Here is a 113,237-nt window from a genome sequence, read left to right on the forward strand (position 1 = left end):
AGCCTCACGCAAGGCTGACCGCCTAACAATACGGTCGAAAATCCACCTTTGCGGCAGGTATCGAAATGAACATCATCATCGGGCTCGTCTTGACGATTGGCTGTATCCTTGGCGGCTTCATTGCCATGGGCGGCCACATGGAGGTCCTGAACCAGCCTTTCGAGCTCGTCATCATCGGCGGGGCTGGTGTGGGTGGCTTCATCATGGCCAATTCGATGAAAGTCCTGAAGGACACTGCGAAGGCACTGGGCGAGGCGTTCAGCCACAAGGTGCCAAAGGAACGCAATTATCTGGACACGTTGGGTGTTCTCTACAGCCTGATGCGGGACCTGCGCACGAAATCGCGCAACGAGATCGAGGGCCACATCGACAACCCGGACGAATCCTCGATCTTCCAGTCGGCCCCGACGGTTCTGAAGAACAAGGAACTGACGGCCTTCATCTGCGACTATGTCCGCCTCATCATCATTGGCAATGCCCGCAGCCATGAGATCGAGGCGTTGATGGACGAGGAAATCAACACGATCACCCACGACAAGATGAAGTCGTATCACGCGCTGGTGACGATGGGCGACGCTTTCCCGGCCATCGGGATTGTCGCCGCTGTTCTCGGGGTTATCAAAGCGATGGGCGCCATCTCCGAAGCGCCCGAGGTTCTCGGCGCCAAGATCGCAGCCGCTCTCGTCGGCACTATGCTCGGCATCTTCCTGTCCTACTGCATTGTCAGCCCGGTGATCGCCAACATCAAGACCGTCCGCGACAAGCAGAACCGCCTCTACATCATCGTCAAGCAGACCCTGCTTGCCTACATGAACGGCTCCGTCCCGCAGGTGGCGCTCGAATACGGCCGCAAGACCATCTCCGCATACGAGCGTCCGTCGATCGACGCCGTCGAGCAGGAAATGATGAACCCCGGCGGCGGCGGCGAAAGCAAGGCGGCTTGATCCCATGACGGCAGCAACGAAAGACAACGTGTACACCTTCGACCGCAAGCTGCTCGCCCGCATGACCGGTGCGCTCGGCGATACCAAGACGATCGGCAAGTTGTGCGGCGAAATCGGCCATGTCTTTGCCGAGTTCCTGCCCGACATCTTCCGGAACGAGACCGATCTCGATATCGAGATTGGCTATGCCGGTTTCGACACGGGCTTGAAGTCGGAGCTGATCGCCGCGCTCGGCAACGGTGTCGCCCTGTGCGACACATCGCTGCGCAACTGGTGCCCGGAATTCGTCCTCAGCTGCGATAGCCCGGTGATCATCACCCTGATGGAATTCCTGCTCGGCGCGCCGCCGACCGCCATCGAGGAACCGAAGCCGCGTACGCTCTCCAACATCGAGCTCGATGTTGCGTCCATGGTGTTCGAAAAAATCGCCGATGTGCTGAAATCGGCCGTCAGTGCCGCCGGCGACTTCGAGCCTTCCGTCGGACGGCCCTACAATGCCACCGAGCGGCCGGCTGCGGACCCGGATGTCGAGGATGTCTTTGCCGCCTGCATCAACGTGACGATGGGGCTTGGTCCGGTTCTTTCAACTTTCTCGATCATCGTCCCGCAGCAGGTTTTGCTGAAGACCACCGTTGTCTTCCCCCAGGGCGTCGGACAGGCCCGCAAGGCCAAGGGCGCGTGGGGCGAACAGCTGGAGCAGCAGGTCCGCCGCTCCGCCGTCAACCTCGAAGCCCGCATCAAGCTGCAGAGCCTGACCCTCGATACGATCAGCCGCCTGCAGCCGGGCGATGTCATTCCCTTCCAGGACGCCAAGGACGTGCGTGTCGAAATCAATGCCAACGGCCGCGACCTCTATGTCTGCGAACTCGGCCGGTCCGGCGCAAAATATACGGTCCGGATCAAGGATACCCACGGTTCGGAGAGCGACATTCTCCACCATCTCATGAGTTAAAAACCCCCTGCCTTACCCGGCAACATGGTTGGGGCAAGTTTCAACTGGAATAGTTCGCACATGGCACCGAAGAAAGCACCAATTAAAGACAAGACGATCCTGAGCGCAGGCGATGCCGAGCTCGATCAGGCCATCGACGATCTGCGTGGCGTCCTGCAAAGCGATGCCACCGGCACTGCTCCGGCAACGGATTTCGGCATGGATTTCGCGACCACGTCGACGGTTGGCGAAACATCGGATTTCGGCAGCACGTTCGATGCGTCCGAGGCCGACCTCAGCAGCTTCGGCGGCGATTTCGGTGGCAGCAGCAGCTTCGGCGACCTCGACCAGGGCGCATCGGCGTTTGACGCCGGATCTTTTGGCGGCGGTTCCTTCGGTGGTTCGAACGCCTTCGAGGAGATGGCGTCCAGCGAGCCGGGCAGCGGCATGACGGCCAATCTCGACCTGATCATGGATATCCCGATCGATGTCCAGATCGTTCTCGGCACCAGCCGCATGCAGGTCTCCGGCCTGATGAACCTCACGGAAGGCGCAACCATCGCGCTCGACCGCAAGATCGGCGAGCCGGTCGAAATCGTCGTCAACGGCCGCGTGATCGGCCGCGGCGAAATCACTGTGCTCGACGAAGACGAAACACGTTTCGGTGTAAAACTCATCGAAATCAAGGGTACCAGTAAAGTTTGAACCCGGTCACGGGTTATGAGGATCAATCCATGATGGATTTCGACAATTTTGAAGCTTCGGCGCCGACGAGACCTCTCAGTCAGATGGACAAGGCCGCAGCGGTCCTGCTTGCAATGGGCAAGCCGATTGCCGGCAAGTTGTTGAAATTCTTTACGCAAAGCGAGCTGCAGGGCATCATCGCCTCGGCCCAGTCGCTTCGGTCGATCCCGCCCCACGAACTGGAAATCCTGGTCAACGAGTTCGAGGACCTGTTTACCGAAGGCGCCGGCCTGATGGACAATGCCAAGGCCATTGAGGGCATTCTCGAAGAAGGCCTGACGCCGGACGAAGTGGACGGCCTGCTTGGCCGCAGGACAGCTTTCGCGGCCTATGAAGCCAATATCTGGGACCGACTGCAGGATTCCGACCCGGTCTACGTCGCCGGGCATCTCGGCAAGGAACATCCGCAGACGATCGCCTATGTATTGTCGATGATGCCATCGACCTTCGGCGCCAAGGTTCTGCTGCAGCTGCCGGAAAGCAGCCGCGCCGATATCATCAACCGCGCCGTCAACATGAAGAATGTCAGCCCAAAGGCCGCCCAAATCATCGAGACGCGCGTCATGGAGCTGATGCGCGAGCTGGATGCAGACCGCAACTCGGCCGGATCCATCAAGATTGCAGAAGTGATGAACGAACTGGAAAAGACCCAGGTCGATACGCTTCTCGCCTCGCTCGAATCGATCAATACCGAAGCGGTCAAGAAGGTCCGTCCGAAGATCTTCCTCTTCGACGACGTGCTCGGCATGCCGCAGCGCAGCCGCGTCCAGCTTTTCAACGACGTGTCCAGCGACATCATCACCATGGCGTTGCGCGGATCGAGCATGGAACTGCGCGAATCGGTGCTAGCCGCCATCGGCGCCCGCCAGCGCCGCATGATCGAATCGGACCTGGCAGCCGGCGATGCCGGCATCAATCCGCGCGATATCGCGATTGCTCGGCGCTCGATCACCCAGGAAGCCATCCGTCTCGCCGCCGGCGGCCAGATCGAACTCAAGGAAAAGGAAGCGGCCGCCGCCTGAGTCGGCGCCGGACCACATTACCCTCACTGTCAAGCAGAAGCGCAAAGCCCTTGAACCGCGATTCAAGGGCTTTTTTGCTGCTGCATTGCTGCTGCGGCTCGGTTTCTGTGAAGCACGGCGATTCAGCGCATATCTTTCTTGCATCCCCTGCGGCCTCGGCTCACAACCCTTTAAGGGCAACGGCCGCCAAAAGGTGCAAGAGGTCTTCATCCGATGTCGGACGATCAGGACAAAGACAGCAAAACAGAATCGCCGTCTGAGAAGAAAATGACCGACGCCATCGAGAAGGGCAACACGCCCTTCTCGCGTGAAGTGACGATGTTCGCGTCAACCGTCGCCATCTACATATTCATCGTCTTCTTCCTGCCCCAGGGTTTCTCAACCGTCGCCGAATCCCTCAAGGACATCTTCGAACAGCCGGAGGCTTGGCGCATCGACACCGCGACGGACGTGGTGGCGCTCATCTCGCATCTTCTCTGGAAGGCGAGCGCGCTGATGATCCCGTTCTTCACGCTGTTGATCGTTTTCGGGATCGGCTCGTCCATCCTGCAGAACCTGCCGACACCGGTGCTGGACCGGATTGCGCCGAAGATGAACCGCATTTCCCCGATGGCCGGCTTGAAGCGGATTTACGGCATCCAGGGCCTGGTCGAGTTCGCCAAGGCGCTGTTCAAGATCCTGATCGTCTCGATCATCATCGTTCTGACGCTCTGGAACGATTACTACGCGTCGCTTGATTCGATGTTTTCCGATCCCCTGACGATCCTCACGACGATGTCCGGCGATCTCAACCAGATCATGATCGTCATCCTGATCTCGACCTGCATCATCGCGGTCGCGGATTTTTTCTGGACGCGGCATCACTGGTACACCGAACTCCGGATGACGAAGCAGGAAGTCAAGGAGGAACTGAAGCAGTCCCAGGGCGACCCGATCATCCGCGCCCGGCTTCGCTCGATTGCCCGCGACCGCGCCCGCCGGCGCATGATCACCTCGGTTCCGCGCGCCACGCTCGTCATCGCAAACCCGACGCACTATGCCGTTGCGCTGCGCTATGTGCGGGAAGAAGGCGATGCTCCGGTGGTGGTTGCCAAGGGGCAAGACCTTGTCGCGCTGAAGATTCGCGAAATTGCCGAGGAAAACGGCATACCTGTTTTTGAAGACCCGCCTCTCGCACGCTCAATGTTTGCGCAAGTCTCGGTGGATAGTGTGATTCCACCGGTGTTTTATAAGGCAGTCGCCGAACTCATACACCGGATCTATGCCACGCAGCCGAAACGGGTGACGTAAAAGACATGAAAAAATGCGAATATTCCGAACAACGCGAAAAAATTGTAGCCGATGCGATTCGTCCTGTTGCGACCGAATTGCGTCTGATCGATGCGGCCGACTATATTGCGCTGCTTCGCTTTGAATCGCATGGCAGCCTCGCCGACCTGGTATCGTCCGCGGCGGAGCTCTATTTTCTTCCCGGCACGGTGAATTTCGGTATTGGCGGCAACTACTCGCTGGACTGGGATACCGAGCCGGAAATCTCGCTCGATCTCGAATTGAAGCCGGACGGCGTCACGGTCTATGCCCGGCTGGCGCTCGGCAAGGATACAGCCGGCCTCGAGATCAACCACATCGCATTCAAGACCCCGTCCAGCGATCCGGACGAGAATACCGCGTTCCTGGCAAACAGCCTCAACGCTGCGAAATTCGTAAAATCCTATCCGACCGCCCTTGCGAGTTGAGTAGCGATACCGGCCATGACGGCCAAAAAAACAATCAGCTGATATAACCGAGACGAATGGCCTTGGCGATCGCCTGGATTCTGTTGACCGAATCCAGCTTGGTCGTTGCTGCGCCGAGGTAAGCATTGACCGTATGGACCGACAGCCCCATCTTCTCGGCGATCTCTTCGCTGATATAGCCATCACCGGCCATCTGCAGGCAGCCGATCTCGCGGTCACTCAGCGATTCGGCCGGCAGCATGCGCCGCTCGTCGGCGGCAAGCAGATCGGTCATGACGTGGCAGCTGCGGCCGTGCAGATCGATGATCAGCTCGCTCGTGAGGTCGATATAGCTGCCGGTGAACACGACATAGCCATTGCCCTGCGCGCCGAGCCTGACCGGCAGCGCAATGCCGGAATAGGGCAAGAGGCGCGCCTCCAGGCGACGGGTGAAGCGACCGAAATCCGGCGCCTCCGCAGCCTGGTGCTCGCCCATGCCGTTCCACAATACCGGCAGCAGCGAGGCGTCCAGATGCTGAAGCATCTCGTCGCCGTAGGCCGCCACCAGCTCGTGCGCCATCGCTTCGGCGGCGACGCCCCAGTTGTCGAGCACGCAGGTCAGCTTGCGCGACGCCGGCAGGCCGTTTCCGTTCAGCCGCAGAACCGCAAAGTTCTTGGCGTTGATCTGCTTCTGCATGCCCTGAAGCCGCGCGACGAGCGTTGCTGCCCGCGACGCCCTGGCCTGCAATCGTCCGGCCTTGCCGTCATCTGTAGCGCGGGTACTCGGAAGGAAAAAGGTCATGACCGGGGCCTAAACGAGGTTGTTGCGGACAGCGTAGGCGATGGCCTCGGAACGGGTCTTCGTCGCCGTCTTGCGCATCACGCTGGTGATATAGTTGTTGATGGTGTTGCGCGAGATACCGAGGATGACGGCAATTTCGTCGCTGGTCTTGCCCTCGGCAATCCAGAAGAGGCACTCAAGCTCGCGTTCCGTCAGCTCGAACTCGCGATCGGTGCGCGCGCCGCGTTCATTGGTGAAGCTCGCGAAATACCCGGTCAGCAGGCCGATATCCCTCAGGCTCTCTTGCGAGAGGATGACGTCCTGCGGGAAGAGCAGCATCAGCGACAGCCGGGTGCGGCCGACGTTAAAGGTGATGGCGCAGTATTCACGACTGATGCCGCGGCTGATGTCGATGTCATCCGGCAGGCTCATGAACACCGGCTGCATCACCGAAAGGCACTTCTCCATTTCGTTGGTCTTGGAATGGAGCTGCGACAGCACCTTGCCAAGCCGCTTGACCACGTCGAACGGCCAATCCGAACACACGACAAAATCCAGACCTTCATCCTGCGACAGATCATAGCGGGCGAGAAGATAGTGGCTCGCCCCCACATAATCCGTCAGGGCGGCAAGTCCTCGGCTCAGGTTGCCGCGTTCGGCAAACTCGCCGAGCCTGCGGATCAATTGTTCTTTTGAAAGCGCCCGTCCGGCACCACGTATCGAAACGACCGGCGCCGGCCGGATCGCAATCTCTGTTTGTAGAGCATCCATGACATTACCCCCGTGATGGATTCGTCCGTGCCCATTCAAGCGCTTGTTTGCCGCCGCCGGCCCTGGGTCGAGGCATTCCGCCTTCCTCAACCCGACGCAAATCAGTACGCGAATCACTACACAAAATGTACATCGCTCCCTGCGAAAAACTACTGCCCCCCTTCTCGTGATTTACTTTTGGCAGTTTCCGTGTACCCGATTCGAAACCATCTGATCGACAGGTGGATCGAAGGGAAGGCATAAACCAGAGATAGCTATAAATATTTGAAATTTAATGATTTTAATTTTGTCATACTTTTTAATGGGCAAATTCTGGCCAATAGGCTTGCGCGATGTTCGTTCAAGCGCCCAAAAACACGCCCCGCAAATCAGCCTCTTAAAGCCAAATCTAATTTGTCAAGTTTTCATTTTTCTATTTGTTTTTTTACATTGTTGCAGAATTGCACCAGCGGGTTTAACGTCTAGATCGATCGTTCTGTCGACGATTTCAAAGTATAATTGTAAATATTATTTCTATAATATTTCCGCTTTAGCGGGCATATCCGAATTTCCCGATTCAATACATGGGACACGGCTAGCAATGGCTCAGACCGGAATGCCCCTTCCTCGGGGATAAATTAACGATCTATTAAATATAATGAATCCCGGCGCGCTGCGTAGGCTGACTTGTCGACGCGCGATTCTTGCCGGCCGGCCAAAGATTCGCGGCAATACACTGAATGGGTGGGGGTCTATTTCCAGTGCGCAGGATAGCATCCGCGTTTCTGGCTAAGGCGCGGCCCTGAAACGAGAAACCCGCCGAGATGGCGGGTTGGGCAGTTCGTGGGGCCTGCGTCCAGACGAGCGATCACGCTGCTTTTTCGGCAACCCACTTGCGAAGGATCTTGGCAGCACGCTCTTCGCTGATTTCCACCATGCGGGCGAGCCTGCGTTCGGGGCCTTCCTTGACCCGGCGGTTGAAGCCGCCTTCGCTGTCGTCGCCGAGACTGAGCAGGTCGTCGGTGCTGTCGAAGCCGAAGTCGGAGCCGAAGCCTTCCATGAGCGCCCCGCCTGCTGCGCCCGTCGCGGCGGGAGAGAAGTCCGGCAGCTCCAGGCCGACGGCTTCGTTCTCGGCGAGCGCCGTGGCGCCTGTGCCGATACCCATCGAGCGGGCCAGCGGACGCATGCCCATCCAGACGACCACGAAGGCGACCGCGACGAAGGCAAGCGCATTGATGATGCCACCGAGATTGCGGGTCAGCGTCTCCATGATGCCCGGACCGGAGACCGGCTCATCGAGCAGCTGCGTGTTGACGAAGTCCATGGCGGTCAGCGTGATCACGTCGCCGCGGGCAGGATCGAGACCGACAGCCGATGCGACAATCTTCTGCATGTCCTGGATGTAGGCATCGATCTTCGCCTGGTCGGCGCCTTCGCCGACCATCGCGGCGACACGGCCGCGGTTGACCACCACAGCGACGGAGAGTTTCTCGACCGTATAGCTGCTCTTGACGGTCGCGACCGTCTTCGAGTTGATCTCGTAGTTGGTCTGCTCTTCCTTCTTCTCGGTCTGGTCGTTCGACTGAGGTCCGGTCGTGCCGCCCTGGGGCGCCGCCTGAGGAACGTTCTGCTGCACGGTCGCCGCGTTGTCCGGCTGCTGCTGGCTGGATTTCTGTTCTTCCTTGGTAACGCGGGTCGACCGCTCGACGCGGGATTCCGGATCGAAGACCGTTTCCTGAATCTGCTGGGTATCAGTGTTCAGCTGGGCGGTGACACTGGCGCGGAAGTTGTCCATGCCGAGGAAAGGTGCGAGCGCCTTGTCGATATTGCTTTCGATTTCGTTCTGAACATTCTGGACGATGCCCAGCGACTGGTTCATGGCGCTGTTGGCCGGATCGTCACCGGAAGCCAGAAGCTGGCCGGCGGAATCGAGAATGGTGACGTCATCGATGCTCAGTCCCGGAACGGACGAAGCCACCAGATGGCGGATGGATGCTGCAGCGTTGCGGCCGATATTGGCGCTCGCTCGGATCATCACCGAGGCCGTCGGTTTCTGCTCCGTCTTCCGGAAGCTGCCGCGATCGGCCATGACGATGTGGACCCGAGCGGCGGCAATTCCGGAAATCTGCTGGATGGTGCGGGCAATTTCGCCTTCGAGCGCACGGACGCGGGTGACTTCCTGCATGAAGGAGGTGAGGCCCAGCGAACCAACATTGTCGAAGAGCTCGTAACCGGCGTTGGCGCTGTTGGGCAGGCCGCGCTCGGCGAGATAGAGCCGGGCCTTGCCCGTCATGCCGACCGGCACCTGCAGGCTCGAACCATCGGCTCCCACTTCGAAATCCATATTCGCTTCGGCAAGCGCGACGCTGACCTGATTGAGGTCGCTGCTTTCCAGCCCGACATAAAGCGTTTCAAAGGATGGCTTGTTGACGTAAAGGCCGGCAGCGAGAACGATCCCGACGGCAACCACTCCGGCCGCTATCAACGCGATGAGCTTGCCCTGCCCGAGGCTCGCCAGGTTTTTCGTGACGGTCGAAAGTTGATCCAACAGATTCATTCTGTTTCCGCACCCAGTGGCGCATGTTCCGTTCAGGCAACATCGCCCGGGACATGCGCAGATCCAAACATTCGGGACTACTGGATCGATCCGGCCTGTGGCCTTCGTCAAATCACGCCAAATCTACCAGTCCCGATTGGCACACTAGGAAACGAAACTTGCGCGAACTTGTCTTGAAAGCCCACATTTGACGGCAGTGCACAAACAGCTGTTTGGGAAACGCGAAGCCAAAAAATGGGGCCGCCGCCCCGACATGGTGGTCGGGGCGGCGGCGAAAATACTGAGAGAGAATGCAGTTGCGCCTAGAAGGCCTCGAAATCGCCGGCAGCTTCTGTCAGCGGCTGTGAATGGCCATGCCGGAGCATGCCGTTGCCGAGCGATTTCTGCATGTCGGCAAGCTTGACGAGATTGAGGGCGGTCGTCACGTCCACCAGCCAGTGCTGCGGAATGGCCGCCGTCACCGTATCGATGAATTCGGCAAGACCGCGTGTCTTCTGAACGGCGAGATCGATCCCCTGCAGGACCTTGATACGGTCGGCCGAATCCAGAACGGCTTCGCCGTGGATATCGCTCAGCATCGGCTCGATCCGCTCGATCAGATAAGCCACGTCATAGAGCTCGGAGACGATGCGCATCATCACATCCGGGAGCGCCTCGTCGACGTGAGGCATATGGCTCTTCAATTCAGTCCGCATTACTCGCCCTCACGCTGGCAACAATTGCCGTCCAGGATTTCCCCGCCTAACGGCCGACACTAAACATTTTGCCAAAGCCGCGCGCCGGGTGGAAACCCCGGGGCCGCTGCCCAGGCGCTAGAAAAACTCGATCGTGTTGTCGACCGGCTTCGGTACAGGCCGGGGGCGCTGCTCCTGGGCCACGGCCTTCTGCGCTTCCACGCCCGTCAACGCATATTGGCGGGCGCGGCCACTGAGGGGCCAGTATTCGAGTTTGCGACCATGATCGCCGCCGGTGCTCTCACCGACCACCTGGATACCTTCGTCCATCAGGAACTGCCGGGCAAACAATGCATTCTGCTCGCCGACGTTGGAGAAGCGCGCGATCGTCTTCGCACCACCGAAAATCTTCGCTTCCAGCCGTTCTCGACGGGCGCCCTTTTTGAGGAGCCCGTTGATCAGCAGTTCCATCAGATGCACGCCATAACGCGTCGCATCGCCGCCTGAGGAGAGAGCGTCTGCCGAGCCCGGCAGCAGGAAGTGGTTCATGCCACCGACACCCGCGACCGGGTCACGCATGCACGCCGCCACGCAGGAGCCGAGGATGGTCGAGAGCACGACGTCCGGATCGCTGACCACCTTCCATTCGCCCTGAATGACATGCACACGTTTGGTCGCAGTATCCATGATCATTTCAATGCCCCGAATACAGCCTCGATCGCGGCCTTCATCTTTTCGATGGTGAAGGGCTTTGCGAGCACATTGTTGGCACCAAGCGCCGCTGCCTTGGTCACCAGAGCGCGGTCGCCCTGGGCCGTCAGCATGATGAAGGCAGCCTTTTTCGTCGCCGGATTGTTCCGCACTGCCGCCAGGAGGCCGAGGCCATCCATCTTCGGCATGTTGAAATCAGAGATCACCAGGTGATGCGGCTGCGCGGCCATGATCTTGGCACCCTGTTCGCCATCGCCGGCGACCGTGATCTGCTTGAAACCGAGCTGCTGCAGCGCGTCTCCGAGCAGCAGGCGGCTGGTGACCTGATCATCGACGATCAGAACTTTGATTTTTTCCGCAAGGGACATTTTATTCGCTTCCTTCTCTTCGGGCGGCGGTGCTTTTCAATACTTCTTCCCCGATTGAGCTGAGGGGTAGTTGGGTTTCGACGGCGCCCAGTTCATAGGCAACCCTCGGCATTCCATACACGACACAGGTTTTTTCATTCTGACCGAATGTGCGGGCACCTGCGTGGCGCATTTTCAAAAGACCGGATGCGCCATCGCGGCCCATTCCGGTCAGGATCACACCGACTGCGTTGCGGCCTGCGAGTTCCGCGACGGAATCGAACAGCACATCGACGGACGGGCGATGGCCATTCACCGGCTCGCGGTCCAGCAGACGGCAACTTGGCGAAGAAGGATTAACGACCTGCAGATGGCGTTCGCCACCCGGTGCCAGATAGATTTTTCCGATCTCGAGCCTCGCGCCATCCGTCGCTTCCTGCACGGTCGGGGCGCAGAGGCGGTTCAAGCGCTCGGAAAAGCTCTTGGTAAAGGTGTGCGGCATGTGCTGTGTGATCACCGTCGGCGGGCAATTGGCCGGAAACTTCTGCAGGACCGCGATCAGCGCCTCGACGCCACCGGTGGACGAACCGATCGCGACGATCTTCCGGCCTGCCCTGTATTCCGAGGCCGCATTGGCGTTGGCGGCACTTGGCGCGGCGACCTTGTTACCGGTGATGATATACTTGCGCTGGGAACGTGCCGCCGCCTTCACCTTGTCGGCAAGGTCGCTGAACGGGCGGGGATCGCCCGGAAGCGGCTTTCCGACGCAATCGAAGGCCCCGATTTCCAGTGCGGCGATCGTCGCCTCCGCACCCTTGTGCGTCAGCGTGGAGACCATGATCACCGGCATTGGACGCAGCCGCATGATTTTCTCGAGGAATTCCAGCCCGTTCATATTGGGCATCTCGATGTCGAGCGTGATGACGTCCGGGTCGAGATCCTTGATCGCCTGGCGCGCCTGCATGGCGTCGGCGGCCTGACCGATAACCTCGACCTCGGGGTCACTGCTCAGTATGGCAGTGATCAATCCGCGCATGGTGGCGGAGTCATCGACAACAAGAACGCGTGCTGCACTCATGAGCGTCCTCCATGCGTCTTGCCGGTGTAGCGATAGGTGGTGATGCCGATATTGTCGAAGACAGACTTCGCATCACCGGAAACACGCTCGGAGTGACCGATATAAAGATGCCCCTTGGGGGTGAGCATGCCGGCAAAGCGCGACCAGATTTTCATCTGGGTGGGCTCGTCGAAATAGATGACGACGTTGCGGCAGAAGATGACGTCGAACTGCCCCTTGAACGGCCACTGCGCCATCAGGTTCAGTTCGTTGAAGGTGATCAGCCGCTTGACCCGATCATCGACCTGCCACTTCTGGCGGCCGTTGACAGTGGCTTCCGAGAACCACTGCTTGCGCATCGCCGGACTGACTGTCTCAAGCGCGGTCGCGTCATAGGCACCGGCCCGGGCGAGTGCCAGGATCTTGGGGTCGATGTCGGTCGCGAGAATACGGAAATCGTAGTCCGCCGCGTTCGGCATCATCGACAGAACCGTCAGCGCGATCGAATAGGGCTCCTGCCCATCCGAGCAGGCCGCCGACCAGATACGCACCCGGCCGCCATTCTTGGCGCGGTTCAGAAGCTCCGGCAGAACGTCCGACTTCAAGTGTTCGAAATGATGGTTCTCACGGAAGAAGCGGGTGAAATTCGTCGTCAGATGCGAGAGCATGTCGCGCCGCTCGGCGGCACCGGCCGGCGAAGAGACGAGCTGGCAATATTCCCGGAAGCCCTTCAGGCCGAGATTGCGGATGTGCTTCGACAGGCGCGAATAGACGAGCGAGGCCTTGGATTCGTTCAGGTAGATGCCGGCGTCGGCATAGATCATCGCAGCAATCTCGGTAAGGTCGCGGCGCGTCAGCGGATATTCGCCGCTCGCCAGGCACTCGTCCGGGGATAGTCTGCTGTCAAAGGCGGCCGGCATGCTCATGCAGCTTCACTTTCGGTCTGAGGGAAGACGGCTTCCAGCTCGATCAGGCAGATCATCCGGCCTTCGATCGCCAGTACGCCGCGGGCAAAGGTCCGTACGAACTCGGACGACATGTCGGGGGTCGGCTGAATGTCCTCGTCCTTGATCGTCAGAATGTCGGAGACCGCCTCGACGAGGAGACCCACGACCTTGTTCTTGACCTGCGTCACGATGATGACATGGCGCACGGTCGGTTCGGCCGGCTTCATTCCAAGCCGTGCCGACAGATCGATGATCGGCAGAACCGCGCCGCGCAGGTTGATCACGCCGAGCACATATTGCGGCGCATGCGGCATCGGTGTCGCCGGTGTCCAGCCGCGGATTTCCCGCACGGACATGACATTGACGCAGAATTCCTGATCCCCAATGCGGAACGCGATGAGTTCGCGCCCTCCATTCGTCAGATTTTTTGCGAGATAGGTCATTGGTCTTACCCAGCAGCAGCAAGCGATGTTTCGAGGTGGAGGGGCTGGCCGCGCGATGCCGAGACAACGGCATCGACGTCCAGGATGAGAGCGACGCGTCCGTCACCGAGAATGGTGGCAGCAGCGATGCCCGGCACATGCGTGTAGTTGGCTTCCAGGCTCTTGATGACGACCTGGCGCTGGCCCTGGATGGCATCGACCATCAGCGCGCGCTGGCCGCCGCCTTCGGATTCCACCAGAAGGGCGACGCCTTCCACCGGATTGGCCTGCGTCGCACGGAAGTTCAGGATACGGCCGACATCGACCAGCGGGCAGAAGGAGTTGCGGATCGAGATCAGCCGCTGCGTCGCACCGAAGGAGTGGATCGCCGCAGCATCCGGTTGCAGGGTTTCGACAATTGCCGTCAGCGGCACGACCAGCGTCTGGCCGGCAACCGTGACGACCATGCCGTCGAGGACGGCGAGTGTCAGCGGCAGGCTCATGGTGAAGACGGAGCCCTGACCCGGTTTGGACGAGATGTTGATGCGGCCGCCGAGCGCCTGGATCGAACGCTTGACGACGTCCATGCCGACGCCGCGGCCGGAAAGGTCGGACACCTTGTCGGCGGTCGAGAAGCCGGCATGGAAGATCAGATTGTCGATTTCCTCGTCCGACAGATTGGCATCCGCCGCGATCAGGTCGTTGTCGATCGCCTTCTGGCGCACCTTCTCGCGGTTGATACCGGCACCGTCATCGGACAGTTCGATGACGATGCGGCCAGAGCGATGCTTGGCGGTGAGCTTCACCGTACCTTCGGCGCTCTTGCCGGCGGCAATACGTTTTTCCGGCATTTCGAGGCCGTGGTCGACGGCGTTGCGGATCATGTGCGTCAACGGTTCGGCCAGCTTGTCGATGACCGTCTTGTCGACTTCGGTGTTCTCGCCTTCGGTGATGAGACGAACCGACTTGCCGGTGATATCGGCAATTTCGCGGACGGTGCGGGCCATGCGCTGGAAAACCGGCTTCACCGGTTGCGCGCGGATCGCCATGACCGAGTCCTGGATTTCCCGCGTCAGCTGCTGGAGTTCTTCGAGGCCCATATTGATCGAGGAGACGCCATTGCTGTCGTTCTCGATGACGCTCTGCGACAGCATCGCCTGGTTGATGACGAGCTCGCCGACGAGGTTGATCAGGCGATCGACGCGGTCGAGATCGACGCGGATCGTCTGAGCAGCGGCGGATGACGCCTGCTGAGCATTGTTCTGGGCAGCGGCAGCGGCGGCGACCCCCTTGTCGGCGGCAGCGGCACGCGATGCATTGCCGGCCATCTGGACGACATTGGATGCGGTCTGGGCGGCGGCGACCGCTTCCTGAGCGGCGGCGATCTGTTCCTCTTCCTCGACGACGCCAAGCGGCGCGTCGTGTTCGTCGTCGAGCACTGAAAGATCGAACGGAACCGGCTGCATCGGCAGGTGGTCGCCGGCAGCTGCCGCGCCTTCGCCCGTTTCGACGGCCAAGACGTCGAGATCGCAATCCCACTCGGCGAATTCGAAGACGGAGCGAACCGCATCTTCGCCCTTGTCGGTCTTGACCGACACCTTCCAGGAGAAATAGGCGGCTTCCGGGTCCATCTGATCAAGCGGAGGAAGGCTGTCCATGTTGCAGTGGATGCTCATCTCGCCGAGGCGGGAGAGATCGCGCAGGAGCAGGGCCGCTTCGTTACCCTTGGTGTAGAGTTCCGACTTCGGCTTGAAGACCACCTCATAGGCCGGATGTTCGATCACGGCTTCTTCTTCGCCACCGAAATCGTCAAAGGAGAAAGCAACAGGGACAAAGCCCTGGTCATTGGGCGCAGCGGCCGCTGCGGCGGCTGCCGGCTTTGGGGCCGGTGCAGCCTTGGGCGCAGCGGCTGCCTTTGGCGCCGGAGCCGCGGCGGCGGCGGCGGCGGGCGGCGCCTCGCCCTTGGCAAGCGCCTCGAGCTCCCGGATCAGCTGCACTGAGCGGGCCTGATCGACGCTGCCGCCATCGCGGGCAACATTGGTCAAATCGGCCAGAACGTCGGCCGATTTCAGCATGACCTTCAGGACGTCCTGGGTCGGTTCCAGCTTGTTGGAACGAACGCAATCAAGCGTGGTCTCAAACACGTGCGCGAAAGAGACAAGATCATCCAGCCCGAAAGCTCCGGCGCCGCCCTTGATGGAGTGCACCGCGCGGAATACCGCGTTCACCGTCTCCGGATCACGGTCGCCGTCATTGAGCCGCAGGAGACCGGATTCCAGTTCAGCGAGCTGCTCCTCGCACTCCTGGAAGAAAATCTCTTTGATTTCGTTCATATCCATGGGGGAAATCCTGGCGTTAGGCTGTTACGCGCTCGATGGCATCGATCAGTTTGGTCGGATCGAACGGCTTGACGATCCAGCCGGTCGCGCCTGCCTGGCGGGCGCGGTTCTTCTTTTCAGCGTCGCTTTCCGTTGTCAGAACCAGGATCGGGATTGCCCGGTACTTCTCGTTCTTGCGCACGCCTTCGATGAAGCCGAAGCCATCGAGACGCGGCATGTTGATGTCGGTGACGATGACATCCGGATTGGCATCCTCGAGAACTTCGAGACCCTCGATGCCGTCCTCCGCCTGGATCGTTTCGAAGCCGGCATTGTTCAGCGTGACCAGAAGCATGTTCCGGATGGTTCTGGAATCGTCGACTGTGAGAACTTTCTTTTTCATGTCTCAAATCTCCTTTGCCATCAGGTGATCAATGTTCACCCCGATGAGCTGCGTCGTTTTCGTGAATGCGTCCGACACCTTGGAGAAGGCGAAGGAGTGTTTATCCTCTTCCCAGCTTTTCGCTCCGGCCATCAGCACCTGAACGCAGAGCGCCCCGACGCGCTCCACCGCGGAAGCATCGACGACGAGATTGCTGCCGCGCAAACCCATCAGCTTGCTGTGCAGCGCGTTGGCCTCGTTCAGATCGAGGACCGGCGCGAGACTTAAACTTTTCGGAGCGGCCTTCCTGGTTGCCATCTCTACTTTCCTTGTCTGACTGGGAGTAATTTACACGGATGGTTCAACTGATTTTCCGCGCGGCCGTTTGCGCGGACGCGCCGGAATTCGAAGATCGCTAAGGCCGGCTGGTTGTGTTTGCGGCGATACGGCATCAGCGCCCCCATCCGGCAAGGCGGCCCTGAAGGCCGTAACCGTCGTCGAAACTGTCGTTTGCCTCGTCGGCCTGGTCCTGCCGCGCGACCGCGAGCGGGGCTGCGGCACGTGACGAAACCGCCTTCGGCGCCTGCCGCTGGACATGGAACTGGCGGATCGTCTGGCCGAGTTCGAGGATCACCGTATGAAGGTCGTCGCACGTTTCCCTTGCGCCGGCGGCCTGCCCCGCGCTGACGCCGATCTCCATGCCAATACGGCCGAGCTCGGATGTCGCCGACTGCAAACCAGTGACCTGTTCTGCGGTTTCGTCTGCTATGCCTGCGATGGCGTCGTTAATGCCACGAACCTGCTCGACGATGCTGCTGATCGCGTCCTGTGTGCGGCCGACCCGCTCGACACCGGCCTCGACCTGCGATTTTGTATTCGAGACAAGCTGCTTGATTTCGCGAGCCGCGTCGCCGGAGCGCTGCGCTAATGCCCGGACTTCCTGCGCCACCACGGCAAAGCCACGGCCGCTTTCGCCGGCGCGCGCAGCCTCGATGCCGGCGTTGAGGGCCAAAAGGTTGGTCTGGAAGGCGATCTCGTCGATGACGCCGATGATCTGGCCGATCTTTTCGGCGGAAGCCTCTATATCAGCCATGGCAGAAATCGCCTGGCCGGCGATCTCGCCGCTGTGTTCGGCGGACTGCCGGGTAACGGCAACGCTCTTTTCAGCCGCGCGTGTCTGGGCGGCATTCAGCTTGACGCGATCGACGATGGCAGCAAGCGAGGCCACGGTCTCTCCGAGCGCCTCGGACTGCTCCTGTGCCTTTGCGGCGAACTGGCCGGTTTGGCCGGCAAGCGCCTGCGACGAAGATTCCATCATGGCCGCCTGATCCGACAGTCCGATGACCTGTCGCTCGAGGACGTCGAGCGCGCCGTTCAGTTCCTGTGCCAGCGGCTGGTAGGCAGCAGAAACGTCAGCCGGCGTGCGAACTGAAAGATCGCCCCGGCCAAGCGCCTGGGTCACATCGCCGAAGAGGGCAAGCGCTTCGGCTTCGCCCGCCTTGCGCTGCTCGGCAAGCTGGCGCTGGTGGCTGTGGCGCTGTTCGTTGAAGCGCAGGGAAACGCCGATTTCGGTATCGACGAAGACGGTCCGCACCAGGGCGGCGACCAGGTCGTTCAGTTCCTGCCTGCGCGACTTGCCGAGCGGCAGAACGGATTTCGGCCACAACTCCTCGATCATCGAGCAGATCAGGCGTTCAAGGACGATCGCATGGCCGGCGATCTGCCAGCGTGGATCGAGCCCCATCTTGCTCTCGGCATCCGAAAGCACCTTGACACGCTCGGCATAGAGGCTGTCGAAACGGGCGTCGGTCAGTACGCTCCAATGCGAGGACTGGAGATCATGCAGCCGGTCGATCTGGCGATCGCTGGTGAAATGGCGGGCGGCCTCGGAGAAGGTCTGCAGACGCTGGAAGAGATCGCGCAACGCCAGCTCGACCTGGGCGCCGAGGGATTGACGGTTCCTGCGCAGGACATCGGTCTGGCCATCGTCGAGCCCGGCAAACCGCAAGCGTTCGAGCAGACTGCCTGCCTGCGCCTTCCTGGTCTGATCTGGCGACGTATCCTGCCTCAACGCTGTTCCCCGGTCCGGTGCGCAACTCTGGAAAACCGGCGCGGCTTTCAGAGGGTATTTCCTAGAATTCGAACTATTGCAGTGCCTCCCGCGTGCCTCGACGGCGCGCGGTGCCTTTCATGCCAACGGATAGACTGAAGGGGCGATGCCCAAGCACGCCGACTTGCAAGATGCGCGTGGAGACGGCGGCGACGCCATCCGGCCACGGCATTCGGCCGCTTCGTTCCCAAGAGGTATCCGGTGAAGTGCATACCGGATCGGAACCGGTTCGTCGGTACGGCATCATGCCTTGTCGGGAAGTAGAGTTTCCCACTCCGACGTGTACGATCATGTTTATGGTTAATTCCTTGCTTGAAGGTTAACGGTTGATACTCCCCTTCGGCTTTCGCTAAAATTCGCGCCATATTGGCGCAACCGGCCGCAACCGCATGCCGCCCCGGGGTTTGCATGTGATCAAGAAACAACAGGTTCTGAATGGTAAAACTTGAGAGTTGATCTTGCGAGCGCCGCTCGTTAACTACAGCCTATTCTGACCGGCGCAAGCCATGCACAAGCATAGCCGGCCACGTTGAAGCGACATCATGAGGATGACGTAGAAGGAACGAGCAATGATTGTTCTTGGATTGAGCGCTACGCTGATTGCCACGCTGACGCTGGCAGCGATCTCCATGCTCCTCAATATCGAGGAAGACCGCAAGTCAATGAATTCGCGGGTCTTTTAAGAATTTCTTCGAAATCCTCCAAAGCGCTGTAGTTTTCACGCCTCACGTTGCTGCACGTTTGGCTATCTCTTCTCACGCTGTCTCAGAGTCGGTCCGGAAAGTTATTCATTTTGAACAGAGCCTTCGCAGCATGAGGCGGATAGACGCCAGCTTGAGGAAGGCGAGCGCGTTGCGCGACAGATTTTCGAAATCCTTGGCCAGCCTGCGGCATCGACCCAGCCATGCGAACGTCCGTTCGACCACCCAGCGCCTCGGCAGAACCTCAAAACCCTTGGCGGTGTCGGAGCGCTTGACGATCGCGGTCGCAAGTCCTGGCATTGCCTTCTTTTGTCCCTTGGCGAAGACAGGCCCCTGATAGCCACCATCGGCGAACAGTTTCTTCAAGAACGGATAGCGCCCGAACAGCGTCTTCAGAACCAGCACGCCACCGTCGCGGTCCTGGATGTCGGCCGGATGAACCAGCGCATGCAGCAGAAGGCCTACCGTATCGACAAGGATATGGCGTTTCTTGCCTTTGATCTTTTTCCCCGCATCATACCCGCCCGGGTCAATGCAGCGCCCCCTTTTTCAGCGCCTTTGACGCTCTGGCTGTCCATGATTGCCGCCGTCGGACTGGCCTCGCGGCCCATCGCCTCACGGCATTTCACGTAGAGTTCCTCATGAATGCGGCCGAGCGTGCCGTCCCAGTTCCACAGGTCGAAATAGCTGAACAGCGTGCTCTTCGGCGGCAGGTCCTTCGGCACTGCCCGCCATTGGCAACCCGTGCTGAGAACATAAAGCAGGCCGTTGAGAACCTCCCGGACATCGACCTCACGCCTGCGACCGCCGTGCTTGGCAGGCGGAATCAAGGGTTCAGCCAGCGCCCATTCCGCATCCGTCAAATCGCTCGGATAGCGCAGACAATCTCGATTGTATTTCCCTCGGTTAGCCTTCGTCCACATCGCGTCCATGCCCTCATCGAATCAATTCAACTGCATGGAATCACAAACGATTCATATCATTCAACTTCTTTATGGACCGACACTCAGACGGCTCGGCCTCAGCCCGCCATTTTTCGGCATAGACCTTGTAGCGTTCGGGTACACTTCCCCTAAATTGCTCCGTATGCAACCGCGCCCGGCTGCCATCCGCAAGACAGGCCGCTCCAAGGCTTGTGCCGGTGGCGCTTTGGCTGCCGATCAGCACGGGTCTTCCTGTCGCCGCGCTCAGCATCCGCAGATAGGTCTGGTTCGCCGCAAACGGTCCCTCAACGACGATCTCCCCTTCGGCGCCGATCAGGTCGAGGCACGTCGCACTCATCATCGCCAGGTAGAAGGACACGACGGCGAAACGCTCCGCGCCCGTCAACGCATCCTCTTCGCAGGTCCATCGCGCCTTAGCCTGCGGGAAAGGTCCCGAGCCTTTCGGCACGGCCGGCAGCAGCATGCATTGGCGGGCCGCCATTTCCGCTTCCATGTCCTCGGAAACGGTGATCGCCGGGTCAGGGATCAAGGTCGCAAAGGCACGGCCGCCCATGAACCGCGCCGAGGGCACGGGATCACCGAGCGCATTGACGTTGATCAGCGTATCGCGCGCCTCGTCCAGCGCCATCTTCCTCGCACCCATCGCCATGATCACCACCCAGGTTCCGGTGGAGACGACGGAAAAAGGCGCTGGCCGCGTCAGGACATGGGGTAGCAGCGAGGCGTTGGAATCGTGGATACCGCAGAAGACCGGCAAGCCTGCCGGCAGGCCGCTTTCCTTTGCGGCCTGCGCGGTCAGACCACCCAGAAGGTCGCTTGCCCGGCGCACCGGCGCAAACAGCGGCCGCCAGCCGCGGGCATCGACCATCGTCGAGAAATCGCCGGCATAGGGGTTCCACAGGTCGGTGTGGCAGCCAAGCGAGGTCAATTCCGTGGAGAGTACGCCGCTTAGCCGATAGGACCAGTATTGCGCATAGGTGAGGATCGTTGCGACATTGGCGAACTTTTCCGGGAACGTCTGTTCCTGCCAGTAGATCTGCGCGCCGATATTCAGCCCCACCGGCAGCCGCGCCGTGCCGGTCTCGGCAAAGGGCGGTCGCACTTTGTCGTAATCTGCTGCCAGCGCGTCCGGTCCGGTACATTCGTAGTCGAGCAACGGCAGAGCAAGATCACCGTTCTTGTCGAGCAGCACGGCCGTCGCTCCGTGGGTGGTCACGGAGATGGCGTCAACCGGCGTTTCAGCGTTGAGCGCGGCAAGGCTTTCAACGATGAAGCGCCACAAGCGCTCGACGTCGAAATGCGGATAGAGGCCATCGGCGGTCACGCCATTGGCAGTCTTGCGCACGGCCGTTTCCTCGAAACGATCGAGATCGACCAGGGCGACCTTGGCATTCGTCTTGCCGATGTCGATGACGGCGATGGTTTTCATGGCATTACTTTATATGAAAGACGGTGACGAGCGGAACGGCGACCGGCTCGTTGTCGGCGTTCGTCTCCATGATATCAGCCATATAGGCCCACCACTTCTGCATCACCGGATGCTCAGGCAGATCGGCCATGGTGTGATCGTCGCGCCGCCAGAGGACGCCGAACAGGAGGTCGGTCTCCTCATCGAGATGGATGGAATAGTCCGACACGCCGGCCGACTTAAGAAGCTCCGACAGTTCCGGCCAGATCGCGTCGTGGCGGGCCTTGTATTCGGCTGCCATGCCAGGATTGAGCCGCATGCGAAAGGCGTATTTTTCCATGGATGGTCCTCAATGCGCGACGCGGCGGCGGGCACGCGCCCACAGGATCGGCAGGGCGATGACCGAAATCAACAGCACGCCGATGAAGATCGACATGACAATACCAGGCACGTTCAAGAGCCCGAAGCCGAAGGTGACCATGCCCATGATGAAAGCGGCGAGCACGACGCCCGGAATGGTGCCGGAGCCGCCGAGAATGCTGACGCCGCCAAGCACAACCATTGTCACCACCTCAAGCTCCCAGCCGAGCGCAATGGACGGCCGCGTGGAGCCGAGCCGTGAGGTCAGGCAGATCGAGGCGATGCCGGCCATCAGGCCCGTGAGCAGGAACAGGATGAACTTGACCCGGCCGACGCGCACGCCGGAGAAAAGCGCTGCCGTCTGGTTGCTGCCGATCGCATAGACAACGCGGCCAAAATTCGTCTTGTGCAGCAGCACGCTGTAGATCGCCGCGAAAACGGCGAAGAGAACGAATTCGAAGGAGAACACCCACCAGACATAGCCCTGCCCGAAATAGGCGAAGCTCACAGGATAGCCGGTAAAGGCCTTGTCGCCGAGAATGATGAAAGACAGGCCGCGAAAGAGGCTCATCGTACCAATTGTGACGACGATCGACGGCAGGCCGAGACCGGTGATCAGCAGGCCATTGACCATGCCGCAGAGGAGGCCGGTACCAAGGCCGATAACAACCAGCGTGGGTGTGTCGAAGCCGAAGCTGACGGCAAGTCCCATGGCTGTCGAGGATAGGGCGATGATCGAAGCAACCGATAGATCGATCTCTCCTGCGATGATGACCAGCGCCATGGCAAAGGCGATCATCGCCTTCTCGGTGAAATTGAACGTCGCGTCGGACAGGTTCCACGGGTCGAGGAAATAGGGCGAGGCGAAGGAGTTGATCGTGAAGATCAGCACCGCCACGACCAGAAGCAGGCTCTCCCAGCTTTTCAGCAGCCGATTGCCGCGACTTTGCAGCCGGTCGGGAATGACCCGGGGTGAAAGATGCGCTTCCGCCATCAGACCGCCTCCGCTTTCTTCAGGATGACACGACCCTTGCGCTTTTCTGCCCGGGCGTTGACGGCAACCGCGATGATGATCACCGTTCCGGAAATTGCGAGCTGCGCGAAGGGCGAGATGTTGATGACTGGCAGCGCGTTCTTGATGACGCCGAGGAACAGGCTGCCGAGTACCGCACCCGGCACCGAACCGATGCCGCCGGCAATCGAGATGCCGCCGATAACGCAGGCCGCGATGATGTCGAGCTCGAAACCGGCGGCAATATCGACATAGGCGACGGCATAGCGCGAAACCCACAGATAGCCTGAGAGACCTGCCAGCGCGCCGGACAGGCAATAAGCAAGGAAGCGCGTGCGGCCGACATCGATGCCGGTATAAACAGCCGCATGCGGATTGCCGCCGACGGCAAAGAAGGCACGGCCGACCGGTGTGCGCGTCATCAGCAGATAGACGGCGGCGATTGCCAGAACCGAAAGCCACGAAAGGACCGGCAAGCCAGCGAGCGGTGCACGCGGCAGCGCCTTGAAGGCGTCGCTCATCTGATGGGCATTGATCCAGGCGCCGTTGCTCAAAAGGAAGATGGTGCCACGATAGATGGTCAGCGTGCCGAGCGTCACGACGATCGGCGGAATGTCCAGCTTCCAGACAAGCAGGCCGTTGATCGAGCCGAGCAGCGCTCCAAGGACAACGACAGCGAGAATGACCACCGGAATTGGCACCTCGGGAAAGGCGGCATTGATCATCGCTGCGACCATGCCGCAGAGCGCCAGGTTGGCAGCCATGGACAAATCGATGCAGCGCGTCAGGATGACGGCCATCTGGCCGAGCGCCAGGATGATGAGGATGGACGTGTCGTTATAGACCCGGGCCAGATTGGCTGGTGCGACGAAGCCGGGGAAGCGCAGGGTGATCGCCACCAGCAAGGCGGCAATGGCAACGACGAGAAGGATTTCGCGGTTCTTCAGAATTTTGGCCATCACGCCGCCTCCGATATGCCGGCAGCGGCCCGCACGAGCTTTTCAGCGGTCAGTTCGGAGCGCTCGAAACGACTGGCGATGCGGCCCTCGCGCATGACGATGACGCGGTCGGCCATGCCCATGATTTCGGGGATTTCCGACGAGACCATGATGACGCTCAAGCCCTGCCCCGCCAGTTCGCTCATGAAGGCGTGAACTGCAGCCTTCGAGCCGATGTCGATGCCCTTGGTCGGCTCGTCGAGAATGATGACCTTCGGCTGCGTCGCCAGCCATTTGGCGATCACCACCTTCTGCTGATTGCCGCCCGACAAAGTGGCGACGTCCTGATCGAGCGAGGCGGCGCGCAGATCGAGCCGCTGGGTATATTCGCGCGCCAGCGCGAATTCCTTGGCGAGTTTGAGGAAGCCGGAGCGTGAGGTCCGGTGCAGCGAGGGCAGCGTGACGTTCTGGAAGATCGGCAGACCGATGATCGCGCCCTGGCGGCCGCGTTCCTCCGGCACATAGACGATGCCGGCATCGATCGCCTCAGCGGGCGAGCGAATGACGAGGACTTCACCGTCCAATTTCACGGCACCGGCCGAAGGCCGGGTGATACCGATCAGCGACTGCATGAACTCGGAACGGCCAGCACCGATCAGGCCGTAGAAACCGAGGATCTCACCGCGGCGAAGCTCGAAATTGATATCCTCGAATTCGGTCGGATGGCGGTAGCCGGAGACGGTCAGGACAGGTTCACCGATCGCAACATCCACCTTCGGAAAAACCTGACCGACATCGCGGCCGACCATCATCTTGACCAGCTGATCCTGCGCCACATCGGCGATCAGCCCCTCGCCGACCATGCCGCCATCGCGGAACACGGTGTAGCGATCGGCGATCCGAAAAATCTCGTCGAACTTGTGGCTGATGAACAGGATCGCCTTGCCGTCGGCCTTCAGCCGGTCGATCAGTTCGTAGAGTTCCTGGATTTCCTTGTACGACAAAGCGGCTGTCGGCTCGTCCATGATGACGACGCTGGCGTCGATCGAAAGGGCTCGCGCGATTGCCACCATATGCTTGTTGGCGATGCCGAGATCGCGCAGGCGAATGGTCGGATCGATATCGGCTCCGACTCTCAAAAGCAGCTTGCGAGCATCGCCGTTCAGCTTCTTCCAGTCGATCAGGCCGAAACGATTGCGCGGTGCGTGGCCGAGAAAGATGTTTTCCGCGACCGAAAGCTCGTCGAACAGCACGGTTTCCTGATGGATCGCGGTAACGCCGGCATGCGCCGCTGACAGAGCAGTCGGGAAATGCGTTTCCTCTCCATCGACGCGGATCACGCCACCGTCCGGCTGGTAGATGCCGGTCAGGATTTTCACGAGCGTTGACTTTCCGGCGCCGTTCTCGCCGATCAGCGCCGTGACGGAGCCCGGATAGAGTGTTAGCGAGACGCTGGAGAGTGCGCGCACGCCCGGAAAGGACTTGGAGATGTCCTCAAGCGCGATTGCGGGCTTCATCCGCGATGTGGTCGTTTCCTGCAACAAGAGGCAATCCACCGGTATGATTGATTTCAATCGTCGGGAACCCGGCTGCAAATAGAGCTACGGCGTTCTCCGGGCTAACCCTCCCCCTTGTGGGGAGGGTCGGAGCGAAGCGACGGGAGGGGTTCTTGTCCTCGGAAGAAAAGAAAGTCCCCTCCCCAACCCTCCCCAAAAGGGGGAGGGAGTCACTCCCAGATCAGAAGATCTTGGCGAATTCCTCGACGTTCGACGCATCATAGACGAACGGGTCGGCCATGGCGCCTTCGTTGCTGTCGTCGAGCTTGACGGTGCCCATGCGGCCCATCTTCAGTTCGGCGCCCGGCTTGGCTTCCGCGCCGCCGATCAGGTCATAGGCGATCATAGTCGCGGAATAGCCGAGGTCGATCGGGTTCCAGATCGCAAAGGACTTGGACGAACCGGCCTTCACATGGCCTGCCATCTCCGAGGGAAGGCCGAGACCAGTGACGTTGATCTGGCCGACCTTGCCGGCGTCTTCGACGGCTTGGGCTGCAGCAACGATGCCGACGGAGGTCGGCGCGATGATCGCCTTCAGGTTCGGATAGGACTGAATAAGGCCCTGCGTTTCGCGGTAGGACTTGTCGGCAAGGTCGTCGCCGTAGACCGTCGTGACGACATTGATGCCCTTGTAGTTGCCCTGAACCTTCTTCATTTCCTCGATCCAGGTGTTCTGGTTCGTGGCGGTGGCCGAGGCGGAAAGCACGGCGACATCGCCGCCGTCGGGAAGGTTGTCAGCCGCGAGCTTGATGATCATGTTGCCAATCAGCGGATTGGACGACGGATTGAGGTGCATTGCACGGCCTTCCGGTGCAACGCCGGAATCCCAGGAGATGACCTTGATACCGCGATCCATGGCCTTCTTCAGCGCCGGAACCAGCGCGTCCTTGTCATTGGCCGAAATGGCAATGGCGTCCACCTTCTGCGCCACCAGCGAATTGATCACTTCGATCTGGCCTTCGGCGGTGGTCGACGTCGGACCGGTATAGATCACCTCGACATCGCCGAGTTCCTTGGCTGCTTCCTGGGCACCCTTGTTGGCGGCCTCGAAGAAGCCGATGCCGAGCGCCTTGACGACGAGCGCGATCTTCTTGTTTTCCGCATGCGCGGTGCCGGCCATCAGCGCCAGCGACACCGCCGTCGTGACCATCAGTGCTTTCAAAATCTTCATTGACGTTCTCCTCCCTGAAGCCGTGCGGTCACGATGACCGCTTTCATCCGGCTTTATGCTTTCAAGTCTGCCGGGTTGGCCTCGAAGCCTTGGAAACCGGCGGTTTTCCACTCCCCTCCTCCCGTCGGCGTCATGCCGACGAGGAAGCATTCTCCTCAAGATTGCCCGACCTCGTATTGGCAACGACCAAATTGACGCCGGCATCTTCGAGCATCCGGACGTGCCTGTCCTCGATGCCCGAATCCGTGATCACCGTGGTGATGCGCTTCAGCCCGCAGAGAATGAGGCTGGAGCGCTTGTGAAATTTCGACGAGTCGATCAGCACGATGAGTTCGTCGGCCTGGTCGATCAGCTTCTGTTCCGCCTGGATGAGCAGCGGATCGCCCTCCATCAGGCCGAGCGGGCCGAGGCCTTGCGCACCCATGAACATGCGGCGCGCATAGAAATTGCGCGTCACGTCATTATCAAACGGGCTGAGGATGATGTTCTGTTCACGATAGATCGTGCCACCCGACAGCATCACCGTATTCTTCGAATGCTTGAGCAGATGTTCCGCGATCGGAAAGGAATTGGTGAACACCTGCATGCGGCGGTTGGCCAGAAAATGCACCATCTGGAAGGTCGTCGTGCCGCCATTGATGATGATCGGCTCGCCGTCCTGGCAGAGCGCTACCGCTTCCTTGGCGATTGCCTGCTTCTGGCGGGCATGCAGACCTTCATTGACGCTGAAGGGGCGGCCGGCAAGCCCGACGAACTGCGGCGGATTGATTGCTTCCGCGCCGCCGCGCACCCGGCGAAGACGTTTCTGCACGTGCAGAGCGGCAATATCCCGGCGGATCGTCGCCTCGGAACTGTCCGTCAACTCGACCAATTCAGGCACGGTGACGACCGGCTTGTCCTGAACCGCCGACAGAATGATCCTGTGTCGCTCTTTTTCGTGCATTTCATCCTCCAACGATGCCTATGCTTCCATCACGACCGTGCATTGTCAATCACTTTCAATCATATTTTTTCATTGTGCACCGCAATATGACTGAATTTGATCGTTTATGATTGACATGACGCCGCTCTTTGTGTGATCTGATCACAACGAATGCGCTCTTCGCCCTTAAAAATGAAAGGGGCCGGCGCAGAATTGACCGGGAGGAATGATCGATGCTCGACAAGCAACAAGGCGCGCGCCTTGCCAATCTCTGGGATGACCGCAAGGCAGCCGCGATGAGCGAACCGGAGCGGCTGCTTTACCGCTCCAACCTGCTCGGCTCCGACAAGCGCATCACCAACTACGGCGGCGGCAACACCTCCGCCAAGGTCATCGAAAAGGACCCGCTCGGCGGCGGTGAAGTCGAGGTTCTGTGGGTCAAGGGTTCCGGCGGCGACGTCGGCACCATCAAGATGGATGGCTTTTCCACGCTCTACATGGAGAAGCTGGAGGCCCTGAAGGGGCTTTATCGCGGCATTGACTTCGAAGACGAGATGGTCGGCTACCTGCCGCACTGCACCTTCAACCTCAATCCGCGCGCAGCCTCCATCGATACGCCGCTGCACGCCTATGTGCCGAAAAAACATGTCGACCACATGCATCCGGACGCAATTATCGCGATTGCCGCGTCGAAAAACAGCCGCGAGTTGACGCAACAGATTTTCGGCGACGATATCGGCTGGCTGCCCTGGAAGCGTCCCGGCTTCGAACTCGGCCTGTGGCTGGAAAAATTCTGCAAGGAAAATCCGAGCGCCCGCGGCGCCGTGCTGGAAAGCCATGGCCTCTTCACCTGGGGCGACACCGCCAGGCAAGCCTATGAAACCACCGTCGAAATCATCAACAAGGCGATTGCCTGGTTCGAGACGGAAAACACCGCTCCGGCCTTCGGCGGCGCGGTGAAGCCGGTGTTACCGGCAGCTGAACGCCGCGCAGTCGCGCAAAAACTGATGCCGGTCGTTCGCGGCATGATCAGCGCTGACGAACGCAAGCTCGGTCATTTCGACGACAGCCAGGCCGTCCTTGACTTTGTAACCTCGAAAAACCTTGAGCCCCTGGCTGCTCTCGGCACATCTTGCCCGGACCATTTCCTGCGCACCAAGATTTGCCCGCTGGTCGTCGATTTCGATCCGGCCAATCCCGACGTCGACAAGACGCTGGCCGGCCTTGAAGCGGCAATCGCCGAATACCGCGCCGGTTACGCCGCCTATTACGAGCGCTGCAAGCGCGTCAACAGCCCGGCGATGCGCGATCCCAATGCGGTCGTCTACCTCGTGCCCGGCGTCGGCATGATCACCTTCGCCAAGGACAAGGCGACGGCCCGTATTTCCGGTGAGTTCTACGTCAACGCCATCAATGTCATGCGCGGCGCCTCCGGCGTCTCGACGTATGTCGGACTGCCGGAACAGGAGGCCTTCGACATCGAATATTGGCTGCTCGAGGAAGCCAAGCTCCAGCGCATGCCGAAGCCGAAGATGCTGGCCGGCAAGATAGCCCTCGTTACCGGCGGCGCCGGCGGCATCGGCAAGGCAACGGCGAACCGCCTGATGCAGGAAGGCGCCTGTGTCGTTCTCGCCGATATCGATGAGACGGCTTTGGCAGCAGCGCATGCCGAACTGGGCGGGCGCTACGGCAAGGATTTCGTCCGCGCCGTCAACATGAACGTCACCGACGAAGCCATCGTTGAGAAGAGCTTTGCCGATGCGCTGCTCGAGTTCGGCGGGCTCGATATCCTCGTTTCGAATGCCGGCCTCGCCTCCTCCGCCGCAATCGAGGACACGACGCTGGCGCTGTGGAACAAGAACATCGACATCCTGGCGACCGGCTATTTCCTCGTCTCGCGCGAAGCCTTCCGCATCTTCCGTCAACAGAAAGCCGGCGGCAACGTCGTCTTCGTCGCCTCCAAGAACGGCCTTGCCGCCTCCCCCGGCGCGTCGGCCTATTGCACGGCGAAGGCCGCCGAAATCCATCTTGCCCGCTGCCTGGCGCTCGAAGGCGCATCGGCGCAGATCCGCGTCAACGTCGTCAATCCGGATGCCGTGCTGCGCGGCTCCAAGATCTGGACCGGCGAGTGGAAGGAACAGCGCGCGGCGGCCTACAAGATGGATGTCGATGAACTCGAAGCACACTACCGCGACCGCTCCATGCTGAAGCTCAGTGTCTACCCGGAAGACATCGCTGAGGCGATCTACTTCCTCGCCTCCGACATGTCGGCCAAGTCGACCGGCAACATCATCAATGTGGATGCGGGCAACGCCCAGTCGTTCACGCGCTAGACCGGAGGGCGACATGACATTGATGATCAAAAAGGACGTCATCGACGCCGACAATGCGGCACGTCTTGCCGATCTGAAAGCCGACTACGATTATCTCGGCGCACAACTGTCGCGCCGGGGCATCGACATCGGCGCCATCAAAGCGAAGGTGTCCGCTTACGGTGTCGCCGTCCCGTCTTGGGGCGTCGGCACTGGTGGCACGCGTTTTGCCCGCTTTCCCGGCACCGGCGAACCGCGCAACATCTTCGACAAGATCGAAGATTGCTCGGTCATCCAGCAGTTGACCAAGGCGACGCCGACCGTCTCGCTGCACATTCCGTGGGACAAGGTCGACGACCTCAAGGAACTGAAGGAAAAGGGCAACGCTCTGGGCCTCGGTTTCGACGCGGTGAACTCCAACACCTTCTCCGACGCGCCGGATCAGGCCCATTCCTATAAGTTCGGCTCGCTGTCGCATGCCGATGCCGCCACCCGCCAGCAGGCTGTCGACCATAATCTCGAATGCATAGAGATCGGCAAGGCGCTCGGTTCCCAGGCACTGACCGTCTGGATCGGCGACGGCTCCAACTTTCCCGGCCAGAGCAACTTCACCAGAAGTTTCGAACGTTATCTCGAAGCGATGAAGGCCATCTACAAGGGCCTGCCGGATGATTGGCGCATCTTCACCGAGCACAAGATGTTCGAGCCGGCCTTCTACTCGACGGTGGTGCAGGACTGGGGCACCAACTATCTGATCGCCCAGGAACTCGGCGCCAAGGCCTTTTGCCTCGTCGATCTCGGCCACCATGCACCGAACGTCAATATCGAGATGATCGTCGCCCGCCTCATCCAGTTCAAGAAGCTCGGCGGCTTCCACTTCAACGATTCGAAATACGGCGACGACGATCTCGATACGGGATCGATCGATCCCTACCGCCTGTTCCTCATCTTCAACGAACTGGTGGATGCGGAAACGCGGGATGCGGAGGGCTTTTCACCTGCACATATGCTCGACCAAAGCCACAATGTTACCGACCCGATCGAAAGCCTGATGAACTCGGCGATGGAAGTCAGCCGCGCCTACGCACAAGCGCTGCTCGTCGATCGCAAGGCGCTTGAGGGTTATCAAGACGGCAATGACGCATTGATGGCAACGGAGACGCTGAAAGCCGCATTCCGGACCCATGTCGAGCCCATCCTTGCCATGGCCCGACTCGAAGCAGGTGGCGCGATCGCACCGGTTGCGGCCTATCGGGCGAGCGGTTACCGCGCCAAAATATCCGGCGAGCGCCCGGCTTCAAAGAGCGGCGGTGGCGGCATCGTCTGAACCACGACTGATTCTCACAATGGCCCGGGAGCAGTTGCCGGGCCATTTTGCTTGAGGCAGCAAGCGCCGATTCTGCCGCTTTCACGTCGAAAATCCCGCTGCCACACCCTCTTTCAACCTATTGAAAGCAAAAAAGCTTCGGAGATCGAATTTCCCCTCTGACGCAGGCTTCTTTTCGCTCTATCTTGCCTATTGCGGATACAACGGAAAGGAACCATCCATGGGTATCGAAAGTATCGTCGTTTTTCTGATCGTCGGCGCCATTGCCGGCTGGCTTGCAGGTTTGATCGTCTCGGGTTTCGGCTTCGGCCTGCTCGGCAACATCGTTGTCGGCGTCGTCGGCGCCTTCATTGCCGGAGCACTGTTTCCGCGGCTCGGCTTCGGTGTCGGTGGCGGCCTCCTCTGGGCGATCATTCACGCCACTCTTGGCGCTGTCATCCTGCTCGCGCTGATCAGGATCGTCAAACGTGCCTGACGCAGGCCCATGCGAAAGCCCGCGCAACCACGCGGGCTATTCCTGCATTTCTCGGGAGTTATCATGTCCGACCTCTACGATCTCCGGATCGAACAAGCGCTTCAATCCTTCATTTCCGATCACCCGGGTATGGATACGCGCAACCAGGCTATCGCCGCTATCCTGATCAACTGGTTTACCAACCACGGCTACCTGCCGCACGACCAGGAAGGCATCCGACCGGAAAATCTTGACGCATCGAACGACGACTGAAAAGATCCTCGGACAGTTCACGTGACGGTTGAGCGCCCGGAGCATTTACCGTCACTCTTCCTAATATCCGGAGGCCGCGCGTGCGGCTTCGATCCGAGTGGAGCCGTTGTAGCGCCATGAGCCTTTCCTCCGTCAAGTCGTTCTTCGCCGAAAAAGCCCCCGACATCGACGTCATCGAGCTTCCGCAGAGCACGGCTACCGTCGCTCTTGCGGCCGAGGGGCATGGTGTCGAGCCGGCGCAGATCGCCAAGACGCTGGCGCTCAGGGTCGCCGACGAGGTTATCCTGATCGTCACGCGCGGCGACGCCCGCCTCGACAACAAGAAGTACAAGGCCCTCTTTTCGACGAAAGCCCGCATGCTGGGTTTCCATGAGGTCGAGGAGGAGACGGGCCATCCTGTCGGTGGCGTCTGCCCCTTCGGCTTGGTGAAACCTCACAAGGTCTATTGCGACATCTCGCTCAAAGCCTTCGATGAGGTGGTACCTGCTGCCGGCGCGCCGCACGCGGCCGTCAGAATCAATCCTGACCGAATGGCGGCCCTCTCCTCGGCCGAGTGGATCGACGTTTCGGATATCTAACCTGCCTTTGAATGAACACAAAGGTTTCCTTGAAGTTAACGTCAGTATCCGCCCGGGCTTCGTCCTGAAGCTTGTTTGCGGTTTCCTTTTCCTGACATGACGAAGGAGTTGACGGCGCAATGAAAAGGCTTGTTTGCTTGACTTTGCTGGTCGCTGTCATTGCCGCGCCCGCCGCAGCCATGGACCGGTCGCTGGTCAAGCAGTTCGAGAAACTCGATCCGCAGACCCGCCTGGAACAGCGATGCGATACCGAAGCAATGTGGAAGATCAACGCCGGCAAGACATCGTTCAAGCCGGACAAGGTGATTGCCTATACCTTTGCGGATCCGATCGTCGAAGACGACAAGATACAGGCGCCGGGCGCGGTTTTTCGAAGCAAGGGGGGAATGGTACAAGCTGAAATACAAATGCAGCACCGGGCCTGACCATATCGAGGTGCTGTCGTTCAAATATACGATCGGCGACCTTATTCCCCATGACGAATGGGAGGCGCATTATCTCTATCCGTGAGCCGAGCGGGCTCGGGCTTGCCGTTAAAGGACGATGAACAGGACAATGAAGGCGCAGAGCGACAGCGCAACCATGATGTTCAAGAGCGTCTTCATGATATGGTCAGTCATGTCGAGCATCCTTTTTCCTCCGCAGGTTCAACGTGAGACCGTATGGCTCCCGGCCGCGGGGATATTCGCCCGCACCGGCAAGCTCCGTTGCCGGTGCGCCAAATCTCCTATCGTACAACGGATCAGCATCAGCTTTTGATCCCGTCGAAAGGCGGCTCTGCCTTATTTTTCGCCTAAACTGTTAAAATAACGTCACATTCGGCTGAGCGGCTGGTATTTGTTAACCATATGCTTCCGATTGAGCGGCGGAAAGCTCTCCAAGAGTCGAGGGGATCAGGCTTTCAGGTGCTTTGGGGATGACTCTCAGTCATCCAATTGTATCGCGCGGAATATCTTCAACACGCAAACGCGGCGCTCTACTGGACCGGCATATTCGGCAACGGCAGCAGCTGGCTCCCGCCCCGATCAGGACTTCGGCGTCTGTTCCTCGCGGAGCGCTTCTTCATGGTACCAGTTGCTGTAATCGACCGGCAGAACCTGCTTGGGCCGAAAATCGGTAACCGTACCCGCCTGTTCGAAGCGGCGGCGGCCCAATTTCCGGCCTCCGGCGGGGAATTCGTAGATTTTGGCAGTCTCGCCCGTAGAAATCATTGCCATCTATCGGCTTTCCTTCGTTTTCGAGCCTGTGCGGATCGAATGAGGCGAACATAACAGATTTGCGTGGGTTTTGCGCGGATTGATTAAAAAAAATACAGGCAGCCTAAAAAGTAGGCTATTTTTTAGGCATTGAAATTTTTGCAGGGCTTTCGCAACAAATTTTAAGCGTTTGCACGCCAGTCAAATTGTCGCAAGTTTTGCGTAAATTTTGCGCACAACCCATGATTTTCACCGAAAACACCCGGTGGACCACGGGAGAAACATCCTTATTTAGCCGAAAAAGGCCAATTTCGCCAGCGACTTCGCGTTTCTGGCCCGGTCAGACCTTCCGAAGCTTATTGAACGATGGATTTTTCCTTTTCATCCCGGCAAACCAGTTGTCGCCACCCCTGCCGCGCAAACTGGCACGCGCTGTGCATATAACTCGCCAGCCGTTGGCGGCGAAGCACGGTTCAGGTTTTCCTGGTGCTGCGCATCATCAACCCATGAGAGGTTCGAAATGACGAAATACAAGCTCGAGTACATCTGGCTCGATGGGTACACACCGGTACCGAATCTTCGCGGTAAGACACAGATCAAGGAATTCGAAACGTTCCCGACGCTCGAACAGCTGCCGCTGTGGGGCTTCGACGGTTCGTCGACCATGCAGGCCGAAGGCCGCAGCTCGGATTGCGTGCTGAAGCCGGTTGCCATCTATCCGGATCCGGCGCGTACCAACGGCGCGCTCGTCATGTGCGAAGTCATGATGCCGGACGGCGTCACGCCGCACGCGTCCAACAGCCGCGCGACCATCCTCGACGACGAAGGCACCTGGTTCGGCTTCGAACAGGAATATTTCTTCTACAAGAACGGCCGTCCGCTCGGCTTCCCGGAAACGGGCTACCCGGCTCCGCAGGGTCCGTATTACACCGGCGTCGGCTATTCGAGCGTTGGCGACGTCGCCCGCAAGATCGTCGAAGAGCATCTCGACCTGTGCCTTGCTGCCGGCATCAACCACGAGGGCATCAATGCCGAAGTGGCCAAGGGCCAGTGGGAATTCCAGATTTTCGGCAAGGGCTCCAAGAAGGCCGCCGACGAAATCTGGATGGCCCGCTACCTTCTGCAGCGCCTGACGGAAAAATACGGCATCGACATCGAGTTCCACTGCAAGCCGCTCGGCGACACGGACTGGAACGGCTCGGGCATGCACGCCAACTTCTCGACCAAGTACATGCGCGAAGTCGGCGGCAAGGAATATTTCGAAGCGCTGATGGCAGCCTTTGAAAAGAACCTGATGGACCACATCGCCGTTTACGGGCCAGACAACGACAAGCGCCTGACCGGCAAGCACGAGACTGCGCCGTGGAACAAGTTCAGCTACGGCGTTGCTGACCGCGGCGCATCGATCCGCGTTCCGCACTCCTTCGTCAACAACGGCTACAAGGGTTATCTGGAAGACCGCCGCCCGAACTCGCAGGGTTGCCCCTACCAGATCGCTTCCCAGATCCTGAAGACGATCTCCGAAGTTCCTGCCGAAGGCAGCGTTTCGGCTGCTGCCTAAGTGATTTCTCATGGCGCCGGCCGACCAGCCGGCGCCATGATTCTGTTTAGCGATCGGCATCGCACCGACTGCCCGATCCCGGCCGCGCCATTTGCCGTCCACAATCGGCGCCGCGTGCCAATCTCAAAGCACTTAAGACACATCCCACACTGGTATTCCGCTCTCGCGGTGACTAAGTTTACGGTTCAGAGCGCCGACGACCATGACGGGGTGTAGTTATGCAAATTCCATCAAGCGTCACTTCCAGCCTGCGCCCCGGGAGCACAGACCTGCTGCCAGGCGACAGCAGCAGCGGCATCGTGGAATGGCTGCTGACCGAGACGCGCAATGAGCGCTTCATCGACAATATCTTCGTGGAGATGTGCGACAAGCTCATCGAGGCGGGCGTGCCGGTATCGCGCGGCACGTTGCATTTCCGCACACTTCACCCGCAATGGCTGGGCGCGCGGATTCTGTGGCTGACGGGTATGAAAGAGGCCGAAATCCGAACTTTCGGTTATGGCGTCGAGGACACCGCCCAATACCGCAACAGCCCGATCAACGAGCTCAACAGCGGCGCAGCCGTCGTCCGCCAGCACCTTGAGCCCGGATTCGGGGACGCTCCACCCTACCCGCTTTACGACGAACTGCGCGCCGAGGGTCACACCGACTATGTTGCCTGGCACCTGGAGCACACGCTGGGCAAGCGCCATATCATCACCTTTGCCAGCGACAGGCCCGGCGGCTTCAGCGATAGCGAGATTGTATTCCTGGCCGAGCTTTTGCCGGCCTTCGCCCTTGTCAGCGAAATCCGCTTGAAGAACCGCCTGGCGCGCACGCTTCTTGAAACCTATGTCGGCCCGCATGCGAGCGAGCAGATTCTCGCCGGGGCGACAACCCGCGGCAGCGGCGTGACGGTGGGTGCTGCGATCCTGATCTGCGATCTGCGTGACTTTACCGGCATATCCGATATGTGGCCCCGAGATGACGTCATCGAGCTTCTGAACGGTTATTTCGATGCGATGGCGGAACCGATCGAACGGCACGGCGGCGAAATCCTGAAATTCATGGGCGACGGCCTGCTGGCGATCTTTCCGCTCAGCAACGCCAATGCCTGCCACGACCTGCTGAGTGCTATCGGCGAGGCCCAGGCCGCCATGGCGGCGCTGAACGAGGAGAACGTGAAAAAGGGCCATGCGCCTCTCGGCTATGGTATCGGCGTCCATGTGGGCGATGTGATGTACGGCAATATCGGTTCGCGCAGCCGCCTCGACTTCACCGTCATCGGCCCTGCCGTCAACATCGCCTCGCGCCTGGAAAGCCTGACCAAGGAACTCAAGCGCCCCGTGCTTCTGTCACGGGCCTTCGTCGAGATGGCAGGATGCCAGGCCCAGTTGAAAAATTTAGGCCTGCATCCGTTGAGGGGGCTTGGCGAACCGATCGATGTGTTTGCGCTTTGAGGGGAAGGGATCACCTTAGCCGCGAACTCGCAACACCCGGTGAGGAGAACAAGGGTCCGCACGAAGGTATGCCGCATAGCGAGCGGACGCTCCCGCAGGGCGAAGGCTAGCGCCAACGCCCCCAATTTTGGCTATTCTCTGGAAATCCAATTCAATGCTAATATTAGCGCGGGGCAACAATGGGGGGATCCTGAATGCCGCGCGTCGCTCAGCTTTATTTCAAGACAGCCATCATCTTCCTGATCATCGGGATTTCCATGGGCCTGCACATGGCCATCGGAGGCGATCATAGTGCCATCGGCGCACACGCGCATGCGAACCTGCTCGGATGGGTCACCATGGCGATTTTCGGCGGATACCACGCCCTCAATCCAGCCAAGGCGGAACGCCGGATCGCGATGATCCAATATGCCGTCTACACGGCCGGCGTGGCTTTGCTGGTGCCGGCGCTCTACCTGATGCTCACTGGCAACCCGTCGCTGGAGCCCGTTGTCGCGGTCGCGTCGATCATTGCGTTCGCCGGCGTATTGATGTTCGCCGTGATCATTTTTAGCGGCGGGACGACCGCAGAGCGCCCGGCTGCCGCGGCGGCGCAGTAGCGGGCATCTATCTTCGCCGTAATAACCTGAAGGCGGCAATAGTGCGGTAGATCATGGTTGATCGAAGAGGCACCGCTTGTGAGGTGGTGTAAATTCTCTGCAATTCCACATTGCGGGGAGACATTCACGGCCAAGACGCCGGCAGCGACCTGCCAATCGTGTCGCTCCCTTGCCGCGTGCGCTGATGTCCGCACGGACTGCCGGTTACTTTCCGATGCCCCTGCGTTCCAGCTCCTTGCGCACCCGCCGCCACTTGCCTCGTTCGAAGTTCTGCGAGTAGCGCCAAGCGCGGTCCTCTTCGATGGCTGCAAGTTCTTCGGCTCGGTCGGCATCCTTCTCTATCAGTTCGTCGGCCAAGCGGCTGATCTCGGCGAGTGGGATGAACAGTGGCCGGATGCGCCCTTGCCATTCCATCCAGAGGAGAACAGCCAGCACGAAAGCGCCGAACGCAAGGAAAGGGAGATAGTCGTAGCTGACATCGAGCATGAAACCACAGGAAATGTTCCGTCTAATAAGAACATACTCTACATAGACAAGGTCAGGCTGTCAGGAACATTTTGTTCCGCATGGAAGTGTTTGCCACAAATTTAAGGCGGAGGGCGCAGGAACTTGGGCTCGCCAACGCTGAGGTTGCGCGTCGGGTTGGGCTGAGCGAACGTCGCTACGCGCATTACGTGAGCGGTCGCAACGAACCCGACTTAGCGATGCTCCTGAAAATCGCCGATGTCCTACAATCCAGCCCTAACGAGCTTTTGTCTGGCGATGAACCGCAAGCAAAGGAAAATAGAGCGCGTCTGATCGATCGCCTTAAAGCTGCCTCGGAGGTCATGACCGAAGCCGACCTTGAGGTTGCCGTAGCTCAAGCTGAGGCGGTCATAAGCCTCCGTCGAAAATGATCTGGGATTTCCCTGACAACCCCCTTGTGGCTGTCTTATTGGAAAGATCGTCTTGAACCGAAGGAGACGATCATGACCGACAAGGCAGGCGAAATCATCACCCTCAGGGCTCTTTGCGCCAAACTGAAGATCGACCCGAAGGAGGCCCGCGAACGCCTGCGCGATGCAGCGGACGATCGCCGATAGGGAGTGCGCCAGCTGTGGAAAGATGTTTCGCCGAAGGATAGTAACTGCATCCATTGCTCGCTGGCATGTTTTCTCAAGGCCCATGCGCAGAAAGAACGGGAATGCAGTCACTGCGGCACCATGTTCAAAAGTGAAGCGCTGGGCGGGAAATTTTGCAGCTCGTCGTATAAATACAAGGCATTCCGGGCGCGGAAAGCCGCTCGGCGCGCGCCCGCTCCCGAGCCACAGTACCGATCAAATTGACGGCCGAGATTTTCGACAGCTGGTTTCAGGAAGCTGCGTGAGAATTCGCCGAGTTGGCGACTTGCATATGCCGTTACTGTTGAACGAGATTGATTTCCAGCTTCGCGCCGGTTGCCTCGGCATAGCGCCGCAGGGTGGCGAGCGAAGGCGATACGCCGCCGCCTTCCAGCCTGGCGATGGCCGATTGCGTGGTTCCGACACGGCGCGCCACCTCTGCCTGAGACAGTTTGGCCTTGGTGCGGGCGCGAACCAACGCTTCGACGAGTTGGAATTCGGCGTCGGCCTTCTCGTATTCCTGCCGGAATTCCGGATTGTCCATCAGCCTTTTCTTGAGATCTGCTATCTTGGTCATGACCGTAGCTCCTTCAGCCGCGCTCTGGCGATTTCGAGGGCGCCCGCCGGCGTCTTCTGGGATTTCTTCACAAACACATGCAGGACGATCACCTTGCGGCCGGTAACCGTGACATAAATGCCGCGGGCGATGCCTTCCGCCGCCTTGGCGCGCAACTCCCACAGTTTGCCTTCCAGATGCTTGACATGCGGTTCGCGCAACTGCTCCAGCCCAACGGCTTCGACCGCTTCCATAAGTCGGATCAATCGTGCTTGAAGACCGGGCGGCAAGGCCTCGATCCTGCAGCCTCAAGGGTTTCGACCACCCATCTCATGGACGCTATATAGCGAATATGATATTAATCAGCAAGGGCAAAAGCGTTCCGGGCAAGAACGCTTTCCGAGAAAATGTCGCAAGAGACGACATTTGATGGTGGCCGGCATTTGTTCCCTTGCGCGAGGACTTGAACCGCGCCGGGTTTGCCGGAGGCCATTGTCTTTTGCCCTTGCATTGCCCCCGCATGCCGCGTGCCTTTGGACGACCCAAGCGGTCCAACGCCGGCACGCCACGACGTGACCACATCGCAACAAGTTGATTTTCTTGAGGAAAAATGGTGCCCGGAGGCGGATTTGAACCACCGACACGCGGATTTTCAATCCGCTGCTCTACCAACTGAGCTATCCGGGCATCCCTGCTTTTTAAGCAGTGGTTCCGCTTGAAGAACCGTGGGGCGGTTGGTTGCGCCCCGGAAGCGAGCGGGGTTATAACATCTTGTTCGGCGGTGTCCAGCACCAAATGACGTTTTTTCGACAGGAAAATGTCATTCGTCGCAAATATCTGAAAAACAACGGATATCCGCGAAATTTTCAGCCGCGTTATTCCTCGTCGCCGGCTTTCGATTCATCGTCGGCTACCGGAATGGCGTAGGAACCTTTGAGCCATCTGTTGAGATCGACGTTACGGCAGCGGTCTGAACAGAACGGGTAGTGTTCCCGGTGCGATGGGCGCCGGCATTCCGGGCATGGCACGGTCTTGCGCAGCGGCGCAACATTCGATGCACCCTTGTTTCCTTCAGAACTCATGGCATTAGCCCTTCATCCAGCTTTCATGCACGTCATAACCTTCGCCCATCAGCAGGCTCACGGTCTCATACAGCGGCAATCCGACGACATTGGTATACGAACCCACCAGCTTGACGACGAAGCTGCCGGCGATGCCCTGGATGCCATAGGCACCCGCTTTGCCGCGCCATTGGCCCGACGCGAGATAGCTGTCGATATCGTGGCTGGAGAGCCGCTTGAAACGCACCTTGGTGTCGATGACCTTCTGGCGCACGGTCTTGTCCGGCGTGATCAGGCAGACGCCGGTATAGACCCGATGACTGCGGCCGGAGAGAAGATGCAGCGCGCTCGAGGCTTCGCTGACCAGTTCCGCCTTGCCCAGGATGCGGCGGCCGACGGAAACGACGGTATCGGCGGCAAGGATGTAGCTTCCTTCCCAGCCGGGCTCGCCCTTGATGGCGGCGAGCGCTGCCCGCGCCTTCTCGGACGACAGCCGCCAGGCCAGCGAGCGCGGATGCTCGGTGCGCTTCGGCGTCTCGTCCAGATCCATCGGCAGCAGGCGCGCCGGCTCGATGCCCGCCTGGGCGAGCAGCTCGACACGCCGCGGCGAACCGGAGGCCAGGATCAGCTTGTGTGTCAATGCCATCGCAACAGGGCCGTCGATCTCGAGTTTTGCGGCAAACACGCCGCGCCGCGCTTATTTGAAGCGATAGGTGATACGGCCCTTGCTCAGGTCGTAGGGGGTCATTTCGACAAGTACCTTGTCGCCGGCGAGAACACGGATGCGGTTCTTGCGCATGCGACCGGCCGTATGGGCGATGATCTCATGTTCGTTTTCAAGCTTGACGCGGAACGTCGCATTGGGAAGCAATTCGGTGACTACGCCCGGGAATTCGAGGACTTCTTCTTTCGCCATGTAGGGTATTTCTTTCTGTGCTTCTCTGTGGACGCTACCGGCGCCCTTCAAAATTCGGCGGAAACTACACAATCGCCGCGGTTTTGTGAACAGCAGCGACCCGTCTTTTCCGGTTTTGTCTTCTTTTCTAGTTTTATCAGGGCGCTATGCCATCTTGTCCGGCATTTGTCCAAGCAAACGATGCTTAAGCAAGGTGGCGATGTGATTTCGGACCTCGCGATAGGCCGCGACGATCTGCTCGCGGGTTCCGGTCGCGACCGTCGGGTCCGGCGTCGGCCAATATACCACATCGATCGCCATCGACCGCGTCAATTCCAGCGCCGCATGATGCGCCTCGGGCGCAAGCGTGACGATCAGGTCGAAATAATCGTCCTCGAGTTCGTCCAGCGTATGCGGCTGATGCCGCCCGGCCGTCAGTCCGATTTCCTGCAACACCACATCGACGAAGGGATCGCGCTCTCCCGGCCTGACCCCGGCCGAGGCGATATAAGTCCCCGGCGGCAGCATCGCTTTCGCCAGCACTTCGGCCATCGGCGAGCGGATAGCGTTCATTCCGCACATGAACAGCACCGACTTCGGCGCTTTCCCGGTCTGCTGCGGCAGGTTGGGGGAAGCAGCGACCGTCACGGCTATCCCCGCCAGTAGAGCACGCAGACGAGCGTGAACAGGCGACGTGCCGTGTCGAAATCCAGCTTGATCTTGCCCGACAACCTGTCCATCAGCGTCTGCGAGCCTTCATTGTGAATGCCGCGCCGGCCCATGTCGATCGCCTCGATCTGGCTCGGCGTCGAGGAGCGGATCGCCTGGTAATAGCTTTCGCAAATCATGAAATAATCCTTCACGATCCGCCGGAACGGCGTCAGCGACAGGATATGGGTCGCCACGGCAGCACCTGCCTCGGTGGTGATCACAAAGACGAGCTTCGAGTCGATCAGCGACAGGTTGAGCCGGTAGGGACCGCCGGCGTGGCCTGCCGGTTCGAAAAAATTCTCCTCGATCAAATCGAAGATCGCAACCGCCCGCTCGTGCTCCACGTCGGGCGTCGAGCGGCCGATGGTTTCGTCGAGCATGACATCGCAGAGGCGGTGGCTGCCCGTCATCCCTCGCCCCCGAGATTGAGGCGGATGGCGACCGAGCGCGCATGCGCTTCCAGACCTTCGGCGCGGGCAAGCGCGATCGCTGCCGGTCCAAGGTCACGCAACTGGTCGGACCCGAGGCGCAGGATGGATGTGCGCTTCATATAGTCGAGCACGCCGAGGCCGGAGGAGAAACGGGCGGAACGGGCCGTCGGCAGCACATGGTTAGAGCCGCCGACATAATCGCCGATCACTTCCGGCGTGTGGCGGCCGACGAAGATGGCGCCGGCATTGCGGATTTTCGGGATCATCGCATCGGCATGGGCGAGCGCAAGTTCCAGATGTTCGGCCGCGATGCGATTGGCGAGAGGTACCGCTACGGTGAGATCGGGCACGAGGATGACCGCGCCGAAATCGCGCCAGCTGGCACTTGCGGTTTCGCCGCGCGGCAGTGTGCGAAGCTGGCGCTCGACCGCCGCCTCGACCGCCGCGGCAAAGGGCGCATCGTCGGTGATCAGGATCGACTGGGCACCGACATCGTGCTCGGCCTGGGCGAGAATATCGGCGGCGATCCAGTCCGGATCGTTGTCGCGGTCGGCAATGACGAGCACTTCGGACGGACCAGCGATCATGTCGATGCCGACGGTTCCGAAGACCTGGCGCTTGGCGGCGGCGACATACGCATTGCCCGGCCCCATGATCTTTGCGACCGGCGCGATCGTCGCCGTACCATAAGCCAAGGCCGCAATCGCCTGGGCGCCGCCGATCCGGTAGATTTCCTCGACGCCCGCCATGCGCGCAGCGGCAAGCACCGCCGGATTAATGACGCCGCCATTGGCGGGCACGACCATGACGATGCGCTCGACACCGGCAACCCTGGCCGGAAGGGCATTCATCAGAACCGAGCTTGGATAACTTGCCGTGCCGCCCGGCACATAGAGCCCGACGGCATCGATCGCGGTCCAGCGCGAACCGAGGCCGACGCCCATCGAATCCTCGTAGATATCGTCCCTCGGCCGTTGCCGGATGTGATGCGCCTCGATCCGAACCGCAGCGACCTTCAGCGCGCCGAGAACCTCGGAGGGAACCATCTCGATCGCGGCATCGATCTCGCCAGCGGTCACGGCCATGCCGGTCACGGCGAAATCGAGGCCGTCGAATTTCTTCGTATAATCGGCCAGCGCCGCATCGCCGCGCAGGCGCACGTCATCGATGATCGCCCGCACAGTCGCATTCACGTCTTCCGAGACTTCCCGCTTGGTCGTCAGAAAGGCTGCGAACTGCTCTTCGAAGCCGGGCGTGAGATAATCAAGGCGGATGGCCAACGGAAAAGTCCTTAGTAGATGGTCTAAAGAAGCGTGCGGCGGCCGGCGGGCCAGTGATCAGGCGCCGGCCGGATGGCGGGGCTTGAAACCGGTTTCCCATGCGCCACCGGTATCTGCAAGCTGTACCTCGATACATTCCACATCGAGCGTGATCGAGGCACCGCCGGACAGGACGAATTCGACGGTTCCATCCGGCCCCTCGCCGTTCTGCTCGAACTGGATGGTGAGCAGCGACAGCACCTGTTCGCCATCCCTGCGGTCAAACCCGATCGAGCGGACGGCGTTGACACGCTTGAAAAGAAGCACGCTGCGGCGGCGCTCGAAGGACTTGCCGCGCCCTTCCGCCGTCTCCCAGACGAAACGGTTGGTCACCAGCGACAGCTGGCGGGAGCGTGGCGCATAGGCGAGGCCCGATACCTTGAAGACCGCGTCCTGCACATGGGCCGAGACGATCGCGAGGTCTTCCGGATCCAGCCCCATCAGCTTCAATGCGTCCATGCCATCTCATCCCTTTAGATCTGCCGCCAAAGGCGGCTCAGTCGTGACAAAGGACATAGGACGCCGCTGTCGAATCCGCAACAGCAAGTGGCGTTGCAAGCGGCCGATCAGTCGCTGACGCGCTCCACATTGGCACCGCAGCGATTGAGCTTTTCTTCCAGCCGTTCGAAGCCGCGGTCGAGGTGATAGACGCGCGACACCATGGTCTCGCCTTCTGCCACCAGGCCGGCGATGACCAGCGACACCGAGGCGCGCAGATCGGTCGCCATCACCGGCGCGCCCTTCAGGCGCTCGACCCCCTCGATCTTGGCGGTCTGGCCCGACAGCGAGATTTTCGCGCCGAGACGCGCCAGTTCCTGCACATGCATGAAGCGGTTTTCGAAAATGGTCTCGGTGATGTGCGAAATACCGCTCGACTTGGTCATCAGGCCCATGAACTGCGCCTGCAGATCAGTCGGGAAGCCCGGGAAGGGATCGGTCACGACGTCCACAGGCTTGATGCCGCCGCCATTGCGCACGATGCGAAGGCCCGTCTCGGTTTCGGAGATTTCGGCACCGGCACGGCGGATGGCTTCAAGTGCCGTATCGAGCAGCTTGGCGTTCGTACCTTCAAGCACGACATCGCCGCCAGTCATGGCAACGGCCATGGCATAGGTGCCTGTCTCGATGCGATCCGGCAGGACGCGGTGGCGCGCACCCGACAGCGAGATCACACCTTCGATGGTGATCGTCGATGTGCCGGCGCCGGTGATTTTCGCGCCCATCGCATTGAGGCAGCGGGCAAGATCGGCTACTTCCGGCTCGCGCGCGGCATTGCCGATCGTGGTCGTGCCGTTGGCGAGCGTCGCCGCCATCATCATCACATGCGTCGCGCCGACCGAGACCTTCGGGAAGACGTAGCGCGCGCCGATCAGGCCGCCCTTCGGTGCCGTCGCGTTGATATAGCCGCTATCGATCTCGATGGTGGCGCCGAGCGCCGTCAGGGCCTCGATGAACAGATCGACCGGCCGCGTGCCGATGGCGCAGCCACCCGGCAGCGAAACCCGTGCCTTGCCTTCACGCGCCAGAAGCGGGCCGATCACCCAGAAGCTCGCCCGCATCTTCGAAACCAGCTCATAAGGTGCGGTGGTATCGACGATGTTGCGGGAAGTGAAATGGATCGTGCGCGAATAGCCTTCGCTCTGGCGCTCGCGGCGGCCATTGACGGATATATCGGCGCCGTGATTGCCGAGAATGCGGATCAACTGCTCGACATCGGCGAGATGCGGAACGTTTTCCAGCGTCAGTGTGTCATCCGTCAAAAGCGAGGCAATCATCAGCGGCAAAGCGGCGTTCTTGGCGCCGGAAATCGGGATGATGCCACGAAGTTCATTGCCGCCGGTAATTCTGATGCGATCCATAGGGTACCTTACGGGCGCCGCCCGCCTTTCCTGACATTCCGTTCTTGAGAGATTGGCGCCTCCATAAAGGAAGTGCCGTCAAATGAGAAGCAAATTGAAACGAAGACGGCGAAGCACATCCGGATGGATGAGGAAACGACATCCGACACTGACTTATATGTCGCCTCAACGCGTCAGCTCACCTTATGGCAGGACGCGAAAGGCTTGAAGCGATAACCTTGCCAACCACGCGCGATCCGCCCCCGGATCCGATCGATGGTGATGCCGCCGATTATTCCGCAGATTCGTCCGATTTTGCGGCAGGGAGCCCCGATGTTTCATCGGCATCGCCAGCACGCCGCGCCCGCCCCTGCTGCTTGCGCCGCAACAGGTTTTCCCGCAGCGTCTTTGCCGCCCGCTCGCGGCGCGCTTCCGCCTGCCGCCGCGCCTCCTGCCCGCGTTCATGCTTGCCGGCCCCCTGCGGCGGGGCATCGCCATTGCGTCTCTGATCGTCTTCGTCTTGCATGACCGCTGAAATACCGCAAAATGGCGCAGTCCGGAAGTATCGCTGCGGTTTCCCCAGCCTGTCCAATGAAATGTGAGATTTGCGGCTTGCGCTCCGCAACAAGCTGTGGCAATAGGCCCTCGCTCGCGCCGGACAACACTGACCCGCCGCACGATGCTGCTATAGCTCAGGGGTAGAGCACTCCCTTGGTAAGGGAGAGGCCGAGAGTTCAAATCTCTCTAGCAGCACCATTCATTTCCTGGAAAGCATAGATTTTTTTAACTTCTCTGTTCGAATGATCGACCTCGGTTTCTCTCAAGGATTGCCGCGGCGAGCGTTGCGGTGGCAGTCTTGCTCTTGTTTCATCGATGAGAAACATGCGACGTTTCGGGACGGTCTTGATTACGGTGGCGGTGATGACGATGAGAGCGGCGATCCAGGCAAAGGCGTATTCGTCGGACGAGCTTGCCTTCCAGTGTCCATCGGTATCCTGCGTTGACCAATCCTCAAAATTGCGTGTTTTGGTCGCAAATGTTAAAAGAATCCGCGGCAAGCGTGGGGCCGACTCGGCATCGCCCCTGACCACCTCTCTGATAACAGCGAGATTTCAGCATCTCTCTGTGGTCGAGCGGCATTGACGATAACACTTTTCGCGATAGTTCTGAATTAACTGGCAAGGTTGGAATAACGTCTGAATGTGATGCAATCGCAGACGGATTGGTGCATGCACTACTTGGGTGGCACGCAACAGAGGGGAGCGGCAAGAATGAGGGATGCTGATAGGACGTTGTCTGCCTCATCTTCGGTCGAACGTTATTCCTTCACGCAAAAAGACGAGCTTATCTCGCTTTACGACGAGAGCTTTCATCTCATTGACTGCTCGCCAAGGCACAGCAAAACATACATTGTCGACTCTCTGGTCGACGCAACCTTGTGGCATGTCTATCCGGAGCTACTGGCTCCCAAACCCAAATCCGCTGTAGAATTCGTGGTTGCGAGCGGCGTACCACGAAGCGTTGAAATTGTAGACGCAAACACCAAAGAGCGTCTCATCCTGCTGATCTTTCGCACGGCTCGCGGCATCGGGGTCGTTGAAACGGAAAGCAGCGCCGGCTATCATAAGACTTTCCGTCAAAGCGACAACGACCGCGCCCTTCTCCTTCACCAGGCAACCCATGACGTTCTGACAGGATTGCCAAACCGGCGCCAATTCAGCGACCAGCTGCGGGGCACCCTGCCGGTGGCAGGCGGGGCGAAACTGGCGCTCATGCAAATAGATCTTGATGATTTCAAGCCGATCAACGACACGCTGGGCCACGGAGCAGGTGATGCCGTTCTCAAAATGGCGGCGGAGCGAATAAGGAACGTGCTTGGGGAGCGGGAAGTTGCCTACCGTTTGGCAGGCGACGAATTTGCGGTCATCCAGTGGAAAGTCGACCAGCCTGGCGAGGCGGAGCGCTTGGCTGATGCGCTCGTCAACGCCTTCAAGGAGCCGTTCACGGTCGAGGGCATCAATGTCTTCGTGGGAGCGAGTGTGGGGACTGCCGTCGCCCCCGGGGACGGAAACGAGATCGAGCAGTTGATGAAGGCCGCCGACATTGCGCTCTACGCGGCAAAGAAAGATGGCCGCGGTCGTGCAAGGATGTTCAGCCGCTCGATGCTCATCGTCCTGGAGCAGCGCGAAATGTTGCGCCGCAGCTTGCGGACCGCCCTGCAAGACGGGCAATTCTTCGTCGAGTATCAGCCTCTCGTGAGACCAGCCTTTTCGATTGTAGGCTTTGAAGCGCTCTTGCGATGGCGCCATCCCCTGGTCGGCCTGATCCCACCGAGTGTCTTCATTCCCATGGCTGAGTCCGACGGCCTTATGAGCGAAATTGGGCAATGGGTGTTGGAGCAGGCCTGTCGAACGGCGGCGACTTGGCCCGCCCATTTCACGGTAGCCGTCAATCTTTCTCCGGCGGAATTTTTGCGTGAAGGGTTGACGGATCGGGTCGCCCAGACACTCGATGCGGTCGGTCTGCGGGCCGATCGCCTCGAACTCGAAATCACCGAATCCGTGTTGCTGGAGCGAACGACAAATAATCTGGATACGCTCAATACGTTGAATGTACTCGGCGTTCAGATTTCGCTCGATGATTTTGGGACCTATTATTCCTCTTTGAGCTATCTCAAGAACTTCCCCTTCGACACCATCAAGATCGACAAATATTTCATCAGGGATCTCGAGAGCGATGAGAAGAGCCAGACGATCGTCCGATTTATAATCGCTCTCGCCCATGGCCTGGGAATGCGCGTCACCGCCGAGGGCGTGGAGACGCGAGGTCAGATGACTTGGCTTCAGAAGGAGGGATGCGACCAGTTGCAGGGGTATTTCCTGGGCGTTCCGATGCCCGCGGCAGCGATCGAGGACTTCCTTCGCCAGTCGTCGTTGGCATTCTTGTAGCAGGGCTTCTCGCACCCTGTCGTACGCCTCGGTGGCGCGCGGTCCGGGACTTAAAAAACGGGGCCGGCGCGACCTTCGGCCCCTGACCGCAAGTCCAGCTGCGCGAAAATCGCTGTGGAGAGTTTTGAGACGCCGTGGCAGAGTTTGCTCATGGAGGACGAATCGGCATGGAAATAGCCGCAAAAGAACCCGCGGAAGCAGGCTTTCAACCCTTGCTTCAGCTTGAGATGGAGATGGAGACCTTCCTTTCGGATTGGCGCCATTGCGATCAGTTGTCGACCTTCATGGCGCGAATGATCAGCCACAACCGAGCGGACCCCGTTCGGCACTCGAATTTTTTCTCATCCGCCCTCAACGAACTTCTGGAGCTCTCGTTTCGTGGCGGCTGCCCGAAGGGCCAGATTGGCTGCATGATCTATCGGCAGGGCGCAACGGAACGGGTGAGACTCTCTTTTCCTTGCCCCCCTGGCCACCGGCAGTTTTATCGCGAAGCGGTGTCGAAAACCCATCGGGAGGACGCCTACGCCCGCTATCTCGATTCCATATCCACTGACCTTGCACCCAGCAAGGATGTGGTTCTTCTGGACCTCGCGATCAATTTCGACGCTCAGGTTCATCTGGACGAAAGTGCTCCGCCGTCTATAACGCTCGTTGTCGATCTGCCTTTGGAAGGAATTGTGAGTTGAGCTCAACGGGCCTTTCCATACCGTTCAAGGCAGAGTTTGACGCCAATAGCCAAGAGTTCTCTCTTTCCGGGGTGATCCGTCCGCGCTCGATAGACGAGATCGCAGCAAGCATTTCGATGCTCAAGGAAGCAATCAACGAGGTGCGAGGCGTTCTTTACATCAATGTGAGACGCCTCGTTCAGATGAACAACACCGCTTTCCACGTCTTCGTGCGCGTGGTGCTCGACGCCTGCCGGGCGAGACCGGATCTTCGCTTCGTGATCGTGACCTCGAGCGTCGTCGGCTGGACCACCCGGATGTTCACACGTTTGAACGAGATCGAGCCACAGATAACGGTCGAGGTCTATGATTCCAAATTCTACCCGGGCCAGAACTTCGTGGAGAACGCGAGCTTTATTCCGATACTGCGCACGCAAACCAAGATGACGTGGCGCCATGAGCGCGCCATCCTTCCGCGTCACGGTCTGCGCCCGGGTATCGTCATGGCGGATATCTGCTGCGGTATCGGTGATTTCGCCGTGCTTGTCCAAAAGGAGTTCCAGCCGGCACGGATTGTCGCGCTCGATCATTCGAAGGCAAGTCTTGCCTACGCGCGCGACGTGGCAGCCGGTTTCGGCATTACCGGCATCGAGTATACCTATGGCGACGCATCCGAGATGCTGCTTGAGGACAGCCAGTTCGACTTCGTGAGCTGCCGCCATTCGCTGCAGATATTCAATCAGCCGAACGCGCTTCTGGCGGAGCTTTACCGGATCTGCAAGCCCGGAGGACGGGTATACATAACGAACGAGAAAAATTCGCACTGCCTCGGCGAGCCTCGATCACAGAGCATTCAATGGACGTACAACGAGGTCGCGAAGTTGTTCAGCCATTTCGAGATGGACGTAGAACTGGGGCCCAAGAGCCGCCGGTATCTTGCAGACGCCGGCTTCGACGACATCATCGTGGAGTCGTTCATGGTCACCAACCTGGACGGGGACCCGCGGGACTTCGCCGACGTTATCGCCGCCTGGGAAGATGTCTATGCCGGCGAAATGGCCGTAAAGCGTGGCGATTCTCCGGAATTCCTCCAACGCTTCCGCCAAGGCTTCCAAGACCATATCTTCGCTGCCCTCCATCCCAAAGGTTATGCCGGCTGGCCGATCTGGGTGGCATCTGGACGCAAACCGCTATGAACGCGCCTCTGCAACACACAGCCCGCTTCGGCCTGCGCTCATTCCGCGCCAAATTCGTCCTTGTCGTGGGGAGCGCCGTGCTGTTCGATCTGCTCGTCAGCGGCGGCCTAGCGCTCTGGAATGTCCAGAGGCTTTCCCGTGATGCCACGGCGGAGGTCGGGCAAGGTCTAGAGCGGGCCAACCAGGACTACATCCGCTCCTACGCGGAAGGGACGGCCGCCCGCGTCAATCTGCTCCTGGATCAGGTGCATTCCGACGTCGGTACCTTGGCCGGCGTCCTGCAAGCGCAGATCGACCACCCCGCGAGAGAGACTCAGATTGGGGAAGCGATGGCCCGTGGCGCCCCCGAAGCGGTGACCGTCGCCTACGATGCGAAGGGGCGGTGGGCTCAGAATCGACCTGGACCTCTGTCTGTTGTCAGCGTCTGGGGATATCTTCTCGATTCAAATCACGTCCCGCGTCCTGACGTCCAGAGGGAGATCGAAAACAGCGCTGTCCTGGACCTCATTGTTCCGAGCTTGCTGGCAAACGGCCGGTCGAAGCTGCAGATGTATTATATCGGTCCGAGGGAGCGGCCAATCTTCAGAACGGCGCCCTATACGGATCAAGCTCAGACTTTCGACAGGCTCTATCCAGGTCACAATGAGGCAGACTTCTGGACCTTCTTCTTCCCGGGTCTTTACGAGTCGTGGCAACAATGGGCACAAGACCCCGGATCGCGCCCGGTAAGTGACAGCATCACGCAAACGGCACCGTATACAGACGCAATCACGGGCAAACTCATCGTCAGTTTCTTCCAGCCACTCCGGTCAAGCGATGGCAAACGGGTGGCCGGTGCTGCTGGAGCGGATATTACGCTCGACCAGCTGGCCGAGATCGTCGAGAACGTCAAGGTCGCCGACCATGGATTTGGTTTCCTGACGATGTCGGACGGCAATGTTGTCGCCATCAACCCGGTGGGGGAGAAGGTGATCGGCCTTCAGACATCGAGCGCTGGCAACAGTGAAGGCGTGACGGGTCTCGACCGCTCTTTGCGCCGGAGCGTGCAGCCGCAGATTGCGCAATTGCCCCTGGATCAGGATGGGTTGCTGCAACATATCATGCTCGACGAAAACGGCGAGAAGGTACCCTATCTGGTCGTCGTGAAGCACCTGCAGCCGACGAACCTGTGGTTGTCCGGCCCCGTTCGGCGCGAAACCATGTCGCTTGGCATCGTCGTGCCCGAACGCGAGATCTATGCATCCCTGTTTGCCGCACAGGCGAAAATTTCAGAGGCCACGAACAGGATCCTGATCTATCAGATCCTGGCGCTGCTGGTGTCTCTGCTTTTCGTGATTGCGGCCGTGTTCGCGATATCCAAGCGCATAACCGGCGGCATCAGTGCGCTCGCCGGTGCGGCCAAGCGCATCCAGGCCCAGGATTATTCCGTCAGGGTCGCCATTCCAACCCGCGACGAGGTCGGCGAGGCCGGTGCCGCCTTCAACCGCATGGCTGAGCAGATCAGTTTTCATACCGAGAATCTTGAGCAACTGGTGGAGGACCGCACGCAGGAGATCGAAGAGGCGAACCTGCAGATCTCGGCATTGAACACGCAGTTGCGCAGCGAGAATGTGCGCCTTGGCGCTGAACTGGCCGTCGCCCGCCGGATCCAGATGATGGTTCTGCCCAAGGCTCACGAACTCGAAGAAATCAGGGATATGGAGATTGCAGCCTACATGCGGCCCGCCGATGAAGTCGGCGGCGACTATTATGATGTTCTAAGCGATGGAGGGCGGCTGAAAATCGGCATCGGCGACGTCACCGGGCATGGGCTAGAAAGCGGCGTGTTGATGTTGATGGTTCAGTCGGTTGCGCGGGCTCTGCAGGAAGCGGGCGACATGGACCCGTCGCAATTTCTCAATCGTGTCAACCGTGCCATTTACAAGAATGTCGTCAGGACCAGCACCAACAAGCATCTGTCCCTCGCATTCCTGGACTATGAGGGAGGACGCCTGACGCTTTCCGGACAGCACGAGGAACTGATTGTGGTCCGGAATTTCGGAGAGGTGGAGCGGATCGACACCCTTGATCTCGGTTTGCCGATCGGCTTGGAGCCGGATATCTCGCCGTTCGTGGCGACACGGGAAATCTCATTCGGCCACGGTGACATGATCATTCTCCACACCGACGGTGTCACCGAGGCAGAGAACCGGGATGGGGAGCTTTTTGGCATAGAGAGGCTTTGCGAAAGCGCGCGTCAGCTATACGGGCGAAGCGCTGAGGACGTCAAATTGGGGATCATCAAGGATCTGATGGTGCATATTGGCACGCAGAAAATCCATGACGATATCACCCTCGTAGTCATGAGACACAGGTGAATGATGACGACCTTATATGGACTGGCGGACCTGACGATCGGAACGGGCGAAAACGTCACCCGGCTTCGCCTCTTCGAAGGACCGTTGGATCTCAGCTTCAAGCACTGCGGAATTACGGCGGATTTTGTCGCCGAATTCGCCGCGTTGCGCTACCGCGCATCCCGCGGCCTCTACAGAGAGGTGCGGCACAACATTGGCTACGTGACCAATGAGCTCATCGAAAATGCCGTAAAATTCCGCCAGGGCGGCGAAATACTTGTGGAAGCCTCGATCGAGGCCAACACCTTTCGGGCGAAGGTTTCAAATTTCATCGACAAGGCAGCGGCCGAGCGCTTCCAGCATTTGCTTTCAGAAATCACAACCGGAGATCCCGGCGATCTCCTCATAGAGCGGATCGAAGCGAATGCGGCGCACGCGCGAGCGAGCGAATCAGGGCTTGGACTTCTGACACTCATGAGCGATTATGGTGCTCACTTTGCATGGGTTTTTGGCTCCGGGGAACAGGACAGCAAAATCCCGCTGGAAACCTATGCGTCTATCACCGTCCCCGACATCTCGAACTGATGGGCAGAGAGAATATGGAAATCAAGGACGAAGAATATCGCGTCTGGTCAGAAGATAAAGAAATCTACTTCGATGGGACCATGCGCCTGCCGGGTGCGGAGGCTTATGCCCCGATTTTCGCCCTTGTCATGAGCGCTCTTGAGGCCGAGCCAGATCGCGTCACCATAGACCTGACGGGACTGCAGTTTCTCAATTCCTCCGGGATCAACCTGCTTGCCAAGCTCACCATCGAAGCGCGCAACAGGCCAAATGTCCATCTGACAGTGCGCGGAACGTCGGAATATCCATGGCAATCAAAGTCACTTCCAAACCTGAAGAAGCTGCATCCCGGGATTGAGCTCACGATGTGCTCCCCGGCTTAGGATCGCCCCGAACCGGAACTTCCGGGCGTTTCTAAGATGGGGAGCACGTCAGGTAGACCAAGAATTCCGGCGTTCTTGACATTTTGCCCAAAACAGAACATAACATGAACAAACAAGGAGACGCGCCGCGAAGACTGGTGCGCTGGCCGCGGGTTCTCCAGATAGTGCGGCAAAATCTTGAGGTCAGTGATGCGCCATATCGATGAAATTACTGAGCGGACTCAGGCGGTACTCGCACAATCGCGGGCCTTCAGGGAGCGTTCGCGGGCGATGCGGGAAGAGCACAAGGCTCTGATCGAGCGTGCTTCGATCAGGTCCGGTCAGCTTCATTTCGTGTTTCCAGCCTCAAATTCGGATAACGCCAAACACTGATGGGCGTCAGCTGGAATTCGCGCGGTGGCACGGCAACGATCGACGACGGCGCTTATTTCATCATCACAACACTTGCGCTTTTGCCGCTTCGTTGCCTTCCACTTCGCCGCACTTCCGCTTCAGTGCAACCGACACTTCCGCTACATCTTGAACGTGCCGGCAATCACGTTACATGCTCAGTGAGCGTCGTTACGGAGTAGGCCGCAATGAAATCTCTCACTGTCCTGAGTGCAGCCGCCCTCATGCTTGCCTCATGCACCACGCCGGAGGTCGAGCCCGTGCCCGGCAGCATCACCTATGGTGGCCAGCCGCGCACCAAGCTGACGAAATCGCCGATCGGTAGCGTCGTGCACAATTCATTCCGCTATGGTAGCGGCATCGCCTACGAGACCTATATCATTCAGCCGGACAGATCGCTGAAACTTATCCGGCGCGATATCAAAAGCGATATTATTTTTGATTAAACGAGGATGCTAACTTCAAAATGTTTAGGTCGGCCGCGCCAAGGGAGGTGCGTGTCGCGTTTGTGTTTTCCCCCGGTCCAACTCCAGCTTCTCCACAACGGTTACGATGTGTTTCCATAAGTGTTGTGGGGCGCATGTATGTTCGCATAACAGGGTTGAAAGCTGGAGAACATGGGTTAAAAGGACACTAATATAGCTGGCTTCGATGTGAAGAGGGGTCGATCCGACGGGGTCGCGAAAAGAAGTTCCGATTGCTTTTTCGCGTGTTAGATGCAATCAGCAGGGTAACTCACAGCAGTTTAGAGCGTTCGATAAAATATGACAGTTGAAATTATAGGGCGTGCATGTCTCGCCCCCGGGGCCAATTCGCCGCAGGCGTTGTTTCGAATTTTGCGCCAGGGGACATGCACCGTCACACGCATACCTTCGGACCGTTGGGATCTTGCTCGCTTTTGGCATCCGGTCATTGGCAACCAGGGCAAGACCTATTCCTTTGCGGCCGGCGTGCTCGACAGCATCTATGATTTCGACCCGGCTGCCTTCGGCATGTCGCAGCGCGAGGCCATGTATATGGACCCGCAGCAGCGCGTCCTGTTGCAACTCGCCTGGCGCGCGCTGGAAGATGCCAATATCGCGATTCCGTCGCTGCATGGCGAGAATGTCGGCGTCTATATCGGCGCCTCCAGCCTCGACCATGCCAACCTGACTGTCGAGGATCCGGCCGCAGCCGGACCTTATTTCATGACCGGAAACACGCTTTCGATCGTTTCCAATCGCATTTCCCATATCTTCGGTCTCAGCGGCCCGAGCATGACGATCGATACCGCCTGCTCCTCGTCGCTGGTCGCGCTCGACCAGGCGATGCGGGCGCTGAATGCCGGTGAAATCGATACGGCGATCGTTGGCGGCGTCAATATTCTGGCGCACCCGCTTCCGTTCGTCGGCTTTGCCCAGGCGCGCATGCTGTCGCCCGAGGGCCTTTGCCGCGCCTATGACAATGATGGCGCCGGCTATGTGCGTGCTGAAGGCGGCGTCGTCTTCATCCTGCGCCGCTCGGACAGGGCTCGTCACGAAAAGGACCGCAGCTACGCGAAGATCGTCGCCACCGGCGTGAATTCCGCCGGCCGCACCAACGGCATTTCGCTACCATCTCGCGAAGCCCAGGCCAACCTGCTGCGTTCGATCTACGAGGGCAACAATATCGATGCCAATCAGGTCGCCTTCGTCGAAGGCCATGGCACCGGCACCAAGGTGGGCGATCCCTCCGAAGTCTGGTCGATCGGCACTGTGGTCGGCGCCAATCGCCGTGCGCCGGTTCCGATCGGCTCGATCAAGTCGAATATCGGCCATACCGAGCCCGCCTCCGGCCTTTTTGGCATGCTCAAGGCCGTCATGGCGCTTGAGAACAACTATCTGCCCGCCTCGCTGCATTTCGATACGCCGAACGACAATATCGACTTCGATGGACTGAACGTTCGCGTCACTGCGAACCCGATCGAACTGCTCCGCGGCAAGCGCGCCCGTCTCGCCGGCATCAATTCCTTCGGCTTCGGCGGTGCCAATGCCCATGTCGTCATCAGCGACCCGGATCCGGTTCAGGACGAGCGCAACCGCAACAACGCCACCGGCCATGTGTTCATGGCGAGCGCCCATACCGTCAACAGCTTGGAAGAACTGCTGAAGTCGTACAAATCGACCTTCGCCAAGGCTTCGCAGGAGGAAGTGCGCTCCATCGTGGCTGCGTCCGGCGCCAACCGCACCCAGATGCGCTACCGTTTTGCCGCGCGCAGCGATCATCCGGAAGACATTGTCCGCGCCATCGCCAGCCATCTCGAAAAGCCTGCGTCCGACATCGGCGAAACCGGCGAAGCAGTGACGAAGGATGCGAAGGTTGCCTTCGTTTTCTCAGGCAACGGTTCGCAATGGGCAGGCATGGGTGTGGAGGCATTCCGCGAGAACCTGCACTTCCGCCAGTGTTTCACCTCCGTCAGCGCATTGTTCAAGTTCCACTCGGATATCGTGCTGATCGACCTGCTCACCGATCCGGATCTGGACAAGAAACTTGCTGACACCAAGGTTGCCCAGCCACTGCTGTTTGCCGTTCAGGCGGCTCTGTCCGATTCGCTGGTCGCCATGGGCATCAAGCCGACGGCTGTTTTCGGCCATTCGGTCGGCGAAATCGCCGCGGCCTATGCGGCCGGCGCCCTTTCGCTCGTCGATGCGGTTGCGATCGTTGCCAAGCGTTCGCTGCACCAGGACCTGCTTGCCGGTCAGGGAACGATGGCCGCGGCAATGCTCAGCAAAGAGGCTGCAAACGCCTTTGCCAAGGCGCGCGGCCTCGAGCAGGTTTGTGTTGCCGCGGTCAATGCCCATAACTCTGTGACGATCTCCGGCCCGGCGCACGAAGTCTCTGCCTTCCGCGACGCGGCGCGCAAAGCCAAGATTCCGGTCCAGATTCTCGACATCAACTATCCGTTCCACCACCCGATCATTGATCAGGCGAAGAAGGCGTTCCTCTCCGACATTCCGGACATCGCGCCGCGCAAATCGGAACTCGCCTATCTCTCCACCGTCACCGGCGACCGGCTGGATGGCACGCAGCTCGACCCCGATTACTGGTGGAAAAACGTCCGCGAACCGGTCCGTTTCCAGGCAGCAACGGAAGCTGCCATCGAACTCGGCTGCAGCCTGTTCATCGAAATCTCACCCCGCCCGATCCTGTCGTCCTATCTGAAGGAAACGGTGAAGCAGTCCTCCGCCGCGGGCATGGTCGTGCCGACACTGCTGCGCGACGCCGGCGAAACGGGTCGGGACCCGATCTCGCGTGCCATGGCACGTGCCATCGCTCACGGTGCCGCCTTTGATGAAACCCGCCTGTTCGGCAAGCGCAACGCCTTCGTCCGTCTGCCGAACCTGCCGTTCGAGCTGACAGAACTGCGTCCGGCAACAACCAGCGATTCAACGGATCTGTTCGGCCGTGGCTCCAAGACCCCTTACACTTTGGCTGGCTGGCGCGCCGATCCGAACAGCGGCAGCTGGAAGAACCATATCGATGCGCATCTGTTTCCGGATCTTGCGGAACACGTCGTCGATGGCAAGGCCATCCTGCCAGGCAGCGGCTTCATCGAAATCGCCGTGTCCGCCGCGCAGCAGTATTACGGCACGCCGGACGTCGACATCACCAATCTGGAAATTGTCCGGCCGCTGGAGCTTGCCGACAACCGGATGATGGAACTATCGACCATCCTCTCGCCCGAGACCGGGGATATCGAGATCCGTTCGCGCGAGCGGCTGTCTGAGGACGATTGGGCCGTGCACGCCGTGGCGCGCAGCCGCAAGCCCATTCCTGCGGATGAGCCCGCCTCCGGAAACCTGTTCGCCGGCCTTGAGAAAACGGCAACCGTAACGCCTGCCAAGGCCTATGAAACCGCCCGCCAGTTCGGCCTCGACTACGGTCCGCGGTTCCAGCTGATGGCGCGTGCCGTCTCCTATGGCGACCGGCTCATCGATGTCGAATTGAAAGATCCGAAGGAAGCAGGGCACCCCTTCGTTTCCTACAGCCTAAACCCGATCTCCGTCGATGCGACCTTCCATGGCCTGGTTGCACTCTTCGACCGCTTTACCGGCGAGACCGGCGGTGCGCCCTATATCCCGGTGCGTTTCGGGTCGGTGCGCGTCACCAATTCGGGTCTGACCGTCAAACGGGCGCTGGTCGAGATCGAGCGCATCAGCGCCAATTCGATCAAGGCGAAGTTCCGCTTCTTCGGCAAGGGCGGCGAAATCATCGCCGCTTTCGACGATTGCCGTTTCCGCAGGACCTATCTGCGGCAGCACAAGACGCTGGACATGCTGTCCTTCCACTACGAGGCAGTGCCTTCAGGCCGCGCCGCTCCGCTGGCAGCAGCCCCGCGAAAGGCCCTGCCTCTCCCATTGATCACTGCCACCGATGATACCGGCATCGACAACACGACCTTGCTCTTCAACGCGGCGATCTATCGCGCCTGCCACGAAATCGCGCTCAAGCTCGGCAAGGGAACCGGCCAGATCGACACACGGTCGCTGCCCGGCGATTTCGCCTTCCGGTGCTTCCTGGCCAACTGTCTCTATGTTCTGGAAGATGCAGGCCTGTGCAAGCATAAGGGCGGCAGCTGGAATATCGCGCCTGAGTTCTCGCTGCCCCCGGTCGGCGACATCCTGAAGGAACTTTACAGCGAACGCTCGGAACGCGCTGTCGAAGCCGTTTTGATCAACAATGCCTATGCCGAAGCGCTGGACCGCATCGACAGCCTGTTTGCCTCCGAAATATCGGGCGACGAGGCTGACCTCGCCGCCAAGCCGCAGGGTTTCGTCAGCGATGCGACGCTCGACCATCAGACGGTTCATTCCGAATCCACCCGTCGAAGAATGGATCTGGTCCTGTCCGCAGTCGAAAAGGCGCTCGCGGGCGCCAAGACGGATCTACGGATCGTCGAGGCAGGTACCGTATCTGCCGGCTTCACTCGCCGGCTCGCCACGCTGGTTGCCAAGTACAACGCCTCGCTGATTGTGATTGAACCGCGCGAAAATGCACAGCGAAATCTCGAAATCGCGTTTGAGGAAGACGCGCATGTGCGTGTCCTGAAGAAGGATGCTTTCGCGACTCTTCCGCCTTTCGATCTCGTCGTCAGCGCCTCCGATACGATTTTCACTCTGGTCGATGAAGACGTCGCGATCCGCAATGCAATGCGTGCCTGCCTGCAGGAAAATGGCGCGCTCGTCGCTGCGACCAATGCGCCGACGGTATTCAGCGACTTTGCTTTCGGACTGATCGAGGGCTGGTTCGCGCGCAGCCAGGCGATCGAATTCCCGATCGGCAAGCTGCCGACAGTGACGCAATGGCAGAAATGCCTGAGCGATCTCGGACTGCGCAACATCTCGATCGAAGACCACGAATTGTCGCATGGCAATATCATTGTGGTCGAAGCACAGGGCGGCCAGTTCACCGATGCCGCGCCGGTGGCGGAGGTATCAGCCACGGAGGCTGTGAACCCCGTGCTCGTCCTCCACGAAGGCAGTGTTTCAAGCCTTCACAGCGTCCTGCCCACGGGTAAGGATGCGATCGAGGCGCCCCTCGTCCCGGTTCAACTGACGGGCGATCTCGATGCCGACAAGGATAAAATCGCGGAAGCAATCGAAGGGCTCTACGAGAAGCCGGTGCGCGCAGTCTACCTGTCGTCGGCGACCGCCGGTGACCGGACCCAGGATTCCGCCGTGCTGCAAAACCGCGTGCTGTCGTTGAGCGCTTTTGCCGAGGCGCTGCGCCAGTATTATTCCAATACCGAACCCGCCGCCGGACATCGCCCGCGTCTGGTGATCGTTGCTCCCGGCGGTTCGCCGGTCACTGCGGCTTCGCGCAGCAAGGATGCACCCGGCTCAAGCATCAACAGCGGTCTGTGGGCATTCACCCGCGTGCTGCAGAACGAATATGATTTCCTCGATATCCATACGCTCGATTTCACCGGCGCCAAGGCAACCGCCGGCAATCAGCTTGCCGCGGCAATCGCGATGCTGGCCGACGAAAGCGCAAACCGCGAATGGCTGCTGGACGGAACGACCGGAAATCTTTCGGAAATCCGCGCTGTTCCCGGGCCGGTCGATCAGACCTTGCGCCGGACGAGCGCCTTCAAGGCGGCGACCATCCGCCAGCGTGTCAGCTCGCAGGTCGGCAGCATCGCCTGGGAAGAGTGCGATATCCCACGGGCCGGCCCTGACGATGTCGTTGTTGAAGTTGCCGCCACGGGCCTGAATTTCCGTGATGTCATGTGGGCCATGGGCCTTCTGCCGGAAGAGGCACTCGAAGACGGTTTTGCCGGCGCGACCATCGGCATGGAATTGTCTGGCCACGTCGTGGCAATCGGCAGCGGTGTCACGGACCTCTCGGTCGGCGACGCCGTGATGGCGATCGCGCCTGCGGCCTTCTCCACCCATGCCGTCGTTTCGCGGTCGGGGGTTGCAAAGCTGCCGGAAACCGTCAGCCCCGTAGCCGCCGCAACCGTGCCGGTCGCGTTCCTCACCGCCTATTACGCGATGATGGAGCTAGGCCGCATCCGCGCCGGAGAGACCATTCTCATCCACGGCGCTGCCGGCGGCGTGGGTCTGGCCGCATTGCAGGTGGCAAAGCTTGCCGGCGCCAAGGTGATCGCAACGGCTGGAACGCGCGAGAAGCGCCGCTTCCTGAAGATGCTCGGCGCTGATCATGTCTTCGATTCCCGCTCGCTCGCCTTTGTCAACGACATTCGCGGCGTGACCGGCGGCGAGGGTGTGGACCTCGTGCTGAACTCACTGTTTTCCGAAGCGATGGAACAGAGCCTGTCGCTGGTGAAGCCATTCGGCCGGTTCCTCGAGCTCGGCAAGCGCGACTATTACGCTGACAGCAAGATCGGCCTGCGGCCGTTCCGACGCAACATCAGCTATTTCGGTATCGACGCCGACCAGTTGCTGGTCAATGCGCCGGACCTGACGAAGCGCATCTTCACCGAGATCGGCGCGCTGTTCGAGGAGGGCAAGCTCGTGCCCCTGCCCTACCGCGCCTTCGGCTTCGACGAGATCGGCAATGCCTTCCGTCTGATGCAGAATGCCGGCCATATCGGCAAGATCGTTGTCTTGCCGCCTGTCGCCGGACGCGATGACGTTGCCAACCGGCCGGCTCGCCGCATGTCGGTCGATGGCCACGGCGTTCATCTGGTCGTCGGTGGTATCGGCGGTTTCGGCCTTGCGGCCGCAAACTGGCTGGTGAACAAGGGCGCACGCAACATCGCGCTTGCCACACGCCGCGGTGTCGCAGATATCGAAACCCTGGAGACCATCAAGCGCTGGGAGAACAAGGGCGTTTCAACGACCGTACACGCCTGTGACGTCACCGACGAGGTGGCTGCAGACAAGCTGCTCAAGGCGCTCCGGCAGATCGGCCCGCTGAAGAGCATCGTTCACGCGGCCATGGTGCTGGACGATGCGCTGATCAATAACCTCAACCGCGAACGCAACCGCCCGGTCATCGACGTGAAGGCCAAGGGCGCCGCCGTGCTCGACAAGCTGACACGCTCGGACACGCTTGAACATTTCATCATGTTCTCCTCGGCAACGACGCTGGTCGGCAATCCCGGTCAGGCCAACTACGTGGCCGCCAACGGCTATCTCGAAGGCCTTGCTCGCGCGCGCCGGATTGAAGGTCTGCCGGGTCTGGCGATCGGCTTCGGTGCGATCGCCGACAAGGGCTATCTGGCTCAGAACACCGACGTCAACGATCTCTTGTCCAAGCGCATCGGCAAGACGGCGCTGAAGGCGCAGGCCGCACTCGATCAAGTCGAGAACTACATCCGCTCCGATCCGGGCACGGTCGACGCAGCTGTGGCCATGATCTCGGAGCTCGATTGGGCAGCGGCTCGCAACCTGCCGGTTGTTCGCAACACCCTGTTCGAGGTCATCCTGCGGACCGCCGACCAGCATTCCGCTGGCAGCGACGGCCAAACGATGGACCTCGTCGCAATGATCGAAGGCAAATCGCCGCAGGAAGCCGAAGACATCCTTTATGATCTGGTGGCGGGCGAAATCGCTGCCATCCTCCGCGTCTCGAAGGATACGATCTCGCGCGCCAAGGTCCTCAAGGAAATTGGCCTCGACAGTCTGATGGCCGTGGAACTCGGAATCAGCTTCCAGCAGAATACCGGCTTCGACATGCCGCTGAGCGGTGTTGCCGACAATACGACCGTCGGCGATGTCGCCCGCAAGCTCTATGACAAGGTGAGCAAGCGCGATCACGGCAGCGAAGACGACAACGAGCCAGCCGACAACAAGATCGTTAACGATCTCGCCCAACGTCACACCAGCACCGGCACCGGCACTGGCACGGAGAAGGCAGCGAGCCAATGAGCAAGAACGAGGAACATCACAGCGTTTCGAAGATGAACAGCAGCCTGAAGGAAAATCTGCTGGACCGGATGCGCAACACGCATCAGTCTTCGGAAAAAAACCGCATGGCCCGCTCCGAGCGCGACGTTCCTCCGCCAGTCAGGCGCAAGCAAACCAAATTCGAGGACCTGCCGGAATACAAGCAGGTCCTGACGCAGCAGGTTGCGAGCGAACAGCTCGGCATCGACAACCCCTTCTACCGGGCCCATCAGACGGCGGCGGGAGCGACGACGGTGATCGACGGCCGCAAGCTGATCAACTTCGCGTCCTACGATTATCTCGGCCTCAACCGGCACCCGCATGTGCTCGCTCAGGCTCGCGATACCATCAACACCTTCGGCATCTCCGCTTCGGCGAGCCGCCTCGTGGCCGGCGAGCGCCCGGTCCATGCTGAGCTCGAAGAGCGTATCGCCGCCTTTTACGGCGTCGAAGCATCGGTCTGCTTCGTCAGCGGCTATCTCACCAATGTCGCGGCGATCAGCTGCCTAATGGGGCCGAAGGACCTCGTGGTCCACGACGAGTTCATCCACAACAGCGCGCTTGCCGGCATCAAGCTGTCGGGCGCCACGCGGCGCCTGTTCAAACACAATGATGCCGGTGACCTCGAGCATGTGCTGCGCACGGTTGCCGGTGACTATCGCCACATTCTGGTGATTGTTGAAGGCGTCTATTCGATGGACGGCGACGTCGCCAATCTGCCGGCGATCATCAAGCTGAAGGCGGAATACGGTTTCTGGCTAATGGTCGACGAAGCCCATTCGCTCGGCATTCTCGGGCGCCGCGGCCGGGGCACGTTCGAACATTACGGCATCGACGCGCGCGAGGTCGATATCTGGATGGGCACGTTGTCCAAGACGACATCGAGCTGCGGCGGCTATATCGCTGGCAGCGGCGCCCTTGCCGCCGTCCTCAAGGCAACAGCCGGCGGCTTCGTCTATAGCGTCGGCCTTGCGCCGGTGCTGACCGCCTCCGCGATCGCCAGCCTCGACATTCTGGAGACGGAACCGGAGCGCGCTGCCGCATTGAAGCGCAACGGCGCACTCTTCCTCAAACTCGCCCAGGAAGCCGGCCTCGACACAGGCTTGAGCGGCGGCTTTTCGGTGGTTCCGGTCCTGGTTGGCGATTCGCTGCGCGCGGTGCAATTGTCCAACGATCTCCTCGCCGCCGGCGTCAACGCACTGCCGATCATTCACCCGGCCGTACCGGAAGGCATGGCGCGCTTGCGGTTCTTCATCACCAGCGAGCACACCGAGGAGCAGATCCGCCAGACGGTGGCGCTGACGGCTGAGAAGCTGAAGGACCTCACCGAACGGAATTTCGGCCTCGCGTCGATCGATATCCAACAGATGATGAAGATGCTCGCCTCCCGCTAAGCCTGACGGCTCCGAACAGGCACGCGAACCTCAATGAACCGGGCCGATCTTGCAGCATGACTCATGTGATCATTACAGGCGGCTCAAGCGGGATCGGTCTGGCACTCGCCCGGATCTACGCGTCCAGGGGAGCGCGCATATCACTTCTAGCGCGAACACTGCCTACCCTTGAGGCGGCTCACTCGGAACTCACCAAGAGCGGCAACGCTGACGCAATCCGCATCGAAAGTGCAGATGTCGCCGACGAAGGCCAGACGGCGGCGGCAATCAGCCGGTGCGAGGAAGCCTTCGGCCCGTGCGATATCCTCATCACCTGCGCGGGCATCGTCGAACCGGGCCTGTTCGAGGTGGTCTCGCCGGATGCATTCGAACGCCAGCTCCAGACCAATCTGTTCGGCAGCATCCATGCGGTGCGAGTGGTCTATGCCGGCATGAAGCAGCGTCGCGCCGGCAGGGTCATGCTGGTCTCCTCCGGCGCCGGCCTGATCGGCATCTACGGCTATACCGCCTATTCCGCATCGAAATTCGCCCTGCATGGCTTTGCCGAGGCTCTTCGCTCGGAAGCCAGGCCGCATGGGGTGAAAATCTCCGTCTGTTTCCCACCGGATACCGAAACGCCGCAGTTCACGCGCGAATTGGAGCACCGTCCGCCTGAGGCGGCCGTGATCATGGGGCGCGTCGCACCATGGTCGTCTGATGCAGTGGCGGGTCGCATCGCTCGCGCTATCGACAGGGGCGATTTCGAGGTGTTCTTTGGCTGGACGCTCTGGGCTCTCGGCCGCTTCGGCTCGACGGTGAAGCCCTTCCTCAATTGGTGGTTCGACCGCGCTATCCTGCGCATCAGCCGCAGCCGGTGAACAGGGAGAAGTCTGCTTGTATATGCCGGAAATAGGATTTAAGTGTCGCTCTGTCGCGGCGGTGCAAGACAGGCCGGCGGCGAATTATAGATCGTGAAGGTACCCGTTTGGCGCTGACGTCGTTCCACATGCATGACTATCCGCTGACGCTGACCGTTTTCTGCTACGCCCTGGCCTGCGCTGTCATCTTCTTCACCGACAGATTTGCCCTGCGCAAACGCGAGCGCAGGAAAAACCGGCCGCCCTTCGGCCGCAGGCGCGCGGCAATGGATATCCTCGCGCGGCTTCCGATCATTGCCCTGGTCTTTGCAGGGTTTTTCGCGATTTCCTGGCGCCCGCTTTATGCAGGCGCCGGCGCCATGAGCTTCTTCGTCATATTCACAGGCATATCGCGCGCGAAGTACCAATTCATTCGCGAGCCCCTGGTGTTTTCCGACATCGCGCTGGTCGCCGATGTCTTCAAGTACAAGTCGATCTTCTACGCAAACTCGCTGAACATCGTCTTCTGGACGGTTGCCTTCCTCTATGTGTTCGGCGTCTCGACGCTGTACATGTATTTCGAGCCGAGCGTCCTGCCGCAGAGCAGCAAGCTCTTCTGGATCATCGTCATGATCCTTGCTGCCGATCTGCCCTGGCTCCTCCTGTTCTACGGCCCGGTCAACAGGCCGGTCGCGGACTTCGTCCAGCACCTCGTCGGCAAGCCGAACGTCAAGGTCAGCACCGTCCGCTTCGGCACCTTCGCTTCGGTGGTGTTTCATTTCATCATCTGGCTCGGCCGCCGGCGCGAAAAGATCATTGCTGACCTTTCCGAACTCTTCTTTGCGGCCGTCCAGGACCTGATCGGCCATGACGCCGACAACAAGGCACCGCTCATCGTCGTCTGGCAGTCGGAATCCTTCATCGACATGCGGCATTGCGGCGTCGATAACGTCAAGTTGCCGACGATCGACCGCCTGCAGAAGCTCGCTGTGCAATGGGGCCGCCTCGCGACCGTTTTCGAAGGTGGGTATACGCTGCGAACGGAGTTCGCGGTCCTCAGCGGGCTCGTGCCCGACGATCTCCACATCGATGCCAGCTACCCGTATCTGCGGGCGAGCCACTATACGAATGTCGTCTGGCCAACGAAACTGAAGAACGCCGGCTGGGGCACGCATTTCATGCATCCCTATGACCGGACATTCTTCCTTCGCCACAAGGCGATGCCGCAACTCGGCTTCGAGAAGATGACCATGCTCGATGATTTCGACCATGATCCGGTGCGGGACGGCCCCTATGTCTCGGACGCGGCGCTGACACGCAAAGTCATCAAAGATGTCGAAAAACAGGCAGACGCCAAGGGCGGCTTCCTCTTCGTTGCATCGATGGCCAATCATGGACCGTGGGAGCCAAATCGTGTCGCGGAGAAGACCGATCCCGTCGACATCTACCTTGAGATCCTGCAGCAGTCGGACAAGGCGCTCGGCGAATTGGTGGATCACCTGCACAAGCTCGACCGGCCGGTATGGCTGCTCTTCTACGGCGACCATGCACCGCTGCTCAAATCTTTCGCCGATCCCTTTCCCGATCCCCGCACGGACTATTTCATCGTGCCCCTGGCTTCCGCCCGCAAGCCTCACCACGCCCCGACCTATCCGCGCAACGAAGCGCCTTGGAAGCTGCTGGAGGCATTGCTCAGGCATGCCAACCTGCATAAAGATGAGTTGCAGTAGTGTCGGCGTCTTGTGTTGAAAGTCGCTGACGATGGTTTCGCAACAGTCATCGACGCGTGTCTTCCTCTTCCTGCAAGGGCCATCATCGCCGATCTTCGCGAAGATCGCGGCGCGGCTGGAAGCACAGGGGCATCGCTGCTTCCGCATCAACCTCAATCCCGGCGACCAGATCTTTTGGCGGCGCAAGGGCGCCTACAACTACCGGGGCCGCGGCGGCGAAGCCTGGCGTGCCTATGCTGGTTCGTTCATGGACCGCCACGCAGTCACGGACCTCGTCCTGCTGGGCGAGGAGCGCGCCTACCATCAGCTTGCGATCGCGGCGGCAAAGGATCGCAACATAGCGGTTTGCGTCATCGAGATGGGCTACCTGCGCCCTGACTGGCTGACACTTGAACGCGGTGGCATGTCATCCAACTCGCATTTCCCAGCCGATCCACAGCAGATCGTCGATGCAGCTCGAGCACTGCCCGAACCGGATTGGAAACGACACTATACGCAGAGCTTCCTTGCCGAAGCGACCTATGACCTTCTCTACAATCTGCCGAACGTTTTCCTGTGGTTCCTCTTCCCGCATTATCGTCGCCACGCCCTCTTCCATCCGCTTGCAGAATATGCCGGCTGGGTGATGCGTCTGGCGGGCAGCGGCCGGAGGGACAGGGCGGCAAGCCAGCTTGTCGACCGTTTCCTCGAAGGCGGGAAGCCCTTTTTTGTTTACCCGCTGCAGCTGCAAACCGATTTTCAGTTGCGCGCGCATTCGCCCTACAACGATCAGCGCGAGGCCATCAGCCAGATCCTAACGTCCTTTGCGCGCCATGCAGGGCGCAATACGCAACTCATCGTCAAGATACATCCGCTCGACAACGGCCTCATCAACTGGCGAAAGCATGTGGCCGATTTGGCGGCCAAGCTCAATGTCAGCGAGCGCGTTCACGTCCTCGACGGCGGCAATCTGAATGCGCTGCTGGAAAGAGCCCTGGGCACGGTTACGGTCAACTCCACCGTCGGGCTGCATGCCATACAACTCGGCAAACCTGTGAAGGTGTTGGGCGCTGCCGTATTCGATATTGCCGGGCTTAGCGACCAGGCGCCGCTCGAGCAGTTCTGGAGCGCTCCCAGGCCGCCCGAAGCCCGCCTGCGGACAGCGTTTTTTCGCCTGCTTGCGGCAACGATCCAGGTGCGCGGAAATTTCTATTCAGGCGACGGCACCGATGCTGGCGCTACCGCGATTGCCGAGCGGCTGCACAACCGGTCAGTCAACGAGCCCGGCGCTTTTGTCGATCCACCACCGAGAAAAAAGCCGGAGAAGATTACTCTTCGTCGTCGCTAACCGGCTCGACAAACTCGAATATCGCGCCTTCAGACGGATCGCAGAGCCCAGCCGGTCGTCAGTCGAAGGGGTACAAAATTCGCCCGACCAATCTGAATTTTGGATTTGAAAGCTCGCGAAAGAACAGGATCGGATCGTCCCGATAGTTCTGAACATCGCGGCTGTGGCCGATCCTGGCGATTACCGGTGACACGAGCGGTGTTATCAGATGACGCCAGCCAAGAATACCGTAAGGCCCCCAAGCCCGCCACCGTGGGCCGGAAGAGCGCGGCTCTTCAGGAGCCTCCCCAGTGGAAAAATAGCGCAGAATCCCATCGACCGTTTCCTCAAAGGAGACCTCCCTGCCCGTATTGGGGTCGAAGTAGCGCGGATAGAGAAGATAGGCGCCAGCAAACAATGCCTCGATCGAAAGGGGCCGTCCGCGGCGCGGATTAGGCTGGCGATCATCCGTCAGCCCCCACCCCGCGTAAAATGGGCACCCATAGGCGGTCACCTTTATCCCCCGCAACAGTGCCTCGAAGCCCGCGAGCGAGGTGATCGTATAGACATGGTCGATTGTTTCGAAGGCCTGCGCCATGCCCAAGGGTTGGGTAAGGATGTCACAGAGATGCTGCACGTCTTCCGGATTCGACTGCGCGAGACGAACACGATTCAGGATGTCTGGATGCGGCTTGTAGATAATCTGGGCGCCGGGATTTTCCTGCGCTGCGAGACGGACAAGGTCGTTATTGGTCACCGGCGGCAGGCAGCCGAACTGGATGGAGGCATCGTCCTCGACCTGGCCGATCACCAGCACCCGCTTGCCGGACTTTGGACCATAAAGGTTCTCGATGTCCGTTTTCGTCCCGCTATTGTACTTGCTGACGCCCGTTTCCAGGAGAAAACGAATGCCCGCCGCTGCGCGCCGCAGAAGGTCGGGAGATCTGTCGAAGTCGTAGGTGACGAGCAACCGCTCCAGATCAGACGGCGTCCGGCAGTCGAAATAGGCTGTTCCCGTGTCGAGAGCCAGAGACAAGGGCGGCGTCCGGCTGGCATTGGCCTCAACTGAACGAATGAAGCCGTCCTCGATGAAAAACACTGGGATGCCGTGTTCTTCCGCAAAGGTCCGCAATCCGTCCGGCGCTCGCAGGCTCCAGACGAATATCTGCGGACTGTCCGCCTGCAGGATCCGCGCTGCCCACTCCTTCTGGAATTCGTTCTCCCGCGCGTACATGGGAACGAAGGTGAAGCTGCGATTCGGGAAATAGCGCTGGAAAACGGCCTGCTTCCAGCCATGGATGTGGAAGGCAAATGTGGGAATTGCACCGCCCGGAGCAATCGATGCCTCCGGCAGATGACCATTTGCCCGGCCGCTCGGACCAGGAGGGAAGGATTGGTGCCGTTCAGACAAGGATATATGCTCGCAAAGCCGGCTTCCCCATTCCACATGCCAAGAGCCGCGCGCCATCAAATCGCGTTGCCGTTTCCCGAAACAACTTGAGGCCGCGCTACTGTTCCGCTTGCGCCGTCGCGCGTTGCTTAAGCAACGCCGGCGCGAAGCAGGTCGTGAATGTTCAATATGCCACACGGGACCCCAAGGTCATCGATCAAAAACAGGACCGTGACTTTCTGCGCCTGCATGAATTCCATCGCCGCGCTGGCCAGAACGCCGCCCTGGATGACGCGCGGATTGTGCGACATGACCGCATCGACCGTTTCGAGCAGTAGATCGCGCGACATGTGGCGGCGCAAATCTCCGTCTGTGATGACGCCGACCAGTTTTCCAGCCTCGTCGGTGATCCCGACGACGCCAAACCCCTTGGACGACATCTGGATGACAGCGTCGCCCATGGGACTGCCCAGCGGCAAGAGGGGGATCGCCTCACCCGCGTGCGCAAGCTCCTGCACCAGAAGCAGTTGCGAGCCCAGTTTGCCGCCCGGATGAAACGTCTTGAAGTCCTGGGCTGAAAAGCCACGGCGCTCGAGGAGCGCGATTGCCAGCGCATCGCCGACGGCGAGTTGCAGCATCGCCGATGTCGTCGGCGCCAGCCCGTGCGGGCAGGCTTCCTGCACCTTCGGCAGGGTGATCGCGACGCTGGAATTGCGCGCCAGCAGGCTCTCGCAGTTGGATGTCACCGAAACAATTGGAACGTTGAACCGCTTGGCATAGGTCAGCATGTTTCCAAGCTCGACGGTTTCGCCCGACCAGGAAAGGAGAATGAGCAGGTCTTCCGACGTGATCATGCCGAGATCACCGTGGCTTGCCTCCGTCGGATGCACGAAATAGGCCGAGGTTCCGGTAGAAGCCATGGTCGCGGCAATCTTGCGGCCGATATGCCCGCTTTTCCCGACCCCGGAAACGACGACGCGGCCGTTGCGGCGGGCGATCAATTCAACGGCATCAACGAGACTGCGCGAAAGGCTCTGGTCGGCAGTGAAACGGGCGGCAAGCGCATTGATACCATCGACGGCTGTGGCAATGGAACGTCCGATCGATTCGGCGACAGCGCGCTCCTTCGGGGTATTCACGTCAACCTGCCTGAGACCCATCATTAACGCTCCAAGACTAAAAAGGAAGCATCCGGTTATATCGAGCGCGCTCTCAGATCAAATCAAATTGGCCAAATGAGGCCTTTTTCCCGCAATTTCGGCAAAATAGAGCGGAAAACGAAGAATACTGCCTTTCAGCCTCAGCTTGCACGCTTCGCGATGAGTTCATCTTCCGGGAGAATCGGCTGACCCGGGTTGCTGACAAAATCTTCCAGTGTCATCGTGTCGAGAATATCGGCGACGGCGTCGCGGACCGTCGTCATCGATCGGCGGACCTCGCAGGTATCCGGATCGTTACAGTCGTCGCAGACTTCATAGGCCGTGCGGCTGGCACAGCGGATCGGCGCCAGCGGGCCGTCCAGCGTGCGCACGACCTGACCGATGCGGATTTCCGACGCCGGACGCGACAGGGAGTAACCGCCGCCCGGCCCCTTCTTTGAGCGCAGAATACCAGCGTTCCTGAGTTCCAGAAGAATCGTGTCGAGAAACTTCTTCGGAATATTGTTGCGGCTTGCAATTTCGGTAATGAAGGAGGTCTCGCCCGGATCGAGCCGGGCCAGATCGACCAGAGCCTTCAATCCGTATTTTCCCTTTTTCGTCAGCATCGCAGTTCGCTCTGTTCACAAACAGGCACTGAAAACGGCGCCTGTCTGCTGATTGCCATCACATAACCCGGCATATCACATGAGAAGCCGTGCCAATATACCGATTTAGTGAAAAGATGGCCAAACTGCGGTTTTCGCGCAGTTTTATCAGTTACGCGACAGCATAAGTGCTCGATAAGCCAGGAGACTGCGACGCGGGCTGACGACCCCTCTGCGAAGCCATCAGATTACGCACCGCCGCCCTCGCCTCGTCGGCCGAGCGGAAGTGCCGCGAATCCAGATCCCAGACATGGTACTTCACCGCGACGAACTTCAACCGTCCCGCATCCGGAACCACGACACCCACGGCTTCTCCGCCGAATTCTATAACCTGCTTGTTCATGGAATAACGCTCCTTCCGCGCCGAGCGCGGTATTCAAAATCGTGCACAAATTCAAAGAAGGACTGCTTGGATTCACATTCGCCAGAGAGGGCAAATGCAGAGGTCTTTCATTGCGCGACAATAGGAACGCGTGCCTTGGAAGGCGGCGATGTGGTCATTGGCAAACATGGCTCTCTCCTTCGGCTAGGACCCGGATGGCGTGTTTTCCGGGCAAGTTACAGACGCCCGCTGCGGTTCGGCCGTCAGCGGATGATCACAAGGTAGAATAGACCACCAATTTAGTCAATTAAAATTGGTGACTTATGGAAAATAATACTCTTCCGTTCGCCATTCCTGTCAAACGCAGCAGATCATGTTCGAAAACTGCGACATCGAAGAATGAAAATCTAACTTCGGAGCATTTCTCCCGTCCATTCGTGGAGACTATGTAGGCCATCGATGGGACAAAAAAAGGGCAGCCGAGGCCGCCCTTTCGATTTTTCCATATTAAGAGCGATCAATTCTTCGCGGTCTCGATCGCCGGGGCGCGGCTCGCTTCGCGATCCTTCCACCAGCGGCTGAGGAACAGCAGGATCGGGCCACCGATATAGATCGACGAGGTCGTGGCGACGATCACGCCAAAAATCATCGGCCAGGCGAAGCTCTTGACCGCGTCGCCGCCCCAGATCGCCATCGGCACCAGTGACAGCGCCGTCGCCATCGAGGTGAAGATGCATCGCGCTATCACCTGGTTGATCGACATGTCGATCAGGTCGGCGAACGGCATCGACTTGTATTTGCGCAGGTTTTCACGCATGCGGTCGTAGACCACCACCTTGTCGTTCACCGAATAACCGATCATCGTCAGAAGGGCGGCGATGGCCGTCAGGTTGAAGTCGACGCCGGTCAACGCGAAGAAGCCGATCGTCTTGGTGATGTCGAGCAAGAGCACCGCGATGGCGCCGACGGCAAAGTGCCATTCGAACCGCCACCAGATGTAGAGCAGGATCGCCAGCATCGCGAGCGCGACGGCGAGGAAGCCCGAGCGGGCCAGTTCCGCTGAGATCGTCGGGCCGACGACTTCGGTGCGCTCGAAGCTTGCATCCGGCACGACCTTTTCGACCGTATCCTTGATCTTGTTGAGAGCAACCGTCTGCTCCTGCTCGCCGCCCGGCTGACGCTGGACGCGGATCAGGACCGATTGTCCCTGGCCGAATTCCTGCAGGGCCACTTCGCCGATATTGAGCCCTTCGAGTTCGTGGCGCAGGGTTGCCAGTTCCAGCTTGTTCTTCGACGTGGTTTCCACCTGGATACCGCCGGAGAAGTCGATGCCGTAGTTGAGGCCCGGCGTGAAGAACAGGACGACCGAGCTGACCGACAGGAAGGCCGACATGCCGATGGCGACGTAGCGGCCCTTCATGAAGGAAATCTTCGGCAGATGCGGCACGCCGCCGAACAGCGACGGGATCTCGAGTTTCTTCATCTTCCGGCGCACGACGACTTCACGCATCAAGAGGCGGACGACGGTCACCGACGTAAACATTGAGATGACGATGCCGAGCATCATGGTGACGGCAAAGCCGCGAACCGGGCCGGTGCCGAACATGAAGAGCAGGATGGTACCCGAAAGCGTCGTGACGTTACTGTCGATGATGGTCGCATAGGCCTTGTTGAAGCCGATATCGAGCGCCTTCATCGCCCCTGCTCCACCTTCCGTTTCCTCTCGGATACGGGCGTTGATCAGGATGTTGGCGTCGACTGCCATACCGATACCAAGGATGATACCGGCGATACCGGGCAGCGTCAGCGTCGAACCGAGCATGCCGAGCACGCCGATCGTCAGAATGGTGTGGAGCAGCAGACCGACATTGGCGATCATGCCCCAGGCGCCGTAGAGGACGACAATGAGCGAGACGACGAGGGCGAAACCGGCGAGACCGGTATAGATGCCCATGCGGATCGAATCCGAGCCGAGGTTCGGGCCGACGGAGCGTTCTTCGATGATGGTGAGCGGTGCCGGCAGAGCGCCGGAGCGCAAGAGAGCCGAGAGAACAGTTGCTTCCTGGGCGGTGAAGTTACCGCTGATCTGGCCCTGGCCGCCCGGGATCGGTTCGTTGATGCGCGGCGCCGTCAGGACCTTGCCATCAAGCACGATCGCGAAAGGCAGGCCGACATTGTCGCGAGTGATTTCGGCGAACTGCCGCGCACCCTGACTGTCAAAGGTAAAGGAAACGATCGGTTCGTTGGTCTGCTGGTTGAAACCGGCCTTGGCGTCGGCGAGACGTTCGCCGGAAATTGCCACACGGCTTTCCACCGCATATTTGGCGCCGTCATTGGCGCCCGGCAGGATGTCGACGCCGCGCGGCGGCGTCGTCGTGTTCGGATCGACCGAGGTGTCGACCATGTGGAAACTCATCTGCGCGGTCGAGCCCAGGAGCTGGCGCAGCCGGGTCGGATCCTGCAGGCCCGGCAACTGGACGAGGATACGGTCCGAGCCGACGCGCTGGATCAGCGGTTCGGCAACGCCGACCTGGTCGACGCGGCGGCGGATGATCTCGAGGCTCTGCTCGACGGCTGCCGTCATGCGGTCGCTAAGGCCCGCTTCCGTCAGCTTCACCGTGATCGTGTCATCGGCCGTCGTCACCTCGATATCCGAACTGGACGAGCCGAAGCCGAGTGTACCGACCGGAGCAGCCAGTTCCTGGATCTTCGGCAGAACCTTTTCGCGGTCTGCCTGGTCAGCGATCTTGACGGCGACGACGTCACCGGCGATGCGGGCCGAAGAGGTCGGCACACGCTCGGCGCGAAGCGCGCCGCGGATATCGTCGAGCAGCGTGTTCAGCCGTGCCTTGCGCAGGCCGGCCGCATCGACTTCGAGAACCAGATGCGAGCCGCCCTTGAGGTCAAGACCGAGCGTAACCGGTTTGACCGGCAGGAGGGCGACATATTGCTGCTGCACAGCCACCGGCAAAACGTTTGGAAGCGCCGCGAGGATCCCGAAGAGGATAATCGCGACATAGGCCAGGATGGCCCATTTCGAAGTGCGCATATTGAGTTTCCATTATAGCCCGTGTCCCTCCGGCAAGGCCCGGGACAACAGGGGTGATGCATAAAAAGAAAGACGCGCTGACGCGCAAACTGCTCGCGTGGGCAGCAATCAGGCGCTGAACGCCGGGGGGCCGCGAACGCGGGTCGCGTTGCCCTGCGTCCCTGTTATCGCCGCAGTGGTAAAAGCGATGACGGGCATGCTGCCGTAAGCGACGGCTGAAACGAAGACCTGTGTGGGCAGGACAAACGGCCCCGGCCCACCGGGCGGGGCCTTGCCCTCGCTGCGATCCGCGATAAACTGAAGATCCGCAACGGGAAAGGCACGGACCACATGCCGCGACAGCGTCGTATCGGACGTGCCGCTTTCCGGAACCGAGAAATTGCCGGCGCTCTGCTGTGCGGAGAAGCGCGACGAGAAGACTTGCGCCGAGGCAACGAACTGCATGGCAAGCGCGGCCGCCAGAATCCAGAGCACGGCAAAAAGCTTGCCTGCCCGGCTGCGATCCATCCTGTTGCCGTTCATGCCCATCAAGGACATCGTCCTTCCCGTTGGCGGCAGTTTTCACTGCAAATCGCCGGACCGCGCACCGATTCAGCGCGCAAGCGGGCCTAAAAACCACCAGACGTGGCCAAAGTCAAATCTTACCACCCGGTGCAGCGGTTGAACATCCTCGCTGCCGATATCCTCAAGCCGTGACACCTGCCGTTCGCGTCTGATGGATTTCGATCAACGACGGACCGCCGCGTTTGCGAGCCTCAACCAGCGCCGCGGCAAGATCGCCAGCCTTGGAAAGCCGCATGGCGGGCACGCCATAGGCCCCGGCGGCAAGCAGAAAATCGGGAGCCGACGGCTTGACGCCCTCCGGTGTGATCCCGGCCTCGACCATGTAGCTTTCGATCTCCTGATAGCCGTCATTGTTCCAGACGAGGAAAATCACATTGGCACCAGCATCCGCCGCCGAACCGAGTTCGGCCAGCGAAAACTGGATGCCGCCGTCACCGACGAGACAGATAACGGACTTTTCCGGATCAGCCACGGCAGCCCCGACCGACGCAGGCGGCGCATAACCGAGCGCGCCAAACCCGGTCGCCGAGTTGAACCAGGATTTTGCCCGCGGCGCATCGCAATAGAGATTGCCGGCATAGACGGCCTGCGTCGAATCGCCGACGATCGTACAATCCGGCAAGGCCTGATAGATGGCATCGATGACAGCGATCTCCGCGCGCATCTTTGCCGTCAGTTCGGCCAGCGCCGCCTTGCGGGTTGCCGCCGCCCGCTCCTTGCCCTTGACGGCGGGCTTCGCCGTCAGGAACACCAACATGCCGGCCGTCGCGGCCTTGGCGCCCGACAGGATCGATAGCGCCGCATGCGGCCCGCGCGCCAGCTGGGCCGCGTCGATATCGGTGCGGATCAGGTTGCCGAGGATGGGAAAGCCACCATCGGCATACATGTCGTAGTCGGTCTGACCCATCTCGGTACCGAGCGCGATCACCAGATCCGCGTCGGAAATCAGCGACCGCACGGCCTTCAGGCTCGGGCTCGCCGGCACCCGCAGCGGATGGCCGGCCAGCATGCCGCGCGCATTGACGGTCATGACTACCGGCGCGCCGATGCGCTCAGCCAGTTCCGTTATCTCGGCCTCCGCCGTAATCGCACCGCCGCCGCAGATGATGACAGGGCGCTGCGCATCGCCGCAGAGAATGGCTGCCTTCTGCAGGGTCTCGGCATCGGCCCGCGGCCGCGTGGCAGTCGCTTTGCGCAGTGCAGGTATCGCTATCTTGGCGCTCATCACGTCGGTCGGAATCTCGATGTGCACAGGACCGGGGCGGCCAGAGGTGAGGATCGCAAAGGCGCGCTCGACGACGGATGCGAGGTCGGCCGGATTGAGCAGCGTCTGCGAATAGAGCGCCAGTGTCTTGATCATGCCGTGCTGGTCCGGCAACTCATGCAGGAGGCCGCGACCGTGGCCGAGCGAATCCCGCCGGTTGACGCCGGAGATGACCAGCATCGGGATGGAATCCTGCCGCGCCTGCGCCATCGCCGTGATCGTGTTGGTGAGCCCCGGTCCGGTAATGACCAGTGCAACGCCCGGCTTGCCGCTCACGCGCGCATAGCCGTCTGCCATGAAGCCCGCACCCTGCTCATGGCGTGGCGACACATGCCGGATTTTCGAGGCGGCGAGGCCGCGATAGAGCTCGACAGTGTGCACGCCCGGAATGCCGAAGACCACTTCGACGCCATTGGCTTCGAGCAGATCGACAAGCACCTCGCCGACAGTCTTCATCGTTTCAGTCATGCGCGGCGCTCCTTGGGCGCGAGAAGCCTGATCGCCAGCTTTGTCATTCGCCCGCAGGCTTCATCGATCACAGCGTCCGGCACCGTCAGGCTGACGCGGATGAAATACGTTGCCTCCTTGCCGAAGGACGCTCCCGGCATGACCGCGACATGCTCCTCCTCGAGCAGCCTCCAGGCGAAGGCTTCGCCCGTCACGCCGGTCCCACGAACGTCGACAAGGATGAACATGCCGGCTTCGGGCGGCAGCGGCACGACCCCCGGCACGTTGGCAAGCCCCTGTACAATCCGGTCGGCCCGCGCCTTGTAGGAGGCGCGCATGGCCGCAGCCGTGCCGATCTCGTGGGTCAGCGCATAGGCCGTCATGTCGGCGATGAAGGGCTGCACGCCAAACAGCATGGTTTCGGACACCGGCAGCAGCCGGCTCGCGAATTCCACCGGCCCGATGGCCCAGCCGCTGCGGAAGCCGGGGGCTGCATGCGATTTGGAAATCGACGAGACGACGATCGTCCGTTCGGCAAGATCCGGATTATCGAAGGGCGAGGCAAACGTGCCACTGAGGATCAGTTCCTCATAGACTTCGTCGCAGACGATCCATAGGTCGTGCCTGCGGCAGACCTCGCCGATGGCGGCGATTTCCTCAGCCGTCAGCACCGCGCCTGTCGGATTGTGTGGCGTATTCAAGAGCAGCACCCGGCAGGCCGGCGTCACCGCCCTTTCGAGATCGGCTGCCTGCATGTGGAAACCATGCTCGGGCTTGAGCGGCACTGTCACGCGGTGCGCCCCGGTCGACTGGATGACGCCGTCATAGGTGGCATAGAGCGGATCGCCGACCAGCACGCCGTCACCGGCTTCAACGAGCCCGAGCATCACGGCAAACAGCGCCGTCTGTGTGCCCGGGAAGCACAGCACGTTTTCCGCCGTCACGTCCGCCCGGCGCTTGGCATAGCGCGCCGTCAGCGCGTTGACCACCGAGGGCTCGCCGCGGCCGTTGGAATAGCGGTAGCGCCCGGCGTTCATCGCCCGCTGCGCCTCGGCAAGCAGCGAAGCATCCGGCGGCACGTCGGGCTCGCCGATGGTCAGCTGAATGACATCGGTTCCGCTCGCCTGCATCTGTCGCGCGCGGATATGCAACGCCCATTTCTCCGAGCCGAGATCGGCCAGACGGTCGGTGATCGATGAGTAACGCATGGCTGTCTCCTGCCCTAAATCAAGCTGTTGTCGCGTCGCCGGCGCGTTCCAGCGCGGTGCCTGTCTCTTCGTTCCGACCGAGCGGCAGCCCGAGCAGCGCCTCGATCGACGACAACGCGATCGCCACCAGCTCCGCCTCCTCGAACAGCTCGCCCGCAAGGCATCCCTCCAGCCACAGCCCGTCTATCATGCCGTTGATGGCAATCGCATGGCGGCGACAAACGGCCTCACTGGCGGGCCGGCTCTCTGCCACGAGAAAATCGCGGATCAGCCCCTGCAGGTCGTTGCGAAAGCCGAGATAACCTTCGCGGTGGATCGCGGCGAGTTCAGGGTCCACCCGCACCTGGCTGATGAAGGAGGCCCAGAGCGACAGGCTGCGGCTGTCGGCGACCGGCGCGGTGAGATTAAGCGTGATGAACTCTCTCAGCCGCATTCTCGGATCGCCGGTGATGTCCGCCGCCTTGGCCGCGAATGTCGCCAGCATGAAACGATAAGCTTCGGCCACCATCTGATCCTTTGAATCAAAATAGTGCCGGACCAGGCCCGCCGTCACCCCGGCCCGGATGGCGATCGCGCGCACGGTCGCGCCTCTCAGGCCAAGCTCGGCCACCGTATCGAGTGTCGCCTGGATCAGTTCCTGCCGCCGCTCTCCCTCCGGCGCACGATGGAACGTCCGACGGTTCATGCGGCCCGCCTGAGAACCGGCCGCGTCAGGCAGGTCGGTCCACCCTCGCAGGCGATGCAGAGCGCGTCAGCCTCGAAGGTCTCCACCTTGCATCCGGCCGCTTCCATCGCCGCCTTGGTCTTGGGGAAGCCCGCGACCATGATCACCTCGTTCGGCCTGACCGGCAGCACGTTAAGGCTCAGCCCGTTGCTCGCATGGAATTCGTCGGCCGGCGCCTCGATCAGGGTGATGCCCCATTCCTTCAGCAGCTGGTAGAAGGATGCCGGCAAAAGCGGTGCGAAGACCAGCGCCAGATCGCGCGACAGCGGGCTCATCACCGACATCAGATGCAGGCAGGCTTCCTCGCCATGCCAGAGCGGCAGGTCGTAGCCAAGCACGGTGATACCGCGCGGCTCGAGTATTTCGGAGAGCTGTGCGATGCCCTCCTCATTGGTGCGCACGCCGCGGCCGACGATCAGCGTCTCGGCATCGAGCCAGATGCAGTCGCCGCCTTCGACCGTGCCGGGCTGCTCGATGCGGCCAAGGATCGGGATGCCGGCCTTCTTGTAGGCCGCCTCATGCAGCGCCGTTTCCTTCTCGCGCAGCGGCTTGCCCATGCGCAGAAGGATGGCGCCATGGTTAGACATCAGCGACGGATCATGGGTGAACATCGCGTCCGCAAGCCCGTCGCCGTGGTCTTCCAGCCAGAGGATTTCCGCACCGGACTTTTCCACCAGGCTTGCGAATTCCGCGTACTGCCGCACGGCCCTGTCGCCATCGAAAGTCGGACCATAGTGCCATTTCGCGGGATCGGCCGAGGCAAGGCTCGCACCCGGCCGGCGCATCAAAACACGCATCAGATTGGCCGACATTTCCTGCGAACCATAAGCGGTCATCGTCTACTCCTGTTTGAAATTTGATCATGTGGCGGGACTGCCAAAAAATGCAGCGTCGGCGTTATTATACGGTTGAATAATTTCCGCACAAGTGCCACGATGGCCTTCATGGAACAGCGTGACAGGCAAAAATGCCGCACGAAAAGAAAATCAGGGGAACTGTTTTCATGCATTCGAGACCGGCTCACTGCCTCATCGGGGCAGATTTTTCATGACGAAACCAGCCCAGGCGATTGCGGTTACAAACCTCCACAAACGTTTCGGGCCGCTCGAAGTGCTCAAGGGCGTTTCACTGACGGCAAATGAGGGCGATGTCATCGCCATCATCGGCGGCAGCGGTTCGGGCAAGTCGACTTTCCTGCGCTGCATCAACATGCTGGAACTACCGACATCCGGCTCGGTGACGATCCATGGCGAAACGATCGCCATGAAGAAGGACGGCCATGGCGGCCTGATGCCGTCGGACCGCAAACAGGTCCAGCGGCTGCGCACCCAGCTCGGCATGGTGTTCCAGAGCTTCAATCTCTGGCAGCACATGACCATCCTCCAGAACGTCATCGAAGTTCCGGTCCATGTGCTCGGCAAACCCAAGGACGAGGCGATCGCGACAGCCGAGGCACTGCTGCGCCGCGTCGGCCTGTTCGAGAAGCGCGACGCCTATCCCGCCTTCCTGTCCGGCGGCCAGCAGCAGCGCGCGGCGATCGCCCGTGCCTTGGCGATCCAACCGCTGGTCATGCTGTTCGACGAGCCGACCTCGGCGCTCGATCCGCAGCTCGTCGGCGAAGTGCTGACCGTCATCGGCGACCTGGCCAGGGAAAAGCGCACGATGATCCTCGTCACTCATGAGATGAAATTCGCGCGCAACGTCGCCAATCACATCGTCTTTCTGGCCGATGGCGTCATCGACGAACAGGGTTCGCCGGACGAGATCTTCGGCGCCCCGAAATCCGAACGCCTGAAAAAATTCATCAGCTCCATCCACTAAAACAAAAAAGGGAAACAGCATGAAGACGACGCTCAAGACCATCGCCAAGACCATCGCATTGTCGCTCGCTCTCGGCATCGCTGCCGCCGGTGCCGCTTCGGCCGAACCCGTCAAGGTCGGCTTTGCCGCCGAGCCCTATCCGCCCTTCACCTCGCCGGATGCCTCCGGCAACTGGGAAGGCTGGGAAGTGGAATTCCAGAAGGCCGTCTGTGCCGAGGCCAAGCTCGACTGCGTGATCACGCCCGTCGCCTGGGACGGCATCATTCCGGCGCTGACCTCGAAGAAGATCGACATGATCATCGGCTCGATGTCGATCACCGAGGAGCGTCTGAAGACGATCGATTTCTCCGACAAATATTACAACACCCCGACCGGCATCATCGGCCCGAAGGGCGAAGCCTTCGACGCCACGCCGGAGGGCCTGAAGGGCAAGACGATCGGCGTCCAAGTCTCGACCATCCACCAGGACTACGCCAACAAGTATTTCGGCGAGAACGGCGCGACGGTGAAGGAATACCAGACGCAGGACGAGGCCAACAACGACCTCGCCGCCGGACGCATCGATGCCGTGCAGGCCGATGCGATCGCGCTCGATGCCTTCCTGAAGAGCGACCAGGGCCAGGACTGCTGCGAGGCGAAAGGCAACGTCAAGGACGACCCGGTCATCCTCGGCGCCGGCGTCGGCATCGGCCTGCGCAAGGGTGAGGACGAGCTGAAGGCCAAGCTCAACGCCGCGATCAAGGCGATCCGCGAGAGCGGCACCTACGATACTTTCTCGAAGAAGTATTTCGACTTCAACATCTACGGCGGGTGATGGGGGATTTACCCCCCTCTGTCACTTCGTGACATCTCCCCCTCAAGGGGGGGAGATTGACCGCAACTATGGTGCCTCCCTGACATTGAAACCAGCGAGGGAAAAGAACGATCTCCCACCTTGAGGGGGAGATGTCACGAAGTGACAGAGGGGGGTATCCCGCGTCAGACGCGAAGAACCCTTGACGGAAGAGGATCCATGGCAGCCGATTCAATCATCAACTGGGGCCTGCTGGCGTTATCGCCGCCCGGCTGGGGCGGTGTGCTGCTGCGCGGCCTGTTGAATTCCATCCAGATCGCCATCGGCGGCTATGCCTTCGGCCTTCTGCTCGGCGTCGGCGGCGCGTTCGGGAAGCTCTATGGCGGCCCGATCCTGCGCGACCTGATGGAATGCTACACGACGATCGTGCGCGCCGTTCCCGAACTCGTTCTCATTCTCCTGCTCTATTATGCCGGGACCGACGCTCTCAACCAGTTGCTGGGCCTGATCGGCATCGGCACGGTCGATATCAGCGGCCTCGCTGCCGGCATCTTCGTCATCGGCGTCGTCCAGGGCGCCTATTCCACCGAAGTGCTGCGCGGCGCCATCAAGGCCGTGCCTGCCGGACAGATCGAGGCCGCCCGCGCCTATGGCATGTCGCCATTCAAGGTCATGACCCGCGTCACCCTGCCGGCCATGCTGCCCTATGCGATCCCCGGTCTTTCCAATCTCTGGCTGATCGCCACCAAGGACACCGCGCTGCTCGCCGTCGTCGGCTTCTCGGAGCTGACGCTCGTTACGCGTCAGGCGGCAGGCGCGACCAAGGCGTACATCCTGTTCTTCTGCGCCGCCGGCGCACTTTATCTGGCGCTGACGCTTGTCTCGAATGTCTTCATAAAAATCATAGAGCGTCATTCCCGGCGGGGCTTCGTGGAGCAATCATGACCGACACGACCACGCCCGACGTCACGACGCAGGCCATGGCGATCCTGCCGGAGGACCTGCCGACCGCCGGCAGCTTCTTCAAGCCGCACCGCATCGTGCTTCTCCTCATTGCCGCAGCCCTCGTCTTCTGCGTCGCCTGGTTCATGCGCTGGGACTGGCTGCCGCAATATCTGCCCCGGCTCGGCTATGGAATTATCGTCACCCTTGCCATGCTGTTCAGCACCTCGATCCTCGGCTTCCTGCTGGCCGTGCCGCTCGGGCTCGTGCAGGTGACCGGCCCCTGGCCGTTGAAGGCGCTGGCCAGCGGCTTCTGCACGATCGTCCGCGGCACGCCCCTGCTCCTGCAACTCTGGCTTCTCTATTATGGCCTCGGCTCGGTATTCCCGCAGTTTCCGGCGATCCGCCATTCCTTCCTCTGGCCGTACCTGCGGGAATCCTGGCCCTATGGCGTCGCCGCATTGACGATCTCGTTTGCCGCCTACGAGGGCGAAGTCATGCGCGGCGCCTTTGCCGGCGTGCCCGCCGGAGAGATCGAGGCTGCCCGCGCCTATGGCATGAGCCGCTGGACGCTGTTTCGCCGCATCTGGCTGCCGCGCGCCATCCACCGCGCCCTGCCGACACTGAACGGCGAGACCGTATTGCAGTTGAAAGCCACACCGCTCGTCGCTACCATCACGGTCATCGACGTCTATGCCGTTATCTCCAAGGTGCGGCAGGACACCTACATCACCTATGAACCGCTTCTGCTCCTGGCGTTGATCTACATGTGCCTCACCGGCATTCTCGTCGTCGCCTTCCGTACCCTTGAAAACCGCATACCAACCCGTGGTGCCTGACATGACCTTGAACGTGAACCTCGCCAACTCCATGCCGGAACTGGTTGCCATTCGCCATGATCTCCATGCCCATCCGGAACTGGGGCTGGAGGAAGTTCGCACGTCGAATTTCGTCGCGACCTGTCTCGAGGGTCTCGGTTATACGGTCACGCGCGGCCTCGCCAAGACCGGTCTCGTTGCCACGTTGAAGAATGGCACCAGCAGCCGCTCCATCGGCATCCGCGCCGATATGGATGCCCTGCCGATCTTCGAAGAAACCGGGCTCGACTATGCCTCGAAAACCCCGGGCCTCATGCATGCCTGCGGTCATGACGGGCACACGACTATGCTGCTCGGCGCCGCGCGTGCCATCGCCGAGCGCAAGAATTTCGACGGCACCGTGCATCTCATCTTCCAGCCGGCCGAGGAGAATTTCGGCGGCGCCAAGATCATGATGGACGACGGCCTGTTCGACAAATTCCCCTGCGACGCGGTTTTTGCGCTTCACAACGAACCCGGCCTGCCCTTCGGCCAGTTCGCCTTCCGCGAGGGCCCGGTCATGGCGGCCGTCGATGAGTGCAAGATCACCGTGCATGGCCGTGGCGGCCACGGCGCCGAACCGCAGGAAACCGCTGACCCGATCGTCTGCGGCGCCTCGATCGTCATGGCCTTGCAATCCGTCGTTTCCCGCAACATCCACCCGATGGACCCGACCGTCATCACCGTCGGCTCGTTCCATAGCGGCTCGGCCAGCAACATCATTCCCGAACGTGCCGAGATCGTCGTCGGCATCCGCTCCTTCGACCCGGAGGTCCGCGACGAACTCGAGCGCCGCATCCGCCTCATCGCTGAAAACCAGGCGGAAAGCTTCGGCATGACAGCGGCGGTCGATTATCAGCGCAGCTACGACGCCACAATCAATCACAAGGCAGAAACCGATTTCGTCCGCGATCTCGCCGTGCGCTTTGCCGGCGCGGAGAATGTCATCGATCTCGCCCGCCCCTACATGGGCAGCGAGGACTTCGCCTTCATGCTGCAGGAAAGACCGGGCACCTATTTCTTCCTCGGCTCGGCGACGACGGGCGATGCGAAACCGCTGCATCATCCCGCCTTCAATTTCAACGACGACCTGCTGCCGATCGGCGCGGCCTTCTGGACGGAACTGGCGGAAGCCTATCTGGCGCGTCCGTAGAACGAAAAAGGCCGCAGGAAGGGACATTCCTGCGGCAAGTCGGGACAGTCTTCAGGCAATGTTGGGATCGCGCTACAGCGCCGCGCGTCAAATATGACGCGCAAAGGACGCTGTAGCACTTTGAAACTGCTGCATAATTTTATCCTTAAATCGATTCCGATTTAAGGAATTATGCAGTAGGCGATCAATCGAAGAAGCGCACCGAGTGCAGCGCGGCAAAGCTGTAGCCGGTATCGCGACGCTTCATCACGGACGACTGGCGGTGATCGAGAACGAACTCACCGGTCGAGGTGGCGACGATCAGCACCGAATGGCTGCGGCCTGCCGGCGTCGTGACGCTTGCGACGCGCAGGGCGCCTGCCGGCAGGCCGGCACGGATCAACTGGCTGCGCTTCATCATCGCGTGATCGTCGCCGGCACCCGGCAGCGGATTGAAGGAAAGGAATTCGCGGCGCGCCCGGATGCCCGGCATGACGAGGTTGACGCTGCGGTTGACCGAAGCCAGCACCGTGCGCAGCTTGTTCGTATAGGCAACAACGTTGTGGCCCGAGGCACGGCAGTCATCGCCGTATTGCAGGCAGAAAAGCCGGTTGGAAAGTGTCGCCCGCTCGCTGAACTCGACATTGCGAACCGGCATGGAAGCGCTGATGGAGCGGGCGGCGGAGGAAATGCTCATGGCCTGCGACGGCGAAGCGGCCGTGGCGGCGATACCGATCGACATGGCGATCGCAATGGAGATTCGTTTCAACATAACCCTGTCCCTGGTTTTGTCCCGCTCGTCTGCGCCTGTCCGGACAGCGTCGGTTTCACGTGCCGGATTCATTCCGGGCGGCGGGGAGGCGCTTCATGCTGCGGAACCGTTTGGCCGGTTTCGTTCTCCGATGAGAAGACCATAGCCGTGACAGTTTGCGGGCCGCTTAAACCGATATCTACAATTTTACGCAATTCGCATTTTTAAGAAAATCCGATTCAAAACCCCCGACAAGTTGAAGAAAATGCGCACTGTGGTGATCGCCATGCGGCCGGATGCAACTATGCCACAGGCGAGAGATTGTCGCAGTGTGACACTATGGTTGCAGTGGTGTCATTGACCTTTCGCACCTCTGCCGCAGATTATGTCTCAAGGGTTCAGGCGCCGAACATATCCGCCACGGCCGGGGACAGGCCAGGGCGGACAGAGAGGCCAAGACGGCGACCACCCTCGAAAGGATTGTGCCGTGTTCGAGAGCTTTGACGCGACGTTGCTCGCCCGTATCCAGTTTGCCTTCACCGTATCGTTTCACATCATCTTCCCTGCCTTTTCCATCGGCCTTGCGAGTTATCTCGCCGTGCTCGAAGCGCTGTGGCTGTGGAAGAAGGATCAGGTCTACATGGACCTGTTCAATTTCTGGAAGACGATCTTCGCGGTCGCCTTCGGCATGGGGGTCGTCTCCGGCATCGTCATGTCCTATCAGTTCGGCACCAACTGGAGCGTCTTTTCCGACAAGGCAGGGCCGGTCATCGGGCCGTTGATGGGCTATGAGGTGCTGACGGCATTCTTCCTGGAAGCCGGGTTCTTGGGCGTGATGCTCTTTGGCCTTCACCGGGTCGGCCCGAAACTGCATTTCCTCGCAACGTTCATGGTCGCCTTCGGCACTCTGATCTCGGCCACCTGGATTCTTGCGGTGAACTCGTGGATGCAGACGCCCGCCGGCTTCGGCATGAACGAGGCGGGGCAATTCATCCCGCTCGACTGGTGGAAGGTCATCTTCAATCCATCCTTCCCCTACCGTCTCGTCCATATGGTGCTTGCCGCCTACCTGACCACCGCCTTCGTCGTCGGCGCGGTCGGAGCCTGGCACCTCTTGGAAAACACGGCACCCCGCCGCTCGCGCACCATGTTCTCGATGGCCATGTGGATGGCGACGATCGTCGCACCGATCCAGATTCTTGCCGGCGACGCGCATGGCCTCAACACGCTGGAACACCAGCCCGCCAAGATCATGGCGATGGAAGGCCATTACCAGAGCCATCCGGACGGAGCCCCTCTGATCCTGTTCGGCCTGCCCAATTCGGCGGAAAAGCGGGTCGACTACGCGATCGAAATCCCGAAGCTCTCCAGCCTGATCCTGAAACACGACCTGAATGCGCCGCTCACAGGCCTCGACACCATCCCGGACAACCTCCACCCGCCTGTCGGCACGATCTTCTGGTCCTTCCGCGTCATGGTCGCCATCGGTTTTGCCATGCTCGGCATCGGCCTCTGGAGCCTCTGGTGTCGGTACAAAGGCACGCTCGACAGCAGCGACTGGCTGCACCGCGCCGCCGTACTGATGGGCCCCGCCGGCTTCGTCGCGGTGCTTGCCGGCTGGATCACCACCGAGGTCGGCCGCCAGCCCTATACGGTCTACGGCCAGCTCCTGACGGCCAATTCGATCTCGCCGATCGCGGCACCCGCCGTCGCCGCCTCGCTGATCGCCTTCATCATTGTCTATTTCCTCGTCTTCGGCGCCGGCACCTTCTACATCCTGCGGCTGATGAAGCGCTTGCCGCGCGATCCGATGCCCGACTTGGACGAAGGACCGATCAGAACCTCGGGCATCATGCCCGGCCCCGCTGCCGGTGCACATGCCGGACACACCCATGGGAGCGCACATCATGGCCATTGATCTTCCCTTCATCTGGGCCGCCATCATCGCCTTTGCGGTGCTCGCCTATGTCATCCTCGACGGCTTCGATCTCGGCATCGGCATCCTCTTCCCGTTCTTTCCGGAAAAGCGCGACCGCGACGTGATGATGAATTCCGTCGCCCCCGTCTGGGACGGCAATGAAACCTGGCTGGTGCTCGGCGGCGGCGGTCTGCTCGCGGTCTTTCCGCTGGCCTATTCGATCATCCTGCCGGCCCTCTACGCACCGATCATCGCCATGCTGCTTGGCCTGATCTTCCGTGGCGTCGCCTTCGAATATCGCTGGCGCACCAAACGCGGCGAGTTCCTGTGGAACTGGGCCTTTGCCGGAGGCTCGGCGCTCGCCGCCTTTTCCCAAGGCGTCGCGCTCGGCGCTCTGGTTCAGGGCATTCCGGTCGTCAACCGCGCCTATGCCGGCAGTTGGTGGGACTGGCTGACACCGTTCTCCATCGCCACCGGCTTTGCGATCCTGATCGGTTACGCGCTGCTCGGCTCGACCTGGCTGATCATGAAGACCACCGGCGAGCTTGCCGAAAAGGCCCGCAAGATTGCCTTGCAAACCTGCTTTGCCACCATCGCCGCCATGGGTATCGTCAGCCTGTGGACGCCGTTCCTCAAACCCCAATATCTGGAGCGCTGGTTCGGCTGGCCGACCGCCATCTTCAGCGTCATCGTGCCAGTTCTGGTTCTCGGCTGCTTCGCGCTGCTTGTGACGGGCATCCGCGGCAAGCGTGACGCACAGCCCTTCCTCGCGGCGCTCGGCCTGTTCGTGCTCGGTTATGCCGGCATCGGCATCAGCTTCTATCCCTTCATGGTGCCGCCGTCGGTTACCATCTGGGATGCGGCAGCGCCCGATTCGAGCCTTTCCTTCCTGCTCGTCGGCGCCCTCGTGCTCGTGCCGATCATCCTGATCTACACCGTCTATGCCTATTGGGTCTTCCGCGGAAAGGTCGATCCCGAGGAGGGGTACCACTGATGACCGAGAACAGCCTGCCAAAAAAACTTCTCTGGTTCGCCGGCCTCTGGCTCCTGGGCGTCGCCACTGTCACCATTGTCGGCTTTGCCATCAAACTCTCGCTCGGCGCCTAATGCCCGTCGTCCAAAAGTGTGCAGCGGTTTTGGGCGACGTGCGTAAAAACACATCCCGTGCGCGATGCGCCTAGCACGCCGGGCGACGCCAAATGCAAAGCCTCGCTCAAGTTTCCTGCGCTACCTCTAAGTCACACGTCAGCAGGCAATGGCTTCCAGCGGGAGACAGGACCGCACCCTCCTCCGCGCAGATGCTGCTTGCCTGCTGATGTGACCATTTTCCGGATTGGCCGCTCGCGGTGGCCGTTCGGCAAGGACCGCGACAGGCACGAGGCACGCCATGACCAAACTCTCGATCTGCATTCCCGTGGAAACCGGCGAGCAGGATGCCCTGCCACTGGTAACCGCAATTCTGGAAAACCGAAACGCGGATCTTGAGATCGTCCTGGCAAAACCATCGGACATCTCGCTCTCCGACGCGCTTCTCAGCGCCGCGTCCAACGATGGGCGCGTCAGGATCACCGATACAGGTCAGGGCACGACCCGCCAGTTCCTGTGGCACCGCGCGGTCTCCGCCGCGGCGGGCGACTGGGTGACGCTGGTCAATCCCGGCGATATACTCGAAAGCGACCTGTCGATCATGGTCGCATTTCTCGAAACCAGCTCGCCCGGCGTCGATGCCCTTGCCTGGAACGCGTTCCAGATCGACCGTAATGCGGAGCCAGGCAAGGCGAGTTCGGTCGCGATCCCGGCGAGCTCTCATATCCAGACACTCGACAAGAACGCGATGCTGAAGGCCTTCTTCTACTGGGAAGACAGCCTCAGCTGCCCGAAGATGCCGTTCGGCCTCTATCACGCCGCCATTCGCCGCTCGCTGGTCGACACGCTGCTGCAATTGCCAGAGCCGCGGGACTGGTCGACGCCGGTGCCGCAATATGAGTGGGCCGCAAAGGTGCTCCTGTTTGCAAACGAGCTTGCCTTCTTCCCGCGCCCCATGTCTGTGATCAGCGTAACGCCCTTCGTGGCTCAGCCATCCCTGCAGCCTTGGAACTTCCCCTTCCATTCGGGCCTGGGCCTTGCCGGCGCCGTGGCCGAAGTGCAGTTCCATGTGCTTCGCGAACTCGGCAACGCCTGGGCCGGCGGCAACGAGGCCTTCGTGCGCGCAATGATGATCGATTGCATGATGGAAACCACGCGCGAAGCCTATGTCAGCAAGGGCAATACGTATTTCGCTGCTCTTGGCCAATTCGAAAGCGGCCGTCTCGCGCCCTTGTTCCGTCCGGAATTTCACGAGGTTCGCCCCAAGGATATGCGTCGCGGCCTGCATGGCAACGCCGTTTTGATCGACCGTTTTATCGGCGGCGCACGAACCCCGCAGGAATTCTACCAGGTTGCCAAGTCCCTCATCACACCGATTGCTGTCCTGTGTCGCCCTCAAATAGGCTGAAATACGGGATGACGGCAGCGCAGCTCAGCGGATGCAAGCGTGAAGGCGTTTTTGAATGTTGAAGAAAATCGCAGTCACCGGTGCGACGGGCTTTATCGGAAAGCATGTTCTCAAGGCGCTGAGTGAGCGGCCCGTCGAAGTCGTCGCGCTTTCGCGACAGGTCAGCGATCTGCCGCAGTTTCCTCTCGTCTCTTGGCGCAGCATCGATATGGCCGCGCCGCCCGCCGATCCTCATGAAGCCATGGGCTGCCCGGATATCCTCATCCACCTTGCCTGGGACGGGCTGCCGAACTACCGCTCGCTCCACCACTTCGAGGCGGAGCTGCCTCGGCAATATGCCTTCCTGAAACGAGCCGTCGAATGCGGCCTGCCTTCCCTTTTTTGCGCAGGCACCTGCTTCGAATACGGCATGCAGACCGGTGCGCTCGAGGAGAGCCGTTCCTGCACACCCGACAATCCCTACGGCTTTGCCAAGCACGCCCTGCAACAGCAACTGAGTTTCCTTGAGCGGTCCATGCCGTTTTCCTTCACATGGGCGCGCCTGTTCTACACTTACGGCCCCGGCCAGGGAGCGCGCTCGCTGTGGACGCAATTCCATGAGGCATACCGCAACGGCCACTCGAGCTTCGACATGTCGGGCGGCAAGCAGGTTCGCGATTTTCTGGCCGTCGAAAAGCTGGCTGGCCGCATCGCAGATCTTGCCCTCGGACCGGGAGGACACGGCGTCGTCAACCTCTGCTCGGGGGTCCCCGTCACCGTCCTCGATCTCGTTCGGGAATGGGCGGCGGAACTCGGTTGGGCCGTCCGGCTCAATCTCGGTCACTACCCTTATCCCGATTATGAACCGATGGAATTCTGGGGTGACGACACCCTGCTCAGAAAGGCGCTCATCGCATCATGACACGTTACCGCGATCTCTATTCTGTCGAAGATCTGCCAATCTTCCAAAATCGTATGTACGCCTCGGAGCAGGAAGCCATTCATTGCCCCAAGGGAAACATGCGGCTTGCCGAAGACCTCGAAACAGGGTTGCTCTACAACCTGCATTTCGAGCCAGACCAGATGGTCTATGACGAGCATTATCAAAACGATCAGTCGAGCAGCTCGATTTTTCTGTCTCACCTCGATGAGGTCGCCGGGATTATCGGCCGGACGATGCCATCGGAGCTTATGTTGGAGATCGGCTGCGGCAAAGGCAGGTTCATGGACCTTCTGCTTGACCGGGGTTTCAACATCGTGGGCGTCGATCCGACCTATGAGGGCGAAAGCGCCCGGGTGATAAGGTCCTATTTCACAAAGGAACTCAATCTGCGCGGCGACGGGATCATTCTGCGTCACGTGCTTGAGCACATCCAAAACCCGTTCGATTTTCTCTGCATGGTCCGCGATGCCAATGGGGGAAGCGGCAGGATCTATATCGAAGTTCCCTGTTTCGACTGGATATGCAGCCACAATGCATGGTTCGACATCTTCTATGAACACGTGAACTATTTTCGGGAGGCCGACTTCCAAAGGATGTTCGGCACGGTCTACGAGTCCGGAAAAGTATTTTCGGGACAATATATCTACGTTGTCGCCGAGCTATCCAGCCTTCAGCGCCCCGTCTATGACCCACGGCACGCGGCGCAATGCACCGCCAGTTTCTTCAGTCAGCAGCCGGAACTTCCTGCTGCGGCAAGCCAGCATCAACGGCGCATCGTGTGGGGCGCGGCCTCCAAGGGCGTCATATTTTCGCTGATGTCGAAACGGCGAGGCCAGGCGGTCGACACGATCATCGACATCAGCCCGGCCAAGCAGGGCCGGTATATCCCCGCGACCGGGCTGCGGGTGCATGCCCCGGACGCGGTTCTTCCCACCATCCCGGATGGCAGCATTGTTCACGTCATGAACTCCAATTACATGGACGAGATCAAGGCGATGTCACAAAATCGCTTCGTGTACAAAGGCATCGACAATGTCCTTTCGTGAAGCCCTTGCAGAAGAAAGCTTACCCATGGATATCTCAACTGCTGCGAAAACATTTCTGACGGCATCGATCGCGCCAAAATACTCCTATAATTTCTCCTGGCTTGGCCGGCCGATCATCCAGTACCCGCAGGATATTGTTGCCATGCAGCAGATCATCTGGGAAACGCAGCCTGATCTCATCATCGAAACAGGCATCGCGCATGGCGGGTCGCTCATCTTTTCCGCTTCGATGCTGGAGCTCAATGCGGCTTGCGGCGGCAATCCGGAGGCGAGCGTTCTCGGTATCGACATCGATATTCGCGCCCACAACCGGACTGCAATCGAAGCCCATCCGCTTTACCGCCGCATTTCGATGATCGAAGGCTCGTCCATCGATCCCGTCGTGATCGCCCAGGTGCGCGCCGCCGCCGAAGGCAAGAAATCGGTGCTCGTTTGCCTCGATTCCAACCACACGCACGATCACGTGCTCGCCGAACTGGAGGCCTATGCGGATCTGGTGACGGTGTCCAATTATTGCGTCGTCTTCGATACGGTTATCGAAGACCTGCCATCCGAAAGCTATCCGGATCGGCCCTGGGACAAGGGAGCCAACCCGAAGACTGCAGTTCATCAGTGGCTGAAATCCCATCCGGAATTCGTCATCGACAAGGACATTGATGAAAAGCTGCTGATCTCCGTCGCCCCCGACGGCTATCTGAAACGCGTCAGCTGACACGAAAAGGCGGGCGATCCCTGATCGCCCGCCTTTTTTCCTGTCATGCCGCGTCCGCATCGAACGCGGCAGCGCTACTCACGCGCTCTTTCTTTCGTTTTCTTTGACCAATTTTTCTACCTGTTCGAGCGGCACGATGATCTGCTTGACGATCTGGAAAAGCTCGCTCGGCGTGCCGACGCCTGCGATGTCCTCATCGAGATAGAGGATCTTGTCAACCATACCGAAATAAAGGACGTCGGTTGGCGTCTGGTACCGTGGCTGGAAAGCCGACAGATGCGCGCCGCCATCCCAAGCCTCGACCGCTGCACGGTAACCAGCAACAAAGAGGTCGAAATTTTCTTTGCCGCTGCTGCTCGAGCAACTCAAGGCACAGGCACGGGCGAAATTCTCCTGCCATCCGGCCGGCGCCTTGTAGCCGTATGTGTATTTGAACCATTGCTGGCACATGCCGATTGCTGCGGTATTCCCGAGAAACACCGGGAACGGGAAATCCTTCATATAGGCATCGTTATCGATATTCCGGCCGATCTCCGACATGAACTGCGCGTGCATCTCCGTCATCCGGCTGGCGGTATGGACCCGCCCGGAATTGCTCGCGGCACAGACGCCCATGACCGAAAACGGGCGCTCGACGTGGACGAAGGTGGTGGCAGTGACGAGAAGCTTGCAGGTATTTTCGAAATCGACGACCGGATGCTCGAAATAGCGGCCGTTGAATTTGGTACGGATCTTCTCCATCGTCTTGCGGGAGACGGCGCCGTGATAGACGGAAAAGAGGCAGTTCGGCTTGGAAGCGGCATGCGACCAATGGAAGAAACTGCCATAGAGGGCGTTGCGTGGAACCTGGTGATAAAAGGCGCCCATAGGTACGGCGATCACGCATTTGCGCGGACGGAAATCCGGCCAGTTGTAAGTCAGACGCGACCAGGCGATCGCTTCGACGGTCGGCACGTCAGCCTGAATCTTTTCGATGAGATCGACGACATCGGGATCGACGTAGTCGTCGTCGCCGATAACGCAGATGAACTCGCCCGTCGCCACCTCCATGCAGCGCTCCCAGTTGCCGACCATCGGCAGAACCTGTTCGGCCGGCGGCAGGAACTTGACGCGCGGATCGCCTTCGATTTCCGCCATGAACGCGCGCATGATCGAAGGATCGTCCGAATTGTCCGCGAAGACATACTCGATATCCGTCCTGAGGTTCATCAGCAGGCTTCTGATGGTTTCCTGGAAATAGCGCTGGCGGTTCCGTGAGGGCACACAAATCGTCAGTTTCGGCTGGGCGAACATGAAATATCTCCGTTTGTCGAACACTAGCGGTGAGGGCTTTCGCGAACCTTGCCCGCGACCCTTTGAACCTGCCTCGGGTTTTCGGCTTTTCAGGAGCAGGATCGCTTGATAAGCAGCGTTGGATTGGGTCTTGCTGTGCAGCAAGCCGCCCGTGAGACATGACACCCGGAGACCCGCATGCAGAAAAATCCGGCAGACTGCGCCTCGATGGCGGATATCCGCGCCGAGATCGACCGGCTGGACAAAGCGCTGATGGCACTGTTTGCGGAACGCTGGGCCTATATCGATCGCGCCGCCGAGATCAAGAAACCGGCCGGACTGAAGGCCGACATCCCGGCTCGCGTGAATGAGGTTCGGCGCAACGCACGAAAAAACGCCGAGAAGGCCGGGCTCGATGCCGACTTCTACGAGGATATCTGGACGCGGCTCATCCAGCATTCGATCGAGCACGAGCAGGTCGTGCTCGGCGAAATCGAAAAATGAGCCTTCGCGATCAGCCGATCTCGGCGACGGGCGTATCGGCCTTCTTCATCGGCGCATCGACGGCAACCTGAGGCAGATCGGTGCGCGCGCCATCGACTACGGATGCACCGTCAGCTTCGGCACCACTGTCACGAACTTGCCACCCCAATCGCTGATATACGAAAGCTGCTGTTTGATTTCGGCCTGTAGGTTCCATGGCAGAATAACCACCCTTTCCGGTTTTTCGGCTTTCAGGACGTCCTCCGTGACAACCGGGATGCGGCTGCCGGGGAGCAGGGTTCCCTGCTTGGCCGGATTCTTGTCGACGACAAACGGCAGGAGATCGGGCTTGACGCCGGCGAAGTTGATGAGCGTGTTGCCCTTCGCCGCGGCGCCGTAGGCCGCCACCTTCAGGCCCGCCCGCCTGCTTTCGATGAGGAATTCAAGGAAGCCGTCGCGCACGGTCTGCGCCGCCTCCTGAAAATTCGCATAGAAGGCATCCTCAAGCATGCCTGCCGCGCGCTCGGCATCCAGCGTCCTGGCGACGGCTGCCATTTTCGCACGTGCCCCCGTATCGCTGCGCTGCGCGAACACGCGCAGGCTGCCGCCATGCCATGGCGTCGTCTCGACATCGAAGACGCAAAGACCGTTCGCTTCGAAGATGCGCGTCACGGCCGTCAGCGACAGATAGGAATAGTGCTCGTGATAGGCCGTATCGAACTGCGCCTCGTGCACCATATTGAGCAGGTGCGGAAACTCGAAGGTGGCGACGCCGTTCGCCTTCAAGAGACGCGTAAAACCGGCGACGAAATCGTTGATGTCCGGCACATGGGCCAGTACGTTGTTGGCCGCCATCAGATCGGCCGAACGCCCCTCCGCCGCCAGTTTCTCGGCGAGTTCGACGCCAAAGAATGCCTCGACGATGTCGATACCCTTTTGCCGGGCAGCCGCTGCCGTACTTGCCGTCGGCTCAATACCGAGGCAGCCGATGCCGCGCTCCTTGGCGTATTGCAGCAGATAGCCGTCATTGGCGGCGACCTCGACGATGTGCGACGCTTCGGTCAAGCCGAAACGGGCCTGCATCTCGGTGACATACTGCCTGGCGTGGTTGAGCCAGGAGGTCGAGAAAGAGCTGAAATAGGCATAGCTCGACGAGAAGAACGTCTCGCGGTCAGCGAAATCTTCCGTCTGCACCAGCCGGCATTCCCGGCAGCAGCGGATGATCAGCGGGTACCAGAGTTCCGGCATATGGCGGTTGGAGGGATCGACATAGGAGTTCGACGGCGGAGCAGTGCCGAGATCGAGGAACGGCACCATATGCGTCGATCCGCAGTGACGGCATTTCATGCGGCAACTCCGCGATAGTCCGGCGACAACAGGGGATGCGCGGCATCGCGCGGCGAGAGATTGATCACCGGCAGCGGCCAGTCGATAGCGAGCGCCGGATCTTCAGGGTTGAGCCCGCCTTCCGCCTCAGCGGCATAGGGCTCAGTATGGGCGTAGATCATCCGGACATCATCGGTCAGCGCCTGGAAGCCATGGGCGAACCCCTTGGGGATCAGCAGCGAACAGGCATTGTCTTCGGAAAGCTCGACAGTGAAATGCCGCAGAAAGGTCGGCGAATGCTGGCGGATATCGACGGCGACATCGAGAATGCGGCCACGCGTGCAGGTCACCAGCTTGATCTCGGCCTGCGGCGGGCGCTGGAAATGCATGCCGCGCACCGTTCCCTTGAACGCCGTGCCAGTCTCGTTGAGCTGCGCAACGCGTCCTTGCCAGCCGAAGGCCGCAAGATCGTCCGCGCAGAACAGGCGCGAGAGGAAGCCGCGCTCGTCCGCCATCTTCCTGCGGGTCAGAACCAACAATCCGTCGAGAGGCGTTTCAGCCGCCTCGAACCGCCCGCTCATCCGGTCGCCCTCTGAGGCTTGTCTTGAACGGCCAATCCAGCGAAATCCCTGATATCGGCAAGGCAGAGATCGAGCGCCGCGCGGCCATCGCCTTGCGCCCGGTACCATTCCATCGTCCGCTTGACGGTCTCTGCAAGCCGCCAGCGCGGCTGATAACCGAGTTCGGCCCGGGCCTTGGCGCTGTCGAGCACCAGATAACCCGCCTCGTGCGGACCGTCCGTTCCGTCGCCGAGTATCATCGCGCCGCCGCCGAAATGCCGCTCGGCCATCTTCAGAACCGCGCCGACCGATGCGGCCTCGCCGTGATCGGGTCCGAAGTTGTAGCTGTCGATACCCTCCGGCGCCCGCCACAACCGTTCTGCAAGGCCCATATAGCCGCCGAGCGGTTCAAGGACGTGTTGCCAGGGGCGCACGGACCGCGGGCGGCGCACCTGCAGCGTCTCGCCGCTCTGCCAGGCCCTGACCGCATCGGGGATCAGCCGATCCTCGGCCCAGTCGCCACCACCGATGACGTTGCCGGCGCGCGCCGTGGCAAGGCCGATCCTGCGGGCTGAGAAGAAGGATGCGCGGTAGCTCGCCGCGACGATCTCCGCCGCCGCCTTGCTGGCGCTGTAGGGATCATGGCCGCCGAGCGGATCGCTCTCCATGAAGGCAAGGCCCGTCTCAGCATTGTGGTAGACCTTGTCCGTCGTCACCACCACGATCGAGCGCACATCCTCCGACAGACGCAGGGCGTCGAGCAGATTGGCCGTCCCGAGTACGTTGACGTCGTAGGTTTCCGCCGGGCTGCGATAGCCGGCACGCACCAGCGCCTGTGCTGCGAGATGGAAGACGATCTGCGGCTTTGTCTTCAGAACATGATGGGTGACAGCATCGCGGTCGCGGATGTCGACGATGCCAGGACCATCCATCGCGCCGCCGAGCAGCAGGTGCAGCGAGGGCTCGGTCCGCGGCGCCAGCGACAGGCCGGCAACATCCGCCCCGAGTTCACGCAGCCACAGCGTCAGCCAACTGCCCTTGAAGCCGGTATGCCCGGTGACCAAGACGCGTTTTCCGCGCCAGAATTCATTCGTCATCGGCATCACCATGTTTTCCACGGCGGGGCGCCGCTCTGCCAGAGGCTTTCGAGGTGGTTCTTGTCGCGCAGCGTATCCATCGGCTGCCAGAAGCCTTCGTGGAAATAGGCCTGCAGCTCGCCGTCTCTGGCCAGTCCCATCAGGGGCTCCCCCTCCCAGCTTGAATGATCCGCTTCGATCCGGTCGATGCAGCGGGGCGAAAGAACGAAAAAACCGCCATTGATGAAGCCGCCCTCGCCTTCCGGTTTTTCGACGAAACCCTGAACCTCGGTGCCGTCCAATTGCAGCGCGCCGTAGCGCGCCGGCGGCCGCACGGCCGTCACCGTCGCCTGCTTGCCGTGGCTCTTGTGGAAGGCGATGGTCTTGCCGATATCGACGTTGCTGACACCATCGCCATAGGTGAAGCAGAAGGCTTCCTCGTTCCTCAGATAGGAGGCAACACGCTTGAGGCGGCCGCCGGTCATCGAGTTCTCGCCCGTATCGACCAGTGTTACGCGCCAGTTCTCGGCGCTCTGGCGATGGAACTCGATGCTGTTCTGCGACAGGTCGAAGGTGATGTCCGACATGTGCAGGCCGTAATTGGCGAAATATTCCTTGATCACATAGCCCTTGAAGCCGCAGCAGATGATGAAATCCCGTACGCCATGGGCATAGTAGAGCTTCATGATGTGCCAGAGGATCGGCCGGCCGCCGATCTCGATCATCGGCTTCGGCCGCAGATGCGTTTCCTCGGCAATGCGTGAGCCCAGACCGCCAGCGAGAATGACCGCTCTCATCGGATTCTCCGGCTAGGCGCCAAAGCCGTCGCCGGCGATGACTTGGCTGAGGGGAAACGGGCTGAGGGGAAACGGGCGCCTGAATTGGCCCGCGATCGAGTTGATCCCGGCCTGCGCGCCGCCTTCGACCGCACAGCCAATGGCTTTGCCGTCATACGGTTTCTAAGGCAGGGAAACGCCATGATGCTCCGGGTCCAGTCAGTCTATCCTGGCAGGCACCCTAGAAGCTGAAACTGTCGTCAAACTGGAGAGACGGCGCGTAAACGCCGGCTTTCCTGTCTTCCCGGCTGAATATCAGGCCAGGAAGACATAAATGATTGGCTTTCAGTAGGCATTCTTGCGCATCAGATGCTGTTCCCAATCGAGCGCGCTACGGATGATGCCGCTCAGGTCATCATATTCCGGCACCCATCCGAGTTCCTTCCTGGCGAGCGCTGGATTGGCGACGATCATCGCAGGGTCGCCTGCCCGCCGTTCCGAGAAAGTGACCGGGAAATCCTCACCATGCACCTTGCGCACCGCATCGAGCACTTCAAGCACCGAGAAGCCGTGGCCGTAGCCGCAATTGGCGGCGAGCGAACCGCCGCCGGCGCGCATGCGCTGCAGCGCCTTCAGATGCGCCTGCACCAGATCCCAGACGTGAATGTAATCGCGCACGCAGGTTCCGTCCGGCGTCGGATAGTCGGTGCCGAAGACACTCATCGACGCGCGCTTGCCGAGCGCCGTAGCACAGGCGACCTTGATCAAGTGCGTCGCCAAGGCCGAAGACTGGCCGCTGCGTCCCTTCGGATCGGCACCCGCGACGTTGAAATAGCGAAGCGCCGTATAGGTGAAGGCATGCGCGTTGGCCGTGTCGCGCAGCATGATCTCGGTCATCAGCTTGGACGAGCCATAGGGCGATTCCGGCTTCAGGTTGACGCTTTCCGTCACCGGTTCCAGAACCTCGGGCGTTCCGTAAACCGCCGCTGTCGAGGAGAACACGAAATAGGGGATGCCGGCCTCGACGGCGCTGGCAATCAGGCTGCGCGACTTGACCGTGTTGTTCTCGTAATAGCCGAGCGGATCGGCGACCGATTCCGGCACGACGATTGAACCGGCGAAATGGATGATGGAATCGATCTCGTTTTCCGCGAAGATCTGCCGCATCAGCACCGTGTCTGCGATGTCACCTTCGTAGAAGCGCGCTTCGGGCGCGATCGCCCAGCGAAACCCGGTTGAGAGACGATCGATGACGACAACCTGTTCACCGGCATCGAGCAATGCCCAGACCATGTGGCTGCCGATATAGCCGCCGCCACCCGTTACCAAAACCGCCATTGCGTACTCCCGCATTGTTGAAGTCAGCGGGATAAGACCCGTTCACGGGCCGACATACAAGGATTTTGTGCAGTGCCGAACGGTCAAATTCCACTCAACGAGACGCGATATAGCCGGCCAACAGCTCGGCGGCCGTTGCAATCTGGCCGGGATCGCGCAGGAAACAGGCGCGCATGAACAGCGAACCGCCCTCGCCGAAGGCCGTGCCAGGTGCCAGGCCGACACCGGTCTTGTCGACGATGTCGAGGGCTGCGCGGCGCGCATCCGTGACACCGTCGATCTTCAGGAAGGCGTAGATCGCGCCGTCCGGCTTCAGGGTCTGTACGCGGTTCGTCGCGATCAGCGCATCGCACAGCAGATCGCGCGAGCGGGTCGCCTTGGCGATGTTTTCTGCGACGAACCCGTCACCCCGATCGAGCGCAACAACCGCGCCGGCCTGGATGAACTGCGCGACACCGGAGGTCGAATACTGAATCAGGTTTTCGAGCACCTGGCCGATTTCCGGCGGCGCCACGATCCAGCCGGCGCGCCAGCCGGTCATCGACCAGTTCTTCGAAAAGGAATTGACGAAGAGGACGCGCTCATCCTCTTCCATGATGTCGAGGAAGGACGGCGCGCGGCCGCCATTGAAATAGTAGAGCGCATAGATTTCGTCGGCGATGATCCAGAGCCCATGCCGGCGCGCCAGATCAAGAATGGCCCTCAGATCGTCGTGCGATGCGGTCCAGCCGGTCGGGTTGGACGGCGTATTGACGAACAGCGCCCGTGTCTTCGGCGTGATGGCGTCTTCGAGCTTGCCGATATCGAGCTGCCATTTGCCGTCTTCGAAGCTCAGCGGCACCGCAATCGCCCGGACGCCGGAAAGCTCCGCGCTTGCCGCGAAATTCGGCCAGGCCGGCGAGAGGAAGACCACATCGTCGCCCGGCGAGGTCACAGCCTCGATCGCCAGCTTGATCGCCTGCATGCCCGACCCCGTCACATAGAAATTGTCAGGGGAAAGCGTCTTTCCGAAATGACGCTGATAGTAGCGCGCCAGCGCCTCGCGCAGCGGCGGGATGCCGCGCTGCCAGGTGTAGAAAGTCTCGCCGGCCTTCAGCGAATCCTGCGCCGCCTGCGAGATGAAATCCGGCGTCGGCAGGTCGCCCTCGCCGACCCAGAGCGGAATCAGGCCGTCGCGCCCGCGCGCATAATTCACCAGCTCGACGATGCCGCTTTCGGGTGCTGCGAGCGATCGGGGGCTGAGGCTGGCGAGAATGGTCATCGGCGGGCTCCTGACGCATGACCCGAAATCGCATAGATTTTCGGGGTTATGCGCAACGTCAAAGGGGAGAGCGCCCTTTGCATGCCCATTTGGGCGCGCGCGCTCTATTTGCCCGCCGCTTCTAGCGGTTTTTCAGATCACGATCACGCGATATTCGCTGACGAGTTTATCGATTTTGGTGATGTATCGCCTTACGCTCTCGGCTTCAGCAGGTCGCGGATTTCGGTCAGCAGTTGCACATCGACCGGCGGCGGTGCTGCGGGTTCCTCGCTCTTCTGCTTTTCCAGCGTGGCGCGCATGTTGTTGACCCCCTTGACCAGCAGGAAGATGATCCAGGCGAGGATCAGGAAGTTCAACACCACGGTGAGGAAGTTGCCATAGGCAAAGACCGCGCCCTGCTCGCGGGCGGCGGCAAGCGAGGTGGCGGTCACGGTGTTGGAGAGCGGAAAGAAAAAGTTGGAGAAATCAAGCCCGCCGGTGATTGCACCGACAACCGGCATGATGATGTCGTTGACCAGAGAATTGACGATCAGCGTGAAAGCACCACCGATGATGATACCGACGGCGAGGTCCATGACATTGCCTCTGGCAATAAACGCCTTGAATTCGTTCAGCATTAATCTCTCCTCATCTTTTCCTGAAACCGGCCGGCTTTACCTGCCCTTGCTCCGCCGGATAGCCGGGGGATGCTACTTGAAATTACACTCAAGTAAATCGAGCGTCGAAAAATGGAAGCGAAACCCACCGGTTTCGTGCCGTTCCAAAAACAGATGTCCGTTCTTTGACTTAAGGCTTAGGCGAGCCTGATTTTCTTCCCTTTCGTCTTGTCCTATGCTGATGTGAGGACAAGGAGGAGGCATGCTTTCGGGCTCGATCATCTTCGCGGCCGCCTTCGCCTATCTGCTGCTGTTGTTTGCGGTGGCAAGCTATGGCGATCGCAAGGCGCGCAACGCCCCTGCCGGCAAGGGCAGGCCGCTCGTCTATGCGCTGAGCCTGGCAATCTATTGCACCTCATGGACTTATTTCGGCGGTGTCGGCCTTGCCGCCGAGCGCGGGCTGGAATTCACCGGCATCTATATCGGCCCGATCCTGATGTTCACGCTCGGCCTGCCGGTGATCCGCCGCATCATCGCGCTTGCCAAATCCGAGAAGCTGACCTCGGTTGCCGACTTCGTCGCCGCGCGTTACGGCAAGAACCCGGCCGTCGCTGCGATCGTCGCGTTGATCTCGCTGATCGGCGCCATCCCCTATATCGCCCTGCAGCTGAAGGCCGTGTCGAGTTCTGTTTCCGCCATGGTCGATACCAGCGGCTATGGCATCGGCGCCGGCCAGAATTTTATCGATCTGCCACTGCTCGTCACGCTCTTCCTCGCCTGCTTCGCCATCGTCTTCGGCACGCGCCACACCGATGCCACCGAACATCAGGACGGTCTCATCCTGGCGATCGCGATGGAATCGGTGGTCAAGCTGCTGGCACTGGTGACGGCCGGCCTCTACGTCGTCTTCTTCCTGTTCGACGGCCCGAGCGACCTTTGGGCCAGGGCGCTCGCCAACAATCAGGTGATGACCGCGCTCAACTACCAGACGCCACTGCCGCGCTGGATCCTGCTCGTCGGGCTCTCCGCCTTCGCCATCATCATCCTGCCCCGGCAGTTCCACGTCACCGTCGTCGAGAACCGCACGGAAAAGGATCTGCGCACCGCCGGTATCCTCTTTCCCGCCTATCTGATCGCCATCAACCTTTTCGTCCTGCCCGTTGCCATGGCCGGCATCCTCACCTTTTCCGGCAGCGGCGAAGCCGATCTCTATCTGCTCACGCTACCGCTTTCCGCCGACATGCCTATCCTGACGCTGATCACTTTCATCGGCGGCTTTTCCGCCGCGACCGCCATGGTCATCGTCGCCTCCGTCGCGCTGTCGATCATGATCTCCAACGACATCGTCATGCCGGTCTTCCTCAGGCGCAACCTGATGGGCCGCGGCGGCTCGCAGGATGTCACCGGCACGCTGCTCAACGTCAGGAGGACGGCGATCTTCGCCGTCCTCCTGCTCGGCTACGGCTACTACCGCTCCGCCGACATGAGCGCCGGCCTCGCCTCGCTCGGCCTTCTGTCTTTCGCCGCCATCTCGCAAATGGCGCCCGCCCTGTTCGGCGGCCTCGTCTGGCGCCAGGCCAATGCCCGCGGCGCCATCGCCGGCATGACGCTCGGCTTCCTCGTCTGGGCCTATCTTCTCTTCCTGCCGAGCCTCGGCGGGCCGGATAACTCGCATGTGGCGGCGACCGTTCTCGGTTTCCTCTTCCCCTTCACTGCGATCTTTTCCGGCCCTGCCGCCGACCCGCTGGTCAATGCCTCGACGCTCAGCCTGCTCGTCAACATGACCGCCTATGTCATCGGTTCGCTGACGCGTGCGCCAAAACCGCTGGAGCGGCTGCAAGCCGGCGTCTTCATCCGCCGCAAATCGCGCTCGGAAAAGGCGTTTCGCGGCCGCAAGACCAAGATCACCGTGCTCGACCTGAAAACCACGATCGCCCGCTATCTCGGCGAGGAGCGCATGCAGCGCTCCTTCCGGACCTATGAGCGCCAGTCCGGCCGCTGGCTGGAGGACAACCAGCACGCCGACATGGCGCTCGTCCATTTTTCCGAGCAGTTGCTCGGCAGCGCCATCGGCTCCTCCTCCGCGCGGCTCGTGCTGTCACTGGTGCTGCAACGCATGGACGACACGTCTTCCGACACCGCCTGGCTGCTCGACCAGGCCTCGGAAGCGCTGCAGTACAATCAGGACATGCTGCAAACGGCGCTTTCGCAGATGGATCAGGGCATCGCCGTCTTCGACAGTTCCAACAACCTGATCATCTGGAACAGGCGCTTCCGCCAGCTGCTCGATCTGCCGGAAAGCGCTGGACAGGTCGGCTTTCCGCTGGCCGAGATCGTCTCCATCCTCACCAAGCGCGGCGACATCCGCAAGGAAGACGGCAAGGGGCTGATTGCCAACTTCCTGACGCTCGACAAGCCGTTCCTGCTCGAACTTTCCGGCGGCGAACGGATCATCGAAGTGCGCACCAACGCCATGCCGGACAAGGGCATCGTTACCACCTATACCGACATCACCCAGCGCGTCGCCGCCGACATTGCACTGAAACAGGCGAACGAGACGCTGGAACTGCGTGTTGCCGAACGCACCGGAGAGCTGACGCGGGTCAACAGGGAAGTGGCCGAAGCCCGCGCTGCGGCCGAGGAAGCCAATATCGGCAAGACCCGCTTCTTCGCCGCCGCCGGACATGACATCCTGCAGCCTCTCAACGCCGCCCGCCTCTATTCCTCGTCGCTGGTCGAACGGCTCGGGGATTCCGAAAACAGCGTGCTGGTCCAGAACATCGATTCCTCGCTCGAATCGGTCGAATCCATCCTTGGCGCCGTTCTCGATATCTCCCGGCTGGATACGGGCGCGATGAAGCCGCGCCTTCAATCCGTGCCGCTCAACGATCTCCTGCGCCGCATCGAAACCGACTTCGCCCCGGTCGCGCGCGCGGCCAATCTCAGGCTCACGGTGATGCCGACATCGCTGACGGTGCGTACCGACCCGAACCTTCTGCGCCGCCTGGTGCAGAACCTCGTTTCCAACGCCATCAAGTACACGCCAAAGGGCAAAGTCCTTGTCGGCGTGCGGCGCGAGGGTGACAACGCCGTTATCCAGGTGCTCGATTCCGGCATCGGTATTCCGGCGTCGAAGTTCCGCACGGTCTTCAAGGAGTTCGCCCGCCTCGACGAAGGCGCCAGGACCGCCTCCGGCCTCGGGCTTGGCCTGTCGATCGTCGACCGCATCTCCCGTGTGCTCAACCACGCCGTCGACCTGCAGTCCAAGCCCGGCAAGGGCACACGCTTCCGCGTCACCATGCCGATCGACCGCGCGGCCGGCAACGTCAAGACCGCCTCTGTGGCAACCGTTGGAACCGCCGAACCGCTCCACGGCCTGCGCGTCCTGTGTATCGACAACGAGGCCCAGATCATCGAGGGCATGAAGCTTTTGCTCGAAGGCTGGGGCTGCACGGTTTCAACCGCGCTGTCGCTTGCGGCCTGGCAGGCCGATCCGGTCAATCTCGCCCAGAATCCGGACGCGATCATCGCCGACTACCATTTGGACAAGGCGACCGGCATCGACGCGATCCGCGCGATCCGCGACCATTTCACAGTCGCCATCCCCGCCCTCCTCGTCACCGCCGACCGTTCTCCCGAAGTTCGCGCCGCCGCCGAACGCGACGGCATTGCGCTCCAGAACAAACCCGTCCGTCCCGCATCGATGCGAGCCTGGCTAACGCAGCTTTCGGTGTCGATGAAGGCGGCGGCGGAGTAAATAAAATTGAATTTTATAGTGAAACTGCTATATTGGCTGTCAAATGACGTCAGACGATGCGGTCGACATTAAAGAAGTGATTTTTCTGCCGCAGCGTGTCGAAGACGATTATCTGTCTCAACCGGCGGAAGTGGTTGAAGCATTTGATGCGCGCGTGACCGCCGTCCAGAATCTTCAGCGCCTGCCCGCAAAGCACCACCAAGCGCTATCGGGGAGCTTGAAAGGCATCGAAGAACTCCGTGTATCACACGACAGCAACACGTACCGGACATACTATCTTGCGAATTACGACGAGGCAGTGGTCCTTATCGATGCAGGCATGAAGAAGTCGAAGAAGGACGGCGAGATTCCGGCGGAACAGGTTGCGCGACTGCTAGAGAGAAAACGGCAGGCCGATCAGTTCTATATCGAAAATCGTGCATTGCTGCGCATGCGTTACGAGATGAGACGAAAACGAAGAGAGATGGCATAGGCGAAGGCAATGACGGACCCTACGACTGGAACTGCAAAATTGGGAAGCGGGAATTATCTTAAGGACCGCGGCTATGCCGACCCCGCCGAAATGCGGGTCAAGTTTCTGCTTTCGAATGAGATCGCTCTGGCCATCGAGGACAAGGCGCTCAGCCAGAAAGCGGCTGCGGAACTGACCTGCTTGAAGCAACCCGACATTTCCAGAATTGCAAACGGCAATGTCGGCGACTATTCCGTGTGGCGGCTTATGCGAACCCTGTCCCTGCTCGGCAAGGACATCGTCATCGACATTCATCAATCGAGCCAACAGCAAGGCGACATCAACACGAAAATCGCCCCCGCGAAACTGGCGGCAAGACGTTAATCCAAATCAAGCCGCGACGGCCGAAATCTTCCCCAGCTGGATGACCGCCTGCGTGCGGCTGTCGACATTGAGCTTAAGCAAGATCGCCGAGACATGCGCCTTGATGGTCGCCTCGGAGACGCCGAGTTCATAGGCGATCTGCTTGTTCAGCAGGCCTTCCGCCAGCATGCCGAGCACGCGCGATTGCTGCGGCGTCAGTGTCTGCAGCCGATGCAGAAGATCCGCCACTTCCGGCTCATGCTCCATGCCGCGCTGGAAGCCCGGCGGGGTGAAGATGTCGCCGGCCATCACCGTTTCGATGCCCTGGCGGATTTCCTCGACGCCGGCGGATTTCGACAGGAAGCCGGATGCCCCCAGTTCCAGCGCCCGCTGGATCGTCGCCGGATCGTCTTGAGCCGAAACGATCATCACCGGCAGGCTCTGGAATTCGGCGCGAAGGGCGATCAGGCCGGACAGTCCGCTGACGCCCGGCATGGTGAGATCGAGCAGCATCAGGTCGGCGGAGACGTTGTCGATCGCCGCCTGCCGCGCCGCGGTGAAATCACCGGCTTCGATGATGGTCGGATTTCCGGCCATGCCGGTCAGCGCCTGGCGCATGGCGCCGCGAAACAGCGGGTGGTCGTCCGCAATGATGATGGTCAAATCTGACGTCATGACGCTCCCTCCCAAGAGCCTGGCGCATTACGGCGCCGCGCGTCTTCTCAGACGCGCAAAGGTCTCCGTAACACTTTGAATCATTGCATAATTTTACCTTAGCTCGATTCCGATTTAAGGAATTATGCGATAGGCGAATCCTCCAATTCACCGCCGCCGCATGTATCATCCGGGAACAGGTCAGGTCTTCTGAGGGCCTTCCTCCGTCTTGCCCGACGGCGTCTTGTCCTCGCGTTCCAGATCCTTCACAATTCCCATGAAACTGCGCATCATTCTTTCCATGATGCTCATCGTCTGGTCAATCTCTTCCTCCGTCGGAAGCCGTGGTTTCAGCGCAGTCTGGCCTTCTCCGACAGCTTTTTCCAGGGTTTCGAGCCGTTTGGTTAAAAGATCGAGCTCCAGTTCGAAGGCGGTGCGCTCGTCGGCCGCCATCCGGCAGACCATTTCGCCGTTGCCCTCCTGGCAGAGCGACACCTCGCCCGTCTGCGTATCCAGCCGCGCAATGCCGCTGTCGGTCTTCTGCATGGCGTAACGTCCCGGTGCCGGCTCCTCGGCGAAGGCCGCGATGGCTGCGAAGACCCCGCCAAGGGTCACGACCGGTATCAACATCCTGTTCATCGCAACCTCCTTGATCGCCAAAAATCCGGGATCGGACCCGCTTGCCGGTGGACTTTCGCACAGGATTGCGGCAATCCCGCAAAACAGATCGTCCAATGTCCAGGAAACGGCGGCATGAGCAGCATCATCTACAAAATCGTCCCGGCAACTCTATGGCAGGATGCGCTGAACAGTGGAGAATTCAAGGGTGCTGCGATCGATCTGACGGATGGCTACATCCATCTGTCGACGGCCGAGCAGGCACCGGGAACCGCTGCCCGCTATTTTGCCGGACAGCAAGGCCTTCTGCTCGTCGCCGTCGATGGCGAAAAGCTTGGCGACAAGCTGGTCTATGAGGCCTCCCGCGACGGAACGCTGTTTCCGCATCTCTACGCCCCCCTTTCTTTCGACGCGGTCCTCTGGGCAAAACCGCTGCCGCTCGATGCCAACGGCACCCATCTTTTCCCTCAGGATGTCTTTCCGGAGTTTGGCCGATGATTGATGCCTTCCAGTCGCTCGCACGCCGCGGCCTCTTCCTGCTCGACCCGGAAGCCGCCCATGGCCTTTCCGTCAAGGCGCTGAAAACCGGCCTCGTGCCCGCCTGCGCAGCCGCCGCCGATCCACGCCTTGTCCAGAGCGTCGCGGGCCTTTCCTTTACCAATCCGCTCGGCATGGCGGCCGGCTACGACAAGAATGCAGAGGTGCCGGAAGCGTTGCTCAGGCTCGGCTTCGGCTTCACCGAGATCGGCACCGTCACGCCGAAGCCGCAGGCCGGCAACGACAAGCCGCGCATCTTCCGTCTGGTCGAGGATGACGCCGTCATCAACCGCCTCGGCTTCAACAATGAAGGCCATCAGGCGGCGCTGACCCGGCTTCGCGGCTGCTCGCGCGATGCCATGATCGGCGTCAATATCGGCGCCAACAAGGACAGCGCCGACCGGATCGCCGATTACGTCACGGGCATCCGCACTTTCTACGGCGTCGCCCGCTATTTCACCGCCAACATTTCTTCCCCCAACACGCCCGGCCTGCGCGACCTGCAGGCGCGCGAAAGCCTCTCGGCTTTGTTGTCCGCCGTGCTTGCCGCCCGCAACGAAGAAGCGGCCAAGACTGGTGTCCGCGTGCCGGTCTTCCTGAAGATCGCGCCGGATCTCACCGAAGAAGGCATGGACGATATCACAGCCGGAGCGCTGTCGCATGCGCTCGACGGGCTGATTGTCTCCAATACGACGCTGTCGCGCGACGGCCTGAAGGATCAGCGCCAGGCCAAAGAAAGCGGCGGTCTTTCCGGCAAGCCGCTGTTTGAAAAATCGACGATCGTGCTTGCCAAGATGCGCAAGCGCGTCGGCCCCGATCTGCCGATCATCGGCGTCGGCGGCGTCTCGTCGGCCGAAACGGCAGCGGAGAAAATCCGCGCCGGCGCCAATCTCGTCCAGCTCTATTCCTGCATGGTCTATGAAGGCCCATCGTTGCCGGGCAGGATCGTCCGCGGCCTGTCGCAACTCTGCGATCGCGAAAAGCTCTCGTCGATCGCTGATATCCGCGGCAGCCGCGTGGGCTATTGGGCCGCCAGGAACGTCTGAGCCGAGCGGCGCGGCACCAGCACCATCAGGAAAAGACCGCGAAACAGCAGGAACAGGTTGAGCGACGCCCAGAGCCCGTGATTGCCGAAGGCCGGCACCAACAGACAGAGCGCGGCGACGTAGCCCGCGAAGGCGGCCAGCATCATGTTACGCATATCACGCGACCAGGTGGCGCCGATGAAGACGCCGTCCATCAGGAAGGCGAGCGCCCCTGTCATCGCCGTGATCGCCGCCCAGGGCATGTAGGTATAGGCCACGGCCCGCACATCCTCCGCCGTCGTCAGCAGATCGACCAGCCCGTCGCCAAAGATCAGGAAGGCGACGGTGGTAAACCCGGCCAGAGCGAGGGACCAGATCGCCGTCATCTTCAGCGCCCGATCAAAGGCCGGCCGGAAGCGCGCTCCGATCGCCCGGCCCGTCAGCTGTTCGGCCGCGTTGGCGAGCCCATCGAGATAGTAGCCGGCGACGAGGAAGATCGTCATCAGCACGGCGTTGGCGGCAAGCGTCACGGGGCCGAGAGCGGTACCGATGCGCGTCATCAGGGTGAAGGCGGCGAGAAGCACGAAGGAGCGGACCATGATATCGCGGTTCAGCCCGAACAGCGGCTTCAAGCGTTCGCGGGCGATGATCGATGCCCAGCTCGGCGAAACCGTCCGGTCGAAGCGGCCACAGACGATTGCAAATCCGGCGATGGCGCCGACCACCTCGCCCGTCACCGTCGCCAGCGCCACGCCCATCACGCCCCAGCCGAGGTAAAGCCCGAGAAAGATACACAAGACGATGTTGATGCCGTTGATCAGCGTCTGCAGCATCAGCCCCGTTGTCCCCTGCCCGCGCCCGAGCACGTAGCCGAGAATCGTGTAGTTGGCGAGCGCCGCCGGGCCGGAGAGGATGCGACAGAGGAAATAGGTGCGCGTCACCGCCTCCACCTCCGGCCCCGGCGCCATCAACCAGAGCCCGGCCGCCAAGAGCAGCGGCGATAACAGGACGATGGCAGTCCCGCAGACCAAAGCGATGATCAGCGAGCGCCAAAACACCGCCTGCTCTTCCGTCCGGTCGTCGCGTCCAAAAGCCTGGGCGACAAGGCCGGTCGTGGCCGAGCGCAGGAAATTGAAGGTGGTGAACAGGAGGTCGAAGAGGATGGCACCGACCGCAAGGCCGGCAAGCAGCGTTGCCTGCCCCATATGCCCGACGACGGCCGTATCCACCAGGCCGAGTAGCGGCGTCGTCAGGAAGCCCAGCGTCATCGGCACGGCGATCGACAGGATCAGCCGGTTGGTGACGTGAAAGGGGCCTGCCCCATGGGTATTTTCGCTGGTATCGATCGTGTGCGCTGCCGTCATGCTTTGTCCCCAAGACCAGCCGCGAAACCCAGGAATCAGATCAGGCGGTCGAAAGCACCATGGCCCAATAGGGCTGGTTTCCGGAAGCCGGATTCCGCATCACCGCGACACCAAGCCCGCTGTAGTTCGGTCCCAGCATGTTTTCCAGATGCTTGGGCGAATGGTACCAGGCGGCATAGACCTTTTCTGCGCTGTCCTGGCCCATGGCGATATTCTCCGCCGCCGGCAGGGCGACGCCCTGCCCCTTCATGCGCTCGAGAAAACTGTCGCCCATGCCGATCAGATGGGACATCTTCCCGGCCTTGGCCATCCGGCCGGCCTGCGCAAGTGCTGCCTGCGCCGCAGCCGGGTCGCGCGCGAGCGGCTTGAGCCCCTCCTGCTCTCTCAAACCGTTGACGTATCCGAGCGTCGCATCCGTCTGGTCGCTGCCATCGCCGCTCGGGGTTACCTTGGGCGTGCCGCAACTGGCAAGAAAGCCGAGCGAAAGAAACGCCCCAGACCGCAGAAGAGTGCGCCGGGAGGCGAGGAAGTTCCGATCGTCCATATTACCGCCGGTAGCTGAGAATGCGCAGGATGATGAAGACCGGAATGACCACGGCCGCACCGAGCAGCAGGTAATCTCCGATGCGGCCGAGCGCCGCGAAGCCGGAATGCCAGAGGTCCAGAATGAAGTCTCGGACCGTGTAGAGAATGCCATAGGGCGTCCAGCCGAACACCGCCATGAGGAAGCCGACGATGATCGACACCACCAGCAGCTTGACGATCACCCGGCCGGGCGTATCGCCCAGAAACTTGTTCACTCCATCGGCCATGGCCCATGATTCTCCTGTTTTGCCTGACATAAGCCGCCACGGCGCCGCTCGCAAGCCACGAAGATTGGCGAGACCCCTTGCCGAGCCAATCGTCGCTTGCCATTTTTATCCTCGCACGCGACAAGCGGTCAAAGCCCAAGGGCACAATCGAGGCGCAAAAGCATGAACCTCAACCAGCTTTCCTCCGGCGACCTGATTGCCGACCGCCGCGCCGAATATGCGCATATGCTTGCCGACAGCGGCGACCATACCGGCGCCGCGGACCTGATGTCCCAGGCACTCGAGCTTGTTCCCGATTGGCCGGCCGGCTGGTTCCGCCTCGCCGACTATCAGGAGAAATCCGGCCGCAAAGAGGCGGCGGTCGCGGCGCTCAAGAAAGTTCTCGAGCTCAACCCTGACGATATTTTCGGTGCCGGCCTGAAACTCGCCCTGCTTGGCGGCGCCGAGACGCCCGAGCAGCCTTCGAGCCTCTATGTGGCGCAACTGTTCGACGACTATGCCGACCGCTTCGAGACGGCGTTGCTCGAAAAGCTCCACTACACGGTTCCGGAAAAACTCGCCGCCTTGATTGCAGTCGATGCGGGCAATGATCGCTTCGCCCATGTCATCGATCTTGGCTGCGGCACCGGCCTGTTCGGCGAGCGCATCCGCGACAAGGCGGATCATCTCGAAGGCTTCGATCTCTCCGCCAACATGCTGGCCAAGGCCGAAGACAAAGGCATTTACGACCGGCTTGCACAGGCCGACCTTTCCCTGCCGCCGGAACGTTCCGGCCTGTTTGCCAAGGGCAAGGCCTCCGAAAACCGTGCCAACCTCGTCAGCGCTGCCGATGTGCTGATGTATCTCGGCAATCTCGACAGCGTCTTCGTCATCGCGTCGAAGCTGCTTGCCGATGGCGGCCTGTTTGCCTTTTCCGTCGAGGATGGTGGCGAGGAAGGCGACTTCGTTTTACGCGAATCCCTGCGCTATGCACATTCGGAGAGCTACATCAGACAGCTCTGCAAGCGCTTTGGGCTCGAAATCCTCGAAACCCTCAAAACCACCATTCGCAATGATGGCGGAAAACCGGTCTCCGGCATTCTTTTCCTTACGAAAAAACCGGGCTGAACGAACTTTTCTTGCGAAGTTGAAATAGGTCAGCATTGCTTACATATTTCGCTTGATCGAGACGACGCAAATCCCGATAATTGCTGCATTGCACACAGGCGCTGCTTTCGAAAAGACCGCCGGCGCGCTCGTACTTCATTCATTCCCGTCATCGCCGTCCGGACCCGCCCGGGCGCATATCTTTTGCCGTCTCGGAGATCGCGCCATGAGCCTTATCAATGCCCTTGGTTTCTGGAACACCAGTGCAACGCGCCACACGCCGATCGAGGATGTGCAGGGCATCTTCTCCGGCAGTCTCGTTGCCGCGCTTGGCCTCTATGTGCTCGCCAGCGCCGGCCTTTTGACCGGCAGCACCGCCGGTGTCGCCTTCCTCCTGCATTATGCGCTCGGCATCAATTTCGGTCTCGCCTTCTTCCTGCTCAACCTGCCGTTCTTCTACCTCTCGTGGAAGCGCCTCGGCCTGGCCTTCACGGTGAAGACCTTCATCGCCATCGGCATCACCTCGCTGCTCACCAACGTCCAGAGCCAGGTGCTGCAGATCGCCAGTATCCACCCGGCCTGGGCAGCACTTCTCGGCGGCCTGTTGCTCGGTTTCGGCGTGCTCGCACTTTACCGCCATCGCGCCAGCCTCGGCGGCGTCGGCATTCTCGGTGTCTATCTGCAGGAACGGTTCGGCATCCGCGCCGGCCTGGTCCAGCTTGCCATCGATCTCTGCGTGCTGGCCGCCGCCTTCTTCGTCACCACGCCGCCGGTCGTGTTCTATTCGGTGCTCGGCGCCGTCGTGCTCAATCTGTTTTTGACCATCAACCATCGCGCCGACCGCTATATCGCGCTGTAGTCCTCTTCTCCCCAGCGGGGTGCTTGATGCCCTCGATAGTTTCTTTTGCGTTGATTGCTCTGCTTAGGCGCTTTTCTTTGCGTTCCGGCCTTGCGACAGCCCGTCGCCGGCGTAATATGTTTTGTAATACAAAGGAGGCGGCGATGGCCACACTGATGAACTTCCGGCTCGATGATGACCTCAAGGAGCGGTTCACCGAAGCAGCCGAGACTAAGCACCAGACACCGAGCGAAGCGATGCGGGAAGCATTGCTTCTCTACATCAAGCGCGTCCGAAACGAGCAAATGCGCGATGCTGCCGGACGGATCAGGGCTAACAAGGAAGATGAAGAAGACGCAATGCGTTGGATCGAAGCGCACGGTGTTGGCCTCGATGATTGAGCGTGGAGCCATTTACCGGATGGCCGAACGTGGTGTTTATACGGGCAAGCCTCATCCAGTTGTTGTGATTCAGAACCCAAATGTCCGTCTGGAAAGCGTGATCGTTGTTCCGTTGACTTCGAATGAAGCTCAATGCGAGCCAATCCGCATTGCTATCGACCCGGTGCCCAACAATGGGCTTGAGAAGCGTTCCTATGTGATGTGCGACAAGGTTCAAGCAGTCCGTGCGAGCAGCCTTGTTGAGCCTCCAATCGGCAATCTGCCCGCTGCAGTGCTCAAGCAGATACAGGACACCATTTACGACCTGATCGATGAAGGCGTGCCGCTGGATTAAATAGATCGAGAACAAGAAGTTCTCGACTGCCCAGCCGAAGGGATAATGGCGTCCCACCGGTTTTCACGCATTTAGTGACACCCCGCAGCGAGGCGGCTGCATAATCCACGGATGGATAAGCAAACAAACCCGCGCTTGCGTTTGGCAAAGCGGAGGATAGAAGGGAATTTTGAAGGGCAAGGGACACGGCGACAATGATGGCAACACCGACAAAATCCGCCTTCGCGGCACTGATGGCTTCAAGCGCCGAGCGTCATTCGCTGGCCGACGACGTGCAGGGCGTCGTCTCCGGCAGCATGCTTGCCGTGCTCGGTATCACGCTGCTCTCCAGCGCCGGGCTGTTGACCGGCGGCGTGCCGGGCATCGCCTTCCTCATCCACTACGCGACGGGCTTCAGCTTCGGCGCCTGTTTCTTCGCAGTGAACCTGCCCTTCTACTATCTCGCCTTCCGCCGCATGGGCCGTGCCTTCACACTGAAGACCTTCACCGCCGTCGCCCTCACCGCGGCCCTGTCGGAAGTTTTGCCGCGCGCACTGGGGCTCACCCATGTCGATCCGCTCACCGGCGCGCTGTTCGGCGGCCTTGTCATCGGCGCGGGCCTGCTGGCGCTCTTCCGCCACCGTGCCAGCCTCGGCGGCATCGGCATTCTGGCGCTCTATATCCAGGACCGCTTCGGCTGGCGCGCCGGCTTCATCCAGCTCGGCTTCGACTGCGCCATCGTCGCCTGTTCCTTCTTCCTCGCCAGTCCCTATATCATCGCCTGCTCGATCGCCGGCGCGCTGGTGATGAACATCACGCTGGCGGTGAACCATCGCAAAGATCGCTATATCGCGATGTGAGGGACACGCCGCGCGCGTATGATTTGCCGAAAGTCACCTTTGGTCCGAAGTGGACTGGCGTTCATTCCTGAATTCTGCAACCGTTGATATTATTATCAGACAAGCAGAGGCGCCAA

The 113,237-nt window shown here is 60.4% G+C and carries 108 protein-coding genes, 2 tRNA genes and 2 pseudogenes (1 of these 112 only partly in view); 52 read left to right on the forward strand and 60 right to left on the reverse strand.

Annotated elements, in window-relative coordinates; genetic code table 11:
• The first annotated feature begins 65 nt into the window (after window positions 1–65).
• The 6 genes from motA to ACSQ3F_RS02885 all read left to right on the forward strand — a co-directional run bounded on the left by motA (window position 66) and on the right by ACSQ3F_RS02885 (window position 5,377).
• Window positions 66–944: a flagellar motor stator protein MotA gene (motA, locus tag ACSQ3F_RS02860; protein WP_436098835.1), complete on the forward strand. Its 879-nt coding sequence runs from the start codon at window positions 66–68 to the stop codon at window positions 942–944.
• A gap of 4 nt (window positions 945–948) precedes the next feature.
• On the forward strand, window positions 949–1,896 hold the full coding sequence (locus ACSQ3F_RS02865; protein ID WP_436098836.1) for a FliM/FliN family flagellar motor switch protein: 948 nt from the start codon (window positions 949–951) through the stop codon (window positions 1,894–1,896).
• A gap of 60 nt (window positions 1,897–1,956) precedes the next feature.
• Window positions 1,957–2,580: a flagellar motor switch protein FliN gene (gene fliN / locus ACSQ3F_RS02870; protein WP_436098837.1), complete on the forward strand. Its 624-nt coding sequence runs from the start codon at window positions 1,957–1,959 to the stop codon at window positions 2,578–2,580.
• Between the two features lie 29 nt (window positions 2,581–2,609).
• Window positions 2,610–3,641, forward strand: coding sequence for a flagellar motor switch protein FliG (gene fliG, locus ACSQ3F_RS02875; protein WP_436098838.1), 1,032 nt, complete (start codon window positions 2,610–2,612; stop codon window positions 3,639–3,641).
• 213 nt (window positions 3,642–3,854) lie between these two features.
• Complete coding sequence (gene flhB, locus ACSQ3F_RS02880) at window positions 3,855–4,931, forward strand: flagellar biosynthesis protein FlhB (RefSeq protein WP_436098839.1); 1,077 nt, start codon at window positions 3,855–3,857, stop codon at window positions 4,929–4,931.
• Window positions 4,932–4,936: 5 nt separating this feature from the next.
• Entirely contained in the window at window positions 4,937–5,377 is a 441-nt protein-coding gene (locus ACSQ3F_RS02885; RefSeq protein ID WP_436098840.1) for a hypothetical protein, read from the forward strand.
• A gap of 34 nt (window positions 5,378–5,411) precedes the next feature.
• Here the strand turns inward: ACSQ3F_RS02885 and visR are convergent, their stop codons facing one another.
• The 21 genes and pseudogenes from visR to ACSQ3F_RS02990 form a co-directional block, all read right to left on the reverse strand.
• The gene (gene visR / locus ACSQ3F_RS02890) at window positions 5,412–6,158 is read right to left on the reverse strand and encodes a transcriptional regulator VisR (RefSeq protein WP_436098841.1); all 747 of its coding nucleotides are present in this window, start codon (window positions 6,156–6,158) and stop codon (window positions 5,412–5,414) included.
• A gap of 9 nt (window positions 6,159–6,167) precedes the next feature.
• A complete protein-coding gene (visN, locus tag ACSQ3F_RS02895; RefSeq protein WP_436098842.1) occupies window positions 6,168–6,908 on the reverse strand; it encodes a transcriptional regulator VisN in 741 nt (246 codons plus the stop codon).
• A gap of 847 nt (window positions 6,909–7,755) precedes the next feature.
• On the reverse strand, window positions 7,756–9,444 hold the full coding sequence (gene fliF / locus ACSQ3F_RS02900; RefSeq protein WP_436098843.1) for a flagellar basal-body MS-ring/collar protein FliF: 1,689 nt from the start codon (window positions 9,442–9,444) through the stop codon (window positions 7,756–7,758).
• A 302-nt stretch (window positions 9,445–9,746) separates the two neighbouring features.
• Entirely contained in the window at window positions 9,747–10,139 is a 393-nt protein-coding gene (gene cheT / locus ACSQ3F_RS02905; protein ID WP_349437234.1) for a chemotaxis protein CheT, read from the reverse strand.
• A 117-nt stretch (window positions 10,140–10,256) separates the two neighbouring features.
• A complete protein-coding gene (cheD, locus tag ACSQ3F_RS02910; protein ID WP_436098844.1) occupies window positions 10,257–10,811 on the reverse strand; it encodes a chemoreceptor glutamine deamidase CheD in 555 nt (184 codons plus the stop codon).
• Window positions 10,808–11,197 (reverse strand): response regulator, encoded by a 390-nt coding sequence (locus ACSQ3F_RS02915; RefSeq protein ID WP_037105534.1) that lies wholly within the window; start codon window positions 11,195–11,197, stop codon window positions 10,808–10,810. Before ACSQ3F_RS02915 ends, cheD begins: the two co-directional genes overlap by 4 nt.
• 1 nt (window position 11,198) lies before the next feature.
• Window positions 11,199–12,254: a protein-glutamate O-methylesterase CheB gene (gene cheB, locus ACSQ3F_RS02920; protein ID WP_436098845.1), complete on the reverse strand. Its 1,056-nt coding sequence runs from the start codon at window positions 12,252–12,254 to the stop codon at window positions 11,199–11,201.
• A complete protein-coding gene (cheR, locus tag ACSQ3F_RS02925) occupies window positions 12,251–13,159 on the reverse strand; it encodes a protein-glutamate O-methyltransferase CheR (protein ID WP_436098846.1) in 909 nt (302 codons plus the stop codon). Before cheR ends, cheB begins: the two co-directional genes overlap by 4 nt.
• Window positions 13,156–13,623: a chemotaxis protein CheW gene (locus ACSQ3F_RS02930; RefSeq protein ID WP_436098847.1), complete on the reverse strand. Its 468-nt coding sequence runs from the start codon at window positions 13,621–13,623 to the stop codon at window positions 13,156–13,158. Before ACSQ3F_RS02930 ends, cheR begins: the two co-directional genes overlap by 4 nt.
• Before the next feature lie 5 nt (window positions 13,624–13,628).
• Window positions 13,629–15,941 (reverse strand): chemotaxis protein CheA, encoded by a 2,313-nt coding sequence (locus ACSQ3F_RS02935; protein ID WP_436098848.1) that lies wholly within the window; start codon window positions 15,939–15,941, stop codon window positions 13,629–13,631.
• A gap of 16 nt (window positions 15,942–15,957) precedes the next feature.
• Entirely contained in the window at window positions 15,958–16,323 is a 366-nt protein-coding gene (cheY1, locus tag ACSQ3F_RS02940) for a chemotaxis response regulator CheY1 (protein ID WP_037156535.1), read from the reverse strand.
• A gap of 3 nt (window positions 16,324–16,326) precedes the next feature.
• Window positions 16,327–16,620, reverse strand: a complete 294-nt coding sequence (locus tag ACSQ3F_RS02945; protein WP_113008098.1) for an STAS domain-containing protein — start codon at window positions 16,618–16,620, stop codon at window positions 16,327–16,329.
• Window positions 16,621–16,753: 133 nt separating this feature from the next.
• A complete protein-coding gene (locus ACSQ3F_RS02950) occupies window positions 16,754–18,373 on the reverse strand; it encodes a globin-coupled sensor protein (RefSeq protein ID WP_436098849.1) in 1,620 nt (539 codons plus the stop codon).
• Window positions 18,374–19,200: 827 nt separating this feature from the next.
• A pseudogene (locus ACSQ3F_RS02955) lies at window positions 19,201–20,045 on the reverse strand (IS5 family transposase).
• A gap of 31 nt (window positions 20,046–20,076) precedes the next feature.
• Window positions 20,077–21,486, reverse strand: a complete 1,410-nt coding sequence (locus tag ACSQ3F_RS02960) for an FGGY-family carbohydrate kinase (protein WP_436098850.1) — start codon at window positions 21,484–21,486, stop codon at window positions 20,077–20,079.
• Between the two features lie 4 nt (window positions 21,487–21,490).
• On the reverse strand, window positions 21,491–21,805 hold the full coding sequence (gene rhaM / locus ACSQ3F_RS02965) for an L-rhamnose mutarotase (protein WP_436098851.1): 315 nt from the start codon (window positions 21,803–21,805) through the stop codon (window positions 21,491–21,493).
• A gap of 9 nt (window positions 21,806–21,814) precedes the next feature.
• On the reverse strand, window positions 21,815–22,819 hold the full coding sequence (locus tag ACSQ3F_RS02970) for an ABC transporter permease (protein WP_436098852.1): 1,005 nt from the start codon (window positions 22,817–22,819) through the stop codon (window positions 21,815–21,817).
• Window positions 22,819–23,799 carry an ABC transporter permease gene (locus ACSQ3F_RS02975; RefSeq protein WP_436098853.1) on the reverse strand — a complete coding sequence of 327 codons (981 nt, stop codon included), beginning with the start codon at window positions 23,797–23,799 and terminating at the stop codon, window positions 22,819–22,821. The genes ACSQ3F_RS02970 and ACSQ3F_RS02975 overlap by 1 nt, the downstream gene beginning before the upstream one ends.
• Entirely contained in the window at window positions 23,796–25,292 is a 1,497-nt protein-coding gene (locus ACSQ3F_RS02980; RefSeq protein ID WP_436098854.1) for a sugar ABC transporter ATP-binding protein, read from the reverse strand. Before ACSQ3F_RS02980 ends, ACSQ3F_RS02975 begins: the two co-directional genes overlap by 4 nt.
• 220 nt (window positions 25,293–25,512) lie before the next feature.
• A complete protein-coding gene (gene rhaS, locus ACSQ3F_RS02985) occupies window positions 25,513–26,502 on the reverse strand; it encodes a rhamnose ABC transporter substrate-binding protein (protein ID WP_436098855.1) in 990 nt (329 codons plus the stop codon).
• Window positions 26,503–26,632: 130 nt separating this feature from the next.
• Window positions 26,633–27,445, reverse strand: coding sequence for a DeoR/GlpR family DNA-binding transcription regulator (locus tag ACSQ3F_RS02990; RefSeq protein WP_436098856.1), 813 nt, complete (start codon window positions 27,443–27,445; stop codon window positions 26,633–26,635).
• Between the two features lie 212 nt (window positions 27,446–27,657).
• On the opposite strand from ACSQ3F_RS02990, the gene ACSQ3F_RS02995 reads away from it, so the two are divergent.
• From ACSQ3F_RS02995 to ACSQ3F_RS03020, 6 genes and pseudogenes are all read left to right on the forward strand, one after another.
• The gene (locus ACSQ3F_RS02995) at window positions 27,658–29,757 is read left to right on the forward strand and encodes a bifunctional rhamnulose-1-phosphate aldolase/short-chain dehydrogenase (protein ID WP_436098857.1); all 2,100 of its coding nucleotides are present in this window, start codon (window positions 27,658–27,660) and stop codon (window positions 29,755–29,757) included.
• Between the two features lie 13 nt (window positions 29,758–29,770).
• A complete protein-coding gene (rhaI, locus tag ACSQ3F_RS03000; protein WP_436098858.1) occupies window positions 29,771–31,063 on the forward strand; it encodes an L-rhamnose catabolism isomerase in 1,293 nt (430 codons plus the stop codon).
• A 220-nt stretch (window positions 31,064–31,283) separates the two neighbouring features.
• Entirely contained in the window at window positions 31,284–31,538 is a 255-nt protein-coding gene (locus tag ACSQ3F_RS03005; protein WP_436098859.1) for a GlsB/YeaQ/YmgE family stress response membrane protein, read from the forward strand.
• 63 nt (window positions 31,539–31,601) lie between these two features.
• Window positions 31,602–31,790 carry a hypothetical protein gene (locus tag ACSQ3F_RS03010; RefSeq protein WP_436098860.1) on the forward strand — a complete coding sequence of 63 codons (189 nt, stop codon included), beginning with the start codon at window positions 31,602–31,604 and terminating at the stop codon, window positions 31,788–31,790.
• Between the two features lie 116 nt (window positions 31,791–31,906).
• On the forward strand, window positions 31,907–32,368 hold the full coding sequence (locus tag ACSQ3F_RS03015; protein ID WP_436098861.1) for a YbaK/EbsC family protein: 462 nt from the start codon (window positions 31,907–31,909) through the stop codon (window positions 32,366–32,368).
• A 119-nt stretch (window positions 32,369–32,487) separates the two neighbouring features.
• Window positions 32,488–32,878: pseudogene (locus tag ACSQ3F_RS03020) on the forward strand (DUF930 domain-containing protein).
• Between the two features lie 515 nt (window positions 32,879–33,393).
• On the opposite strand, the gene ACSQ3F_RS03025 reads toward ACSQ3F_RS03020, so the two are convergent.
• Window positions 33,394–33,585, reverse strand: coding sequence for a DUF2735 domain-containing protein (locus ACSQ3F_RS03025; RefSeq protein ID WP_436098862.1), 192 nt, complete (start codon window positions 33,583–33,585; stop codon window positions 33,394–33,396).
• A gap of 499 nt (window positions 33,586–34,084) precedes the next feature.
• Between ACSQ3F_RS03025 and ACSQ3F_RS03030 the strand changes: the two genes are divergently transcribed.
• From ACSQ3F_RS03030 to ACSQ3F_RS03040, 3 genes are all read left to right on the forward strand, one after another.
• Window positions 34,085–35,125: a glutamine synthetase beta-grasp domain-containing protein gene (locus ACSQ3F_RS03030; protein WP_436098863.1), complete on the forward strand. Its 1,041-nt coding sequence runs from the start codon at window positions 34,085–34,087 to the stop codon at window positions 35,123–35,125.
• A 218-nt stretch (window positions 35,126–35,343) separates the two neighbouring features.
• Window positions 35,344–36,564 (forward strand): adenylate/guanylate cyclase domain-containing protein, encoded by a 1,221-nt coding sequence (locus tag ACSQ3F_RS03035; RefSeq protein ID WP_436098864.1) that lies wholly within the window; start codon window positions 35,344–35,346, stop codon window positions 36,562–36,564.
• Between the two features lie 194 nt (window positions 36,565–36,758).
• Complete coding sequence (locus tag ACSQ3F_RS03040; protein ID WP_436098865.1) at window positions 36,759–37,163, forward strand: hypothetical protein; 405 nt, start codon at window positions 36,759–36,761, stop codon at window positions 37,161–37,163.
• Window positions 37,164–37,367: 204 nt separating this feature from the next.
• On the opposite strand, the gene ACSQ3F_RS03045 is transcribed toward ACSQ3F_RS03040, so the two are convergent.
• A complete protein-coding gene (locus ACSQ3F_RS03045) occupies window positions 37,368–37,649 on the reverse strand; it encodes a hypothetical protein (protein WP_436098866.1) in 282 nt (93 codons plus the stop codon).
• A gap of 80 nt (window positions 37,650–37,729) precedes the next feature.
• Between ACSQ3F_RS03045 and ACSQ3F_RS03050 the strand changes: the two genes are divergently transcribed.
• Window positions 37,730–38,059, forward strand: a complete 330-nt coding sequence (locus tag ACSQ3F_RS03050; protein WP_436098867.1) for a helix-turn-helix domain-containing protein — start codon at window positions 37,730–37,732, stop codon at window positions 38,057–38,059.
• A gap of 502 nt (window positions 38,060–38,561) precedes the next feature.
• Here ACSQ3F_RS03050 and ACSQ3F_RS03055 read toward each other — a convergent pair.
• The 12 genes from ACSQ3F_RS03055 to ACSQ3F_RS03110 form a co-directional block, all read right to left on the reverse strand.
• On the reverse strand, window positions 38,562–38,840 hold the full coding sequence (locus ACSQ3F_RS03055; RefSeq protein WP_436098868.1) for a helix-turn-helix domain-containing protein: 279 nt from the start codon (window positions 38,838–38,840) through the stop codon (window positions 38,562–38,564).
• On the reverse strand, window positions 38,837–39,109 hold the full coding sequence (locus ACSQ3F_RS03060) for a type II toxin-antitoxin system RelE/ParE family toxin (protein WP_436098869.1): 273 nt from the start codon (window positions 39,107–39,109) through the stop codon (window positions 38,837–38,839). Before ACSQ3F_RS03060 ends, ACSQ3F_RS03055 begins: the two co-directional genes overlap by 4 nt.
• Window positions 39,110–39,430: 321 nt before the next feature.
• A tRNA-Phe gene (locus ACSQ3F_RS03065) sits at window positions 39,431–39,506 on the reverse strand.
• Window positions 39,507–39,694: 188 nt separating this feature from the next.
• Window positions 39,695–39,901 (reverse strand): DNA gyrase inhibitor YacG, encoded by a 207-nt coding sequence (gene yacG / locus ACSQ3F_RS03070; RefSeq protein WP_436098870.1) that lies wholly within the window; start codon window positions 39,899–39,901, stop codon window positions 39,695–39,697.
• A gap of 4 nt (window positions 39,902–39,905) precedes the next feature.
• Window positions 39,906–40,526, reverse strand: a complete 621-nt coding sequence (locus tag ACSQ3F_RS03075; protein ID WP_436098871.1) for a Maf-like protein — start codon at window positions 40,524–40,526, stop codon at window positions 39,906–39,908.
• Between the two features lie 51 nt (window positions 40,527–40,577).
• Complete coding sequence (infA, locus tag ACSQ3F_RS03080) at window positions 40,578–40,796, reverse strand: translation initiation factor IF-1 (protein ID WP_037119817.1); 219 nt, start codon at window positions 40,794–40,796, stop codon at window positions 40,578–40,580.
• 144 nt (window positions 40,797–40,940) lie between these two features.
• Window positions 40,941–41,357 (reverse strand): low molecular weight phosphatase family protein, encoded by a 417-nt coding sequence (locus ACSQ3F_RS03085; RefSeq protein WP_349437771.1) that lies wholly within the window; start codon window positions 41,355–41,357, stop codon window positions 40,941–40,943.
• A gap of 68 nt (window positions 41,358–41,425) precedes the next feature.
• Window positions 41,426–41,896, reverse strand: coding sequence for a UPF0262 family protein (locus ACSQ3F_RS03090; RefSeq protein ID WP_436098872.1), 471 nt, complete (start codon window positions 41,894–41,896; stop codon window positions 41,426–41,428).
• Window positions 41,893–43,197, reverse strand: coding sequence for a histidinol dehydrogenase (gene hisD, locus ACSQ3F_RS03095; RefSeq protein ID WP_436098873.1), 1,305 nt, complete (start codon window positions 43,195–43,197; stop codon window positions 41,893–41,895). The genes ACSQ3F_RS03090 and hisD overlap by 4 nt, the downstream gene beginning before the upstream one ends.
• Window positions 43,198–43,254: 57 nt before the next feature.
• Window positions 43,255–43,695, reverse strand: a complete 441-nt coding sequence (locus tag ACSQ3F_RS03100; RefSeq protein WP_436098874.1) for a DUF2948 family protein — start codon at window positions 43,693–43,695, stop codon at window positions 43,255–43,257.
• Window positions 43,696–43,802: 107 nt separating this feature from the next.
• On the reverse strand, window positions 43,803–45,095 hold the full coding sequence (gene murA, locus ACSQ3F_RS03105; protein ID WP_436098875.1) for a UDP-N-acetylglucosamine 1-carboxyvinyltransferase: 1,293 nt from the start codon (window positions 45,093–45,095) through the stop codon (window positions 43,803–43,805).
• A gap of 271 nt (window positions 45,096–45,366) precedes the next feature.
• On the reverse strand, window positions 45,367–45,600 hold the full coding sequence (locus tag ACSQ3F_RS03110) for a hypothetical protein (protein WP_436098876.1): 234 nt from the start codon (window positions 45,598–45,600) through the stop codon (window positions 45,367–45,369).
• 155 nt (window positions 45,601–45,755) lie between these two features.
• Here ACSQ3F_RS03110 and ACSQ3F_RS03115 point away from each other — a divergent pair.
• Window positions 45,756–45,830: transfer RNA gene (locus ACSQ3F_RS03115), tRNA-Thr, on the forward strand.
• On the opposite strand, the gene ACSQ3F_RS03120 is transcribed toward ACSQ3F_RS03115, so the two are convergent.
• Window positions 45,809–46,132, reverse strand: coding sequence for a hypothetical protein (locus tag ACSQ3F_RS03120; protein WP_436098877.1), 324 nt, complete (start codon window positions 46,130–46,132; stop codon window positions 45,809–45,811). The two genes, ACSQ3F_RS03115 and ACSQ3F_RS03120, sit on opposite strands and share 22 nt — an antisense overlap.
• Window positions 46,133–46,345: 213 nt before the next feature.
• On the opposite strand from ACSQ3F_RS03120, the gene ACSQ3F_RS03125 reads away from it, so the two are divergent.
• The 12 genes from ACSQ3F_RS03125 (at window position 46,346) to ACSQ3F_RS03180 (ending at window position 67,215) form a co-directional block, all read left to right on the forward strand.
• Entirely contained in the window at window positions 46,346–48,022 is a 1,677-nt protein-coding gene (locus tag ACSQ3F_RS03125; RefSeq protein WP_436098878.1) for a putative bifunctional diguanylate cyclase/phosphodiesterase, read from the forward strand.
• Window positions 48,023–48,189: 167 nt separating this feature from the next.
• Entirely contained in the window at window positions 48,190–48,708 is a 519-nt protein-coding gene (locus ACSQ3F_RS03130; RefSeq protein ID WP_436098879.1) for a ubiquinone biosynthesis methyltransferase UbiE, read from the forward strand.
• Complete coding sequence (locus ACSQ3F_RS03135) at window positions 48,705–49,883, forward strand: methyltransferase domain-containing protein (protein WP_436098880.1); 1,179 nt, start codon at window positions 48,705–48,707, stop codon at window positions 49,881–49,883. The genes ACSQ3F_RS03130 and ACSQ3F_RS03135 overlap by 4 nt, the downstream gene beginning before the upstream one ends.
• Window positions 49,880–52,240: a SpoIIE family protein phosphatase gene (locus ACSQ3F_RS03140; RefSeq protein WP_436098881.1), complete on the forward strand. Its 2,361-nt coding sequence runs from the start codon at window positions 49,880–49,882 to the stop codon at window positions 52,238–52,240. Before ACSQ3F_RS03135 ends, ACSQ3F_RS03140 begins: the two co-directional genes overlap by 4 nt.
• A gap of 3 nt (window positions 52,241–52,243) precedes the next feature.
• Window positions 52,244–52,804: a slr1658 superfamily regulator gene (locus tag ACSQ3F_RS03145; RefSeq protein ID WP_436102019.1), complete on the forward strand. Its 561-nt coding sequence runs from the start codon at window positions 52,244–52,246 to the stop codon at window positions 52,802–52,804.
• A gap of 14 nt (window positions 52,805–52,818) precedes the next feature.
• Window positions 52,819–53,166 (forward strand): slr1659 superfamily regulator, encoded by a 348-nt coding sequence (locus ACSQ3F_RS03150; protein ID WP_436098882.1) that lies wholly within the window; start codon window positions 52,819–52,821, stop codon window positions 53,164–53,166.
• Window positions 53,167–53,744: 578 nt separating this feature from the next.
• Window positions 53,745–54,002, forward strand: coding sequence for a hypothetical protein (locus ACSQ3F_RS03155; protein ID WP_436098883.1), 258 nt, complete (start codon window positions 53,745–53,747; stop codon window positions 54,000–54,002).
• Between the two features lie 318 nt (window positions 54,003–54,320).
• Window positions 54,321–61,910 carry an SDR family NAD(P)-dependent oxidoreductase gene (locus ACSQ3F_RS03160; protein ID WP_436098884.1) on the forward strand — a complete coding sequence of 2,530 codons (7,590 nt, stop codon included), beginning with the start codon at window positions 54,321–54,323 and terminating at the stop codon, window positions 61,908–61,910.
• Window positions 61,907–63,322 (forward strand): aminotransferase class I/II-fold pyridoxal phosphate-dependent enzyme, encoded by a 1,416-nt coding sequence (locus ACSQ3F_RS03165; RefSeq protein WP_436098885.1) that lies wholly within the window; start codon window positions 61,907–61,909, stop codon window positions 63,320–63,322. Before ACSQ3F_RS03160 ends, ACSQ3F_RS03165 begins: the two co-directional genes overlap by 4 nt.
• Window positions 63,323–63,378: 56 nt before the next feature.
• Window positions 63,379–64,179, forward strand: a complete 801-nt coding sequence (locus tag ACSQ3F_RS03170; RefSeq protein WP_436098886.1) for an SDR family oxidoreductase — start codon at window positions 63,379–63,381, stop codon at window positions 64,177–64,179.
• Window positions 64,180–64,307: 128 nt separating this feature from the next.
• Complete coding sequence (locus ACSQ3F_RS03175) at window positions 64,308–65,888, forward strand: sulfatase-like hydrolase/transferase (RefSeq protein ID WP_436102020.1); 1,581 nt, start codon at window positions 64,308–64,310, stop codon at window positions 65,886–65,888.
• A 31-nt stretch (window positions 65,889–65,919) separates the two neighbouring features.
• The gene (locus ACSQ3F_RS03180; protein ID WP_436098887.1) at window positions 65,920–67,215 is read left to right on the forward strand and encodes a capsule biosynthesis protein; all 1,296 of its coding nucleotides are present in this window, start codon (window positions 65,920–65,922) and stop codon (window positions 67,213–67,215) included.
• 58 nt (window positions 67,216–67,273) lie between these two features.
• On the opposite strand, the gene ACSQ3F_RS03185 is transcribed toward ACSQ3F_RS03180, so the two are convergent.
• The 10 genes from ACSQ3F_RS03185 to ACSQ3F_RS03230 all read right to left on the reverse strand — a co-directional run bounded on the left by ACSQ3F_RS03185 (window position 67,274) and on the right by ACSQ3F_RS03230 (window position 78,802).
• Window positions 67,274–68,515, reverse strand: a complete 1,242-nt coding sequence (locus tag ACSQ3F_RS03185; RefSeq protein WP_436102021.1) for a capsular polysaccharide export protein, LipB/KpsS family — start codon at window positions 68,513–68,515, stop codon at window positions 67,274–67,276.
• A 218-nt stretch (window positions 68,516–68,733) separates the two neighbouring features.
• Window positions 68,734–69,747, reverse strand: coding sequence for a KpsF/GutQ family sugar-phosphate isomerase (locus tag ACSQ3F_RS03190; RefSeq protein WP_436098888.1), 1,014 nt, complete (start codon window positions 69,745–69,747; stop codon window positions 68,734–68,736).
• A 137-nt stretch (window positions 69,748–69,884) separates the two neighbouring features.
• Window positions 69,885–70,349 carry an RrF2 family transcriptional regulator gene (locus ACSQ3F_RS03195; RefSeq protein WP_436098889.1) on the reverse strand — a complete coding sequence of 155 codons (465 nt, stop codon included), beginning with the start codon at window positions 70,347–70,349 and terminating at the stop codon, window positions 69,885–69,887.
• Between the two features lie 151 nt (window positions 70,350–70,500).
• A complete protein-coding gene (locus ACSQ3F_RS03200; protein WP_436098890.1) occupies window positions 70,501–70,731 on the reverse strand; it encodes a hypothetical protein in 231 nt (76 codons plus the stop codon).
• 496 nt (window positions 70,732–71,227) lie between these two features.
• Window positions 71,228–73,759: a protein translocase subunit SecD gene (gene secD / locus ACSQ3F_RS03205; protein ID WP_436098891.1), complete on the reverse strand. Its 2,532-nt coding sequence runs from the start codon at window positions 73,757–73,759 to the stop codon at window positions 71,228–71,230.
• A gap of 108 nt (window positions 73,760–73,867) precedes the next feature.
• Entirely contained in the window at window positions 73,868–74,296 is a 429-nt protein-coding gene (locus ACSQ3F_RS03210) for a hypothetical protein (protein WP_436098892.1), read from the reverse strand.
• Window positions 74,297–74,444: 148 nt separating this feature from the next.
• Complete coding sequence (locus ACSQ3F_RS03215) at window positions 74,445–76,055, reverse strand: 5-guanidino-2-oxopentanoate decarboxylase (protein WP_436098893.1); 1,611 nt, start codon at window positions 76,053–76,055, stop codon at window positions 74,445–74,447.
• Complete coding sequence (locus tag ACSQ3F_RS03220) at window positions 76,052–77,242, reverse strand: pyridoxal phosphate-dependent aminotransferase (RefSeq protein ID WP_436098894.1); 1,191 nt, start codon at window positions 77,240–77,242, stop codon at window positions 76,052–76,054. Before ACSQ3F_RS03220 ends, ACSQ3F_RS03215 begins: the two co-directional genes overlap by 4 nt.
• A 19-nt stretch (window positions 77,243–77,261) precedes the next feature.
• Window positions 77,262–77,927 (reverse strand): TetR family transcriptional regulator C-terminal domain-containing protein, encoded by a 666-nt coding sequence (locus ACSQ3F_RS03225; RefSeq protein WP_436098895.1) that lies wholly within the window; start codon window positions 77,925–77,927, stop codon window positions 77,262–77,264.
• Window positions 77,924–78,802: a dimethylarginine dimethylaminohydrolase family protein gene (locus ACSQ3F_RS03230; RefSeq protein ID WP_436098896.1), complete on the reverse strand. Its 879-nt coding sequence runs from the start codon at window positions 78,800–78,802 to the stop codon at window positions 77,924–77,926. The genes ACSQ3F_RS03225 and ACSQ3F_RS03230 overlap by 4 nt, the downstream gene beginning before the upstream one ends.
• Window positions 78,803–79,013: 211 nt before the next feature.
• On the opposite strand from ACSQ3F_RS03230, the gene ACSQ3F_RS03235 reads away from it, so the two are divergent.
• From ACSQ3F_RS03235 to ACSQ3F_RS03255, 5 genes are all read left to right on the forward strand, one after another.
• Complete coding sequence (locus ACSQ3F_RS03235; protein ID WP_436098897.1) at window positions 79,014–79,787, forward strand: ABC transporter ATP-binding protein; 774 nt, start codon at window positions 79,014–79,016, stop codon at window positions 79,785–79,787.
• A 19-nt stretch (window positions 79,788–79,806) separates the two neighbouring features.
• On the forward strand, window positions 79,807–80,601 hold the full coding sequence (locus tag ACSQ3F_RS03240; RefSeq protein WP_436098898.1) for a transporter substrate-binding domain-containing protein: 795 nt from the start codon (window positions 79,807–79,809) through the stop codon (window positions 80,599–80,601).
• 198 nt (window positions 80,602–80,799) lie between these two features.
• Window positions 80,800–81,525 (forward strand): ABC transporter permease, encoded by a 726-nt coding sequence (locus tag ACSQ3F_RS03245; RefSeq protein ID WP_436098899.1) that lies wholly within the window; start codon window positions 80,800–80,802, stop codon window positions 81,523–81,525.
• Window positions 81,522–82,361 carry an ABC transporter permease gene (locus tag ACSQ3F_RS03250; protein WP_436098900.1) on the forward strand — a complete coding sequence of 280 codons (840 nt, stop codon included), beginning with the start codon at window positions 81,522–81,524 and terminating at the stop codon, window positions 82,359–82,361. The genes ACSQ3F_RS03245 and ACSQ3F_RS03250 overlap by 4 nt, the downstream gene beginning before the upstream one ends.
• A gap of 1 nt (window position 82,362) precedes the next feature.
• Window positions 82,363–83,532: a M20 aminoacylase family protein gene (locus tag ACSQ3F_RS03255; protein WP_436098901.1), complete on the forward strand. Its 1,170-nt coding sequence runs from the start codon at window positions 82,363–82,365 to the stop codon at window positions 83,530–83,532.
• Window positions 83,533–83,716: 184 nt separating this feature from the next.
• On the opposite strand, the gene ACSQ3F_RS03260 is transcribed toward ACSQ3F_RS03255, so the two are convergent.
• Window positions 83,717–84,283, reverse strand: a complete 567-nt coding sequence (locus tag ACSQ3F_RS03260; protein WP_436098902.1) for a transglutaminase-like cysteine peptidase — start codon at window positions 84,281–84,283, stop codon at window positions 83,717–83,719.
• Window positions 84,284–84,749: 466 nt separating this feature from the next.
• Here ACSQ3F_RS03260 and ACSQ3F_RS03265 point away from each other — a divergent pair, with 466 nt between their 5' ends.
• From ACSQ3F_RS03265 to ACSQ3F_RS03290, 6 genes are all read left to right on the forward strand, one after another.
• Window positions 84,750–86,180, forward strand: coding sequence for a cytochrome ubiquinol oxidase subunit I (locus ACSQ3F_RS03265; protein ID WP_436098903.1), 1,431 nt, complete (start codon window positions 84,750–84,752; stop codon window positions 86,178–86,180).
• Window positions 86,170–87,174, forward strand: a complete 1,005-nt coding sequence (cydB, locus tag ACSQ3F_RS03270) for a cytochrome d ubiquinol oxidase subunit II (RefSeq protein ID WP_436098904.1) — start codon at window positions 86,170–86,172, stop codon at window positions 87,172–87,174. The genes ACSQ3F_RS03265 and cydB overlap by 11 nt, the downstream gene beginning before the upstream one ends.
• A gap of 393 nt (window positions 87,175–87,567) precedes the next feature.
• Window positions 87,568–88,674, forward strand: a complete 1,107-nt coding sequence (locus tag ACSQ3F_RS03275) for a hypothetical protein (protein WP_436098905.1) — start codon at window positions 87,568–87,570, stop codon at window positions 88,672–88,674.
• 55 nt (window positions 88,675–88,729) lie between these two features.
• Window positions 88,730–89,575 carry an NAD-dependent epimerase/dehydratase family protein gene (locus ACSQ3F_RS03280; protein ID WP_436098906.1) on the forward strand — a complete coding sequence of 282 codons (846 nt, stop codon included), beginning with the start codon at window positions 88,730–88,732 and terminating at the stop codon, window positions 89,573–89,575.
• On the forward strand, window positions 89,572–90,642 hold the full coding sequence (locus tag ACSQ3F_RS03285; RefSeq protein WP_436098907.1) for a class I SAM-dependent methyltransferase: 1,071 nt from the start codon (window positions 89,572–89,574) through the stop codon (window positions 90,640–90,642). Before ACSQ3F_RS03280 ends, ACSQ3F_RS03285 begins: the two co-directional genes overlap by 4 nt.
• A 25-nt stretch (window positions 90,643–90,667) precedes the next feature.
• Entirely contained in the window at window positions 90,668–91,354 is a 687-nt protein-coding gene (locus ACSQ3F_RS03290) for a cephalosporin hydroxylase family protein (RefSeq protein WP_436098908.1), read from the forward strand.
• A gap of 78 nt (window positions 91,355–91,432) precedes the next feature.
• On the opposite strand, the gene ACSQ3F_RS03295 is transcribed toward ACSQ3F_RS03290, so the two are convergent.
• Complete coding sequence (locus ACSQ3F_RS03295) at window positions 91,433–92,647, reverse strand: glycosyltransferase family 2 protein (RefSeq protein ID WP_436098909.1); 1,215 nt, start codon at window positions 92,645–92,647, stop codon at window positions 91,433–91,435.
• Between the two features lie 177 nt (window positions 92,648–92,824).
• Here ACSQ3F_RS03295 and ACSQ3F_RS03300 point away from each other — a divergent pair, with 177 nt between their 5' ends.
• On the forward strand, window positions 92,825–93,130 hold the full coding sequence (locus tag ACSQ3F_RS03300; protein WP_436098910.1) for a chorismate mutase family protein: 306 nt from the start codon (window positions 92,825–92,827) through the stop codon (window positions 93,128–93,130).
• 96 nt (window positions 93,131–93,226) lie between these two features.
• Here ACSQ3F_RS03300 and ACSQ3F_RS03305 read toward each other — a convergent pair whose 3' ends face one another.
• The 7 genes from ACSQ3F_RS03305 to mscL form a co-directional block, all read right to left on the reverse strand.
• Entirely contained in the window at window positions 93,227–94,456 is a 1,230-nt protein-coding gene (locus ACSQ3F_RS03305; RefSeq protein WP_436098911.1) for a methyltransferase domain-containing protein, read from the reverse strand.
• A complete protein-coding gene (locus ACSQ3F_RS03310; RefSeq protein ID WP_436098912.1) occupies window positions 94,453–95,016 on the reverse strand; it encodes a dTDP-4-dehydrorhamnose 3,5-epimerase family protein in 564 nt (187 codons plus the stop codon). The genes ACSQ3F_RS03305 and ACSQ3F_RS03310 overlap by 4 nt, the downstream gene beginning before the upstream one ends.
• Entirely contained in the window at window positions 95,013–96,098 is a 1,086-nt protein-coding gene (gene rfbG / locus ACSQ3F_RS03315) for a CDP-glucose 4,6-dehydratase (RefSeq protein WP_436098913.1), read from the reverse strand. Before rfbG ends, ACSQ3F_RS03310 begins: the two co-directional genes overlap by 4 nt.
• On the reverse strand, window positions 96,098–96,868 hold the full coding sequence (rfbF, locus tag ACSQ3F_RS03320; RefSeq protein WP_436098914.1) for a glucose-1-phosphate cytidylyltransferase: 771 nt from the start codon (window positions 96,866–96,868) through the stop codon (window positions 96,098–96,100). Before rfbF ends, rfbG begins: the two co-directional genes overlap by 1 nt.
• Window positions 96,869–97,192: 324 nt before the next feature.
• Window positions 97,193–98,185: a UDP-glucose 4-epimerase GalE gene (gene galE, locus ACSQ3F_RS03325; RefSeq protein WP_436098915.1), complete on the reverse strand. Its 993-nt coding sequence runs from the start codon at window positions 98,183–98,185 to the stop codon at window positions 97,193–97,195.
• A gap of 94 nt (window positions 98,186–98,279) precedes the next feature.
• Complete coding sequence (locus tag ACSQ3F_RS03330; protein ID WP_436098916.1) at window positions 98,280–99,446, reverse strand: pyridoxal phosphate-dependent aminotransferase; 1,167 nt, start codon at window positions 99,444–99,446, stop codon at window positions 98,280–98,282.
• 191 nt (window positions 99,447–99,637) lie between these two features.
• Window positions 99,638–100,063: a large conductance mechanosensitive channel protein MscL gene (mscL, locus tag ACSQ3F_RS03335; protein ID WP_436098917.1), complete on the reverse strand. Its 426-nt coding sequence runs from the start codon at window positions 100,061–100,063 to the stop codon at window positions 99,638–99,640.
• A 241-nt stretch (window positions 100,064–100,304) separates the two neighbouring features.
• Here mscL and ACSQ3F_RS03340 point away from each other — a divergent pair, with 241 nt between their 5' ends.
• The 3 genes from ACSQ3F_RS03340 to ACSQ3F_RS03350 are packed head-to-tail and all read left to right on the forward strand — an operon-like array spanning window position 100,305 to window position 104,634.
• The gene (locus ACSQ3F_RS03340) at window positions 100,305–103,799 is read left to right on the forward strand and encodes a PAS domain-containing hybrid sensor histidine kinase/response regulator (protein WP_436098918.1); all 3,495 of its coding nucleotides are present in this window, start codon (window positions 100,305–100,307) and stop codon (window positions 103,797–103,799) included.
• Between the two features lie 43 nt (window positions 103,800–103,842).
• On the forward strand, window positions 103,843–104,271 hold the full coding sequence (locus ACSQ3F_RS03345) for a type II toxin-antitoxin system RelE/ParE family toxin (RefSeq protein WP_436098919.1): 429 nt from the start codon (window positions 103,843–103,845) through the stop codon (window positions 104,269–104,271).
• Window positions 104,272–104,280: 9 nt separating this feature from the next.
• Window positions 104,281–104,634: a helix-turn-helix domain-containing protein gene (locus tag ACSQ3F_RS03350; RefSeq protein WP_436098920.1), complete on the forward strand. Its 354-nt coding sequence runs from the start codon at window positions 104,281–104,283 to the stop codon at window positions 104,632–104,634.
• Between the two features lie 6 nt (window positions 104,635–104,640).
• Here ACSQ3F_RS03350 and ACSQ3F_RS03355 read toward each other — a convergent pair whose 3' ends face one another.
• Window positions 104,641–105,288, reverse strand: a complete 648-nt coding sequence (locus tag ACSQ3F_RS03355; protein WP_436098921.1) for a response regulator — start codon at window positions 105,286–105,288, stop codon at window positions 104,641–104,643.
• A 180-nt stretch (window positions 105,289–105,468) separates the two neighbouring features.
• Entirely contained in the window at window positions 105,469–105,906 is a 438-nt protein-coding gene (locus ACSQ3F_RS03360) for a hypothetical protein (protein ID WP_436098922.1), read from the reverse strand.
• Window positions 105,907–106,020: 114 nt separating this feature from the next.
• Here ACSQ3F_RS03360 and ACSQ3F_RS03365 point away from each other — a divergent pair, with 114 nt between their 5' ends.
• Window positions 106,021–106,383, forward strand: coding sequence for a DUF952 domain-containing protein (locus tag ACSQ3F_RS03365; protein ID WP_436098923.1), 363 nt, complete (start codon window positions 106,021–106,023; stop codon window positions 106,381–106,383).
• Window positions 106,380–107,468: a quinone-dependent dihydroorotate dehydrogenase gene (locus tag ACSQ3F_RS03370; protein WP_436098924.1), complete on the forward strand. Its 1,089-nt coding sequence runs from the start codon at window positions 106,380–106,382 to the stop codon at window positions 107,466–107,468. Before ACSQ3F_RS03365 ends, ACSQ3F_RS03370 begins: the two co-directional genes overlap by 4 nt.
• Here the strand turns inward: ACSQ3F_RS03370 and ACSQ3F_RS03375 are convergent.
• Genes ACSQ3F_RS03375 through ACSQ3F_RS03385 form a run of 3 tightly spaced genes read right to left on the reverse strand, consistent with a single transcriptional unit; the run spans window position 107,444 to window position 109,623 of the window.
• Complete coding sequence (locus ACSQ3F_RS03375) at window positions 107,444–108,811, reverse strand: MATE family efflux transporter (protein WP_436098925.1); 1,368 nt, start codon at window positions 108,809–108,811, stop codon at window positions 107,444–107,446. The genes ACSQ3F_RS03370 and ACSQ3F_RS03375 overlap by 25 nt on opposite strands.
• A 40-nt stretch (window positions 108,812–108,851) precedes the next feature.
• Complete coding sequence (locus ACSQ3F_RS03380; RefSeq protein WP_436098926.1) at window positions 108,852–109,355, reverse strand: CAP domain-containing protein; 504 nt, start codon at window positions 109,353–109,355, stop codon at window positions 108,852–108,854.
• Window position 109,356: 1 nt separating this feature from the next.
• Window positions 109,357–109,623 carry a DUF6460 domain-containing protein gene (locus ACSQ3F_RS03385; protein WP_436098927.1) on the reverse strand — a complete coding sequence of 89 codons (267 nt, stop codon included), beginning with the start codon at window positions 109,621–109,623 and terminating at the stop codon, window positions 109,357–109,359.
• A 162-nt stretch (window positions 109,624–109,785) separates the two neighbouring features.
• Here ACSQ3F_RS03385 and ACSQ3F_RS03390 point away from each other — a divergent pair, with 162 nt between their 5' ends.
• The 6 genes from ACSQ3F_RS03390 to ACSQ3F_RS03415 all read left to right on the forward strand — a co-directional run.
• Window positions 109,786–110,730, forward strand: coding sequence for a methyltransferase domain-containing protein (locus ACSQ3F_RS03390; RefSeq protein ID WP_436098928.1), 945 nt, complete (start codon window positions 109,786–109,788; stop codon window positions 110,728–110,730).
• Between the two features lie 205 nt (window positions 110,731–110,935).
• Window positions 110,936–111,568 carry a YitT family protein gene (locus tag ACSQ3F_RS03395; RefSeq protein WP_436098929.1) on the forward strand — a complete coding sequence of 211 codons (633 nt, stop codon included), beginning with the start codon at window positions 110,936–110,938 and terminating at the stop codon, window positions 111,566–111,568.
• Between the two features lie 143 nt (window positions 111,569–111,711).
• A complete protein-coding gene (locus tag ACSQ3F_RS03400; protein ID WP_436098930.1) occupies window positions 111,712–111,948 on the forward strand; it encodes a ribbon-helix-helix protein, CopG family in 237 nt (78 codons plus the stop codon).
• Entirely contained in the window at window positions 111,893–112,282 is a 390-nt protein-coding gene (locus ACSQ3F_RS03405) for a type II toxin-antitoxin system PemK/MazF family toxin (RefSeq protein ID WP_436098931.1), read from the forward strand. The genes ACSQ3F_RS03400 and ACSQ3F_RS03405 overlap by 56 nt, the downstream gene beginning before the upstream one ends.
• A 197-nt stretch (window positions 112,283–112,479) precedes the next feature.
• Window positions 112,480–113,121, forward strand: a complete 642-nt coding sequence (locus ACSQ3F_RS03410; protein WP_436102022.1) for a YitT family protein — start codon at window positions 112,480–112,482, stop codon at window positions 113,119–113,121.
• 115 nt (window positions 113,122–113,236) lie between these two features.
• Window position 113,237, forward strand: partial view of a VOC family protein gene (locus ACSQ3F_RS03415; RefSeq protein ID WP_436098932.1) — a 1-nt sliver only. Its footprint extends 401 nt past the window's final position; just 1 of its 402 coding nucleotides falls inside the window; only part of the start codon is in view: it crosses the right edge, with 1 base visible at window position 113,237; the stop codon falls past the right edge of the window.

Source organism: Pararhizobium sp. LjRoot238 (genome assembly GCF_964252955.1).
Taxonomy (GTDB): domain Bacteria; phylum Pseudomonadota; class Alphaproteobacteria; order Rhizobiales; family Rhizobiaceae; genus Pararhizobium.

Bases quoted from the DNA above. Each gene is read 5' to 3' on its own strand.
- rfbG (WP_436098913.1), bottom strand. From the start codon at position 96,098: ATGCCGATGACGAATGAATTCTGGCGCGGAAAACGCGTCTTGGTCACC.
- ACSQ3F_RS03005 (WP_436098859.1), top strand. From the start codon at position 31,284: ATGGGTATCGAAAGTATCGTCGTTTTTCTGATCGTCGGCGCCATTGCC.
- ACSQ3F_RS02915 (WP_037105534.1), bottom strand. From the start codon at position 11,197: ATGTCCCTTGCGGAAAAAATCAAAGTTCTGATCGTCGATGATCAGGTC.
- ACSQ3F_RS03125 (WP_436098878.1), top strand. From the start codon at position 46,346: ATGAGGGATGCTGATAGGACGTTGTCTGCCTCATCTTCGGTCGAACGT.
- rhaM (WP_436098851.1), bottom strand. From the start codon at position 21,805: ATGGAAAAATACGCCTTTCGCATGCGGCTCAATCCTGGCATGGCAGCC.
- ACSQ3F_RS03110 (WP_436098876.1), bottom strand. From the start codon at position 45,600: ATGCAAGACGAAGACGATCAGAGACGCAATGGCGATGCCCCGCCGCAG.
- murA (WP_436098875.1), bottom strand. From the start codon at position 45,095: ATGGATCGCATCAGAATTACCGGCGGCAATGAACTTCGTGGCATCATC.
- ACSQ3F_RS03015 (WP_436098861.1), top strand. From the start codon at position 31,907: ATGAGCCTTTCCTCCGTCAAGTCGTTCTTCGCCGAAAAAGCCCCCGAC.
- fliG (WP_436098838.1), top strand. From the start codon at position 2,610: ATGATGGATTTCGACAATTTTGAAGCTTCGGCGCCGACGAGACCTCTC.
- ACSQ3F_RS03090 (WP_436098872.1), bottom strand. From the start codon at position 41,896: ATGACGGGCAGCCACCGCCTCTGCGATGTCATGCTCGACGAAACCATC.
- ACSQ3F_RS03250 (WP_436098900.1), top strand. From the start codon at position 81,522: ATGACCGACACGACCACGCCCGACGTCACGACGCAGGCCATGGCGATC.
- ACSQ3F_RS03010 (WP_436098860.1), top strand. From the start codon at position 31,602: ATGTCCGACCTCTACGATCTCCGGATCGAACAAGCGCTTCAATCCTTC.
- ACSQ3F_RS03405 (WP_436098931.1), top strand. From the start codon at position 111,893: ATGAAGAAGACGCAATGCGTTGGATCGAAGCGCACGGTGTTGGCCTCG.
- visR (WP_436098841.1), bottom strand. From the start codon at position 6,158: ATGACCTTTTTCCTTCCGAGTACCCGCGCTACAGATGACGGCAAGGCC.
- ACSQ3F_RS03350 (WP_436098920.1), top strand. From the start codon at position 104,281: ATGACGGACCCTACGACTGGAACTGCAAAATTGGGAAGCGGGAATTAT.
- ACSQ3F_RS03155 (WP_436098883.1), top strand. From the start codon at position 53,745: ATGAAATCTCTCACTGTCCTGAGTGCAGCCGCCCTCATGCTTGCCTCA.
- ACSQ3F_RS03050 (WP_436098867.1), top strand. From the start codon at position 37,730: ATGGAAGTGTTTGCCACAAATTTAAGGCGGAGGGCGCAGGAACTTGGG.
- ACSQ3F_RS03145 (WP_436102019.1), top strand. From the start codon at position 52,244: ATGACGACCTTATATGGACTGGCGGACCTGACGATCGGAACGGGCGAA.
- ACSQ3F_RS03340 (WP_436098918.1), top strand. From the start codon at position 100,305: ATGCTTTCGGGCTCGATCATCTTCGCGGCCGCCTTCGCCTATCTGCTG.
- ACSQ3F_RS03395 (WP_436098929.1), top strand. From the start codon at position 110,936: ATGAGCCTTATCAATGCCCTTGGTTTCTGGAACACCAGTGCAACGCGC.
- ACSQ3F_RS03195 (WP_436098889.1), bottom strand. From the start codon at position 70,349: ATGCTGACGAAAAAGGGAAAATACGGATTGAAGGCTCTGGTCGATCTG.
- ACSQ3F_RS03380 (WP_436098926.1), bottom strand. From the start codon at position 109,355: ATGGACGATCGGAACTTCCTCGCCTCCCGGCGCACTCTTCTGCGGTCT.
- ACSQ3F_RS02980 (WP_436098854.1), bottom strand. From the start codon at position 25,292: ATGAAGCCCGCAATCGCGCTTGAGGACATCTCCAAGTCCTTTCCGGGC.
- ACSQ3F_RS03165 (WP_436098885.1), top strand. From the start codon at position 61,907: ATGAGCAAGAACGAGGAACATCACAGCGTTTCGAAGATGAACAGCAGC.
- ACSQ3F_RS03365 (WP_436098923.1), top strand. From the start codon at position 106,021: ATGAGCAGCATCATCTACAAAATCGTCCCGGCAACTCTATGGCAGGAT.
- cheB (WP_436098845.1), bottom strand. From the start codon at position 12,254: ATGAGTGCAGCACGCGTTCTTGTTGTCGATGACTCCGCCACCATGCGC.
- ACSQ3F_RS03400 (WP_436098930.1), top strand. From the start codon at position 111,712: ATGGCCACACTGATGAACTTCCGGCTCGATGATGACCTCAAGGAGCGG.
- ACSQ3F_RS02945 (WP_113008098.1), bottom strand. From the start codon at position 16,620: ATGGCAACCAGGAAGGCCGCTCCGAAAAGTTTAAGTCTCGCGCCGGTC.
- ACSQ3F_RS03175 (WP_436102020.1), top strand. From the start codon at position 64,308: ATGCATGACTATCCGCTGACGCTGACCGTTTTCTGCTACGCCCTGGCC.
- cydB (WP_436098904.1), top strand. From the start codon at position 86,170: ATGGCCATTGATCTTCCCTTCATCTGGGCCGCCATCATCGCCTTTGCG.
- ACSQ3F_RS03045 (WP_436098866.1), bottom strand. From the start codon at position 37,649: ATGCTCGATGTCAGCTACGACTATCTCCCTTTCCTTGCGTTCGGCGCT.
- ACSQ3F_RS03375 (WP_436098925.1), bottom strand. From the start codon at position 108,811: ATGACGGCAGCGCACACGATCGATACCAGCGAAAATACCCATGGGGCA.
- ACSQ3F_RS03085 (WP_349437771.1), bottom strand. From the start codon at position 41,357: ATGTGCGGAATGAACGCTATCCGCTCGCCGATGGCCGAAGTGCTGGCG.
- ACSQ3F_RS03035 (WP_436098864.1), top strand. From the start codon at position 35,344: ATGCAAATTCCATCAAGCGTCACTTCCAGCCTGCGCCCCGGGAGCACA.
- ACSQ3F_RS03055 (WP_436098868.1), bottom strand. From the start codon at position 38,840: ATGACCAAGATAGCAGATCTCAAGAAAAGGCTGATGGACAATCCGGAA.
- ACSQ3F_RS03260 (WP_436098902.1), bottom strand. From the start codon at position 84,283: ATGTTGAAACGAATCTCCATTGCGATCGCCATGTCGATCGGTATCGCC.
- cheR (WP_436098846.1), bottom strand. From the start codon at position 13,159: ATGAGCATGCCGGCCGCCTTTGACAGCAGACTATCCCCGGACGAGTGC.
- rhaS (WP_436098855.1), bottom strand. From the start codon at position 26,502: ATGAAGATTTTGAAAGCACTGATGGTCACGACGGCGGTGTCGCTGGCG.
- ACSQ3F_RS03300 (WP_436098910.1), top strand. From the start codon at position 92,825: ATGCAGAAAAATCCGGCAGACTGCGCCTCGATGGCGGATATCCGCGCC.
- cheD (WP_436098844.1), bottom strand. From the start codon at position 10,811: ATGATCATGGATACTGCGACCAAACGTGTGCATGTCATTCAGGGCGAA.
- flhB (WP_436098839.1), top strand. From the start codon at position 3,855: ATGTCGGACGATCAGGACAAAGACAGCAAAACAGAATCGCCGTCTGAG.
- ACSQ3F_RS03130 (WP_436098879.1), top strand. From the start codon at position 48,190: ATGGAAATAGCCGCAAAAGAACCCGCGGAAGCAGGCTTTCAACCCTTG.
- fliN (WP_436098837.1), top strand. From the start codon at position 1,957: ATGGCACCGAAGAAAGCACCAATTAAAGACAAGACGATCCTGAGCGCA.
- ACSQ3F_RS03230 (WP_436098896.1), bottom strand. From the start codon at position 78,802: ATGACCGCTTATGGTTCGCAGGAAATGTCGGCCAATCTGATGCGTGTT.
- ACSQ3F_RS03075 (WP_436098871.1), bottom strand. From the start codon at position 40,526: ATGGCATTGACACACAAGCTGATCCTGGCCTCCGGTTCGCCGCGGCGT.
- ACSQ3F_RS03025 (WP_436098862.1), bottom strand. From the start codon at position 33,585: ATGGCAATGATTTCTACGGGCGAGACTGCCAAAATCTACGAATTCCCC.
- ACSQ3F_RS03140 (WP_436098881.1), top strand. From the start codon at position 49,880: ATGAACGCGCCTCTGCAACACACAGCCCGCTTCGGCCTGCGCTCATTC.
- cheY1 (WP_037156535.1), bottom strand. From the start codon at position 16,323: ATGAAAAAGAAAGTTCTCACAGTCGACGATTCCAGAACCATCCGGAAC.
- fliF (WP_436098843.1), bottom strand. From the start codon at position 9,444: ATGAATCTGTTGGATCAACTTTCGACCGTCACGAAAAACCTGGCGAGC.
- ACSQ3F_RS03410 (WP_436102022.1), top strand. From the start codon at position 112,480: ATGGCAACACCGACAAAATCCGCCTTCGCGGCACTGATGGCTTCAAGC.
- ACSQ3F_RS02970 (WP_436098852.1), bottom strand. From the start codon at position 22,819: ATGGCGGAAGCGCATCTTTCACCCCGGGTCATTCCCGACCGGCTGCAA.
- ACSQ3F_RS03290 (WP_436098908.1), top strand. From the start codon at position 90,668: ATGGATATCTCAACTGCTGCGAAAACATTTCTGACGGCATCGATCGCG.
- ACSQ3F_RS03030 (WP_436098863.1), top strand. From the start codon at position 34,085: ATGACGAAATACAAGCTCGAGTACATCTGGCTCGATGGGTACACACCG.
- yacG (WP_436098870.1), bottom strand. From the start codon at position 39,901: ATGAGTTCTGAAGGAAACAAGGGTGCATCGAATGTTGCGCCGCTGCGC.
- rfbF (WP_436098914.1), bottom strand. From the start codon at position 96,868: ATGAGAGCGGTCATTCTCGCTGGCGGTCTGGGCTCACGCATTGCCGAG.
- ACSQ3F_RS03280 (WP_436098906.1), top strand. From the start codon at position 88,730: ATGTTGAAGAAAATCGCAGTCACCGGTGCGACGGGCTTTATCGGAAAG.
- ACSQ3F_RS03160 (WP_436098884.1), top strand. From the start codon at position 54,321: ATGACAGTTGAAATTATAGGGCGTGCATGTCTCGCCCCCGGGGCCAAT.
- ACSQ3F_RS03355 (WP_436098921.1), bottom strand. From the start codon at position 105,288: ATGACGTCAGATTTGACCATCATCATTGCGGACGACCACCCGCTGTTT.
- ACSQ3F_RS03245 (WP_436098899.1), top strand. From the start codon at position 80,800: ATGGCAGCCGATTCAATCATCAACTGGGGCCTGCTGGCGTTATCGCCG.
- secD (WP_436098891.1), bottom strand. From the start codon at position 73,759: ATGCGCACTTCGAAATGGGCCATCCTGGCCTATGTCGCGATTATCCTC.
- galE (WP_436098915.1), bottom strand. From the start codon at position 98,185: ATGGCGGTTTTGGTAACGGGTGGCGGCGGCTATATCGGCAGCCACATG.
- ACSQ3F_RS02995 (WP_436098857.1), top strand. From the start codon at position 27,658: ATGCTCGACAAGCAACAAGGCGCGCGCCTTGCCAATCTCTGGGATGAC.
- ACSQ3F_RS03310 (WP_436098912.1), bottom strand. From the start codon at position 95,016: ATGAGCGGGCGGTTCGAGGCGGCTGAAACGCCTCTCGACGGATTGTTG.
- ACSQ3F_RS03385 (WP_436098927.1), bottom strand. From the start codon at position 109,623: ATGGCCGATGGAGTGAACAAGTTTCTGGGCGATACGCCCGGCCGGGTG.
- motA (WP_436098835.1), top strand. From the start codon at position 66: ATGAACATCATCATCGGGCTCGTCTTGACGATTGGCTGTATCCTTGGC.
- ACSQ3F_RS03305 (WP_436098911.1), bottom strand. From the start codon at position 94,456: ATGAAATGCCGTCACTGCGGATCGACGCATATGGTGCCGTTCCTCGAT.
- ACSQ3F_RS03295 (WP_436098909.1), bottom strand. From the start codon at position 92,647: ATGTTCGCCCAGCCGAAACTGACGATTTGTGTGCCCTCACGGAACCGC.
- rhaI (WP_436098858.1), top strand. From the start codon at position 29,771: ATGACATTGATGATCAAAAAGGACGTCATCGACGCCGACAATGCGGCA.
- ACSQ3F_RS03190 (WP_436098888.1), bottom strand. From the start codon at position 69,747: ATGATGGGTCTCAGGCAGGTTGACGTGAATACCCCGAAGGAGCGCGCT.
- infA (WP_037119817.1), bottom strand. From the start codon at position 40,796: ATGGCGAAAGAAGAAGTCCTCGAATTCCCGGGCGTAGTCACCGAATTG.
- ACSQ3F_RS03345 (WP_436098919.1), top strand. From the start codon at position 103,843: ATGACGTCAGACGATGCGGTCGACATTAAAGAAGTGATTTTTCTGCCG.
- ACSQ3F_RS02935 (WP_436098848.1), bottom strand. From the start codon at position 15,941: ATGGATATGAACGAAATCAAAGAGATTTTCTTCCAGGAGTGCGAGGAG.
- ACSQ3F_RS03240 (WP_436098898.1), top strand. From the start codon at position 79,807: ATGAAGACGACGCTCAAGACCATCGCCAAGACCATCGCATTGTCGCTC.
- ACSQ3F_RS03180 (WP_436098887.1), top strand. From the start codon at position 65,920: ATGGTTTCGCAACAGTCATCGACGCGTGTCTTCCTCTTCCTGCAAGGG.
- ACSQ3F_RS03390 (WP_436098928.1), top strand. From the start codon at position 109,786: ATGAACCTCAACCAGCTTTCCTCCGGCGACCTGATTGCCGACCGCCGC.
- mscL (WP_436098917.1), bottom strand. From the start codon at position 100,063: ATGCTGAACGAATTCAAGGCGTTTATTGCCAGAGGCAATGTCATGGAC.
- ACSQ3F_RS03330 (WP_436098916.1), bottom strand. From the start codon at position 99,446: ATGACCATTCTCGCCAGCCTCAGCCCCCGATCGCTCGCAGCACCCGAA.
- ACSQ3F_RS02930 (WP_436098847.1), bottom strand. From the start codon at position 13,623: ATGACCTATCTCGCAAAAAATCTGACGAATGGAGGGCGCGAACTCATC.
- ACSQ3F_RS03235 (WP_436098897.1), top strand. From the start codon at position 79,014: ATGACGAAACCAGCCCAGGCGATTGCGGTTACAAACCTCCACAAACGT.
- ACSQ3F_RS02990 (WP_436098856.1), bottom strand. From the start codon at position 27,445: ATGCACGAAAAAGAGCGACACAGGATCATTCTGTCGGCGGTTCAGGAC.
- ACSQ3F_RS02865 (WP_436098836.1), top strand. From the start codon at position 949: ATGACGGCAGCAACGAAAGACAACGTGTACACCTTCGACCGCAAGCTG.
- ACSQ3F_RS03220 (WP_436098894.1), bottom strand. From the start codon at position 77,242: ATGCGTTACTCATCGATCACCGACCGTCTGGCCGATCTCGGCTCGGAG.
- ACSQ3F_RS03040 (WP_436098865.1), top strand. From the start codon at position 36,759: ATGCCGCGCGTCGCTCAGCTTTATTTCAAGACAGCCATCATCTTCCTG.
- ACSQ3F_RS03255 (WP_436098901.1), top strand. From the start codon at position 82,363: ATGACCTTGAACGTGAACCTCGCCAACTCCATGCCGGAACTGGTTGCC.
- ACSQ3F_RS03360 (WP_436098922.1), bottom strand. From the start codon at position 105,906: ATGAACAGGATGTTGATACCGGTCGTGACCCTTGGCGGGGTCTTCGCA.
- ACSQ3F_RS03215 (WP_436098893.1), bottom strand. From the start codon at position 76,055: ATGACTGAAACGATGAAGACTGTCGGCGAGGTGCTTGTCGATCTGCTC.
- ACSQ3F_RS02885 (WP_436098840.1), top strand. From the start codon at position 4,937: ATGAAAAAATGCGAATATTCCGAACAACGCGAAAAAATTGTAGCCGAT.
- ACSQ3F_RS02960 (WP_436098850.1), bottom strand. From the start codon at position 21,486: ATGAAAACCATCGCCGTCATCGACATCGGCAAGACGAATGCCAAGGTC.
- ACSQ3F_RS03200 (WP_436098890.1), bottom strand. From the start codon at position 70,731: ATGAACAAGCAGGTTATAGAATTCGGCGGAGAAGCCGTGGGTGTCGTG.
- visN (WP_436098842.1), bottom strand. From the start codon at position 6,908: ATGGATGCTCTACAAACAGAGATTGCGATCCGGCCGGCGCCGGTCGTT.
- ACSQ3F_RS03370 (WP_436098924.1), top strand. From the start codon at position 106,380: ATGATTGATGCCTTCCAGTCGCTCGCACGCCGCGGCCTCTTCCTGCTC.
- ACSQ3F_RS03275 (WP_436098905.1), top strand. From the start codon at position 87,568: ATGACCAAACTCTCGATCTGCATTCCCGTGGAAACCGGCGAGCAGGAT.
- ACSQ3F_RS03150 (WP_436098882.1), top strand. From the start codon at position 52,819: ATGGAAATCAAGGACGAAGAATATCGCGTCTGGTCAGAAGATAAAGAA.
- ACSQ3F_RS03225 (WP_436098895.1), bottom strand. From the start codon at position 77,927: ATGAACCGTCGGACGTTCCATCGTGCGCCGGAGGGAGAGCGGCGGCAG.
- ACSQ3F_RS03100 (WP_436098874.1), bottom strand. From the start codon at position 43,695: ATGGACGCATTGAAGCTGATGGGGCTGGATCCGGAAGACCTCGCGATC.
- cheT (WP_349437234.1), bottom strand. From the start codon at position 10,139: ATGCGGACTGAATTGAAGAGCCATATGCCTCACGTCGACGAGGCGCTC.
- ACSQ3F_RS03285 (WP_436098907.1), top strand. From the start codon at position 89,572: ATGACACGTTACCGCGATCTCTATTCTGTCGAAGATCTGCCAATCTTC.
- ACSQ3F_RS03210 (WP_436098892.1), bottom strand. From the start codon at position 74,296: ATGTCCTTGATGGGCATGAACGGCAACAGGATGGATCGCAGCCGGGCA.
- ACSQ3F_RS03170 (WP_436098886.1), top strand. From the start codon at position 63,379: ATGACTCATGTGATCATTACAGGCGGCTCAAGCGGGATCGGTCTGGCA.